Genomic DNA, 114,341 nt, shown 5'->3' on the forward strand with positions numbered 1-114,341 from the left:
TGTAAGGGGCGGAAAGAACAGACATGGCGTGATCCTCAACTTCTTGACTCCAAAATAGGAATCTCAGTTGGGTTTGTCAAATATACAATCGCCAAAAAGAAAAGTCCTAACCCGAGGGCGCGAAGGGCGGCATGATCCGGCCCTGGCCCTGGCCGCGCGTGCTGCGCGCACTAAGTGAATGCGTCAGGGTATCAGGGAGATAGCGCATGTTTCGCAAGTTGTTTCCGATCATTGTGTCACTGGCGGCGGGATTTGCCGGGCCGGTGACGGCGCAGGAGTTGCAGAGCGCGGCCGGGCCGCTGCGGTTGGAACGCGTGGTCAGCGGGCTTGACGCGCCGTGGGGGCTGGGCCTGCTCCCGGGCGGAGGGGTCCTGGTCAGCGAGCGCGGCGGCCGGTTGCTGCTGGTCGCGGACGGGCAGGCCCGCCCGGTGGCCGGCGTGCCGAAAGTCCGTGCGCAGGGGCAAGGCGGGTTGCTGGACGTGACCGTGGCCCGGGATTTCGCGCAGAGCCGCGAGGTGTTCCTGACCTTCGCCAAGGCGCAGCCCGGCGGCGCCGGTGGCACGGCGCTGGCCGTGGGGCGACTGAGCGCGTCGGGCGACCGGCTGGAGTCGGTCCGGATCCTTTTCGAGGCGGCGGATGGCGGTAGCGGCGGGCGGCATTTCGGCAGCCGCGTGGTCGAGGCGCCGGATGGCAAGCTTTTCGTGACCATCGGCGATCGCGGCAAGCGCGACCTGGCCCAGGACCTGTCGACCCACAACGGCACCGTGATCCGCATCAACCGGGACGGAAGTGTGCCCGCCGACAACCCCTTTGTGGGTCAGTCCGGCGCCCGGCCCGAGATCTGGTCCTATGGCCATCGCAATCCGCAGGGCGCCGGGCTGGACGGCCAGGGGCGGCTGTGGATCTCGGAACATGGCGCGCGGGGCGGTGACGAGGTGAACCGGATCCGCAAGGGCGCGAATTACGGCTGGCCGGTGATCTCCTACGGGCGGCACTATTCCGGCGCGAAGATCGGCGAAGGCACCGCCAAGCCGGGCATGGAACAGCCCGCGCACTACTGGGACCCCTCCATCGCGCCCTCGGGCCTTATGGTCTATTCCGGCAAGCTCTGGCCCGAATGGCGCGGCGACATCTTTGTCGGAGCGCTGAAATTCGACCATATCGCCCGGCTCGAAGGCACGCCGCTGCGCGAGGTCGAGCAGATCTCGGGGCCTGAGACCGAACGGCTGCGCGACATCGTCGAGGCGCCGGACGGGTCGATCTGGTTCATCTCGGTCGGGCAGGGGGCCGTTTACCGGATGACGCCGGGCGGCTAGCCTGAATGCACCGGAATGGGTTTGAGAGGACGGACGGATGCAAGGGATCAAACGGGCCGCGATCGCGGTGGCGCTGGTCACGTCGTTCTGGATCGGCGGCGCGGCCGCACAGGTCCGCGACAGCGTGTTCACGGATTACGACAGCTACTCAAGCTATGTGGATCGTTCGATCATGTCCCGCCAGTTCGGCCCCTTCATCCAGGCCATGGGCGGGCGCGACGAATACACATCCGAGCAATTGGCCGGCGTCGAGCGGCAGTTCACCCAGATCTATCCGGTCGATTTCGAAGAAGGCGGCACCTTCAACCGGCGTGAGCTGGGCAGCGGCATCATGCAGGAGGGGCGCTATTTCCGAACCGGCGACCGGTACGTGTATTACTACGCGCTGTTGCACCAGCGCGACGACAGCCTGATCGTCCTGGAATTCGCGCTGAACTCGGATGCCGAAGTCATCATGAACAAGTTCTGACGTTCCTGGGCGGCACTTACACCGACAGGCGCGCGCCCTGTGCCCCGCGTTCACGGTAAGGCGTCGTGTTGTAATGCGCCCGGTAGCATTTCGAGAAATGGCTGGGCGAGGCGAAGCCGCAGGCCAGCGCCACGTTGATCACGCTCATGTCGGTCTGCATCAGCAGGTTGCGCGCCTTCTGCAGGCGCAGCTCCATGTAATACCGCTTGGGGCTGCGGTTCAGGTAGCGCCGGAACAGCCGTTCCAGCTGGCGCGTGGACATGCCGACATCCTTGGCCAGGATCGACGGGCTGATCGGCTCCTCGATGTTCTTCTCCATCATCTGGATCACCTGGCTCAGCTTGGGATGGCGTACGCCGATGCGGGTGGGCGTCGACAGACGCTGGGTGTCCTGGTCGGTGCGGATCGAGGAATAGATCAGCTGATCGGCCACCGCATTGGCCAGGTCCTCGCCGTGATCGTTGGCGACGATCTTCAGCATCAGGTCGATCGACGAGGTGCCGCCGGCCGTCGTCATCCGGTTGCCGTCGATGCGGAACACCGACTTGGTCAGCTGGACCTCTTCGAACTCTTCGGCAAAGCTGTCGGTGTTCTCCCAGTGGATCGTGGCCTGCTTGCCGTCGAGCAGCCCCGCCCGCGCAAGCGTATAGGCGGCGGTGCACAGCCCGCCGATGGTCAACCCCTTGCGCGCCTCGCGCCGAAGCCAGCCCAGAAGCCGTTTGGTGGTGGCCCCCTGCACGTCGATGCCGCTGCACAGCATGACCACGTCATCGCGCTGCAGCTCGTCCAGATCGCCGTCCAGCTGAAACGTGGTGCCGGCGGAACAGGACAGCGTGCCGCCGCCTTCACCGATCAGCCGCCAGACATAGAGCTCGCGATTGGCCATCCGGTTGGCAATGCGCAGGCATTCCAGAGCCGAAGCGAAAGAGAGCAGGCTGAAATGCTCCAGCAGGACAAACACGAACCGGCGCGGCTTGACCGCATCGCTGATCGGCGGGGGGGTATGGCGTTGCTCTGGCATGCTCTCGTCGTTCCGGGCTCGGGCCATGTCCCCGGGGGCATGGCGTGACCGATCCGATGACCTTGCTCAGAGGATGAATCCGGCGTCAAGTGCCGCATTTCGCATATGGTCCTTGTTCCACGCATTTTGTATAGAGGCCTCTGACGGGATACGCAGCGGAGACAAGAGCGATGACCGAGTGGCAGAAATCGAACTGGCGCAACAAGCCGCGGGTTCAGATGCCCGACTATACCGACGCGGCCGAACTGGCCGCCGTCGAGGCGCAATTGTCGAACTATCCGCCGCTGGTCTTTGCCGGCGAGGCGCGCCGGCTCAAGCGGCATCTGGGTGCCGCCGGCCGGGGCGAGGCGTTCCTGCTGCAGGGCGGCGACTGCGCCGAAAGCTTCGAGCAGTTCAGCGCCGACGCCATCCGTGACACGTTCAAGGTCATGCTGCAGATGGCGATGGTGCTGACCTATGGCGCCAAGGTTCCGGTGGTCAAGGTGGGCCGCATGGCCGGCCAGTTCGCCAAGCCGCGCAGCGCGCCGACCGAGACTGTGGATGGCGTGGAGCTGCCCAGTTATCGTGGCGACATCATCAACGAGCTGGACTTCACGCCCCAGGCGCGCATCCCAGATCCGCGCAAGATGCTGCAGGCCTATACCCAGGCGGCGGCGACGCTGAACCTGCTGCGGGCGTTTTCCACGGGTGGTTTCGCGGATATGAGCCGGGTGCATTCCTGGACCCTGGGTTTCACCGACGGGCAGGAGATCGAGAAATACACCGAGGTCGCCACCCGCATCCAGGACACGATCGACTTCATGCACGCCGCCGGCATCACCGCCGACACCACGCATGAATTCTCGTCGGTGGAGTTCTACACCAGCCACGAGGGCCTGCTGCTGGAATACGAGGAGGCGCTGACGCGGCTCGATTCCACCTCCGGCAACTGGCTGGCGGGGTCCGGGCACATGATCTGGATCGGCGACCGCACCCGCCAGCCCGATGGCGCGCATGTGGAGTTCTGCCGCGGGGTGCTGAATCCGATCGGGCTGAAATGCGGGCCGACCACATCGCCCGAGGATCTCAAGGTTCTGATGGAGCGTCTGAACCCCGAGAACGAGGAAGGCCGCCTGACGCTGATCGCGCGCTTCGGCGCGGGCAAGGTGGGCGAGCATCTGCCGCGCCTGATCCAGACAGTGAAGGATGCGGGCGCCAAGGTCACATGGGTCTGCGACCCGATGCACGGCAACACGATCAAGTCGTCGAGCGGCTACAAGACCCGCCCCTTCGATTCGGTGCTGCGCGAGGTGCGCGAGTTCTTCGCGGTGCACCAGGCCGAGGGCACGATCCCCGGCGGCGTGCATTTCGAGATGACCGGCCAGGACGTCACCGAATGCACCGGCGGCGTGCGCGCAGTGACCGACGAGGATCTGAGCGACCGCTATCACACGGCCTGCGATCCCCGGCTGAACGCCAGCCAGTCGCTGGAACTGGCCTTCCTGGTCGCCGAGGAACTGACCAAGCGCCGGGCGGCCGGCGCGGATCGCGCCGTCGGCTGAGGCTCTGGACGCGCTGACCTGTGACAAAAACGGCGGGCTTTGGCCCGCCGTTTTCCGTTTGTCCGGCCGGTTTCGCGCGCCGGCTCAATCGGGTCGCGCGGCCACCAGCCGCAGGCTGCGCCTGCGCGAAGGATCAACCTCGGGGCGCGCGGCAAGATCGGTGATCTGCGTGCCCGTGATGGTGAGCCGGCAGGGCGGCAGGGCGTCGCGGTCCCCGTCGACCACGAGCACCCCCAGGGCGCGGCTGACGGCGCCCGCGTTGTCGCGCAGCGGCAGAAGGGCCATACCCGCCGACTGCCTGTCACCGCAGCGTGCCGCGCCCACCGCCAAGGACAGATGCGCCGATCCCGGCCCATCGAACACCGAGCGCAGCACGTCGCTGAACCCGGCGCGCGAACGCGCATCGAAAAGCGCCGTCATCGGCATCCCGCGCAGGTCCATCCCCGCCAGGCCGTGCAGGACCCGGCCGGCCAGCCGCACCCGCGCCAGACCGGGCGCGATGCGCTCCAGGAGGAGTGTCTGATCGAGGATGTTCCCAAGCCCACGCGGATCCAGGTCCGAGCGGCGCGGGATCGCTCCCGGTCCGCCCATCGCGGTCCAATAGGCCTCGGCCTGCCGGATCGGCGACAGGCTCTGCCCGGTTCCCAGCCGACGCAGCGGAACGACATTGCCGTGCCGGTCTGCGTCTGTCCGGCTCCTTGTTCGGGCTTGTGGCGTCGATCCCATCTCATCTCCTCCCGCCTGTCGCCCGACCGGCCACGGGCCACGGGCGAAATCTCCCGAAAGCAAGCCTGACACGGTTTGAGGCAAATTTTGAGGATTTCCTTAACCCTTGGTTAATCCCGTAAAACTTGAACCAAATCGGCGGGTCTTGCCCTGAGGCGCCGATTGGCATTAGGTGCGGCAACCGCTCCGGCACCCGGCCGCAATCGCGAAAGGACCCCGATGATCCGATCCATGACCGCATTCGCCTCGGCCAAGGGCGCCTTGCCGCCCCATGCCTGGAGTTGGGAGCTGCGCAGCGTCAACGCCAAGGGGCTCGACCTGCGGATCCGCGTGCCGGACTGGATCGAAGGGCTGGAGGCCGCGTTGCGCGCCGACCTGGGCAAGCGCATGGCCCGCGGCAGCGTCACCCTCTCCCTGCGGATGAGCCGTCAGGACGAGGCGGCGGCGCTGGCGCTGAACCCGGCGGCGGTGGAGGCCGCGCTGGACGCGGTGACCGAGGTCGAGGCCCGCGCGGCCCGGCGCGGCCTGCCGCTGGCGCCGTCGCGCGCGGCGGATCTGCTGGGGCTGCGCGGCATGTTCGACACCGCCGGGGCCGAGGAGGATACCGCACCGCTGCTGGCGCGGCTGCGCAGCGAACTCGCCCCCCTGATCGACGCCTTTCTCGACATGCGCCAGTCCGAGGGCGCGGCCCTTGCGGTTGTCCTGAACGAACAGCTGGATCGCGTCGCGGCGCTGGCCGGGCAGGCGGCGACACTGGCGGAGGCCCGCAAGGCGGCGATGGCCGAGACCCTGCGCGCCAACCTCGCGCGCGTCCTGGACAATACCGAAGGCGCCGATCCCGACCGCGTGGCGCAGGAACTGGCACTGATCGCGGTCAAGGCCGATGTCACCGAAGAGCTGGACCGCCTGTCCGCCCATGTCGACGCCGCCCGCACCCTGCTGGCCGAAGGCGGCGCGGTGGGCCGGCGGCTGGATTTCCTGATGCAGGAGTTCAACCGCGAGGCCAACACCCTGTGCTCGAAATCCCAGAATGCCGAGCTGACGGCGGTGGGGCTCGAGCTCAAGGCGGTGATCGACCAGATGCGCGAACAGGCTCAGAACGTGGAATGACGGACGGGGACGCAAACGGCATGGCAAATCGCAGGGGACTGCTCATCATCCTGTCATCGCCTTCGGGCGCCGGGAAATCCACGCTGGCCCGGCGTCTGCGCGACTGGGATGACAGCATCGTCTTTTCAGTCAGCGCCACCACCCGCGCGCCGCGTTCGGGCGAGGTCGAGGGCAAGGATTACCACTTCATCTCCGAGGCCGCGTTCAAGACCGCCGTGGCCGAGGGGCAGATGCTGGAACATGCCCATGTATTCGGCAATTTCTACGGCTCGCCGCGCGGCCCGGTGCAGGATGCCATCGACCACGGCCGCGACGTGCTGTTCGACATCGACTGGCAGGGCGCGCAGCAGATCCGCAACTCGGCCCTGGGGCAGCACACGCTGTCGATCTTCCTGCTGCCGCCTTCGATCACCGAGCTGCGCCGCAGGCTGGAGAGCCGGGGCCAGGACGACGCCGAGACCATCGCGCGCCGGATGCAGAAAAGCTGGGACGAGATCAGCCATTGGGACGGCTATGACCACGTGCTGATCAACGACGATCTGGATGCGACCGAGGATCGGCTCAAGACCATCATCACCGCAACCCGCCTGCGCCGCATCCAGCAGCCCAGCCTGACCGAGCATGTGCGCACCCTGCAGACCGAGTTCGAGGATCTGACATGACACTTTATACATTGGATGGCCAAGCGCCCGACATCGCCGAGGACAGCTGGGTCGCGCCCGATGCCAACCTGATCGGAAACGTCGTGCTCGAGGAGGGCGCAAGCGTCTGGTTCGGCAGCACGCTGCGCGGAGACAACGAGGAGATCCGCATCGGCGCCGGCAGCAACGTGCAGGAGAACAGCGTCATGCACACCGACCCGGGCTATCCGCTGACGGTGGGGCAGAACTGCACCATCGGGCACAAGGCGATGCTGCACGGCTGCACGATCGGGGACAATTCGCTGATCGGGATGGGTGCCACGGTGCTGAACGGCGCCCGGATCGGGCGTAACTGCCTGATCGGGGCCGGCGCGCTGGTGACCGAGGGCAAGGAGATCCCGGACAATTCGCTCGTGATGGGCGCCCCCGGCAAGGTGGTGCGTCAGATCGACGAGGCCGGCGCGCGCGGCCTGACGCTCAGCGCCCAGCACTACCAGGACAACATGCGCCGGTTCCGCGCCGGGCTGAAGGAGGTCGAATGACCCGCAATTCGCGCGGCTCGCTGGTCCGCCCGCATCCGCTGCCCGACAGCGCCTCGCACCCGGTGGTGACACCGCTCAGCCCCTCGGTGGTCTATGCCTCGGACACGCCCGACGCGCTGGACGCCCAGTACGAGGGGCGCGTGCACGGCTATACCTATTCGCGCGAGGGCCATCCCAACGCCGATGTCGTGGCCCGGCGCCTCGACGCGATGGAGGGGGCCGAAGGCGGCGTCGTCACCGGCTCGGGCATGGCAGCGGTCTCGACCGTGCTTCTTGGGCTGCTCAAGGCGGGCGATCACGTGGTCGGCGGCAACCAGCTTTACGGCCGGTCGCTGCGGATGATGGCCGAGGACCTGCCGCGGCTGGGCATCGCCACCACACTGGCCGATCCCGGTGACGTGGCCGGGGTCGCCGCCGCGCTGCGCCCCGAAACCCGGCTGGTGCTGGTCGAGGCGGTGTCGAACCCGACCCTGCGCCTCGCCGATATCGACGGGCTGGCCACGCTCTGCCGTGAACGGGGGATCCTGCTGGCGGTGGACAACACTTTCACCACGCCGCGCGCCTTCCGGCCCTTCGATCACGGGGCGGATATCGTCATCCACTCGATCACCAAGCTGCTGGCGGGCCATTCCGACGTGATGCTGGGCTATGCCGCCGCCCGCGATTCAGACCTGACCGAGCGGATGCGGGTATTCGCCGTCACCGCCGGGCTGACGCCCAGCCCGTTCGATTGCTGGCTGGCCGAGCGCGGGATGCTCAGTTTCGACCTGCGCTTCGACCGGGCGCAGGCCACCGCCGCCGCGCTGGCCGATCACCTGGCCGGGCTGAGAGGCGTGCGGCAGGTTCTCTATCCCACGCGGGCCGATCACCCCGACGCCACGCGCGCCAATGCGCTGCTGGGCGGGCAGGGCTGCAACATGGTCAGCTTCGAGCTCGACGGCGGCCGGGCCGCCGCCAACGCCTTCACCCGCGCCGCCGAGGGGCTGAGCTTTGCCCCGACGCTGGGCGATGTGGGAACCACGCTGTCGCATCCCGCGTCCTCCTCGCACCGGGCGCTGAGCGCGGAAACCCGAGCCGAGCTGGGGCTGTCCGAGGGTTTTTTCCGCGTCTCGGTCGGGCTGGAGGATCCCGAGCGTCTGGCCGCGATCTTTACCGAGGCGGTGGCCCAGGCCACGAGCGGCTGAGCCGGACCGATGGCGGATGCGCTCATTGACGCGATTCTGGCCGCCACGCCCTTGCCCGCCATTCTGGTCGGGTCCGACGAGCGGATCGCCGGGGCCAATGCCGAGGCGCAAGCGCTTCTGGGGGCGGCGCTGACGGGTCGCCATTTCGCCGCCATCCTGCGCCAGCCGCCGCTGGTCGAGGCGATCGAGCGCTGCATTGCGGAACGAAGCCCGCAAACCGCGCGGCACCTGTCGCGGGACGGCGCGCATGACACCACCTACGAGGTGCATTGTCGGCCGCTTCCGGGATTGGGTGCGGGGCAGGGCGATGCGGTGTTCGTGAGTTTCGTGGACCTCACGCAGATGGAACAGGCCGGCCAGATGCGCCGCGATTTCGTCGCCAATGTCAGCCACGAGCTGCGCACGCCGCTGACCGCACTGATGGGCTTCATCGAGACCCTGCGCGGCGCGGCGCGCGACGACGCCAAGGCGCGCGACCGGTTCCTGGGCATCATGGAGGCCGAGGCCAACCGGATGAACCGGCTGGTCGGGGATCTCCTGTCGCTCAACCGCGTCGAGAGCGAGGAACGGGTGCGCCCCGCCAAGCGGCTCGATCTCGGTACGCTGCTGAGCTCGGCGCTGGCGACCCTGCGCCCGCTGGCGGACGAGGCCGGCGTCGAGCTGAACCTGACCGTCGGACAGGATCCCGTCGAGGTACCGGGCGAGCCCGACCAGCTGCGCCAGGTGGTCGTGAACCTGGTGGAAAATGCCATCAAATATGGCGGTGCAGGCGGCTCGGTGGATGTCGCTCTTACGGTGCTGGACCATGACGCGGCGATGCGCGGGCCTGCCGCGCGGATCGAGGTCACGGATCACGGCCCCGGCATCGACCCGGTGCACCTGCCGCGTCTGACCGAGCGGTTCTATCGGGTCGACAGCCACCGCTCGCGCGAGATGGGAGGAACCGGGCTGGGCCTGGCAATCGTCAAGCATATCCTCAACCGGCACCGCGGCCGCCTTCGTGTGGACAGCGCGCCGAGCAAGGGCGCGACCTTCACGGTGATCCTGCCACGCTGAGGCGCTCAGCGCGGCAGCCCGTCCTCGGGCTCGGCCTTGCCGGCGAGCCAGTGGCGAAAGGTGGTCAGCGCGGGGTCGCGCGCCTTTTCATGGGGCCAGACCAGGTAATAGGCGCCGCGCGCCTCGATCGGGCCGCCATGCGCGCGCCGCAGCCGCCCCGTCGCCAGGTCCTGCTCGGCCAGGTATTCCGGCAGCAGCGCCAGACCAAGACCGTGCAGCGCCGCCTGTATGATGGTCGAGAACTGATCGTGGATCGTGCCGGGCAGGGGGCCTTGCAGCGTAACGCCATGCGCGGTGAACCAGTCCTGCCAGGCATCGGGCCGGGTCTGGATGTGCAAAAGCGGCCGACGCAGCAGGTCGCGGGCCTGCGGCAGGCCACCCTGGGGCAGCATCCCGGGCGCGCCCACCGCTTCGACCCGCTCGCCGCGCAGCAGCAGCGCGTCGGTCCCGGGCCAGTCCGTTTTTCCGAAATGCAAAGCCGCATCAAAGGGTTCTCGGGCAAAGCTGAACGGGCGCAGCTGCGTCGTCATGTTGATCGTGACATCCGGGTGCAGCCGCGCGAAATCGGGTAGGCGGGGCATCAGCCACCGCATGCCGAAGGCGGGCAGGATCGCCAGGTTCAGCGTGCCGCCTGCCGGTTTCACCTGCAGCGACAGCGAGGCCTGCGCGATGCGGTTCAGCGCCGGGCGCACCTCGGCCAGGTAATCCCGCGCCGAAGGCGTCAGCGCCAGCCGCTTGCGGTCGCGCTGGATCAACCCGACCCCCATCTGCGCCTCGAGCGCCTGCAACTGCCGGCTCACCGCGCTTTGCGTCAGCGACAGTTCTTCGGCCACGGCCGAGGCCGAACCGAGCCGGTCCAGCGCTTCGAGCGCGCGCAGGGCCGCAAGCGAGGGCAGGAGGCGTCTGTTCGGGTTCATCCATGCCAAATACTCATGGAAACCCGCGAAAGTCTCGCTGTTTTTTGCGCTTTGCTCAGATTATGCTGCGCAGGATTTCCAGATTGAGGAGCCATGCCATGAACGCCCCCGAGACCAAGCCTGCATTGCGCGCCAAGGATGCACCGGATCTGGGCCGCTTCGACTGGGAGGATCCGTTCCGCCTGTCGGACCAACTGTCCGAAGAGGAACGCATGATAGCGCAAAGCGCGCGGTCCTATGCCAGGGAAAAGCTGATGCCGCGCATCACCGACGCCTTCCGGAACGAGGAAACCGACCCCGAGATTTTTCGCGAGATGGGCGATATGGGGCTGCTGGGCACCACCATCCCCGAGGAATATGGCGGGCTGGGGTCCGGCTACGTGTCCTACGGGCTGGTCGCGCGCGAGGTCGAGCGCGTGGATTCGGGCTACCGCTCGATGATGTCGGTGCAAAGTTCGCTGGTGATGTACCCGATCTATGCCTACGGCTCGGAGGAGCAGCGCCGGAAATACCTGCCGAAACTGGCCAGCGGCGAATGGATCGGCTGTTTCGGCCTGACCGAGCCGGATGCCGGCAGCGACCCGGCCGGCATGAAGACCCGCGCCGAAAGGACCGAAGGCGGATATCGCCTGACCGGCAGCAAGATGTGGATCTCGAACGCACCGATTGCCGATGTCTTCGTCGTCTGGGCCAAGTCCGACGCCCATGACGGGCGCATCCGCGGCTTTGTGCTGGACAAGGGCGCCAAGGGGCTGAGCGCGCCGAAGATCGAGAACAAGCTGTCGCTGCGCGCCTCGATCACCGGCGAAATCGTGCTCGATGGCGTCGAGGTGGGCGATGAGGCGCTGCTGCCGCATGTTTCGGGCCTCAAGGGGCCGTTCGGATGCCTCAACCGCGCGCGCTATGGCATCAGCTGGGGCGCGATGGGCGCGGCCGAGGCCTGCTGGCACGGCGCCCGCCAATACGGGCTGGACCGGCAACAGTTCAACCGGCCGCTGGCGCAGACCCAGCTGTTCCAGCGCAAGCTGGCCGACATGCAGACCGAGATCGCGCTGGGGCTGCAGGCGTCACTGCGCGTCGGGCGGCTGATGGACGAGGCCAATGCCGCGCCCGAGATGATCTCGATCGTCAAGCGCAACAACTGCGGCAAGGCGCTGGACATCGCGCGCATGGCCCGCGACATGCATGGCGGCAACGGCATCAGCCTGGAGTTCCACGTCATCCGGCACATGGTGAACCTGGAGACGGTGAACACCTACGAGGGCACCCACGACGTGCATGCCCTGATCCTGGGCCGGGCCCAGACCGGCTTGCAGGCGTTCTTCTAAGCTCGCAAGCGGGCGCGGGCCGGAGACGGCCCGTGCCCGGCCCATTGTCCGATATTCTCATAATCTGTATTATGGTAACATCTTTGCTGTAGGCGAACGGCCCCCGGGTACGCACGCGCACTCCCTGGTGAGACTAGCGCTCCAGGGCCCTCAACCCCATCTGGGCGAAGGTCGGCACGTAACCCCCCAGCTTGAAACCATGTTCCGGGTTCGACGCGTTGCCGTCCAGGGCGCGCTTGTAGACACCTTGCAGGATCCCGGCCATGCGGAAGAACGCGAAGGACAGGTAGAAGCCGAACCGCTCGATCCCGGCGATGTCGCGGCGGCGGCAATAGGCCTCGATGAATGCGGCGTCCTCGGGCAGCCCGAACTCCGCCCTCCGGATGCCGGCCAGGCCGCGACCCTCGCGCCCGGGCGGCAGCTGCCATTGCATGATCACCGCCGCCAGATCGGCATAAGGATGGCCGATCGTCGACAGCTCCCAGTCCAGCACGCCCAGACATCCCGTGCCGTCGCGCCGGAACATCAGGTTGTCGATGCGATAGTCGCCGTGGACAAGCGTGCGTTGGCCGTCATCACCCGGCAAGGCCGCGGGCAACGCGGCGATCAGTTCCTCCATCTCGGGCAAGCTCTGCGTCTCGGCCGCGCGGTATTGCTTGGTCCAGCGCGCGATCTGGCGTTCGAAGTAATTCCCGCCGGGTCCGAAATCGTCCAGCCCGGCAGCCTCGATATCGACCTCGTGCAATGCGGCAAGAACGCGGTTCATCTCGTCGATGACCGCACCACGCGCCTCGGCGTCGAGATCCGGCATCAGAGGTTCGGCGAAGTTGCGACCGTCCAGGTGCTCCATCACGTAGAAGGCCGAACCGATCACCTCCGGATCCTCGCACAGCAGATGCATACGCGGGACCGGCACCTGGGTTCCGCCCAGCGCCTGCTGCACGCGAAACTCTCGTTCGACTGCATGCGCGGATTTCAGGATGGCACCCATCGGCTTGCGCCGCAGGACATAGCGCTGACCGGGCGTTTCCAGCAGGTAGGTCGGATTGGATTGACCGGTTTCGAACTTGCGCGCGGCAACCGGGCCACGAAACCCCTCGAGCCGGTTTTCCAGGTAGGCCGCCACTGCATCGGTATCGAGGTCCTGACCGCCCTGCCCCAAAACGTCCGATTCTTGCGCCATTCGCACTCTCCCGCCGCATAGTCGCCCAAGAGGCCGGATCAGGATCGCACCGGCCGTTCGGATTGGCAACGGGGCCGTCGGCAGCCTCTTTCCGGCGGATTCCCGCGTGCTATGCACAAATGGTTGACGCAGCGGCATCACGCTTCCGCGAACCGTGGAAGCCCATCTGGACAAAGCGCGGCGAGGGCCTGTATCAGAATCGCGTCTATGGGGATGCAAGTGAATGGCACGAGTTCTGGTTCTGAACGGGCCCAACCTCAACTTGTTGGGCATCCGGCAGCCCGAGGTATACGGAGCGACCACACTTGAAATGATCGACGCCGCCTGCCATGCGCATGGCGAGGCTAGCGGGCTGGCGATCACTTGCCGGCAAAGCAACCACGAAGGCGTGCTTGTCGACGCCATTCACGAAGCCCGCGGGACGCAGGACGGTATCGTCCTGAACGCGGGCGCCTATACCCACAGCTCGATCGCCCTGCGCGATGCCATTTCGTCGGTTGCGCTTCCGGTGGTCGAGGTGCACCTGTCCAACATCCACGCGCGCGAGGCGTTCCGCCACCAATCGCATATCGCGCCTGTGGCCCTAGGGCAGATCTGCGGCTTCGGGGCGCAGGGCTATATCCTGGCGCTAGACGCGCTGGCCGCGCATCTTGATGGCGGGACGAGCGCCCCATGAAACTGACCGACTACCTGACCTTCCTCAGCTACTCCAAGACACTCGAGGAGCTGTGGGCCGCCCATACCGAGCAGATGGCCGAGTACGGCTTCGTCCGCCTTCTCTACGGGTTCACGCAGTTTCGCACCGCCACATCTCTGGGCGACCCCGAGGATTTCGTCATCCTCACCAACCATTGCCAGGATTACATCGACGGGTTTATCAACTCGGGGCTGTATTTCCATGCGCCGATGCTGCGATGGGCGCTCGAGAACGAGGGCGCCGGCAGCTGGCGCATGATCTCGGAACTGATGGTGACCGAAGCCGCCGATTGCCCGAAAATGCGCGAGGTTCACGCGTTCAACGCCCGGTTCGGGGTCAAGGCCGGCTACACGGTCAGCTTCAACTCGGTCTCGCCGCGGGCCAAGGGGGCGATCTCGCTCTGCGCGGCCAAACATCTGGACCAGGCCGCGGTCGATGCGATCTGGGCCGAGCACGGCCAGGATTTGCTACTGATGAACAACATGGCGCATCTCAAGATCCTGACCCTGCCCTATACCGCGCCGAACCGCGCGCTGACCCGGCGGCAGCGCGAGGCGCTGCAATGGGTGGGCGACGGCAAGACCATCCAGGACATCGCCATGTTGATGGGCCTGACTTCCGCGACGGTTGAAAAGCACCTGCGCCTTGCCCGCGAATCGCTGGCGGTCGAGACCACGGCCCAGGCGGTTCTCAAGGCGACTTTGCAGAACCAAATGTTCTTGGTCGAAGCCTGACGGCGTCTATATCTTGTCCAATCCCAAAGAAAGTGACCTAAGGTAAGGAAAACATGACTTTCGGATGTGCCCCCATTTGCGCAATATGGTGATGTTCCGTGAGTGGTGGCTTTGGCCTGGGAACCTAGGGAAAGAACCCCTGCGATATCAGGGCTCTTCTGACCGTCCGTAGCAGATGTGTATTTTCCGCGTCTGACGAAGGAGCTTATGGGGGACCCCAACCATCCCCATCGATGGGGTTGTCCTGTTAACGACGGCGGTGCTGGTTCAGTCCGGCACCGCCGTTTTCATTTGCGCCCCCGGTCAAAGGAAAACCGGCCACCCGAGGGGGCGGCCGGCGTTACCATACCGAAATATAAAGGCGTTTCCGCCTTACCCCTGGGCCGCCTTGGCGACCTCTTCGGCAAAGTTCTCTTCCTTCTTCTCGATGCCTTCGCCCACTTCCAGCCGGATGAAACCGGTGATGGTGGCGCCCGCTTCCTTGGCGGCGGCTTCGACGGTCAGGTCCGGGTTCACCACGAACTGCTGGTTGAGCAGCGTCGATTCGGCGACGAACTTCTTCATGCGCCCCTCGATCATCTTCTCGATCACCTGCTCGGGCTTGCCCGACTCGCGCGCGATGTCCATCTGGACCTGCTTTTCCTTCTCGACGACCGAGGCGTCCATGTCGGCCTCGCTCAGCGCGGCGGGGTTGACCGCGGCGATGTGCATGGCGATCTGTTTGCCGATCGCGTCGTCGCCGCCCGACAGGGCGACCAGCACGCCGATCTTGCCCATCCCGGGCGCAGCGGCGTTGTGAACATAGGACACGACCGTGTCGCCCTGGATCTTGGCCATCCGGCGCAGGGTCATGTTCTCGCCAACGGTGGCGATCTTGTCGGTCATGGTGTCGGCCACGCTCTTGCCGCCCAGATCCGCCTGCGCCAGCGCGTCGACGTCATCGACCTTGAGCGCGGCGGTGGCGATGCCCGAGACCATGTCCTGGAACTCGGCATTCTTGGCGACGAAATCGGTCTCGGCGTTGACCTCGACGGCCACGCCGGTTCCGCCGTCGACCACGACCGCGACCAGGCCCTCGGCCGCCGTGCGGCCGGATTTCTTGGCCGCCTTTGCCAGGCCCTTGGTGCGCAGCCAGTCGACCGCGGCCTGCATGTCGCCGGCGGTTTCGGTCAGCGCCTTCTTGGCGTCCATCATGCCGGCGCCGGTTGCGTCGCGCAGTTCCTTCACGAGTGCAGCTGTGATTGCCATCTCTCGGCTCTCCTCAAATCAAACGGGTCTGGGGCAGGATATCCCCTGCCCCGGTAATGCAGTTCCGTGACCGGGCGGTTACGCCTCGGCCGGGCTGTCCTCGGTGGCGGCGGGGGCGTCTGCCTCGGCCACGGCCTCCTCGGCGGGGGCCTCTTCCAGCGCGCCCAGGTCGACGCCGGCGGCGCCCAGCTGTGCCGACATGCCCTCGAGCGCCGCGCGCGAGGCCAGGTCGCAATAGAGCGAAATGGCGCGGGCCGCGTCGTCGTTGCCCGGAATGATGTATTCCACCCCGTCGGGCGAACAGTTGGTGTCGACAACGGCAACCACAGGAATGCCCAGCTTCTTGGCCTCGGCAATGGCCAGCGCCTCTTTCTTGACGTCGATCACAAAGAGGAGATCCGGCGTGCCGCCCATCTCGCGGATGCCGCCCAGCGACGCTTCCAGCTTCTGCTGGTCGCGCTCCATGCCCAGGCGTTCCTTCTTGGTCAGGCCCTCGGCGCCACCGGCCATCGCCTCGTCGATCTGCTTGAGGCGGTTGATCGACTGCGAAACGGTTTTCCAGTTGGTCAGCGTGCCGCCCAGCCAACGGTGGTTCATGTAATACTGCGCCGACTTCTCGGCGGCTTCGGCGATCGGCTGGCTGGCCTGGCGCTTGGTGCCCACGAACAGCACGCGGCCGCCCTTGGCCACGGTGTCGCGAATGACCTGCAGCGCCTGGTCCAGCATCGGGACGGTCTGGGTCAGGTCCATGATGTGGATGCCGTTGCGCTCGCCATAGATGAAGGGCGACATGCGCGGGTTCCAGCGCTGGGTCTGGTGGCCGAAGTGAACGCCGGCTTCGAGCAGCTGGCGCATGGTGAACTCGGGAAGAGCCATGCAGTTTTTCCTTTCCGGTTTACGCCTCGGCGGGGGTGTAAGCGCGAAGTTGCCTCCGAGCCAACCGGCGGTCTGTCGGGGATGTCTCCCCCGAACAGGCCAAACCCCGCCTGCGGGATGAATGGCGCGCGTATAGGCCAGCGGCGCAGGCAGCGCAACCCCTATTCCGGCCGCGCGGTCGCCGCCCGGTGGCCGCGGCGGACCTGGCTCTCCAGATGCGCGGCCACCGCCTTGCGGTCGGCGAAATCCGCGACCTTCACCGGCGGGTGATAGATCAGCAGGACCGATCCCTGGCGCCGCGCCGCCAGCGTCTTGAGCAGGTGCGGCGCGAACGCCATGTCGCCCCACCAGCCATAGAACCGCGCCGACTGGCCCTTCGGCGCGCGATAGACCACCGACACCGCCTGCACCTGCATGAAATCGCGCAATTCCTCCGAAAAGAAGGCGGCAAACAGCGTCGTCTTGAACGGCAGCACCCTGAGCCCGTCGGTCGATGTGCCCTCGGGAAAGAACAGCAGTTTGTGCCCGGCCTTCAGCCGATCCTCGAACAAGCGGGTCTGCGCGCGCGCCTGCCGGCGGTCACGTTCGATGAAGACCGTGCCGGTGGCGCGGGCCAGCAGGCCGATGCCGGGCCAGCGGGCGACCTCGGCCTTGGAGACGAAATAGACCCGTTTGCGCGCGTTCAGCGCGAAGATGTCCAGCCATGACGAATGATTGGCCACCACCGCACCGCGCGCTTTCATCAGCGTCCCGCGGGTGCGGTAGCCCATGCCCAGGATGCGAAACGCGTTGCGGCACACGAACTGGGTGATGAAAGGCGTCACCGGCCGGCGCAGGCCGAAAAGCGGCGCCTCGACCAGGCGCACTGCCATCAGCACGACCAGACACACCAGGATCAGCACGATCAGCGCCGCACCGCGCAGAACCACGCGGACCCAGCCACCCGGCCCGATCCTGAACGCGTCGGGCGCCTCGTCGCTGTCCCAGGTCGGCGTCATCGCGAATACAGCCGTTTCTGCCGGGCGTTCATCCGGGCGGTGTCCAGAACCAGGCAGACATCGGTGGTGTTGAACGCATGATCGACAAAGGCCCCCTCGCCCACATGGCCGCCCAGCCGCAGATAGGCCTTGATCAGCGCCGGCACCCGCAGCATCGCCGCGCGCCGGTCCAGCGCCTCGGGCGGCACAAGGTCCATGTCCTGAAAATGCCGCGCATGGGCCCGCACGCGCAGTTCCGGCGGGGCCAGATGCGCATGGTGCAGCAACGACAGCGGTTGCGCCAGCGCCTGCGGGTCGGTGCCGTGGAAACTGGCCACGCCGAACAGAATCTCGATGCCGTGCCGTTCCACATAATCGGCGAGGCCCGACCACAGGTGGAACATCGCCGTGCCGCCGCGATAGTCGGGATGCAGGCAGGACCGGCCCAGTTCCAGCAGCCGCCGGCCGCTTTTCCTGAGCACGCCCAGGTCGTACTCGTCCTCGGAATAGAACTGACCCAGCTCGGCGGCGCGCTCGCCCCGCAGCAGGCGATAGACGCCCACCACCTCGCCGCTCGCTGCATCGCACGCGATCATGTGGTCGAAGAACGGGTCGAACCGATCCCGTTCCAGACCGCGCGCGTGATCCACCATCGCGCCACCGCTGCCCAGTTCGCGCACGAACACGTCATAGCGCAACCGCTGGGCGGCGCGCAGCTCGTCCTCGGTCTCGGCGATCTTGACGATAAAGCTCTGGCCGTTGTCGGGCATGGGTTCCGGGCCGGTGGTGAAAGGGTCAGGGCGCTGATACCGCAGCCGTTGCGGACATGGCAACATGGCGCCGCGCCCAATCGCCGGCGTTAACCTTTCGTTTACTCATTTCCCGGATCAAGGACCGGCATCAGGGCAATTCGTGCGCCGTCGATCACCACTTTCCCCTGCTCGCGGAAATTCACGGTGATCTTGCCGCCGATATTGGACTGGACCTGGCCGGTACCCCACTCGGGACGGTCGGGATGGCGCACGAACATGCCCGGTGCAAGGATGGCATTCAGATCCGTCATGTGTGGCCCTCGCCCTGCGGGGCCGGTGGCGGCCCGCAAAGAGAGGTATCGCATGAGCGAACACAGCGTCAACCTGGCCGCCCTGATCGGCTCGCGCATCTGCCACGACCTGATCAGCCCGATCGGGGCCATCACCAACGGGTTGGAATTGCTGGACATGTCCGGCGCCCCGCGCAATCCCGAGATGGACCTGATCGCGGACAGCGTCGACAATGCCGGGCTGCGCATCCGGTTCTTCCGCATCGCCTATGGCATGGCGGGCGATCAGATGCTGGGCCGCGAAGAGGTGGCGGGTTTGCTCGCCGATCTCGGCCGCGAGGCGCGGGTCAAGGCGGACTGGCGCTCCGAGGGCGCGGTGCCGCGGAGCGAGGTGCGGCTGGCCCTCCTGGCGCTGCAATGCTGCGAGACGGCGCTGCCCCTGGGCGGGCGGGTTGAGATCGACCGCCGCGACGGGCGCTGGTTCGTTGCGGCCACCGGACCGAAACTGGCGCTGCACCCCGAGCTTTGGGACGGGCTGAGCGACCCCGCCCGACAAGCAGACGTGACCCCCGCGCAGGTCCAGTTCGCACTGCTGCCGGCGCTGGCCGCCGAGCAGGACCGGCGCGTACATGTCACCGCCGACGAGGCGGGCGTCGGCGTCGCGTTCTGACCCCCAGGCGCCGGGGCGGTCACCCCCGCACCGTCCCGTCGCCGGTCACGATATACTTGAAACTGGTCAGCTGCGCCGCGCCCACCGGTCCGCGCGCATGCAGCTTGCCCGTGGCGATGCCGATCTCGGCCCCCATCCCGAACTCGCCGCCATCGGCGAACTGGGTCGAGGCGTTGCGCATCAGGATGGCGCTGTCCAGCCGTTCGAAGAACCGGGCGGCGGCCGCGTCATCCTCGGTCAGGATACAGTCGGTATGGCCCGAGCCATGCGCGCGGATATGCGCGATCGCCGTGTCGATATCGTCCACGGGTCTGGCCGCGATGATGCTGTCCAGGTATTCGCGGCCCCAGTCGTCGCCACCGGCGGCCACCGTGCCGTCCAGCGCCAGCGCGCCCTCGGCCCGCACCTCGACCCCGGCCTCCAGAAGCGCTTGCACCAGATCCGCGCCCAGCGTCTCGGCCACGTCGCGATGCACCAGCAGGCATTCGGCCGCGCCGCAGATCCCGGTGCGCCGCGTCTTGGCGTTCAGAACCACGGCCAGCGCCTTGGCCGGATCGGCCGCCTTGTCGACATAGACATGCACGATGCCTTCGAGATGGGCAAAGACCGGCACCCGCGCCTCGCGCTGCACCAGGCCCACCAGCCCCTTGCCGCCGCGCGGCACGATCACGTCGATGCTGTCGGTCAGCGTCAGCATCTCCTGCACCGCCGCGCGGTCGCGCGTCGGCACAAGCTGGATCGCCGCCTCGGGCAGGTTCGCGGCCCGCAGACCCTCGACGAGGCAGGCATGGATCGCCTGTGAGGAATGGAAGCTCTCGGAGCCACCGCGCAGGATCACCGCGTTGCCAGATTTCAGGCACAGCGCGCCCGCATCCGCGGTCACGTTGGGGCGGCTTTCGTAGATCACGCCGATCACGCCCAGCGGCGTGCGCACCCGCTCGATATGCAGGCCCGAGGGCATATCCCAGGACGCCAGAACCTCGCCCACCGGATCGGCCTGTTCGGCCACGGCGCGCAGCCCGTCGACCATGCCGCGCACCCGGTCCTCGTCCAGCAGCAGGCGGTCCATCATCGCCGGGCTCAGCCCCTTGTCGCGGCCATACTCCAGATCCCTGGCATTGGCCGCGATGATCTCGGCCCGCCGGGCCCAGAGCGCATCGGCGGCGGCGATCAGAGCGGCATGCTTGCGCTCGGCGCTGGCAAAGGCCAGGTCCTGCGCCGCGGTCCTTGCCTGCCTGCCCAACTCGGCCATGACGGCGGGAATGTTGTCGAGATCCTTCATGGTCTGTGCCTTCTACGAATGGGGAGCGTCGCGGTCAAACTAGCAGCAAGACCCGTCACAACGCCATATCGTCGCGATGGATCAGCGCCGCACGGCCCGGATAACCCAGCGTCGGCTCGATCTCGGCCGAACGCCGGCCCTTGATCGCATCCGCCTCGTCGGATGTATAGCGGGTGAGGCCCTGCCCCAGCGGACGCGACTGCGCGTCGAGGATCGCCACCGGGTCGCCGCGCCCGAAGGCGCCGGAAACCCCGGTGACGCCGGCTGGCAGCAGGCTCTTGCCGTTGCACAGGGCCCGCGCCGCGCCCTCATCCACCGTCAGGCTGCCGCGCGGCTTCATCGCCGCGATCCAGCGCTTGCGCGCCGAGGCCGGATCCAGCGTCGCCGGAAACCAGGTTCCGTTGGCGCCATTTTCCAATGCCTGCAAGGGGTTGAGCGTCGATCCTTCGGTAATCGCCATGCTGCAGCCGCCGGCCGTGGCCAGTTGCGCCGCCATCAGCTTGGTCTTCATCCCGCCCTTGGACAGGCCCGATCCCGCATCCCCCGCCATCGCCACGATCTCGGGCGTGATCTCGTCGATCACCTCGAAGCGCGTGGCGTCGGGGTCGCTGGTGGGGTTGCCGGAATAGAACCCGTCGACATCCGACAGCAGGATCAACTGGTCGGCCCCCACGGTCACCGCGACCTGCGCCGCCAGCCGGTCATTATCGCCATAGCGGATCTCGTCGGTCGCGATGGTGTCGTTTTCGTTCACGATGGGCACGACGCCGAGGCTCAGCAGCGTTTCCATCGTGGCGCGGGAATTGAGGTAGCGCCGGCGGTCAGCGCTGTCCTCGAGCGTGACCAGAACCTGCGCGGTTGTGATGCCATGCGGCGCCAGCGCCTCTTCATAGGCGCGCGCCAGCCGGATTTGGCCCACTGCGGCGGCGGCCTGCGACTTCTCCAGCGGCAATGTCGTGGCGGGAAGGCCCAGGACCCCGCGCCCCAGCGCAATCGACCCCGACGAGACCAGGATCACGTCGCTGCCCCGCGCCTTGAGCCGGGCCACGTCCTCGGCCAGCGCGTGCAGCCAGTCGGCCCGGAGGCGGCCGCTGTTGCGATCCACCAGAAGCGCCGAGCCGATCTTGACGACCAGCCGCCGCGCCGCGCTCAGGGCTGCCACGGCTCTGCCTCGCGCGCGGGCCTGTGGCGCAACCGGTCGGCGTCGATCTGCGTGCGCAGGGCGCGCAGAACCTCGGTCACGCCCTGACCGGCCACGCCGGACATGGTCATGACCGGCGCGCCGCAAGCCGCCTCAAGTGCCGCTTGCGCCTCGGCCAGCCGGTCGGGATCCAGCGCGTCGATCTTGTTGAGGACGGTGACACGCGGCTTGTCGGCCAGGTGGCCGCCATAGGCCTCCAGCTCTCCGATAATGGTGCGATAATCCTCGCCCACGGTGTCCGAGGTGCCGTCCACCAGGTGCAACAGCACCGCGCAGCGTTCGACATGGCCCAGAAACCGGTCACCGATCCCCCTGCCCTCATGCGCGCCGGCGATCAGGCCGGGGATGTCGGCCACCACAAATTCCACGTTGTCCACGCCGACCACGCCCAGGTTGGGATGCAGCGTGGTGAAGGGATAATCGGCAATCTTGGGCCGCGCATTCGAGGTCGCCGCCAAGAAAGTGGACTTGCCCGCGTTGGGCAGGCCCAGCAGACCGACATCGGCGATCAGCTTCAGCCGCAGCCATATCGTGCGCTCGACCCCCTCCTGCCCAGGATTGGCGCGGCGCGGGGCCTGGTTGGTCGAGGACTTGAAATGCAGGTTGCCCCAGCCGCCATTGCCGCCGCGGGCCAGCTGCACGCGTTGGCCGACCTCGGTCATGTCGGCGATCACCGTCTCCTGGTCCTCGTCCAGGATCTCGGTGCCCACCGGCACCCGCAGCACGATGTCGTCCCCATCCTTGCCGGTGCGCTGCTGGCCGCGGCCCTGCTGGCCGCTTTTGGCAAAGAAATGCTGCTGATAGCGGAAGTCGATCAGCGTGTTCAGGCCCTCGACCGCCTCGGCCCAGACCGAACCGCCGGTGCCGCCGTCGCCGCCATCGGGTCCGCCGAACTCGATATACTTCTCGCGGCGGAAACTGATGCAGCCGTTCCCGCCGCCGCCCGAGCGGATATAGACCTTTGCGAGATCGAGAAATTTCATGACTGTTCCCTAGTGCAAAGGCCGCGGCGCGCCAAGTCAGAGTTTTCGGCTGTAGGTCCAGGTCGGCACGGTGGCGTTGCGCGCCAGAGAGAAGCTCTCGGCATCGCCCAGATATTCGAACCCGCAATGGGTCAGCACCCGCGCCGAGGCCGGGTTGTCCTGGAACACGCTGGCGAACATCGTCTGGTTGCCCAGCGGATTGGCCTCGACCAGCGCCGCGACGGCCATCGAGGCGATGCCCGAGTTCCAGAAGATCGGCGCCACCCAGTATCCGACCTCGGACTGGTTGCGGTCCATCCGCATCAGCGAGATCAGACCCATCAGCTCCGGCCCGCCATCCTTGAGCCCGTCGATGGCCCAGACATCCTCGTCCCGGTCCGGCGACATGGCGCGGGTCACGAAGGCTTCGGTCATGCCGGGCGGCACCGGATGCGGGATCGAAGTGGTCATGCGCGCGACACGCTCGTCGCCGGCGTAATGCTCGATCAGTCCCATGTCGGACTTGCGCAGCGGGCGCAGGTCGAACCGGTCCGCCGCAACGACGGGCTGGTTGATGATGGTGTCCAATTTCATCTGCGTGCTCCTCCTCCGAACACGGCGATCCCGGATGGGCGACGGCGCGTCGCCCGGTCCCGCTCCGCAAAGATATTTACCGCCTCGGCCCGGTGCAATGTCGCGCCCCGGTCAAACCCGCCGAAGGGATGAAAAACCGCCTCCTAAACCCCCGATTTCCCGACAATACCAGCCCGTGGGTCAGGATTGTTCCCGCCGCGGTCAACTTGCCGTGAAACGAGAAAGGGGACCGGCACTTCGCCGGTCCCCCTGAATGTCCATTCGTCCGGGTCGCGGCTTACTCTGCGGCCTCTGCCGCCGGCAGTACCGAAATGAAGGTTCGGCCCTTGAGACCCTTGTGGAAGGTCACGGCGCCGTCGGCGGTCGCAAAGATCGTGTGATCCTTGCCCATGCCCACGCCTTGACCCGGCCAGAACTTGGTGCCGCGCTGGCGCACGATGATGTTGCCCGCGATGGCGGCCTGGCCGCCATAGAGTTTCACGCCAAGGCGACGACCCGCGGAGTCGCGGCCGTTGCGGGAGGAACCGCCAGCTTTCTTATGTGCCATTCTCTCTCTCCTTAGCCTTTGGCCAGTTCTTTGGCCTGGTCGATCCAGCCTTCACGCTCGATCCGGCCCTTGAACGACAGTTTCTCGTCCATATCAGCCACATCCGCATCCGTCCATGCCGCGATCTGGGCAAAGGTGGTGATACCGGCGTCATGCAGCTTCTTCTCGAGCGCCGGGCCGACGCCCGACAGCTTCTTGAGGTCGTCGCCACCGGCGGCCGGGGCCGCGGCGGGCTTGGCCTTGGTCGCGGCCTTCTTGGCCGGTGCCTTATTGGGCGCAGCCGCTTCGACGGTGGAGCCCGAAACCGAGCCAGCACCGATCGCGGCCTTCACGCCCGACTTGTCCGCGCCCGAGGGCAGGATGTCGGTGATCTTGACCAGCGTCAGCTTCTGCCGGTGTCCGACGGTGCGCTTGGAGCTGTGCTTGCGGCGGCGCTTGACGAACTTGATGACCTTGTCACCCTTGATCTGGTCCAGGATCTCGGCCTGGACGCCCGCGCCCTTCACGAAGGGGGCGCCGACCGACGGCTTGTCGCCACCCAGCATCAGGATGTCGTTGAATTGAACCGTTTCGCCGGCGTCAGCTGCCAGTTTCTCGACGCGCAGAATATCGCCCGCCTGAACCTTGTACTGCTTGCCGCCGGTCTTGAGGACCGCAAACATGCGTCATTCCTTTTCTCTGCCGCGTTCTGTGGTCCCCGCCATGCGGGCGTTTCGGCCTTGGCCACCGTCGAACAGCGCGCCCCGTCCGGGGCGAATTGATAACGAAACCCAGCAGGGAAACCCGGCCGGAATGCGGGCTTATCAGAGGATTTCGTGCCGATGTCAACCGCCGTTTCCGGACATTTCCTTGCAATCGTCACCGGCGGACCGGCGGGCGCCTAGAGTTCGCTTGCCCCCATCGCACGGGCGACCGCCTGACCCAGGTCATAGGAGATGCGGTCATAGAGCCGATCGAACCCCTCGAACAGCGCCGCGTTCAGCGCCTGACCGGCGGGGCTGGCCGAGAACGCGATGTTCTCGCGCATCTCCGCCTCGCTCAGCGGCTGATAGGCCAGCGACAGGAAGCCATAGAGCCAATCCTCGGTCTCGGCCCGGGTCTCGTCGCGGCGCGAGAACAGATCGGACAGCATCATCCGGTCGTCGCGCCGGCCCTGACGCCCGTCCGCCAACCCCCGGTAGAAGCTGTAATCTGAACTGATCGCCCCCTCGACATTGCGTTCGATCAACTGGTTGGTGCGGATGTATTCCCCGATCAGCGCAATCCGGGGATCATCGCGCCCCGCCGCCTCGACCCTGTCGCGCATCGTCTCCTCGACCTCGGGATCGGAAAAAGCGCGCCGGGCCGAGTTTTCGAGCGACAGGATGGTCTGGCCAAGCTCGCCGGCGAAGAATTGCGCGGTCTGGTCGATCTGCGCCTCGGTCATCGTGTCGGCCAGCGCGCCGCGCATGGTCTCGACCATCGGCCCGGTGGCATAGATCTGCTCGACCCGCTGGCGGAAGAACGCCCCGCCCTCGCCGCCCAGCATGTCGGCATCCAGCGACTCGCCATAGGCCAGCCCTTCGTCATGCAGGATCTCGGCCACCTCCTGCAGGCGCAGCACCTCGGCCAGCTCGGCCGCCGCCTCGCGTGCCGGAACCGGACCGGCCGACAGGAGCGCGACCCCCGCCGCCGCGATCAACGACCGCAGCATCACAGCTCCTGCGCGGGATGAAGATCGGCCATCCGCGCCGCCAGGACCTCGAACCGGTTGGCCATGATCTCGTATTGCACCGCGTTCAGAAGCTCGTAAACCTCCTGCATCGGTGGCTGCTCCAGCGCCTCGGTATAGGCCGCGACCTCGGCATCCGTGAAATCCTGATAGGTATAGGCAGCCCCCGCCAGCGCCGACATCTGCAGCGCGCTGCGCATGGCACCCTCGTTGGCCTGCATCATCGCGCGCATCTCTTCGGGGCCAACCTTGAGCTCGATCACCCCAGCAGCGCTGGCGGCCATCAGGAAGCGCAGCTGGATCTCCTGCAGGGCGCGCAGCGAGGTGCCCGAGGCGTCGATCGCCGCGTTCATCCGCTTGAGCGTCTCCACACGGTCCGACCCGTCACGCACCAGCTCGGCGACGATCGCCTTGCCCTCTTCCTGCTTGGCGGCGTCGTCTTCGATCATGTGCGAGGCGTTCTCGGCCTCGACCAGCCGCTGGCCCAGGTCGCTGGCATAGAATTCCACCGCATGGTTCAGCGCCTCGTCGCTCAGCGTCTGTTCCAGGATATCCAGCGCGATGCCGCGCATCACCTCGGTGTCGAACACGTCGTCCACCGTCCGGGTCCAGGATTGCCCGAAGGCTCCGGGGTCGATGCCCAGCATCTCGGGCGCCGAGGAGGAGGCGAAGGCGATGCTGTCGAGCGCCACATCGAAACCGGTGGTGGCAAGGAATGCCTCGATCCTCTCGCGCTCGGCCGCCTGGGCGCGCGGGGCCAGCGGCAGGCCGATGGCCAGGGCCATCATGAGAACGGCGAAAATCGGGGCGGCGGCGATCTGTCGAAACTGCGTCATGATACGAATCCTAAGTGTTTTGACCGCATGGGCAATGGAAAATCCTGCAGGCGGGAAAATCGGGAATTTTATGCTTGCACCACGTTTCGTTCCTGACTACATCCCGCCCCCACAGACCCCCGCGGAGAGGTGCCGGAGTGGTCGAACGGGGCGGTCTCGAAAACCGTTGACCCTTCACGGGGTCCCAGGGTTCGAATCCCTGTCTCTCCGCCATGACTGTTCAGCAACAATCTGTTTTTATTGAATAATCGAGTATACGGGGAAGCTGCGTCCCCCATTTTGTCCCCCAGATTGACAGCGCTTGCCCTTGAGCGTTTCGATACCTCTCAGTTCTTTGTGCCCGGCCTAGCCCTGCGTTGTCGCCCAGCAGTATTTCAGCGGTAAACGCGAAAGTGTTACTTGTAGAAGCATATGGATCTGGAATTGATCTGCCACGGCAGCGAAAAAACCAATCTCCGCACCAAAAGCGCCGCTTCCCTGACACCTCGGGCCTTCACCCGCTCAAGCAAGAACCGATTGGGGCGAAAAACTCGGCATTGACACGGCGCTGTCGGGGAACCTGTTTGGCAACATTGCTAACAGTAGCCATGGGAAAATTGCGGATAGCTTCAGCATGAGCAAACGTTGACTGGCACCCCCGAGTTAGGCGGCAGCCGCACCGAACTCCTTCAGTGCGCACGCGGCAGTCATTATAGACCTCACCACGCGGCTCTGAACATAGGTTCGTCGAGGCAAGATCCTTTTCGTCTCATCCGCCCCGTTTGATCCAAGCTCGCTCAATACCACACCATTGCCGCCCATCCGGCCCATGCCTTTCCCAGGCACTCAATTCGCGCCAATTTTCCAGCGACACGACTCGGCCTGTCCAAGTGAGCGGGCGACCTGCGTGAGACACACAATACTGTGCATCACCATCTTTGGGATTTCGCTCCAGAGGCGGGACAGCACATATGTGTTCGGAAGTATGAAGGGCCTTGGATCGGCAAAGTGCCGCGATACTCGTGGCTTGGACAATGACAGCGGCTGTCGCACGCCTGCCACCGGAACCCGCCGTCGTGCTCGTCTCTCCTTCGGACAAAACTGACGTAACTGACGAAACACTCTTCGAATGAAGATTTGTCGGTTGTGTCAGTTGTGTCCCGGCCTGTTGCGCCTGCCTTGCCGCTGACAGCCAGCGTGTCATGGCTGGTTCTCATGCACCGCCGGGTTCACGGTATAGTGGCGCTGGGGCCTGCCGCCCTGCGGGGACGGAGGGGCGATCACTTGGCGGATGCACTCGCCATCCTCGAGCGCAGCAAGAGCCGGGTCCAGCACTTCCTTGTTTCCTAACTCCGGACGATTTAGCCGCATTACCTGCCGCGTGCTGAACGTGTGCCAGCCTTGTTCTCGAAGAATGCTCACCAATCGCCGTGCGGCCCTGTCGATCTTCGGTGTTGCGGCTTCAGAATAGGCGCGTTGGGCCATCGGCAGGATGTATGCTTCGACCAGATGTGCGCCGCGACCAAACTCCGAGGCAGTGATCCGTGCAGGTTCATCCGCCTCGCCTGCCGCGAAGTCGAGGTAGCCCAGCACCAAAGAAAGCCGCACTGCCAACCCCGGCAGCTTCCCGATGAAAGACAGCATTAATCCCTCCGAATCCGCTTCCCATCCTCGCACTGCCTGGCGAAACTCTTCCAACAGGTCACAAGCGTCGTCTGCGAAAGGCAGAACCAAAGGACGGGATTCGTCATGCTCATCTGTCACAAGATCGAGCGACAAGAGGCGCTCAACCGCCTGATCGATCAGTGCCTCATCCGCCCAGGCTCTCGGGCGTCGCAACGGAGCTGGTTCAGGCCAGATCGGTATGAATCGCGCCAGCAGTCCATCATCGTCTGATTTGAACAACAGGCTCTTCAATCGATCCGGCTGGATCCCGCCAACAGCACCGATTGTCAGGCGGTCAATGGTCAGGGGTGGTCGTCCCATGCGCTCAACTGAAAAACCACGTCCGCCATAGGCCTCAAGCCAGAAAGGACGGTCACTGCCGCTAGAATACCGCGCCATATTCTCGAGCCATCCAGCCAGTTCATCGCGCACTTGCAAAATCCCGCGCGGCTGGCGCGCCAGTATTTCCGTAAGCCTTTCGATCGTGGCGTCGCTCACCGCTAGCCGGGGAATATGCGGGGCGGGGCCGATGTCGCAGCCCTTTGGTCTCTCTGGCGGCGTTTCACCCGCCTTGATTGCCGCTTTCGCAGCTTCCTTCCAAGTAGATTCCATCAGCTTGGCCACTTCGGCTTTTTCGGTCCACTCCGCCATCGAGGTTTCGGCTTCTCCGCGGCGCGCGCGTTCAGCCTTGCGCAAAGGAGACAATACAGCGTCCAAGGCAGGGCTCTTGCCAGAGCTCGGCAAGCCAATAAGAGCGACCCACATGATGGGTGGTTCCTGCCAGCCGCTCCACGGAGAAACCCATCGGGAGTTGCCAATGATCGATCCAGCGACCGCCAGCAACGCCGAAAATATGTAATCGGCAGGCGCCCCCTTGGCTTCTGCGGCTTGCTCCACCCAATGTGCTAATCGAGGATTCAGGACGTCGCGCAATGGCAACTCGGGGGCTGGCGGCAGTTCGAGGCGCAAAAAGCGCGGATTCGGTTCCGGCCAGTCCGGTGCGAAGTGAGTTGGCTGGGGCGCGGTCATGTCAGTTCCCCTTTCATGTTCAGGATGTCGTTCCAATCGCGCCCTTCCGGCGCGGGTAGCAGCGACACGGCCCAACCAGCGCCGTGCGCCCGTTCGGCCAGCGCGTGCGCAGCTTCCAGGCCTGCAGTGTCGCCGTCCGGCGCGATGATCAGGCGGCCCGTCTCAAGCGGCAGGCGCAATCCGCGCAATCCGGATGTGGACAGCGCCGCCCAAATGGCTGCAGGAACTCGCAGCAAACCGCAGGCGAGAGACAGGGCGGTTTCTATCCCCTCTGCTACAGCCAGCACGCTGGGGCCTTCTGTGAGCCTGACAGCGCCTCCAGCGCAGCGCCCAAGCATCGCCTTGGCCGGTTCGAGATCCGCCTTGCCGGAGCCATCGGCGCGAAGGTAGGTGCGATGCACCGCGAATCCGTCGCCGTCTTCCACCTTGGCGACAAGCGCGGGATGCCGTGACGCAGTCGGCCCGTGCCAACATGCAGGATGAAAGCGCAGTGTTTCCGGCAACGGGCAGATGATTCCGCGCCTGTGCAGATAGGCTTCTGCCACCGTACCCACAATGAGCCCAGATTCCTGCCAACAGCGTCTGGCCTGCTTTGCTCGCCTGGCGGCTCCCGCACGCCTTTCCGCCTTGCGCCGCCTGCATTCCTCGGTGTCGGGTGGACAATAATCACCGGGCGCGATGTGCGCCGCGGCCAGAATGTCCAGGAAACTGCATCCAGCCCGTTTGCAATGGGCCAGAAGCCGACCGTCGTCGCCATCGGAGATCGTCAGGGCATTCTGATCATTGCGCCGCTCGGGTTGGCAGCTTGGGCAGGGCGCGGTGCCATAGCTGCCAAACCAGCGCCCGCCGAGCGAATGGGAAAATTCACAAGCTGTCATTGATCAAGTCTCCCGCTGAATTTTTCGAGATCGGCATGTGCTGGAGGACAAAGCCATGCACGAGGGTTTGGCGGTTCATCGCGATCGCCAATGAACAACGCCGCGCCGAGCCGGCTTGTCTAATGCTCGGCACAGTATTTGTGTGGTTCACGGCTCGATGTCGTCTTGAGAGCGCGAGTCCAGCCATTCGCTGACGTCGCTTTCCCTCCACCCGACGGCGCGAGCGCCAATCTTGATGGGCTGCGGGAAGTCGCCGTCCGCGATCATTTTGTAGATCGTGCTACGCGACAACCCGATGATGAGTTCAATGTCGCGGCGGCGAAGAATTTTCAAATTGCTGAGTTCTGTCATTGCCTTCGGCCCCTTGTGCTGACAGGTCAGGGGCGAATGCAAACAAGCGCAAAGCTGTCGGCTCCATCGCCCCATTCCTGGGGTGGTGAAAAAGCCTCGAGCATCTTGCGCGAGCGGTGCCGGATCTATCCGGCCTAATTGGACTCTTACCGGAAGATATGAGGACCTACAAGAAAAATATCAACATTTAGTCATCGAAGCCGGAAACCGACCCAAATGTAGATCAGGTCTTGGGCCTCCTCGTGCTATGGAGAGCGGTACAGAATGTGGCTTGGAGGCGGCGGGCCTATTGTCTCATTGCCTGAGAACCAGCACGTTGTTCCAGGTTTGAGCTTTCAGATATAGGAGGCAAAACTCGCAAAGAAGCGAGGACAGAGACGATCGGTGGCAATCTGAAGTCCGAAGTAGACGCGATACGAATGCCATGGCCTACAACCTGGCCACCTTCCTGCGCTGCATCGAACTGCCCGAGGCCATGGCCGACTTGTCGCTGACCAGCCTGCAACTCAAGCTGATCAAGTTCGGCGCCCGTGTCGTGCGTCACGCCCGCACCATCACCTTCCAGTTGGCCGAGGTGGCCGTCACCGGCCCGATGGTACGCGCCATCCTCGCTGCCATCCGCCGATCGCGAGCGCCACCGTCATGCGCATGACTGCAATCTGGACCGAAACCGAACGAAACCGGCTCGACAGGTCTGCCCGCTGCGCTGAAAAACATCACCGTCGAGCCAGAACACGGCGGCTTCGCGGTCTGATCCGCTCTGTTCCAGCAGCCGGCCCGGCCGCAGGCGCCGCTCAGAACGGAAAAGGCTTGTCCAGCAGGCAAAATTCGGCGACTTTTACGTCAGCCAGCATGCCACTTGGGGAATGTAGGTTATGATCCCCCTAGGCTCCCAGCAATTTTTCTGCTGCCTCAAGCAGAAAGGCAGTTCTTTCTGATCTGCGACTGATGAATGACCTGTTGATGCCCCTTCAAGTTGGCAATCTGATCTGCAACATTTCCTCCAGAGAGTGTGGAAACCGGCAAACCTAGGAAGATGACCCCGGCAGTATCATTTGCGCGAGCTTTGTTCTGTTGCTCTGCGGCTCTGGTGTAGGCCGCGTCCAAGCGGCGACCTTCCGCGTTGAGCTGACTGCAGGACCATCCATGATAAGTTGAGGGTGACACATAAGCAGCGGAGACAGCTTCTGGCTTTTGAGCGCACGCCGCAATAGGAACAAGTAGCCCCAAAACAACAACAAGCTTCTTCATATTGACCTCTTTGACCGTCGGCGGATAATTGCCGATGCCGAATTGAAATTTACTTCGCTAGGGTGTTCAACGGGTCAATTAGTCTTCCGGAACGGGTGTTGCTGTTTTGCACGGGATGCGACATTGAACCGCCCTGCATCAAACCGACAATTAACCTTCGGAAGAAGATACAAAATTCTTCAAACTGTCGATAATTGTGCACGGCCCCATTGGCCGGGACGCCGACTAGGAACCATTCTCTGGTAAATCCAATCTGAAGGCTCGCGACTAGAGACCCTTCTATTGCAATACGCTAAAAGACCGGAAACTGTGCGCGGACGAGGAGTAGTCGAATCGCCGCCCGGAATGACCAGTCAGAATTTTGATCACCTCAAAGAGATCGATCCACCTTTGGCTGTTCTGGCATCCCACGCCGAGAGTTACTTCGTCGACGATGCCAACACCGCGTTGATCAAGACCCGGCAATTCGCGGAGCGCTTGACGCGGGTCATCGCGGAGAACACGGGTGCCGACGTCTCCGCTGAAGACACTCTCTCCGACATGCTTCGCAGCATCCGGCGAGATGACCTTGTGCCGCGCGAGATCCTGGACATCCTCCACCGGTTGCGCATCGACGGCAATGACGCAGTCCATGGACACGATGGCGAGCGCCGCATCGCCTTCGAAGCGTTGAAGCTCTGCCACCGTCTTGGCGTATGGCTCCGCGCATCCACGACACGTCAACCTCGACTGACCATACCGTTCGTGCCGCCTAGGCTAGCAGAGAACGACGCGAGCGATCTCAAAGCGCAGGTGTCGGCACTCAGGTCAGAATTGAAGGAACGGTCAGCAGAAGTAGCTCGCCTCGCAGATGAGGCAGAAAATGCGAGAAGCGCCGCACTGAATGCGGAGGACAGGGCCCGACTCGCCGAGGAAGAGCGCGCGATCTACGAGGAATTGGCCGAGAACGCTGAAAGGCGGGCTGTAAGCCCAGTCGAGCGCGCGGCGGCAAAGACATTTATCAAAGCCGCCTTCGCCTCGGCAAAGGACATGGACTTCGACGAAGCGGACACCCGACTCCTAGTGGACGAACAGCTCCGCCAATCGGGGTGGGATGTCGACAGTGCAACGCTGCGCCACTCCAAGGGAACCAGGCCGGAAAGGAACCGGAACATGGCCATTGCCGAATGGCCGACATCCTCGGGACCTGCAGACTACGCGCTTTTCACCGGTCGGACACTGGTCGGCGTCGTGGAGGCGAAGCGCAAACGCAAGAACGTGATGTCGGCGCTTGACGCTCAGGCGACGCGATACTCTCGCGATATTGAACCGGACGATAGCTTTGACATTGCAGGAGGCCCGTGGGGCCAGCACAAGGCGCCCTTCATCTTCGCTACGAACGGCCGAAGCTACTATCCGGCCATGGCAACGCAGAGCGGGATCTGGTTCCGCGACACGCGCGACGAAACGAATGCCTCTCGCGCCCTGGAAGGGTGGTTCACTCCCAAGGGTCTCATCGAAAGGCTCGAGGTCGATCGTCGAGCCGCGGAAAAGGAATTGGACGACAAACCGTTCAATTTCGGCTTCGACCTGCGCCCCTATCAGAAGAACGCGATCAAAGCTGTCGAGAAAGGTGTTTCCGAAGGTCAGCGGGAAATGCTCATCGCGATGGCCACCGGCACCGGTAAGACGAAGCTGGCGATAGCCATGATCTACCGTCTCCTGGAAGCCAAGCGCTTCCTGCGGGTCTGCTTCGTGGTGGACCGTAGCGCCCTCGGTGAGCAAGCCGAAAGCGCCTTTGAGACCACCCGAATGGTGGGCGCAAAAACCTTCGCTGAGATCTTCGGGCTCCGGGGGCTCGACGCCCAGGAAATCGACCGAGACGCCAAGATACACATCTGCACCGTGCAGAGCCTTGTGAAGCGCGTGCTCGAGCGCGAACCTGGAGAGAGGCCCCCGGTTGACCAATATGACCTGATCCTGATTGACGAATGCCACAGGGGCTATTTACTCGACCGTGAGATGAGCGAGGCCGAGACGACGTTTCGCGATCAGAACGACTACGTGTCGAAGTATCGCCGCGTGGTCGAGTATTTCGACTCAGTGAAGGTGGGTCTTACGGCAACCCCGGCGCTGCACACTGCACAGATCTTTGGTGATCCGATCTACCGGTACAGCTACAGGGAGGCAGTGATCGACGGCTGGTTGATCGATCATGATCCACCGCACCTGATCAAGACAGCGCTCAGCGAGGCAGGCATCACGATCGAGGCGGGCGAAACCATCGACGTGCTCGACCCCCGCACCGGCGAGATCGACACCGCCACGCTCCCGGATCAACTGGACTTCACGGTCGAGCACTTCAATCGACGCGTCCGGGCACCGAAGTTCAACCAGGTCGTAGCCGCAGAGATTGCGCGCCGGATCGACATCATGTCGCCCGATGCCGGCAAGACGCTGGTCTTCGCCACGTCCGACGATCACGCCGATGAGGTCGTTCAGTATCTGCGCCAGGCCTACCGGGACGAGGGTCTGGAGATCCGAGAAGACATGATCCAGAAGATCACCGGCTCGGTCGACAAGCCGGGCCAGCTGATCCTAAAATACAAGAACGAGGCCGACCCCAGGATCGCTGTGACGGTCGATCTGCTGACCACGGGCATCGACGTCCCCGCGATCACCAATCTGGTGTTTCTCCGCCGGGTAAATTCCCGGATCCTTTATGACCAGATGATCGGCCGGGCGACCCGCAAATGCGACGAGATCGGCAAGGAGGCCTTCCAGATCTACGATGCGGTGGATCTCTACCCGAACCTCCAGGCCATGACCGAGATGCGCCCGGTCGTGGTCGATCCGAAGGTGTCCTTCGAAACCCTTTTCGACGGTTTCGAGAACGCTGGCGACGCCTCCCACCAGGAGGAAATCCTCGACCAGATCATCGTGAAGCTGTCTCGCAAGGTCAGAAAGATGAATGCCGAGATCCGGGAGCAATACACAGCCCAGGCCGGTGAGACGCCCGAACAGACGCTGGAGCGCTTCCGCGGCGGCCCCGCGCCCGAAGTCCGTCAATGGACCCAGTCTCGCCCGGGGCTGGGCAAGTTCTTCGACTTCAAGGGTGACCGAGGTGCCCCGCCGATCATCCCGATCTACACCGGCGATGACACCGTCACCGGCGTCACGCGCGGTTACGGCGAGGGCGTCCGCCCCGCCGACTTCATCGATGCCTTCGAGACATTCGTCCGCAACAATGCCAACAAGATCGACGCCCTGAACCTCGTCGTCACGCGCCCCCGCGACCTGACCCGCGAGAGCCTGCGTGATCTCCGCCTGGCCCTCGATGCACGCCACTTCACCGAAAGCGCCCTGCGCACCGCTTGGCGGGATCGCACGAACGAGGACATCGCCGCCTCCATCATCGGTTTCATCCGCCAGGCCGCCCTGGGCGACCCACTGGTCCCCTATGCCGATCGCGTCGATGCGGCCATCAGGAAGGTTGCATCGGCTCACGATCTCGACGACGTTCAGCGACGCTGGCTCGATCGGATCGGAGACGAGATGAAGAGTCAGGTTGTCATCGATCGACAGGCCTTCGATGACCCGCCCTTCGCGCAGCAGGGTGGCTACAGACGCCTCAACAAGATCTTCGGGGGTGAGCTCGACGCCATCCTCGAAGAGATAAGAACCGAGACATGGGAGCCCGCCGCATGAGCGCCACGCAGGACATCGTCGCCAAGCTCTGGAAACTCTGTGACGTCCTCCGCGACGACGGGGTGACTTACTCCGAATATGTCACCGAGCTGACCTTTCTTCTCTTCCTCAAGATGATGGCCGAGACCGGGCAGGAGCGCCGCATCCCCGCGGAATACCGATGGGACACACTCGCAAGGCGGGAGGGGCTCGACCAGCTCTCCCACTACAAGCACCTTCTAACCTCCCTGGGTGACCCAGAGGAAAAAGACTCCGACGGCAAGCCCAAGGCCGCCAAGGATCCGCTCGTCCTTGCGATCTTCGAGAATGCCCAGACCCGCCTCCGCAAGCCCGCCAACCTGAAAAGCCTCACCACCGCCATCGACGACCTCGACTGGTTCGATGCGCGCGAGGAGGGCCTTGGCGACCTCTACGAGGGCCTCCTCCAGAAGAACGCCGAGGACAAGAAATCCGGCGCCGGCCAGTATTTCACGCCGCGCCCGCTGATCGACAGCATCATCCGCCTGACCAAGCCCCAGCTGGGCGAGCGCATCCAGGACCCGGCGGCCGGCACCGGCGGCTTCATCGTCGCCGCGCATCGGCGCATCTACGAGGAGAACAACGAGCTCTACGGCCTGCCCGACGGCGCGGCCGAGAAGCAGATTCGCGACTGCTACACCCTCTCGGAGCTGGTCCCGGATACGCACCGCCTCTGCCTCATGAACATCATGCTCCACGGCATCGAGGGCGACGCGCAGTCCATGGACACGTTGACCGACGAGGGCGCCCACCTGCCCAAGGCCGACCTCATCCTCTCCAACCCGCCCTTCGGCACCAAGAAGGGCGGCGGGCGGCCGCAACGGGGCGACTTCTCGACCACCGCCGGCACCTCGAACAAGCAGCTGGCTTTCGTCGAGCACATCATCCGCGGCCTCGCCCCGGGGGGGCGTGCCGCAGTGGTCGTGCCCGATAACGTGCTTTTCGAGGACGGCACAGGCCGCGCCTTGCGTCAGATGCTGATGAACTGGTGCGACCTGCACACCATCCTGCGCCTGCCCACAGGCATTTTCTATGCCCAGGGGGTCAAGACCAACGTCATCTTCTTCACCCGCAATGCAGACCGCAGTGAGAGCGGCGGGACAGAGGTCGTCTGGGTCTACGACATGCGCTCAGGCGCGCCCTCCTACGGCAAGACGCGGCCCCTGCGGGCCGAGGACTTCGCGGAGTTCGAGGCAGCCTTCGGGGACGATCCCCATGGCCGCGCCGAGCGGCAGGACCAGTGCGAGGAATGCCGGTTCCGCCGCTTCACTCGCGAGGACATCGCCGCGCGCGGGGACAACCTCGACATCTCCTGGCTGCGCGATGGCGAGGAAGAGGCCGAGGACGGCCTGACCGACCCAGACGACATCACGGCAGCCATCCTCGGCCACCTGCGCGAAGCCACGCGCGAGATCGAGGCGCTGGTGCTGGAACTGGACGGCGAAGAAGAGGACCCGACCCCGGCGGCAGTGGCAGCGGAATGAGCTTTTTGGAAAATGTAGCCGATCTCGTTCAACGCTCGGAGTCGGACCTTGTGAAAAAGGCCGAGATATGGCCGCGCGTTCCAATAGGTGATTTCGTCGAGGTATTGAACGGATTTCCCTTCAAGTCTGGGCAGTTCAGCGATGCCGATGGAGCACCCATCATCCGTATCCGTGATGTGACTGCCGGACATACCAAGACCTACTATCGAGGTGAGATTCCAGAGGGATATTGGGTCCGCGAAGGTGATCTGGTCGTTGGCATGGACGGTGATTTCAATTCGCGGGTATGGCAGTCATCAGCAGGGCTGCTGAACCAGCGTGTCTGCAAACTTTCTCCCAACCCCGCGGTGATGGAGGTGCAGTTCCTCGCCCAAATTTTGCCGGGTTACCTCCGCTTGATCAACGAAGCTACCCCGTCCGTCACCGTGAAACACCTCTCGTCGAAGACGCTCAAGGAAACCCCGGTCCCTGTCCCCCCACTCCCCGAGCAGCGGCGGATCGTGGCGAAGCTGGACCGGCTCTCGGAGCGCTCGGCCGCCGCGCGCGACCACCTCGCCCGCACCATCAAACTCGCCACCCGCGCCAAGCAGGCAGCCCTCCAGGCTGCGTTCCAGGGGCGTCTGACCGAGAAATGGCGGGCCAGGCACCTGGACAGGGAAGCCGCGACAGACCTCGTCACGCGCACGCCGGAGCCAGAGCAAAGCCGGGGCGGCCGCGGGGCCACCACCGATGTCGTCGAGGGCGTTGGCGGCATCGCCGTGAACGATCCCGGCACGTCGCTGCCAGATGGCTGGGCATGGGTCAGCCTTCGGCGCCTCGCCCGCCAGGAAACCGGACATACTCCGAGCCGAAGGCACCCTGAGTGGTGGGGCGGTGATGTTCCATGGATCGGCATCAAGGACGCCAACATTCACCACGGGCGGATCATTCACGAGACCCTTCAGACGACCAACGAAGACGGGCTTGCGAACTCCTCAGCGCGGCTCCTGCCAGAAGGCACCGTGTGCCTCTCGAGAACGGCCTCGGTCGGTTACGTCACCATGATGGGGCGCCCCATGGCCACCAGCCAGGACTTCGCAACCTGGACCTGTTCCGAGGCGCTTGATCCAGCGTATCTCATGTATGCCCTCATGTCGGAGGGCGAAGACATCCGGCGCTTCGGCGAAGGCTCGACGCATACCACGATCTATTTCCCCGAGATCCGCGCCTTCCACATCAAGCTGGCGCCACTGGAGGAGCAGAAGGAGATCGTCAGAAAGGTCCGCACGGCCTTCGCCCGCATCGACCGGATGACCGTGGACGCCAGCCGCGCCGCCCATCTCCTCGACCGGCTCGACGAGCGCCTGCTGGCCAAGGCCATCCGCGGAGAGCTCGTCCCCCAAAACCCCGACGACGAACCCGCCGAAGCCCTCCTCACCCGCATCCGCGAAGCCCGCGCCGCCGCCCCGAAGGCGAAGCGGGGAAGAAGAAAGGCCAGATGACATGAACAAGAGATTCAGCGAAGCTCTCGCCCCTCTAGCCGCTCGCATGCCGAGGGCCGTGAAGGACATAGAAATCCTGCGGGTAGCAGCCCAGCTCGATGGCGAGAACTATGAGGCGGCGATGGACAGCGCTCGGCGCGAGGTGCTCGGTTGGGCCAAGAACCGCGCAGGCGGTCCACTTCCCCCCGAGGCCTGGCAACTTCAGGAGTTCGATCTCCCGCGCGGCGGCAGGAACAGCTCTGCTGTGCGCATTTCGAATGACGAGATGGACCTCTGGGCGCTCCGTGCAGAGGATCCGGATCGAAACGTGGCTGACCGAGCAGGCAAGTTGCGCTGCCCTTCTCCTCGACCGCCTCGAGAAGTGGCGTCGGACTTGGGCCTTCCGCAGTGATCTCGTTACCCAGGGCCTCAAGGACGAAACCGCCGAAACCGGGCTGAAAGAAGCCATGATGGAAGTGGCCTCACCTGACAACAATTTACAACAATACAATCGCTCCAACATGAGCCGAAGAACGCAGATTTGCTCCTCGGAGGTCAGATTGGGATCGGATTCAGAACGCCGCTACTTTGACAACGTTGTCCGGCCTCGCGGCCTCGCCCCGCAGGAAGGATGCCCAAGCCGTCATCATGTCGCGCCGCCGGTCAAGCATGTCGCTGCGCTGATAGGCGCGCTCCACCTCTGAGCCAATGAAGTGGGCAAGCGCGATTTCGGCCATGTCGCGGGGATAGCCCCGTTCCGCCGCCCATTGCCGGAAAGATGAGCGCAACCCGTGTGGCACGGCGGGGCGTTTGCTTGCCGGGTCGAGATACCCCTCATTGCCCTGCTTCTCCTGGGCGGCCTGCATTCGGCGCATGACGGCGGAAATACTCATATCCGACAGCACCCCGCCACGCGGGGCAAAGAAGACATTAGGTGAGCCGTTTAGGCGCGGCAGCGACGCCAGTAGGGCAACCGCCTCTGGCGTTAGCGGCACTCTATGTGGCCTCCCGTTCTTCATGCGCGATGCCGAGATGGTCCAGACTGCGCGTGTAGCGGATGTAGCAGGAGTAGCAGAGGTCCCGGTGTCAATTTCGTCCCAGGTCATGCCGCGAACCTCACCAGACCGTGCGGCGGTCAGTGCCAGAAACTCGAGCGCACGCGCGGCCATGCCGTCACGCTGGCCAAGATCGACCCACCAGCGCGACACGTCGGCAAGCGCGAGTGCCGGTTGATTGTTGCCCTTTGCAACCTTCGCTGGCTTGGGCAGGATCTCTGACAGGTTGCCCTTCCAGCGGGCCGGATTGTCGCCAGAGCGATGCCCCGCAACGGTCGCCCATGAAAGAACGCTTTCAATTCGGCCGCGAAGGCGTGACGCGGTTTCAGTCTTTTCCATCCAAATGGGGTCCAGGACACGCAGCACGTCTTGAACCATGATTTCCGAAACGAGCTTTTGCCCCAGTACCGGAGCGGCGTAGGTGTCGAGTGTCGAGCGCCATTGCTTCCGGTGTTTTTCGTTTCTGAACTCTGACAGCTTCGCGGAAAGGCACTTGTCCACGGCGTCCGAGAACGTCATGCCCTCACGGGCCTTGCGCTTGTCAGCGAGTGGGTCACCCCCAAGCATGGCCTTGCCCCGGTTTTCCAACGCCTGCTTGCGCGCTGCAGCCAGCGACACTGCGGGCGGGCTTCCCAGACCGATTTCACACCTTTTGCCGCGGATAGTGATGCGCTGCACCCATTGCTTCGCGCCGTTCTTCGCGACGCGCAGCATCAACCCCTGCCCATCAAAGTATTTCCCGGGTTTCGTTACTATATCCACGAATCGTGCTGATAGCGGCCGTGTCGGTCTTCTACAACTCTCTTGCACCATCTCATCCCCCATATTATCCCCCACCTTGACGTGGAATACGTAAGACTATGCCGGAACTCCCTGCACTATAGAAGGTATTGAATGCCTATACTACAAAGACATATAGGGTATCTCCAGGAATCAATCGGACATGTCAATGGCGGCCTGTCTCTCCGCCACCCAGGGTTCAATGCTGCCCATCCCGAAATATTTTCCTCCCCCACTGAAGTGTTCCACCTCAATGCTTGCGGCAGTGGTGGGCCACGATGACCCGGAGGGACTCGGAACGAAGCTTCGGCAGTTTGATCTGCATGTGACAATGGCGCTCTACGACCGCGTTCTGGGCAGCGACGTGACATGCCGCGCACCGTTTTCGAGGACTGCATGACCTTCGGGTCGGTCGCGCCACGCCGGTTCCAGTCGGCTCGTTTGGCGACGTTCCTGCTTTGCACTGCCAGTGACGTTTCTACCCGGTTTCAACAGATGGAATGATGCGATTTCCTGATATTGTGCGACCCGCGGAGATTGCGGCCGCACCTCGGATCAGGCCGCAGGTCGTCAGCGTATGAAAGGGAACAGCTCACGGATCGCGGCGTCTTGCGCCGGTGACAGATAGTCGGGGTGGTGCGAGGTCAGGATCTCGCGGGCGCGGTCGCGCGCCACCGACCAGGCGTCGGGCGATCCCTTGTCGGTCCAGGTGACCGGCGCTTCGCGATCGGCGAGGCTGGGGTAGAAATAGTCGCGCTCCATCGCCGCATAGGTATGCTGCGCGCCCAGGAAGTGCCCGTCGCCCAGCACGGATTGGCAAATGGCCTCGAAGCCGAGGTTCTCCTCGGTGACCTCGATCCCGCGCAGGGCGCGGTAGGTCGCCGAGTGCATCTCGTCATCCAGCACGAAGGCCTCGAAGCTGGCGCCCAGAAGCGAGGCCGTCATGCCCGACGATTCGTAGATCAGATTGCCGCCCGCCAGCGCGGCCGCCAGCGAGGTGATGCCCTTTTCCGCCCCGTATTGCGCGTCGATCGCCTTGGCATCGGTCATCGAGGCGGCCACGCCGGATGGCAGGCCAAGCCAGTTCGAAAGCTGCGCCGAGGCCGCGTTCATCACCGCGATCTCGCCGCCCCCGCCGGCAAAGGATCCGGTGCGCAGGTCGACCACCAGCGGCCAGTTGGAGAACACCATGGGAAAACCGGGCGAAATGACGTTGACCATCACCAGGCTGGCAAGGGTTTCGGCCAGCGACTGCGCCAGGAACCCCGCCAGCGTCGCCGGGGCCGTCGCCCCTGATTGCGCGGCTGTGATGCAGGACATGGGCATGTTGTGCGCGATGCAGGCATAGACCACCTCCACCGCGTCCTCACCGAAGCGCATGGGAGAGATCACCGGGCTGATATGGGCCTTGACGAAGGGGCGGCGGGCGAAGCCCCCCTCGCCGCCTGCAACGATGTCGAACATCCGCACGATCGGCGCAACGTGATCGGCCAGGGTAAAGGCGGTGGCCACCGGCTTGGTGGTGTTGCGCATCAGCGCGTAGGCGGTGTTCACGTCCAACTCGAAACTGTCGGCCACGTCCGTGGCGATGCAGCACCGGGTGAACCAGCTGACATTGACCAACGCGTCCTGAAGCCGGGTGAAATCATGCAGGTCCCGCAAGGTCGAAGGCCGGTAGGCGCCGCTGTCGATATCCAGGGTCTGCACCGCCGCGCCGCCGGTCCCGAAATACACCCGTTCGCCGCCGACCTCGATCGAGCGCGCGGGGTCGCGGCCATGCAGGACAAAGCTCTTGGCGGCCCGGGCGATCATCTCTTCGGTCATCGCGCGCGGAAACAACAGGCGCCCGGCGCCGGTGTCCACCGCACCGGCCGCAAGCAGATCGCGGGCCAAGCGGTCGGGCACCTCGCCCATGCCGAGTTCGGACAGGAGCCGCAGAGCGGTGTTGTAGATCGCGGCAAGGTCATGGTCGCTCAGGGGGCGGTAGCTGCCGCCGCGCTGTCCCGGGGCGGCCGGATTGAAGACCGGCTTTGCCGCGCGTTGCGCCAGCCGGTCCCGGCGTCCCTTACGCTTGTTGGTCGCCGGTGCAGCTTTCATCGTCGTCAGTCTCCTGCGGACCGGGCCTCGGGCGAAGGCCATGCGCGGCACTTCCCCGGGGCCGGAACAAGGGGTCCTTGTGATGAATACGCCAAAACGCCGAATTTGTGTTTGGGAATCTGACACTCTGCCGGCAAGTATCCGGAGGACGGCGAAACACCGGAGAGGATTGCCATGAAAACCCACACCAAGGTCGCCGTCATCGGCGGGGGTATCGCCGGATGTTCCACCCTCTACCACCTCACCCGGGAAGGCTGGAGCGATGTCGTCCTGATCGAGCGGGACGAGCTGACCTCGGGCACGACCTGGCATTCCGCCGCGCAGGTCACGAATTTCGGCATGAACCAGACGATGGTCGGGCTCAAGTCGCACTCCATCGCACTCTACAAGACGCTGCGCGATGACCCGGACTATCCGGTCGGCTACCACCACGGGGACGGCGGCATCCGGCTGGCCAATACCGAGGCGCAGATGCAGGGCTATCGCCATTTCGCCTCGATGGCCCGCGGCATGGGGGTGACCTTCGAGGTGATCGACGCCGCGGAATGCGCCCGGCGGCATCCGCTTATATCGACCGAAAACCTGCTGGGCGGGCTCTGGGATGGCGAGGACGGGGATATCGACCCCGCGCAGCTCTGCCAGGCGCTGGCGTTTCACGCGCGCCGGGCGGGCGCCGAGATATACCGCCACACGCCGGTGACGGCCCTCACCCAGCGCGCCGACGACACCTGGACGGTCCACACCGACAAGGGCGAGATCGACGCCGATATCGTGGTGAACGCCTGCGGTTACCGGGTGAACGAGCTGGGCGCGATGATGGGTGTTCATCACCCCGTCGCGTCGATGGAGCACCAGTATTTCGTGACCGAGGACATCCCGGCCATCGCGGCGGCCGGCCACCGCATGCCGCTGTTGCGCTGCCCGATCTCGGACTACTATGCGCGCCAGGAAAAGGGCGGCCTGCTGGTCGGCTTCTACGAACAGGCCTGCAGGACCTGGGGCCTGGACGGGATCAGCCCGGATTTCAGCAACGACCTGTGCCCCGATGACCTGGACCGCGTGATGGACGTGCTGGAGGGCGCGTTCGAGCGGATGCCGGTGCTGGCCGAGGTCGGCATCAAGCGGGTGGTGAACGGCCCGATCACCTATACCATCGACGGCGCGCCGCTGGTCGGGCCGATCCCGGGCAGGCGCAACGCGTTCTGCATCATCGGCCTGCGCGCCGGCCTTGGCGAGGGCGGCGGGCATGGCTGGCTCCTGGCGCAGCAGATCGTGCACGGAGAGGCCTGCCATGACACCTGGGCCATCGATCCGCGCCGGTTCACGGGCCATGCGAATGTGGAACTGACCGCGCTCAAGGCCATCGAGGATTACCGGAACGAGTTCCGGTTCCACTTCCCGCACGAACACCGCCCCGCCGGCCGACCCGCCAAGACCACACCGCTCACGCCGCTTCTGGCCGCCGAGGGGGCGGAGTTCACCGTGGTGAACGGCTGGGAGCGGGTGGACTACATCAAGCCCGACCCGGATTTTCACCCGACCTTGGGCTTCGATTTCGACGAGACTTTCGGCGTCGTGGCGGCCGAGGTGCGCAACCTGTCCAAAGGCGTGGGCCTGTGCGAGGTCAACGGCTTCAACCGCATCGAGATCACCGGCACGGACCGCCATGCCTTCCTGAACCGGATGATCTGCGGCGCGGTGACGAGACGCGATGGGCGCGTCGGGTTGGGCTATCTGCTGAACCCTCACGGCATGGTCAAATCCGAGGCAACCGTCGCCAACCTGCCCGCCTCGGACCGTGGGCCGGCACGGGTCTGGTACGGATCCGCCGCGGCCAGCGAATATCACGACATGGACTGGCTGCGCCAACACCTGCGCGCCGACGAGGATGTGCGGATCCGCAGCCTGACCAACGACCAGACCAGTCTTGTTCTGGCTGGCCCGAGGGCGCGCGACGTGCTGTCGGCCTGCGCGCGCGGCGACTGGAGCCGGGAGGCGTTTCCCTGGCTGTCGGTGCGCGAGGCCTATGTCGGCTTTGCGCCGGCCACGATTCTGGGCGTCAGCTTCTCCGGCGAGTTGGCCTATGAGATCCACATCCCCAACGCGTCGCTTCATGCGGCTTACCTGGCGTTGCGCGAGGCCGGTGCGGCACATGGGCTGAAGCTCTTCGGGGCACGCGCGGTCGAGTCGATGCGCCTGGAGATGGGGTTTCTGCACTGGAAGGCCGACCTGCTGACCGAGTTCGACCCGTTCGAGACCGGGCTGGACCGGTTCGTGAAGCTGGACAAGGGGGATTTCCTCGGCCAATCCGCGCTGGTCCGGCGCCACGCAGAGGGGCCGCGCAAGAAGCTGGTGACGCTCCGGATCGACAGCAAGACCGCACCGGCCCATGGCGGAGCGTCCCTGATGCGGAACGGCAAGGTCGTGGGCACCGTCACTTCGGGTGCCTGGGGCCACCGCGTCGCCATGAACCTGGCCTACGCTTTCGTGGAACCTGGCCTGTCGGCGCAGGGCAGCACCATGATGCTGGATCTGTGCGGCAACATGGTCGGCGCCGAGGTGATCGCGCCCGCCCCCTACGATCCCGAATTCGCGCGCATGCGGAGTTGAGGCGGCGAGGTGTGCGGAGCAGCGCGGTGGGTCGAAGTCGGGCTTGACCGACAGAGCTCGAACGCACGGAAATAGTCGCGTTTTGACAATGTGGCGATCGCACCGCCCGGATTTTTTCGGCAGCGATTGGAAGCTGGAAATCAAAGCCTCCGAATGCGGGCGAGCGTCGTGGAGCTGCAAGCACTACCGGATAGAGCGCCACCTCGAGACCGAACAGCAGCCGCATGCCGCCTGGTCGCGGGATATGGAGGCCCCGCGATTGAGCATACCATCGCGTCGCTTCCGGTCAGGTCGAAGACGGCGTAGCCGTCCGGGCTTCAGCGTTCCGATCGTGTTGTTACAGATGGAAGTCGACAGAGTGCTCGGCATCCGACCCCATCACGTCGATCTTGCCAAGCGGCGAGGCGTCCAGGATGCCCGCGGCCGCCGTTGATGATGATGTGGTATCGCTTGCCAGGTGTCGGCGTGCGCCACGCCGGCGTCCAGCCGGATTGCCCGCACAGCCCCTGGCAAAACAGCCTGAGCGCGGAATAGCGGCTCATGATCGCGCGTCCATAGCCAACGCGTAGGCCGCGAATTCGGCGATGATGTCCGGTTGCGCGTCCTGGCCGGTGAACCCCCTGAGAAACCCCTCCAGGCGCCCCATCCGAAGCTCCATCGGTTCGCGCACTTCGAGCGCGTGATAGCCCAGCTGCATGAAATAGAGGATGCGGGCGCGGGTATCCGCATCCGACTTTTCATATCCGTAGCGAACGAACATCGCCTGCGCCGCCTCCAGCCGCGCCGCATCCGCCCTGTCGATCCGCAGACGCAGGGACCCATCGCGCCGCGCCCATTCGCGCACCGCGAAATCGAGCCCCTGGTCGAACAGCGCGGGGTCGATGAAGCAGCGAAAGAAATTGCAGACCGCCGCGTTGATGCAGTCGGCGGGCCGGGCACAGTATTCGACGATGGTGCGCGTGTTGCGCGCCTCCCATTCGTCGAGCAGGGCATCGAGAAGATCCGCCCGATCCTTGAAATACCAGTAGAAGCTCGACCGGGACACGGCCAACCGGTTGCTCAGGCCGAGTATCTTGAGCTCTCCCACCCCCTCATGCACCAAAACGTCGCGCGCAAGGTTCAACCAGTCTTCGCGGGTGACTTTGACATTGCCGGTCAAGGGCTCCTTGTCCGGATCCTCGCGGTTCAGAAGCGGAGTGCCGCGTGTGCTCATCGCTCAGCTTTCCGGCGGCGCGCCGCCTTCGGCGGTGCGTTTCTCGACAAAGGCGCGCAGGGCCGCCAATTCGCCCGGAGACGCCAGGACGCCGGGCGGTTCCGCAAGGATCCTCTCCCAAACCCCGGTCGCCCGGGAATTGGCATCAAGAGCCCCGCGCTCGGTCCAGGTGCCGAAATTGGCATAGTCATGCACGACGGGTTCGTAGAATTCGGTATCGTAGCGCTCCATCGTCTGCGGCGCGGCAAAGAAGTGACCCGAGGGCGCCACATGGGCCAGCGCGTTGGCGAAACCGATCTCGTCGGCGCCCGCCCTGTTGCCGGCGCAAAGTTCGGCCACCATGTTCAGCACGTCGACATCCGTGACCAGTTTCTCGTAGGATACGGTCAATCCGCCTTCGAGCCAGCCCGCCGAATGGATGATGACCGTGGCCCCCGACAGAAGACAGCCCCAGAGGCCAAGCTGGTTTTCATTCGCCGCCTGCACGTCGTTGATGTTGGAGGCCGATCCAGCCGCCGACCGCCACGGCAGGCCCAACAGGCGCGCCATCTGCCCCGCGGCCAGCGACGCCTGGAAATGCGTGGGTGTGCCGAAGGCCGGCGCTCCGGATTTCATGTCCACGTTCGAGGTGAACGTGCCGTAGCAGACCGGCGCCCCTTCTCTGACTAGCTGGGTCAACGTTATCGCGGCCAGGCATTCGGCATGGCTGAGCGTGATGGCACCCGCCACCGTGATCGGCGCCATGGCCCCCATCAGCGTGAAGGGCGTCACGATGGACAGCTGGCCGTTACGGGCAAAGTCGATCAAGCCCTGCGCCATGGGAATATCGAGCGTGCGCGGAGAGTTGGTGTTGATGATCGTATAGGCGTGCACGCCGTTCAGGAACGCCTCTTCATCCAGACCGCGGGCGATGCGCAGCATCTCGAAATTGTCCATCGTCTGCGGCGTGCCGCGCGAGAACAGGAACGGCAGCTTGTCGGTCAGCGTCAGCTGCGCCTCGGTAGTGAAAAAGTGGCGCAGATTGATCGCGATGTCCTGAGGCTCGACCGAGGGCGACATCATCTGGAACACGTCGAAATGATGCGCGAGACGCGTGTATTCGCGATAGTCCCGCGCCGATCCGGGGCGGCGGCCGCGTTTGAGATCCGTGGCATGCGGCGCACCCGCGCCGGGCTGAAACGCCAGGGTGCCCAGTTCCAGCGTCACGTCGCGCTTGGGCCCTCCGGCGTGGCAATGGATGGATTTCGGCGCAGTGGCAACCGCAGCCTCGACGATCTCGCGCCCGATATAGACCATGTCGCCGTCGACCCGCGCGCCGGCCGCGGCATAGATCTTGACCGCCTCGGGCAGCAGAACGCGCATGCCCAGCTCTTCGAGTGTCGTCAGCGCGGTCTCGTGCATGTTCGCGGCTTCGTCATCCGAAAAGACGGACATCACCGGGAACGGGTTGCGAAGTTGGCGGTAGTTCGGGGTCCGTTTGGATACCGTCTCGGCCGCCCCGCGCCTGCGCCCCTTGCGGCGCGGTTGCGCGCTGTCTTTGTCGCGCGTTGTCATGCGCGCATCGCTTGCCCTTGCGGGTCATAGGGTGAAGGCGCGATGACCTCGGCCGCCCGTTCGGCGCCGACAATATGCACGCTCAACACCGTGCCCTCCACCGCCAGGTCCCGGTCGATCATGGCCATGGCAAGCGAGCTGCCGACGGTGTGACCAAAGCCGCCCGAAGTGACGAAACCAACGCGTCTGCCATCCTGCCAGACCGGCTCGTACCCGCTGGCATCGGCGTCTTCCGCGTCGATCTTCAGCGTGGCGATGACCTGATCCGGGCCATTGCCGTCGCGCTCGGCCAGGGCCGCGTCGCGGCCAAGGAAATCGCCCTTGTCCCAGGCGATCCAGCGGTCCATGCCAGTCTGCCCCGGGGTATAGCCTTGGGTGAATTCCGCGCTCCAGATGCCAAAGCTCTTCTCCAGCCGCAGGCTGAGCAGCGCGTTGAACCCGATCTCGCGCATGCCGAGACCCTCGCCCGCCTTCAGCAGCAGCTTGCGCAGGCCGATATGCTCGGCCGCGCCGCAGTGGATTTCATAGCCCAGCTCTCCGGTCACGGACAGCCGCCCGACCTTGGCCCGGATCAGGCCCAGGTCGAAACTGCCGCAGCCCATGAAAGGCAAGTCGGCTATCGGGCCGTCGGTCAGTCTTTCCATCACAGCGCGGCTGTTCGGCCCCGAGAGGCTGAACCCGACGGTCGCGTCCGAGATATCCCGAATTCCGACGCCCGCATCCATGTGATCGTGGAACCACCGCATATGCCATTCGCGCAGGTAGTAGCTGCCCATGATCCACCAGGTGCCGTCGCCCCAGTTGAACACGGTCAGGTCGCCCTTGAGCTTGCCTTCGGCGCTGAGCATCGGTGCCAGCCTTGCCCGGCCCGGCCCCGGCAGTGTGGACGCCATGATGCGGTCGAGCCATGCCCCGGCCCCATCCCCGGACAGTTCGAAGCGGGAAAAGCCGGAAATGTCCAACAGCCCGACGCCCTCGCGCACCGCGCGGCATTCCTCGGCCACCAGATCGAAGGCGTTCGATCGCTTGAGGGTCGGCGTCTCCTCGAACCCCTCGGGCGCGAAATAGAGCGGCACCTCGAGCCCCCAGCTGGCGCCCCACCGGCACCCGGCGGACGTCATGTCGGAATAGGCCCCCGCCATCCTGAGCGGCCGCCCCGCGGGCAGCTGCTCGTTCGGATAGGTCATAACGAAGCGACGCGTATAGAATTGCCCGGTCGTTTCCTTGATGAAACGCTTGTTCCCTGCGTAGTCGCCGTAGCGCGCCACATCCATGCCGAAGACGTCGGCTTCCGGTTCGCCGTGGATCATCCATTCGGCCAGGGACTTGCCGACGCCGCCGCCCTGCAGGAAACCCGCCATCACCGCACAGGCGCACCAATAGCCGGGCTTGCCGCGCACCGGCCCGACCAGCGGGTTGCCATCGGGCGAGAAGGTGAAGGCGCCATTGACCCAGGTCTTGACGCCGACATTCTGCAGAACGGGGTAGCGTTCAAAGCCCAGCGTGAGTTCGCGTTCGATCCGGTCGGGATCTTCCTGCTGCAGCTCGAACCCGTATTCCCAGGGCGCGCCGTCCATCATCCAGTGCTGGTGATCGACCTCGTAAATCCCAAGCAGCATCCCCTTCTGGTCCTGGCGGACATAGGTGAACCCCTCCAGATCGACGGTCAGCGGAATCTCGTAGTCCAGCGCCTCGATCTCCGGAATCGTGTCCGAGATCAGGTAATGATGGTTCAGTGGCGACACCGGCAGCTCGATCCCGGCCATGCGCCCCACCTGCTTGGCCCAGAGACCGGCGGCATTGATCACATGCTCGGTCTGGATCGTGCCCTTTTCGGTCACGACCTCCCACCCGTCGGCAGTCTGGTTCAGTTCCAGCACGCGGTTGCGCTCGATCACCTCGGCCCCGTATTTCTTGGCCGCCCCGGCATAGGCATGGACCGTACCGGTGGTGTCCACATACCCCTCGCGGTCGGCCCACATGCCGCCCAGAATGCCATGCGTCGACATGATCGGGCAGCGCTCGCCGGCCTCTTCGGGGGTAATCAGGTGCACGTCCTCGATGCCGATGGATTGGAACGTCCGGTATGCCGATTGCAGCCATTCCCAGCGATCGGGCGTGCCCGCAAGCGTCATCCCGCCGGTCATGTGCATCCCGACCGAGTGGCCCGATTCCCGTTCGATCTCGCTGAGCAGGTCGATGGTATAGGCCTGCAGGCTGGCAATGTTGGGATCGGCGTTCAAGGCATGAAAGCCGCCGGCCGCGTGCCAGCTGGATCCGGCAGTGAGCACGTTCCGCTCGATCAGGCAAACGTCTTTCCAGCCGAACTTGCTGAGGTGGTACAGCACGGACGCGCCGACGACCCCGCCCCCGATCACAACGGCCCTGTAATGTGTTTTCATACTTCCCTGCTCCTGCTTCCGACGCGAGACCAAGACGGGCCGCAGCGGCATTGGACACATGTGTCCATTCAGGACAACAGTAATGGACACACTTGTCCAGTAAAATCCGGATGCCACCCCGCCGCGAAGGACGTGCCGGCACACGCGCCCGGTCTTACCGGCCGGGACGACACATTTCGCGTCCCGGACGCGGTTCTTCGTCCCGATCTGGTCGGTCCGGACCGGACACCGAGTTTTCGTGTCGGTGTGAGATGCCGACCGGAGTCGAAACCCTCTCGGATCAAACCGAAGCCAATGGCCCGGCCGGGTCCAGGGGCGAGATGCGGCAGGGAAAAAGCCCCGGGCTGGCGACCGGGATTACCGTTGCCGCGATCGGTTCGAACGCCGCGCGAAAATGGGCCGTGCTCTTGACGCAGACGATCCGGGCCGCGGCGGGATCGAGGCCAAAATGCGCGAAATGGCCCAGGTCGAGGCACTGGTTTCGGATGCTGGTGACGACAATGCGGATGCCGGTCCCGATGGGGGACAGCACGGCGCTCGGCCCCAGCGTCGCCGTGCCGCCGCCATACATCTCGCCGGTGTAGCGGCATTGACCGTGGCTCAGGGCCTCGACATGGAAATTTCCCGCAAAAGGACTGTCGCCCCGAACACCGGAACGGCCGCCCAACGCGCCCTCGATCTCGGCGCCTGTTCCCGCCTCATGTGCCCGTGCCGCCAAGGTCGGATCATGGAAGAGCCCCATAAGAACATCGCCGGCCCCCGCCGCGACAAGTGCACGCAACAGGCCGGTCGTGTCGGAACTGGCCCCGGCGCCCGGATTGTCCTGGACATCCACCAGGACCACCGGGCCCCGGCCGGAATGCGCCATCGCGGCCCGAACCGCCTCGCCTGCATCAAGGAGCGTGGTGTCGAAAAAGCCGCGCGCCTCATTGAGCGCAGCAAAGGTGGTTTCGACCAACGCGTCCGCTTGACCCTGGGTTTGGGCGTAAGCGAGGACCGAAGGCACCCGGTCCGGAGTGTCGCCAGCGGAAAATCCAAGCGCCAATTCCACATGCGCTGCAGCGTCGTCGTACAGCCTTGCATAGAGGCTGCGCGCCGGCTCGGCGCCTGTGTGCTGGGCGTGCAGCGGGACGATGAAATCGGCTTTCCGAAAGGCTTTTTGGGGCCTGCCCGACCGAAAGCACGCCATCAGGCGGGCGAAGGCGCGTGCGCCGGTCTCGGCCATGTCCAGATGCGGATAGGTTCGGAAGATGCAGATCGTATCGGCCAGGTCCACCATGCGGGCCGACACGTTGGCGTGCAGATCGAGGCTGACCCCGATCGGCAGTTTCGACCCGAACTCGGCCCGCAGCCGGACCAGAAGCGCGCCCTCCCCGTCGGCATCTGATTGCGTGATCATCGCACCGTGAAGGTCGAGGTAGAGCATGTCGATATCGCCGGCCGCATGGACCCCGGCCACGATCCGGCCGGCAATCTCGTCAAACGCGGTGTCGCTTACGTGCCCGGCCGGCTCTGCGGCGCACCAGAGGATCGGGATGAGGTCTGCGCCGGCCGCACGCGCCGCCTCGGCAAATCCCGCAATGGGCAGGTTCATCCCCCGCGTTTGCGTAATCACGTCCTCGCCCGTCAGGAGCCCGGGCCAGGAATCCGCCATTTCGAAGGCGGCGAGATCCGTCATCACCGGAGACAGGCTGTTGGTTTCATGCTGGAATCCGGCAATCGCGATACGCGGCATTCAGGACCGATCCACCGTGGCATCGAGGATCTCGCGCAGCTTGCCGGCCACGATCTCGGGCCGGTGGCGCACCATCGAGACATGGCCCAGCCCCTCGATCTCGTGGAAGGTGCCGTCGGGGACGAGGTCCGCAACCAGCCGGCACATCGAGGGCGGCGTCTGCACGTCTTGCGAAAACGCGATGACATGAAACGGGACCGGGCAGGATTTCAGCGCTTCTCGACAGTCGAAATCGAGACAGGCCTGCCACTGGTCGATGGTGTCCTGCGGGTCGCGGTCGCGGAATCGGACAGTGTAGCTTTCCTTCACCTGCGCCCAGAGCGCCGGATCGGCCAGTGCCTTCGCCGGAAAGGCATAGACGGCGTAATGCGGCGCCAGGAAATAGTCCGGCAGACGAAGGCCGTCGCGCCGCAGATTGATCTCGGCCTGCATCCAGTCCCGGGTGAAGCCGTCGATATGGGCCGCCGTCCCCATCGGGATCGCAAGCCGCACCTTGGAGGCAAAGTCGATCGCCGTGGCCTGCGTCACCAGCCCACCGAGCGACAGGCCGGTCACCGCAGCCCGCCCATCCGCGAACGCGTCGATCACCGCGGCGCAATCGCGCGCGTAGTCGGCCATCGTCCAGGGCGGTGACGGGGCCGTGGTCTGCCCCGCACCGCGGGGATCGTAGGAGATGCAGCGATAGCCGTCCGATAGCCGCGCGAACTGCTCGGAATAGGCCTCGGCCGTCTGGTCGCCGCCGGGCACGAACACCAGCGCGGGACCGGAGCCGGCGGTCACGACCCGCATCGTGACGCCATCGTCGGTGGTCAGCTCATGGGACCGCGCCTCGGCGCCGAATTCCGGAAAGACACCCACCCGCTCAGACCCCGTCGCGCGGGATTGTCTCGTCCCAGTCCCGGACCAAAACCATCCCGTCGGCATCGCGCGCCTCCAGGCGTGCGGTCACATGCCAGGCGTCGCGCAGCGCTCGCATCGTGACCGTCGTCTCAAGCTCGGCCATCCAATCGCCGCGCGCGTAACGTTTGCGCCATTGGCTCGTCATCGTGGCCGTGGTCGGATCGTCGGGATGGATGCGGTACGTATCGGTGTTGCCGTAACCCACCGTCAGACCGGTATGCAGGTGGCGATGCGTACCGGTGTCCATCGCTCGCGTCGTGGTCTCGACGCCGGTGGCAAGGTCTATCTCGCGGATCCGCCGCGATGTACCGGGGCTGATCTCCTCCGACCGAAGCGGGGCGGCCCCTTCCGCCGGGCCGAAAGGCGCGAGGTCCGGACCGTCGCGGGCCGGGTCGTGAAGCGGCAGGGTGAGCGTCGCCCCGGTGAGCGAAAGCACCGCCCTTTCCGGCGATGGCCAGATCATCGGCCAATAGGCAGAGGACACAGCCAGCCGCAGGCGGTATCCGGCCGGCACTTTCTGACCGATGACGTTCAGTTGCACCGTCACCGGCACGGCCCGGTCTTCGGGCATCGGTTCGGGCGTGGCGTGGCCGCCCCGATGGGCCAGGTTCAGGATGCCGAAGCTGACCAGCCGGGCGCGGCCATCCGGGGCCACCATCGACAGCACGGCGGCAAGATTGGCCTGTGGCGTGCTGCTGCGGACCTGTGCGTGCAGGATCGGAAAGCCGAAGATCTCCAGTTCCTCCGCCAGCGGCTCCGTCTCGAACGAGCACATCAGCCCCGTCTCGCCGTTCTGGTCCAGCGGACCGTCGGGATCGAGCCCGTAGATGCACCAGGTCTGGGCTGTCCACCCGGCCGTTTCCGGCGACGCAACCGGGATCGGCTCTTCGGCGTCGACCGGCGACGGGCCGAGCCCTTGGCGCGAGAGATGAAGCACCTGAACATCGGCGCCCGCGACCGGCCAGCCGCCCGCGCCGATCCAGCGCCCGGGTCGAGGGATCGCGTGCGGCGACGGCGGGGCGGGATCCTGCATCCAGGCGCGGATCATCGGCTCGTCCATGATGCCCGTGTCGATGCCCTTGAGGTGCTGGTCCCACCAGCGCAGGCATTCCTGAAGGAAGCCGATCCGGGGTTCCGGCGTGGCGAAATGCGGATATTTGTGGGCCCAGGGACCGACCAGCGCCTTTTTCGACCCCGGCAGGTGCTCCATCATGCGAAAGATCGGATTGGTATAACCGTCCGCATAGCCGCCCACCGCATAGACCGGCACACGCACCGCGCTCCAGTCCTCGCAGATCGAGCCATGCCGGTAGAAGTCGTCGCGGCGCTGATGGCGCACCCAGTCGAGAAACCACAACCCGTTGTTTTCCATCCTCTCGACCCACATTTCGCGCCAGCGGTCGCCCACGATGGCCGGATCGGGCGGGGTGTTCGAAATGGCGAAGGCCGTGCCGCCCCAGGCAAGCTTGTCGGTCAGCATGGCCCCGCCCATGAAATGGATGTCGTCGGCATAGCGATCGTCGGTCGAGCACAGCGTGATCACCGCGCCCAGGGCCTCGGGTCCCCGCGCGGCGATCTGAAGCCCGTTGAACCCGCCCCAGCTGATCCCGATCATGCCTACCTTGCCGGAGCACCACGGCTGCGCGGCCAGCCACTCGATGACCGCCACCCCGTCGTCCTGTTCCTGCGCAAGGTATTCGCCCAGGCACACGCCTTCGCTGTCGCCGGTGCCGCGCATGTCCACCCGCACACCTGCATAGCCATATCCGGCGAAGTAGGGATGGGTCGTGTGATCGCGCTCCACCGTTCCGTCGCGCTTGCGATAGGGAAGGTATTCCAGGATCGCCGGCACCGGGTCGTCCTCGGCATCGACCGGCAGCCAGATGCGGGCGGCCAGACGGGTGCCGTCGGGCATCGGGATCCAGGTGTTCTCGATCTCGCGCACCCGGCGCGGAAAGTCCGTTCTTGTCGCGATATCCGCCATCACATGCCGTTCCTTGGTATCGTGAAGGTCTCTTCGTTTTCGAAAAAGACGTCGTCGCCGTCCCAGCAGGTGATGCGGGCGGTCAGGTGAAACTCCGTCGTGGTCGCGGTCTGTTCCGAGATGGTATGGATCTTCGCGGTCCAGTCGTCGCGCGTGAAGCTGGCGGTCTGCTCCATCGTGGCCCGGGCGCTCAGCGGGTCGTCGGCGTGGATCGTGTAGCGACGGTCGGAGATGTCGCTGAGCACCGTGCCGATATCGTCAAGGCGCATGTCGCCCACGGGGCCGAAGACGCCGCCGTCGCTGAAAAAGCGGTGCAATGTCGCACCATCGGTCAGATCGGTGTGGAACGACCGCTCCATCGAGCCGTCGCGCACATGCGTCAGCGGACGCCTGCCGCCGCGCCTGGGCGGCTCGGGCAAAGAGCGCGGCTCCGGGGCATCGGGTGTCTCGACCCGCAGAGGAAGGTGCAGGGCCGAGCTTCCCGGCCGGATCGTCAGCGTCACCGGTTCCGGCGCCGGCCAGAGGATCGGCCAGTAGGCCGAGGCGATCTGCACGACCAGCCGGTGCCCGGCAAGAACCCGGTAGCCGGTGCCATAGAGCGGAACGCTCAGGCGCATCTCCTCGCCCGGCACCACGGGCGAGGGCTCGGTGTCGCTGTCTCGATGGGTGAGATTGCAGAACCCCCGCGCCACAAGGGTCTGTGCCCCATCGGGCGCTTCGTCCACGAGAAGAGCGGCGACAAAGCCTTGCTTGCGGTCGGCCGCCGCCGTCAACTCGATCCGGGGCTGGCCGAGGATTTCCAGCGGAGCGTCCAGCACCCCACCCCGGAACTGCAGCGCGCCACCGGCGTCGATCCGGCAATCCGCCGGCATGTCGCCGGGGATCGCAAAGCTGCACATGTCGCCCCCGGCCGCCCCGAAGGTCTGCGGGGAGCAGATCGACAGGGCCGGCCCCTGCCCCGCTGCCCCTTCCAGGGTTTCGTTGTTCAGCCAGAGCACCGTCTCGGCGACGTTGGGCGAAGGCCAGGAGACCTCCTCGACCCATCGGCCCGGCCGGTGCATTATGGTTCCCGAGGGCGGCGCGCTGTCCTGCAGGTAGAAGCGCAGCGGGGGTTCGTCCATCAACCCGGTGTCGATGCCCTTCAGCCAATGGTCCCAGAACCGGATCACCTCGGCCACGAAATCCGCCCGCGGCCCCGGCGCGCCCTCATGCGGAAACAGATGCGCCCAGGGGCCCATCATCACCTTGACCGGCCCCGTCAGGTGTTCGGCAATGCGGAACGGCGTGTCGCGGAAAAGATCGGCCCAGCCGCCGAAGAAATAGACCGGCACCTCGACATCGCCGTACTCCTCGCAGATCGAGCCGCGCCGCCACATCTCGTCATGGGTCTGATGCTCGAGCCACATCGCGGGCCAGAACCGCGCCCCTTCAAGCCGCTCCCGCCACATCTCGCGCCAGGTGTCGCCGACGATCGCGGGATCGGGCGGCATGGCGTTGTAGAGCTGCATGATCGAGCCCCACCAGAAATTGTCGTTGGCCAGGCAACCGCCATAGAAATGGATATCCTCGCGCCAGCGGTCATCGGTGCCCATCACGGGGGCGATGGCCTTCAGCGCCGGAGGCCGCGTCGCGGCAACCTGGAAGGCGTTGTAGGCGCCCCAACTCTTACCGAACATGCCGACATTGCCGTCGCACCAATCCTGACCGGCGATCCACTGGACGATATCGTGACCGTCCCGGATCTCCTGGTGGGAATACTCGTCCTCGGCCAGCCCGTCGCTGTCGCCATATCCGCGAATGTCCACCCGTATTGCGGCATAGCCCGCCTCGGCGAAATGCGGGTGCATGCTTTCGTCGCGCATCCGCGTCCGGTCGCGGCGGCGATAGGGGATGTATTCCAGGATACAGGGAACCGGGGTCTCGCGGGCGCCATCGGGCAGCCAAAGCCGCGCCGCAAGACGGGCTCCGTCCGGCATCGGGATCCAGACGGTTTCGATCACTTCGGTCATCGGGCGGACTCCAATTCGGGTGGCCTGGCGCCGGGCGCCAGCGGGAAATGGCAGGTCACGTCGCCCGGTGGCGGCGGAACCGTCTTGCATGTCTCCTGCGCCCAGGGGCAGCGGGTGTGGAATTCGCAGCCCGATGGCCGCGACAGGAGCGAGGGAACCTCGGCGGGCAGCGTGATCCGGTCGTGTACCTTGTCGGGATCGGGCTCGGGGTTCGCCGACAGAAGCGCCGCAGTATAAGGATGGCAGGGGGCGGAGAACATCGCCTCGGTCTCGCCCTTCTCGACGAAGCGGCCCAGATACATCACCGCCGTCCGGTCGGCCACGTGATGCACCACATGCAGGTTGTGGGTGATGATCACCATCGCAAGGCCCAAGCGTTCGCGCAGATCGTTGAGCAGGTTCAGAACCTCGCCCTGCACGGACACGTCCAGCCCCGCAGTCGGCTCGTCCGCGATGACCAGCGCGGGGTCGAGCGCGATGGCCCGCGCCACGCCGACACGCCGCGCCTGCCCGCCCGAGAGCTGATGCGGATAGCGCGATGCGAAATTCGCCGGCAGACCGACAAGCGACAGAAGCCGCTCGGTCTCGGCCCGAAGATCACGCCCGTCGGAACCGTGGATCCGGTAGGGCTCGGTCACCAGATCCCCCACGGTCATCCGCGGAGAAAGCGAGCCCACCGGGTCCTGGAACATCATCGACATGCGCTTGCGGATCGGCTTCATCTCGCGCTTGCCGAGCCTGTCGATGCGCCCGCCCTCGAAGGTGATCGAACCCGCGCTGATTTCCTGCAACCCGTTGATGGCGCGGGCCAGCGTGGTCTTGCCGGATCCGCTTTCGCCCACCAGCGCGAAGGTCTCGCCGGGGCGGACCTGAAAGCTGACGCCCGCGACCCCGAGAATGGCGCTTCTGCTCGCCAGGCCGCCGACCGGAAAGGAAACCTGAACGTCATCGACGGAAAGGATCGGATCGTCGCTCATGCGCTTTCTCCCTCTGCCGCCGATTGATCGACCAGATTGCACCGCGCGGCGTGGCCAGGCGCAACCATCCGCTCGCTCTGGGCCATGTCGCATCCCGGATGCCGTTCCAGGCAACGGGGCGCAAAGACACAGCCCTCGGGCCGATGGCGCAGATCGGGGATTTCGCCGGGGATCGTCGGCAGCACCCGCGTGCGTTCGGTCTGCCGCGCGGGATCGCATTCCAGAAGCCTGCGGGTATAGGGGTGGCGGGGGTCGTGGAAGACATCGCGCACGGTGCCACGTTCGACGACTTCGCCGGCATACATGACAACCACGTCCTGGCACAGTTCCGCAATCACCCCCAGATGGTGCGAGATGAACATCACCGAACAGCCGATCTGCTCCTGAAGATCCTGCAAGAGCTCGATCGTTGCGACCTCGAGCGTCGCGTCGAGCGCCGTGGTCGGTTCATCGGCGATCAGAAGCGCGGGCTCCATCATCAGCGACATGGCAATCGCGATCCGCTGCTTCATGCCGCCCGAGAACTGGTGCGGATACCGGTTCAACGCGCTGTCGGCATCGGGGATGCGCACCAGCTTGAGCATCTCGATGGCACGGGCGGCTTTTTCGGCCTTCGACTGGCCCGAGCGGTACTGAATGTTGATCATCTGCTCGCCCACGGACAGGACCGGGTTCAGCGCCCCCATCGGGTCCTGAAACACGGTGGATATGCGCGGGCCGCGCAAGTCCTGCATCTCGCGCCGGGTGAGTTTCGTCAGGTCGCTCTGCCCCTCGAACAGGATCTCGCCGTTGCGGATTTCTCCGTTGTCGGCCAAAAGCCCGAGGATCGCGTTGATCAGCGTACTCTTGCCGCAGCCCGATTCCCCCACGATTCCGACGATGCGGCGTTCGGGAATATCGAACGTCACGTCCTTGAGCGCGTGCAGCGGTCCGTCCTCTGTCGAGAACCAGACATTCAGGCCGGATACGGAGAGGGTTGTCATCAGCGCCCTTTCAGCCGCGGGTCGAACACGTCCCGCAGCGTTTCGCCAAGGAAAGTGAAGCCCAGCGTCGTGATGATGATCGGCAGGCCGCCCGCGATGGCGATCCAGGCGGTGTCCCTGATCTGGCTGAAGCCGTCATTCAGGATCGAACCCCAACTGGGGGTCGGCGGGCGCACGCCAAGACCCAGAAAGCTCATCCCTGCCTCGATGGCGATGACCACCGGGATGTCCATCGAGGCAAGGATCACCAGCGGCCCGATCACGTTGGGCATGATGTGGACACCGAGGATGCGGGCATTGGACGCGCCCATGCTCTGGGCCGCGGTCACGAATTCCGACGATTTGATCGCAATCGTCTGGGTTCGGATGATGCGGGCATATCCCGGCACGTTGACGATGATGACGACAACGACCACGGCCGTCAGCGACGGGCCGACGATGGTGACAAGCGCCAGCGCCAGCATCACGGTGGGAAAGCTCTTGGTGGCGTCGAAGAGCAGGATCATCAGGTTGTCCAGCCAGCGCGGCCCGTAGCCCGCGATCAGCCCCAACACGATCCCGATCGCCAGCGAGATCGCGGTCGAGACCAGCGCCACGTAGAGCGCGATCCGCCCGCCGTGTAGAACACGGGCAAACAGGTCACGGCCAAGCTGATCCGTTCCCAGAAGGTGTTCGCCGGAGGGGCCGAGGAACCGGTCGCGCGGATTGATCCGGGTCGGATCCCATTGGGTCAGGACATCGGCAAAAACCGCCGCCAGGATGACGAGGACGACCAGCGACAGGCCGAAAACGCCGAGCGGCTCGCGCAGGAGCCTGCGAAAGGATTTCCACAGCTCGGACCGTGCGGCGGCGGGCGGGTTAGAAGCTGCTTCTGACACGGGGGTCCAATGCTCCTACGATAAGGTCCGCGACGAGGTTCAGAAGAACGAAGATCACGGTGGTGACGAGGACGGCGCCGGTGACCACGGGGAAGTTCCGGGTCAGGATGGCGTCATAGACCAGCTTGCCGACGCCCGGCCGGGCAAAAACGATTTCGGCGAACACGGCCGAGGACAGCATCTGCCCGATGCCGACGCCCAGCAGCGTGATGGTGGGCAGGATCGCGATGGTCAGCGCATAGCGATAGGTGATCATGTTCTCCGGCAGGCCGAAGGCCCGCGCGGTGCGAATATGGCTTGCCTCCAGCACTTCCAGCATGGATGCGCGCACCATGCGCGCGATATAGCCGACCCAGCCCAGCCCCACGGCAAGCGACGGCAGGATCAGGTGGACAATCTGGTCCCCGAGGTGACCGGGCTCACCGGCCCCGATGGCCGGCAGCCAGCGCAGCGAGACGGAAAATATGAGAAGCGCGTAGATCGCGATCACGAAGGACGGTACCGCGATCACCGCAACCGACAGGATGCCCACCAGCCGGTCGGCGAAACTGCCCCGGTTGATCGCGGCCCAGCAGCCCAGCGGGATGCCGATGGCCACCGACCAGGTGATCCCGCCGGCGATCAGGGCCAGCGTGAAGGGCAGCTGTTCAAGGACGACATCGAGAACCGGGCGGCCCGACAGCACCTCCTGGCCCAGATCACCCGTCCAGGCCCCCGAGAAGAAATTCCAGAACTGTACCCAGATCGGCTGGTCGAGGCCCATCTTGACGCGAAGCGCCTCCTTCATCGCATCGGTGGCCCTTGGCCCGAGGGCGACCGAGGCGGGATCGCCCGGCACGAGATAGATCATGCAAAAGAGCAGGAACATCGCGACCGACACGATGGCCACGGCCAGGCCCAACCGCTTGACGGCGTAGTTCAGCATGCTGGACCCTCCGCGGGGAAAGGGGACGGGCCGCTCGGCCCGCCCGATGGCGCTATGCCGGCTTGAAATCCGCCAGCAGGGATTCCCCGTTCGGCTTGAGGCCCGGTTCGATCGTGTCCTTGTGGATAGCGCCGACAACCTCGTGGGTCAGAAAGACATAACAGCCGCTTTCATCCATCAGCGCCTGCATCTTCTTGTAGATCTCGTCGCGCTTGGCCGGGTCGCTTTCGACAAGTCCCGCCTCGTGCAACTCCTTGTATTCGGCACTGTCGAAGCGTTCCCAGTTCCACACGCCGATCTGTTCCGGCGTGAACCACACGGTGGCCCAGCTCGGGTCCGGTTGCATCGAATATCGGCCGAGAACCAGTTGCAGCTCCAGGAAGTAGTCACCCTCTTTTGAGCCCAGGGACCAGAATGTGCCGCTGTCGTTCTGCTTGATCTCGCAGTTGATGCCCACATCGGCGAGGTTCGCCTGGATCACCTGCGCGGCCGTCAGGCGCTCGGTCTGGTTCAGGATGTCCAGCGTCACGCTAAGCCCTTCGGCGCCCGCTTCGGCCAGAAGCTCGCGCGCGCGGTCGGGATCGTAGTCGTAGGTCACGCTGTCGCGGTTGCCGGGCAGACCCGGCGCGATGATCCCGTTGCCGACGGAGGCGGCCCCGAAATAGGCGGCATCGACGACGACTTCGCGGTCGATGGCGTGCTGGATCGCGCGACGGATGCGCACATCCTTGAGCGCTTCGTTGTCCTTGTTCATGCCCAGCCAGACATAAGCGAGCGACGGCTTTTCAAGAACGACGCTGCCGGCCGGCGGGCTTTCCTTCAGACGTGGCAGAGAGGACACCGATGTCCAGGTATAGTCCAGATCGCCCGCCTCGAACCCGCGCTCGGCCGTCGCCGGGTCCTCGATCGGAATGATGTGGATTTCCTCGAACCCGCCCGGTTCATGCGCCCAGTCGGGGTTGCGCTTCAGGATGGTCCTTTGCTTGGGCACCCATTCGGTCAACAGGTATTGGCCCGACTGCGCCACGGGTGTCGTCTCGATCTTGCCGCCGATCTCCTCGACCGCCTTCCGGGACACGATGCACGAGGCCGGCGTCGGCAGGGTCGTCGTCCAGAGGGGGACGAACTTGTTCTTGAGGTGAATGAGTCCCGAGAGCCTGTCCTTGACCTCAACCTCCTTCAAAGCCGACCAGTCGCCGGCATAGGGGCTTTCATTGGCCGGGTCGGCAATGCGTTCGATCGAGAATTTCACATCGTCCGCGGTCACCTCGCCATAGCCGTCGGTGAAGCCCATGTTGTCCTTCAGCGTGAACGCGACGGTCAGACCGTCAAGCTGTTCGATCGAGGCCGCGGCTACCATCTTCCATTGCCATACATCACCCGCGACCGGTTCGATCAGCGGCGGGTATATCGCCCGGATGATATCCTCTTCGGGCAGCGACAGGCGGAAAGCCGGATCAAGGAGCTGCAGATCCGAATAGGATCGCACGGTCAGGATCTTGCCGTCCTGGCTGATCGCCATCCGGGGATAGGCAAGACTCGCGGCGCCGAAGGCACCCGCGCTCGCCAGGAGAGAACGGCGCGACAGGCCGTTGGTCTTTTGGGGGTTCATGGTCGTCTCCCTGTTCTTGTTTCTTGTTTCGGTCCGCCCGGCAGCAGGCGGTTCCATTCGGTTGTTGTTCAGGTACCGGATTTCTTGGTTCTCGCGGCCTGCTCCGGTGTGCTCTCTGTCTTATCGAGAACCGCGTATTTCGGTATGATCACGGGCGAATTCGCCCAGATCAGGCGGGCGGGATGCGCGCTTTTGTTGCGCGTGCTGTGCAGAACCTCGCCGGGAAAGCTGAAGCTGTCGCCCGCGCGAACGGTGATCTCCTCATCTTCCAGGCGCAGGACCAATTCCCCCTCCAGGACGAAACCGTGCTGTTCGCCTTCGCGGGAATAGAGCTCGTCCATGACCGCTTCGCTGTAGGGCGGGTAGTCGGATAACCCCATGTGAAACCCGCCGCCGATGGACGAGGACAGCAGCGCATCGGAATAGCCGGCTTCCTCGACTGTCTCGCCGTAAAGAAGGTTCAGATTGCGCCGATGTCCGCTGCGCACGACATACCGCCGTTCCAGCGCCCCCGAGCCCGGTCGGAACGAGAAAAACCACTCCTCGGGCACACCGAGCGCCTCCGCGATCCTTGTGATCTTGCCGAGGGTCGGATTCACGGTACCGCGCTCTATGGCGCTCAGATGGCTGATCGAGACCCCGCTGGCCTCGGCCAGGTTGGCCAGCGTCATCTGGCGGGCCTTGCGCAATTCGCGCACTTCGGCCCCGAAGGTGGCGACACCCTCGTCCCGGGTCAGACGTTTGTTTCCGGCAGTCGGTGGCACCTTTGCGAATCCCCCAAGAGTGCTTTCCGTTACGGAAGTCTACCGCAGAATTTATTCAACACGGGAAAATTCTGCAAAAATTCCCGCCGAATCCCCGAACAAGCGAACGCCGGCCGTTTCACCACCGAAGCCCGATCCGCAACGCGTCATAGATTGCCGCATGGATGTTGCGGGAGGCCACCGCATCGCCGATGCGATACAGATCGAACGCGCCACCGGGATTTCGTACCGTGAAGACCGGACCGGCGGACGAGACCAGCGCCACCTGGTCCACCTCGCCGCGATTGCGCGACCGCGGCTTGAGCTCGAAATAGAGGTCGTCGAGCGGCAGGGTGCCCTGGTTCACGACCACCTGATCGAAGCTCCGGGTCTCGACAAAACCGGAATAGTCTGTCCCGATCACAGCGGACAGCCTGTTGCCGTCGCGCCGGATGGACTTGAGCGTGCGGGCGACCGTGAACACGGCGTCCTTGTCCTGCAGCGCGCGCATGTAGGGGACCAGGTTCATCGCCATGATCTCGGGCGCGAAACTGCGGTCGCGGGTCATCACTTCGACATGGCCGCCCGCCTCGGCCACGACCTCGGCCGCCATCAAGGCCGGGTGGTCGCCGGCATCGTCATAGATCAGCACCCGCTCGCCCGGCTTGACGTCTCCTGAAATCAGGTCCCAGGCCGAAATTCCCAGCTCCCCGCCGTCCTCCAGAATCGTCGTTTCCGGCAGACCGCCGGTGGCGATCACGACGACATCGGGTCTCAGCGCGGTCACATCCTCGGCAGTTGCGAAGCTGTTGAAGTGAAAGGCCACGTCGCGGGCCGCACATTGCGCCATGCGCCAGTCGATGATGCCGATCATCTCGGCCCGCCGCCGGGACCGCGCGGTCAGCCGGACCTGCCCGCCGGGATCGCTCGCGGCCTCGAACACCGTGACCGAGTGCCCGCGTTCCGCCGCCACCCGTGCGGCCTCCAGCCCCGCGGGGCCGGCCCCGACCACGACAACCCGTTTCGAATGATCGGCAGGCGGCACCTCGTGCGGCAGCGTCAACTCGCGCCCCGTGGCCGGGTTGTGGATGCACAGCGCGTCGCCGGCCTGGTAAATCCGGTCAAGGCAATAGGTGGCCCCGACGCATGGCCTGATGTCGTCCTCGCGCCCGTTCACGATCTTCTGCACGATCAGCGGATCGGCCATGTGCGCACGGGTCATCCCGACCATGTCGAGAAGACCGTTCGAGATCGCGTGCCGCGCGGTCGCCACATCGGGAATGCGCGCGGCGTGGAAGGTGGGCATGCCCGTTTCGGCCCGGACGCGGCCTGCGAAATCGAGATGCGGCGCGCTTTTCATTCCCTGCACGGGAATCACGTCGGTCATCGCCGGGTCGGTATGGATACGGCCCCGGATCACGTTCAGGAAATCGACCTGGCCCGTGTCGCGCAGGCGGCGGGCGATCTCCAGCCCTTCGGCCTCGGTGATCCCGCCCGCCTCGGTCTCGTCCGCCGTAAAGCGCACGCCCAGGATGAAATCGGGGCCGACCCGGTCGCGGATCGCGCCGATCACCTCCAACCCGAAGCGCAGGCGGTCATCGAACGTGCCGCCATATGGCGCGTCCATCCTGTTGGTCAGCCCAGACCAGAACTGGTCGATCAGGTGGCCATAGGCCTGCAGCTCGATCCCGTCGAGACCGGCGGCCTGCATCCGCTCGGCCGCATCGGCATAGTCCGTCAGGATCCGCGCGATGTCGAAATCCTCGATCCGTTTCGGAAAGGCCCGGTGCGCGGGCTCGCGAAAGTGCGACGCCGACACCGAGGGCAGCCAGTCGCCCTTGTTCCAGCCGGTCCGGCGACCGAGGTGGGTCAGCTGGATCATCACCGCGCAGCCATGCTGGTGGCAGGCATCGGCCAGGTCCGCCAGCCACGGGACGACCTCGTCCTTGTAGGCAAGGATGTTGTTGAAGACCGGCGGGCTGTCGCGGCTGACCGTGGCGGAACCGGCCGTCATCGTCAGCGCCACGCCGGCCCTGGCGCGGGTCTCGTGATAGGCGCGGTAGCGCTCCTTGGGCATTCCGTCTTCCGGATAAGCCGGTTCATGCGCGGTCGTCATGACCCTGTTCTTCAGGGTCAGATGCTTCAGCCGGTACGGCTGCAGCAGCGGGTCGCGGGTCATTTCCGGGTTCCTTCGGCAAGGGGCGCCTCCGCCTCGACGCTTTTCGGGATCACGACCGGCGACACGGCCCACACGAGGCGACAGACCTGATCCGTCCGGTTGCGGGCATGATGCGAGATCCGGGCGTCGAAGCTGTAGCTGTCTCCGGCGCGCAGCGTGACCGTCTCATCCCCGATCCGCATCTCAAGCTCGCCCTCCAGGACAATCCCGTGCTCTTCGCCCTCGTGTTCGTGAAGCGCGGCCGCAGGCCGCTCGGCATAGGGCGCATAGACCGCAAGCCCCATGTAGAACTGCCCGCCAATGGAACTGGACAGCAGGCTGTCGTCATAGCCCAGCTCGGCCAGTCCCTGCCCGTACAGCGTGTTCAGGTTGCGTCGGTTCTGACTCCGCACCACATGCGCCCGCTCCATCGGGCCGGCGCCCGGTCGGCGGGCGAAGAACCAGTCTGGCGTCACATCAAGGCCGCCGGCAATGCACCCCAGCACATCGACCGAAGGCTTGGACGCACCACGCTCGATCGCGGACAGGTGGCTGAGCGAGATACCGGCCTGACGGCTCAACGCCTTCAGCGTCAGCCCGCGTGCCTTGCGCAACTGGCGCACTTCGCCGCCCAGCGACTGAAGGCTGTCGGCCATCGCCACGACATTCTCGGATTGGGACATGGGCCATCTCCCGAAATCGGTCATAGTGGTTTCCTTGATTGAAAGTGTGGTCAGAAAAGAATTATTCTGTCAAATTCAATTTCAGTCGCAGAATTTCGCCTGACATCCATTGTTCGCTGCAATGTTTCAAGGAAAGTCGGATGGCAGATTTCGTAGAGCCGCGCTCCTTCACAGAGATCGAGCATCTGTGGATCCCGATGCCCGACGGCATCCGGCTTGCCGCGCGGCTTTGGCTGCCCGACGGCGCGGACCGCGATCCGGTGCCCGCTCTCCTGGAGTATATCCCCTATCGCAAGGCCGACATGGTTCGGGCCCGCGATGCGCGCAATCACCCGTATTTCGCGGCCAACGGCTATGCATGCCTCAGGGTCGACATGCGCGGATCTGGTGACAGCGAAGGCGTGATGGAGGACATGTATTCAGATCACGAACTGGCGGATGCACGCCACGTGATCGACTGGATCGCAGCGCAGCCCTGGTGTTCGGGCGCGGTCGGGATGTTCGGCACCTCTTGGGGCGGGACGGCCGCGCTCCAGGCCAATGTCGATGCGCCCGACGCGCTCAAGGCGGTCATCGCGGTCTGCGCGACCCATGACCGCTACGAGGACGACATCCACCACATGGGCGGCTGCCTGCTGACCGATACGCTGGAATGGGGCGCAACCTTGCCCGCGATCCTTGCCGCACCTCCGACGCCGAGCGTCGGGATGGACTGGATGGCCAGATGGCGGTACCGGCTGGACAATCTTGCCTTTCCTCTCGAGCCCTGGATCCGCGAGGAAGCAAGGGGGGTCTATTGGCGGCACGGTTCGGTGACCCACCAGGCAGACCGGCTGTCGCGTCCGATCCTTGCCATCGGTGGATGGGCGGACCGTTATTCCAATTCGGTCATGGCGCTTGTCTCGGCCCGGCCGGATCTGACCTGGGGCGTGGTCGGCCCCTGGGGCCATCACTATCCCGACCACGGCCATCCCGGCCCCGCGATTGGGTTTCAGGCACTTGCGCTGGCGTGGTGGGACCACTGGCTGAAGGCTGACGCCGCCCCGCCTGACTGGCCGCGGTTGCGGGTATGGCTGCGCGAATATGACCGGCCGGCCGACGCGCTCGATACGCGACGCGGAGGCTGGTTGGCGACGGATGCGCCCCAAAGCTGCACCGAGCCGAGGATCTGGACGCTGGGCGCAGGCGGTCTTGGATCCAGGCCGCAGGCGGACGGAGACTGGGTGGTCCCGGACGACCTACGCATCGGCCGTGCGGCCGGAGATACCGGGTATTTCGGCCGGTATGGCGGGCTGCCGCTCGATCAGGCCCGGGATGACGCCCTGTCCCTGGAATTTACGTCACCGCCTCTGGCCGAGGACCGCATCCTCTTCGGTGCAGCCACGCTGGGGCTGACGATATCGACCGAGGATGGACGCGGACAGATCACAGCGCGGCTGGTCGATGTCGCACCTGACGGCACCACCGCCCTGATTTCGCGCACCACTCGCAACCTGGCACTTGACGCGGCCTTCGAGACGCCGGCAGCGGGCCCCGCGACCGGCCGCCGCGAACTGAGGCTCGTGTTCCCGACAACGGCCTATCGGCTGGCGCAGGGCCACCGGCTTCGGGTGTCGCTGTCATCGTCCTACTGGCCGATGATCTGGCCATCGCAAGCAGCGGCGCCACCGCGGATCATCAACGGCGATCTGGACGTTCCGGAATTCGCCAATGCGCCAACCGATTGCGCGGCATCCTTGCCGGCCGTGACCGACCTGCCCCGCCACAAGCCGTTTGAACTGCTGTCCGCCCCGCCACTCGCACGGATGTCGGAGCTCACTTCCGACGGAACGCGCCGCGATGGCTGGCACCAGCCTGAGACGGCCCTCCACCTGACCGATGTTGCCACGACATTCGCCTTCACCACCCGCGCGGACCATAGCGTCTTGTTGGGAAGCCCCTTGTCCGCCCGGTCCACAGTCCGGCACCGCGCCGAATACCGCCGACCGGACGGAACCGCGAAGGTCGAGAGCACGCTGACGATGCGGGCCGATACCGCGCATTTCAGTGTCGACGCACGGCTGATCGTCCTTTGGAACGATCAGGAAGTCTCTGCCCGTCACACCGAGATCCAGGTGCCGCGATGGCACGGATAATTGCCCGATCGGCTGCGCGGTCGCAACGCAGCCTTGGCGTATCTGTCCCGCAAGGGGTCCTTCCGTTCCAACGAATGGATCGCACCATCAAACCCTGGGAACAGACACCTAGGCGCCGATTTCTTCATGCTCGGTCAGGCATTCGGAATGGTCTCGCAGCACCTCGAGCACGCGGCAATCGGAAGTCTGCCCGCCGCTGCACTCAAGCACCATCCGCTTCAGCTCCGTGCGCAGCGCCTCGAGCCGCGCCAGTCGTTGCTCGACCTGTTTGAGTTGCCGACGGGCGATTGCATCCGCCTCGGAACAGGACTTTCCCGGATGATCGCTGAGATCGAGGAGTTCACGGATTGCGCCCAGCGAAAACCCCAGCTGCCGTGCGTGCCTGACGAACGACAGACGGTCGAGCTCGGCCTCGCCATAGCGGCGTTGGCCGCCCTCGGTCCTGCCGGGCTCCGGCATGAGCCCGATCTGCTCGTAATACCGGATGGTTTGCACTTTCGTTCCGGTCTTCTTCGCAAGCGACCCAATCGTCAACATTTCGGGCCCTCCAAATTACCTACAGTGGGTGTAGCTTTATGCGGCGCGCATCACAAGCTTCACCTGGGTTTCACAGGTCGGCGATTGTCGCCCGACCGATGGCAATCACGCTTGAATCTGCAGTCACAAGAGGACTTAGGCACACAAATTACAGAAGCAACTTCGGACCGGGACCAGGCACGCTTGCCTTCCCGGGCGGGGCGGTCGTCCCCGTGACAAACCGCCAATAGTTCTTCTTTCCGGGCGATGTCGTCGACGACCAGTTTCGGCCCGACCGGATCTTCAACGCCACCAACGTGGCCGGGTTCGGGCCAGATCTCGGAATTGCCTCGATATCCTTCAGTATGCGGCGGTGACCTGCATCGCCTTCGGACTTGTTGCCCGGTCCGCAACCATCCTTCTGTCGCAGAGTCCCGGCTGGTCAAAATTGCGCTTGTCCGAACGTTTCAGACGCGTGAAGGCCCGGCACGGAAACGACGGAACGGGTGCCGCGGCATGCTCATTTCTGATTGAGCCGTCTCTCGAACGCCTCCAATGTCGTCCCGCTGACGTGATGCTCGATCCCCTCCGCATCCCGTTCCGCGGTCTCTTCGTCGATCCCGAGGCTCAGGAGAAACGCGACGACGATCCTGTGACGCCTGCTACAGGTCTCGGCCAATTTCTGCCCCGCGTCGGTCAGGAATATCGCGCGGTAAGGTTCCCGCCGCACCAGACCGGCAGCCTTGAGCCGCGAGATGTTCTTGGTCACGGTCGGCGGCTTCACGCCAAGCCGTTCGGCGATCTCGACCGGTCTGGCCTCTCCGCGTGTCTCGATCAGTTCCGCGATCAGTTCGACGTAATCCTCCGCCATCTCGCTTTCATGTGCCTGACGCACGGTCGCAAAGCCTTCGGCCTGCGCCTCGGGAGCCCTGTCGACAGCCTCGAATGGCTCACGCCCATGTGATTGCAGCTTTGTCATACTTGGGACTTTGCAGCGAAACAGCGGGATTGACAACTTGTTTGCTTCGGGTAGATAAGTTAGCCATGTCTAACTTTTTACCTTGGAGGCCGTGGTGATGCGAAATACTATGAGAGTGCTGCTCGCCACACTCGCAAGTGCGCTCGTCCTGACCGGACCCGTCGCCGCGACGCCGGCCAAGGAGGCTCCCTGGCTTCCCGAGGCGGCGGCCTACCGACTGACGCTCTTTCTTGGAGGTCTCGAGCCCCTGCCCTGGGACGACATCGAGACCGCCTGGTCCGAACCCTATCGGGGTTCGGAATACTCGACCGGTGCGGTGGAATGGCTGGACCGCGAAAGCGATATCGAGCCTGACGGTCTTCTGAACGCGACGATGCGCGAGGACCGGCAAGCGGTCTTCGCCGAGGCGACACGGCTCATCGCGCTCAGGATCGAAGAGGAACTGGACCGGGTTCTCGCGGCTGACGACCCGGCGGCAGCGCAACTGGCGGTGCAGACGGCGCGCGAACTCTACCGTGCGTTCCAGGACGGCATCGCGGCCGCCGATCCCGAGGCTGCAAGGCGCATCGGCCTCGCCTGGCTGGAACTCAACAGCAGCACGGGTTCCGCCGGTGTCCTCGGCGCTGGCGCCACATCCGCGGACCGCGAGACCATGCAAGCCGCCCGTGCATTCATCTCCGGCTATCTTGCGGAGAACTACCTCCTGGACAGTTTCGCTCCGCGCCGGACGCTGAGCGCCCTGCCGGAAACAGCTGTGCTCAGCGGAAAGGCCATCGAGGTGCCGCCAAGCCTGCCGCCTGGGTCCGACATCTTCGATCAGGACCCGCTGCCGCTGCTCGTGCTCAATTTCGAGGAACAGGGCATCGACGAGACCGATCTGCCGCTCGTCGCTTACGGCGACATGCTGTTCGACAGCGCGCAGATCTTCGGAAGCCCGGCGCGGGATCTGAGAATTACCTGCTCGACCTGTCACAACCGCTCGGACATCAACCAGAGGCTGTTCATTCCGGGTGCCAGCCACCAGCCGGGCGCGATCGATGTGGACGGGGCCTTCTTCAACCCGATCTTCAACGACCGGCGTGACGATCCGATCGACATTCCCAGCCTGCGCGGCTTGCGTTTTACCGGGCCATACGGCCGGGACGGCCGCTTCGCCTCCCTGCGCGACTTCACCCGAAACGTGATCGTGGGCGAATTCGGCGGGGAGGAACCGACCCCCTTCATGCTGGACGCTCTCGTTGCCTACATGCTCGAGTTCGACTTCCTGCCGAATTCCATGCTGACGACTGATGGCCGCCTGACCGACGCGGCCCCGGAGGCCGCCCGGCGCGGCGAGGAGATCTTCAACCGGCCCTTCGCCGGGCTCGGCGACCGCTCCTGCGCCGGTTGCCATGTGCCGGACGCGAACTTCCTAGACCGGCAGGCGCACGACATCGGCTCCGTCGCGCCGGGCTACGAGGGGGCCCGCGCCGGTGCGCTGGACACACCGACACTGCTCGGGACCGCCTATACCGCGCCCTATTTCCACGACGGCTCGCTGCCGACGCTGGCCGCTGTCGTGGACTGGTTCGACGAGACGAAGTCGCTCGGGCTGACCGGGGCGGAACGGGCGGACCTGACTGCCTATCTGGAGACAGTGGGCGCAGCGGACGAGCCCTTTGAGGCATTCGATGCCGAGAACACCGCTTTCCGGCTGGCATTTGCCGAACTGACAACCTTCGCATCGACGCTCGACACGCTGCTGCCGCGGCGGGACGCGGAGCATATCCTACTGCTGACCGACACCGTGGCCGCGGACCTTTCGGCCGACGCCAGCACCATGTCGAACCTTGCTGCGCGGCCCGAGGTCTATGCGCTGGCCGAACGTCTGGCCGAGGTCGGCGCCGCCGTCCGTGCCGATGACTGGGCGGCCGCCCAAGCAGGCTGGACCGCGTTCAAGTCCGAAGCCGCCGCAATCGAAGAGAGGGCATTCTGATGCCAGTCCATCTGACCCGCAGAACGATGCTGGTGCTGGCCGGCGCAGGCGCGGTGTCGCTGGCGGCACCTCTGGCCGCGCAGGGCGATGCACTGCGACTTGCCTTCATCCCGCAGGAGAACCCCGAGAAGCTCTTGGGCGATATCGAGGCCATCACCGGCTGGCTGGCCAGTGAGATCGGCGTCCCAGTCGAGGGCTTCGTCACCATCGACCACGCGGCGGCGGTCGAGGCGCTGCGCAACGGTGACGCGGATATTTCCTTCATGGGGGCCCTGCCCTTCGTTCTGGCCGAGGCCGAGATCGGTGCCGTGCCGCTCCTGTCCGAGGTCTATCGCGATGCGCCGAGTTACACGGGCCGCATCTTCGTGCGGCGCGACAGTGGCATCGATGCGCTCGCCGACCTGCAAGGGCGCGACATCGCATTCGCCGATCCGATCTCGGAATCGGGCTACCTCTATCCGCTCGCCGAATTCGTCGAGGCCGGGCTGATCGAGGGTCCCGGTGCGGCGGAGGCCTTCTTCGGCCGCGTCTTCTTCGCGGGCGGCTACCAGCAGGCCATGCAGGCGATGGCCGAAGGCCTGGTCGATGCCGCAGGCGCCAGCCAGTATGCCGATCTTCTTCTCACGCCGCAGCAGCAGGCGGAGGTGACGTGGATCGCGGAAAGCGCGCCGATACCGAGCCATCTTGTGATCGCACGACCGGGGCTCGACGCCGACCTGCAGGACCGGTTTGTCGACGCGATGCTGCGGCTCAACGAGCCGGAGCACCGCAACAAGCTGCGCTATCTTTACGGTCCGGACGGCTATGTCAGGGCCGACTCCGCCGCCTATGACGGTGTGCGCGACATGGCGCGGCGATACAGGCTGTTGGAATGAGCACTGCCGCCCGAATCGACGATCTGAGCTTTGCTCACCAGGGCGCGGACCTCCGAGCGCTGGAGCGGGTTTCGCTTGTGATTCCGACGGGTGAAAACATCGCCTTGCTGGGCCCGTCCGGGGCGGGCAAAACGACCCTGCTGGCGCTGCTCGACGGCAGGCTCCAGGGCTGGCGTGGGCGGGTATCGGTTCTGGGGGCGCCGCTCGATCCCGATCATCCGCCGCCGCGCGCGATCCGACCGGAAACCGGTTTCGTGTTTCAGGAGTTCGCGTTGGTCGAACGCTCCACGGTTCTGCGCAACGTCCTCAACGGTCGCCTGGGACGCATGTCGCCACTGCGGGCACTGCTGGGATCACCGACCAAGCATGATCTGGAGATTGCGCGAACGGCACTTGCCGATTGCGGCATTGCCGATCTCGCGGACCGCAGGGTCGACAGTCTCAGCGGCGGGCAGCGGCAGCGCGTCGCCATCGCGCGGTGTCTGGCGCAGGAACCGCGTCTGATCCTCGCCGACGAGCCGGTCAGCAATCTCGACCCCACCCGCGCCGGCGAGATCCTGTCGCTGCTGACCGGAGCGGCACGTGCGCGCGGGGCGACGGCGCTGTTTTCGTCGCACCAACCCGACCTGGCGCGGCGTTTCGCGCAGCGCATCATCGGAATTCGTGGCGGGCGGATCGTCTTCGATGTGCCGACCTCCGAGTTGAGCGAGGACGCGACAGCGGAGCTCTATCGCGATGCGGAGCCAATGCCCGGTCTCGGCCTCAGGGCGGTGTCCTGATGCGGTTGCGCGGGTTCGGCGGCTTCGCGACCAGCGCCCTGATCGCCGGTGCGATCCTGTGGTCCTTCGCAACGACCGAGGTCGAGTTGTCGCGTCTCATGTCGGCCGGCCCGCGGATCGCCGATTTCCTCGGCCGTATGTTCCCGCCGGACCCGTCGGTGATGGCCGAGATCAGGAAGGGCAGCGCGGAAACGCTGAGGATCGCGATTCTCGGCTCTCTCGGCGCGGTGATCCTGTCCGTTCCCCTCGGCATTCTCGCCTCCGAGACGATGGTATCGCCTGCGGTGTTCCGGCCGATCCGAACGCTGCTGGCCTTCATCAGAGCAATTCCGCTGATCCTCGTGGCCATGCTCATGGTGGGCGCTGTCGGCCTCGGTCCGTTGCCCGGCATCATCGCGATCGCCTTTCATGCGACGGGGATGCTTGCCAAGTTCTATGCCGAGGCGATCGACGGCGTGTCCCGCGCGCCCATCGCCGCACTGGAAAGCGCGGGCGCCGGACCGCTGGTGCGGCTCAGGCACGCGATCTGGCCGCAGATGGCGCCGGTCGTCGCCCGGGACACGATCTTCCGGTTCGAGTTGAACCTGCGCGAGTCGCTGATCCTCGGGATTGTCGGCGCGGGCGGGATCGGGTTTTACATCCAGACCTACGTGCGATCCTTCCAGTATGACAAGGCCGCCAGCGTCACGATTGCCGTTGTCGTCATGGTCATCGCAATCGAAGCCATCAACGTCGCGCTGCGCCGTCGATTTGCCTGATCCTCAGGCGTATATGTCGATGGGTGTCCCGTCCCTGACCATGGCGTAGATATCCTCGATCTGTCGGTCCGGGACAGAGATGCAGCCTGCGGTCCAGTCGCGCTTGTTCATCGGGTCGATCCCCTTGCGCGGTCCGCCATGGATGAAGATGTCGCCACCCGGCGATTTTCCTTGCGCCGCCGCGAAGGCGATGTCTGCCTCATTCGGATAGGAAATGCCGATGGAAAGGTGAAAGAGGCTGTTGGGGTTGCGCCGGTCAATTGTGTAGGAGCCTTCGGGTGTGCGGCCGTCCCCCTCGAATTGCTTGTGGCCTTCGGGCGCGAAGCCCAATCCGATGGGATAGGTCCGCAGAATATCTTCCGCCCCGTCCAGGACCAGCAGGCGCTGTGCCTTGTAGACGCGCAGCCGGGTCACTTCGGGTCCGTTATACGACCGGAACTTGCTGGCACAGGCGGAAAGGAAGGCGGCCAATCCGCCCAACAGAAAGACCCGTCGTGGAAATCTGGTATTCATCGCTGCTCGAAGCCCCTTTTGCGAGGTCTGGTTAAGACGTTACTCGACCGTGCGCGCCGAATCAATGACCATGCGCCAGTGCTCCCTTCGCCATCTGCTCGCCCACCGGTTCACCACCCGAAGGCCCGGCCTTGACACGGTGGCCGTTCAGCAGCCGAAGCGCATTGGCGACCACCAGAAGGGACACGCCCACATCCGCGGCGATGGCACCCCACATCGAGGCCATGCCGAACGCGGTCAGCCCGACGAACAGCGCCTTGGTCGCCAGCGATATGCCGATATTCTGGTGGATGATCGTCATGGCCCGGCGCGAATGGCCGATGAGCCAGGGCACCTTGCCGATATCGTCCGTCATCAGCGCGATATCGGCCGTCTCGATGGCCGCGTCCGATCCGACAGCCCCCATTGCGATGGCATAATGCGCCCGCGCCATGGCCGGCGCATCGTTCACGCCGTCGCCGATCATCGCCACCATGTCGTGGCTTTCGACCAGTTCCTCGATGGCCGTCACCTTGTCCTCGGGCAGAAGTCCCGCCCGCACCTCGTCGATACCGACCTCGGCCGCCACTGCGCGCGCGGTGCGCTCGTTGTCGCCCGTCAGCATGACGATGGTCTTCACACCCTGCGCGTGCAGCCGCGCAACGACCCCCTTGGCATCGGGTCGGATGCGGTCGCGAAGCTCCAGTACGCCGGTCACGCCGGTCTCGTCCCCCACGGCCACGAGAGTGCTCCCCGCCCCTTCGATCCGGTCCCGCAGATCCGCCGGGATGGCATTGCCGAACCCCTTCTCTTCGGCGAACCGGTCCGAACCGAGCCAGATTGAGCGCCCGTCGGCGCGTCCTTCCAGACCGCGCCCGGGCACGGTGCGGGTGCCTTCGGCGGCGGATACGGCGATGCCGTCCGTTTCGGCACGCGCCAGGATGGCCCGCGCCAGCGGGTGCGAGGACCGCGCTTCCAGACTTGCCGCCAGTGTCATGAGATTGCGTTCGGAGGCACGGCCAAGCGGGTGAACTGCCGCCACCTCCGGCTCGCCCATGGTGATCGTTCCGGTCTTGTCCATCGCCAGCGCCGTGGTCCGCCCCGGCGCCTCGACATAGGCGCCGCCCTTGATGAGCACCCCCGCCCGTGCCGACGCGGTCAGCGCCGCCACGATGGAAACCGGCGTAGAAATGACCAGCGCGCAAGGACATGCGATGACCAGAAGGACCAGAGCATTGTAGACCCAGTAGTCCCAGGCGCCGCCCAGCAGCAGCGGCGGCACCAGCGCGATGGCAATCGCCAGCGCCATCACGATGGGCGTGTAGATGCGCGCGAACTTGGCGACCCATTGCTCGACCGGCGCGCGGCGGGCATGGGCATCGCCGACCATACGGATGATCTTGGCCAGCACTGTGTCCGAGGCGGGTTTGGTCGCGCGGATCGTCAATGTGCCTTCGCCATTGATCGTACCGGCATAGACTTCATCGCCCGGCTCCTTGGGCACCAGAGCGCTTTCGCCGGTGATCGGGGCCTGATCGACCGCCCCAGCGCCCTCCACGACCTCGCCGTCGAGGGGAATACGGTCGCCGCCGCGCACGATGAAGCGGTCGTCCACGGCAACCTCTGCCGCCGGAACGTCCGCCTCTGTGCCATCCGGCCGGATCAGTCGCGCCGTGGCCGGTGCAAGATCGAGAAGCGCCGAAACGGCATTGCGCGCGCGCCCGACGCTCCAGCTTTCGAGGTAAAGGGAGAGAGAGAAGAAAAACGCGACCGTGGCGGCCTCGAAGAACTCGCCGAGTCCGATGGCGCCGGCCACGGCGACCACCATCAAAAAGTTCATGTCAGGAGAAAACCGCCGAGCAGAAGACCAGGCCTTGGGCGCGACAAGCCAGACGCCGAAGAGGATCGCGACGGCGAAGAGCCCCGCTTCCGCCATGGGCATCGGCACTTCGCCATGCCCCACGAAAAGCCCGAGCGCGCCGCCCATGCCGGTCTCGACGATGTGATAGAGAAACCCTGCCGCCCAGAATCCACCGCTCAACGCTGTAAAGCCCCTTTGACGTGCCAGATGTGCCGCCTGGTCCTCTGCTGCGTTGTCGGCATCCCATGGCTTCGCGCTCATGCCGGTGGTTGCGACCAACTGCGTGACGTCTTCGTCCGGTATCTTCTTGGCGCTGTCGAGGATGGTCATTCGTCCGTTGATGACGTCGAACGCCAGGTGTTCGGTTCCGCCCACTTTCGGCCCGACGACCCGGTTCAGGATCGCCACCTCCTCGGCACAGTCGAGTCCGGAGACCTGAAAGCTCCTTCCGCCGGACGGCGCCGTGGACGCGACGTGTTTGCTGGCATCGCAACAGGATTTGCCTGTTGCGTGAGATTGCTCTTGATGACTCGGATGGCCGTGATCGTGGGGGTGGTCGTCGGAAGACATCGATTGACCTCGGGATTCATTGATTCCACATTGACATAGCCTCTACAGTAACTAGAGCTTCAAGGGCCCAAATGGATTTTCGTCCAGCAAGTAAAGTGCCATGCGGTGACTTGAATTTCGCCGCCCCCTTTAAACGACGCGGCTGAAGGAACCCATGCCGGGACGGCGCGATCAGAATGAGTGAGGTAGACATGCAGAAACGAAACGTGCCGATCATCGCGGCAGTACTGGTGCTTGCTGGCTGCGCGGGGTCAACGCTGGACGGCGGCGGCGCTCGGACCAAGGTGGGAAATGTTCCCGAGGCCGTCACCGCCCTTGCCGCACCTGGCCAGGATCTCACCACGGCCCGGCTTGTTGAGGAGGACGGCTGCTATTGGTATCAGCACAGCGGCCCGGTGGAAAACACCTTGGTTCCGCTGCGCTCGGCAGGCGGCAACCCCATCTGCATCGCGCGCCAGTCCTGATCCGCCCATGGATGCGTCGGGCCGGCGCGAGGCACGTGACGCGCCGGTCAGCTTCTCGGGGTCACGCTGTCCTCGGCGGAGTACAGGAAAGCCGTCGACCCGATCTGGACGTTGGGATAAAGATCGTTGATGTGCGCCATGACCATTCGGACGCAGCCGGAACTCGCTCGGCCGCCGATGCTTCTCGGTTGAGGCGTGCCGTGAATGCGTAGATAAGTGTCGCGGTTCCCGACAAAGAGATAGAGGGCGCGCGATCCGAGCGCGTTCGCAGGTCCGGGTTCCACACCGTCGGCGGAATCGGCGTAGAGTTCGGGATCGCGTTTGATCATGTTCTGCGTCGGTTTCCAATGCGGCCATTCGACTTTGCGCTTGATCGTATACGTGCCCGGTTCGTACAGTTTGCCGCGGGCGATCGCCACGCCATAGCGCATTGCCGTGCCGCCCTCTTCGATGTGGTAGAGATAGCGCGCAATGGCATCGACATGGATGTCACCGGGGACAAGCCCGTCCTTCGCGGCGACCCGCTGTGGCAGGAAGCGAGAGTGCAGGCCCCAAGGGTTGGTCGTGGCCGGGTCGTAGCCAGGCGGTGTGACCTGTGCGTCCCAAGCGGCCTTTTGCGCGTCGGTGGGCCATGTGTCCGCAAGGAGCGGGCTGGATATCGACGCCGAAAACAGCGCGGTGGTCGTTTGGATGAAATGGCGTCTTGTCAGCATCTTTTCTGATCCCTTCACAAATTTCACAGCGGCCCGAACCCTGCCCTGAACGCATTGACGTTCGTCCAGGAAAGCTTGCGGACAGAACTTGTACGTGCCCAGGTGCCGCTCCTTGTCGGTCGTCATAACCCCTACAGCTGCTGGAGGCTCAAGAAAAATCTTTGTTACCAGGATCTGTCACTGGCGTTTGGAGGCATTCACGACACGTTCAATGCTCATGAGCGGCCTGCGGCGCGAGCCATCGGGACAAGTACAACCGCTCGAGGATAAAGACCGCCACAATTCCGGAAACTGCGTAGAGCACGATGGCCGGGTCGCTCTGGAGCTTCATCGCCGTGAAAGCCACCAGCACCACCGCGTCGAGCGTCAGGGCGGTCAGCAGCACGAGGCCGGACGCTCCGATTTCTTCACGCCGGTAGCGGAAGACGCCCCAGTGCACCACCATATCCATGACGAGATAGAAGAAGGCGCCGAGCGAGGCGATCCGGCCCAGATCGAAGAACACCGCGAGCGTCGAAGCGATGACAACGGTATAGACCAGGGTGTGCCGCTGGATCGGTCCGGACATTCCGAAATGGCTGTGCGGGATCATCTTCATGTCGGTCAGCATCGCCAGCATCCGCGACACCGCGAACACGCTGGCCAGCACACCGGACGCGGTGGCGACCGCTGCAAGTATGACGGTCAGAAGGAAGCCTGTCTGACCCAGTGCGGGCTCTGCCGCCTCGGCCAGCGAATAGTCGCGCGCCGCGACGATCTCGTCGATCGTCAGACTCGATCCGACGCCGAAGGCCACCAGCAGATAGACGGCCACGCAAATCCCGATCGAAAGCATTATCGCCCGACCCACGTTGCGGTTCGGCTCGGTAATCTCGGACCCGCTGTTGGTGATCGTGGTGAAGCCCTTGAAGGCCAGGATCGCGAAGGCCATCGAGGCGATGAACCCGGTCACACCATAGGCTTGCGCCGGGTCGGATGCGGCCGCGAACCGAAAGCCGCTGGACCAGATCGCGGCAATGCCGAACAGCCCGATGCCGCCGATCTTGATCGCCGCCATGACCAGCGAAAACAGCCCGACCGACCGATTGCCCGCGATGTTCACGACGTAGGCGAATACGATGACACCCACGGCGAGGATTGGCACCAGTGGCCCACCATCGATATCGAAGGGGCGCAGGACGTAGGTCGCGAAAGTCCGGGCGACGAGACTCTCAGCGATCACCATGCTGAGTGCCATCAACAGCGCGGCCCCGGCCGCAACAGCCCCGGGACCATAGCATTTCTGCAGGATCATCGCGATTCCGCCGGAGGAGGGCCACTTGTTCGACATCCGGATGTAGCTGTAGGCGCTGAAACCGGTGACGATTGCGCCCGCGATGAAGGCCAGCGGGAAAAGTGGTCCGGCCAGCTGTGCGATCTGCCCGGTCAGCGCGAATATGCCGGCCCCGATCATCACGCCGGTTCCCATTGCGACAGCCCCTCCAAGGGTAATCGAGCCTTCGCGGTAGGTGTCGCTTCTATTTTCGTTGTCCATTAGACCTGCTTTGCCAATCGGCTTGTTTGTTGTGGGGCCGCTGATGCTGGCAGGCGCGCCGGATGTCCGCGCCGCGGCCCTGCCCCGAAATCATGTTTCGGCTGCCCGCCGGTTTCGTCGATCTCACGTCGCGGCCCGCCTGTGCCGCTGGGCGCGCCATGTCTTTATCGTTGCCGCCAGCTGCAACGCCAGTATGGCGCCGACAAGGGCCATGAAGGGCCATTGCGCCCAATTCGGCTCGGGGGTCCGGCGATGAAAGTCGAGAAAGTGAATGAAAAGGAAGTAGGCCGTGTGCAACACAGTCAGCCACCACAAGACGTAGGTGCCCTGCTGGATGTATTTCCAGACCGATGCACCAAGGCGATTCTGGCTGAAATCGTTCGATGTGGCCGCAAGCACGATGCCGTAAAGAAGCGCCGCGATTCCGAGGATGTTGCCAAGTGCAAACCCGTGCTGCACCATCACGTAGCGTTGCAGTGTCGGGTGATACTCAAAGCCGAACAAACGGGCGAAATCCAGTTCGACCCAGCCGAACAGGATGATGATCGTGTGCACGATCGCCGCAAGAACGGCATAGATGCCAAGTTCCCGACGGTAGGGCAGAAGTTTCCGGATGAGTCGAGCCGTGGAAAGTCGCGCAAGCGGACCCAGCGACATGGCCATGGCGATCAGCAGTAGCGAAAGATCTCCCAGGGCACGGTTGTAGCGATGCATTTCCGACCACTCGGCCCGAGAGTCCAGCAAAAGATATCCGGCCAAACCGGATAACCCGAGGACGAGTCCATGTCTGAAGAGCGTGGGTTTCCTGTTCATGGTGTCGGACATCTCCAGATTGAAGGAAAACCGGTGTTTCGGTGTTTCGAGTTGGGTGTGAAAAGCCACATTGTCGAATGGTTTCCTTGGTCGCCTGATGAAGTTGGCATGCTCCTGCGAAATCAATGCTCCAAGGCCGGGACTACGAAGGTGCCGGGGCATGTCGCTCTGCCCGCGCCGTTCCGGCATGCCAGCGAAAATCACAAAGATCATGGCCGCCGGCAATGGTCTTGGGCCGCACGAGCCTTCCGCCCCACTTTTCGGCGACCGGGAAATCGAGCGCGCACCACGTCGCGGTGCAAAGCTCCGCGTTGTCGTGATGGGCGAAGAACTCGGCCACCGGGCACTTCGTGCAGTCGAACGCGACGACATCCTCACCCGCTTCGACATCCCGCCATCCGTAGCCCGGCGGTCCGAACGGGAAGCGACGGAACATCTCGGTCGCGATCCGCAGCCGTTTTGCCGGATCTGCGGTGATCGTGCGAGCCAGGTCCCAGGGGGGATCGGCCATTCGGCGGTAGATGTCCCAGCCGATCGCATGGATCAGCGCGTGGCTCTGCGCGGGCGACCGGCCGTGCGAGACAAGGGTCCGGTGCAGCGCCAGGGTCAGAGCCGCAAGATGCGTGGTCAGGATCGCGCCGATGTTCGGCTGAAGCGGAAGATCGGCCTCCAGAACATCGTATGTGGCCCAGGTCTCCGCAAGCAATCGCTCCGTCTCCTGTCCCAGATGGCGCTGCGAGAATTGGTGAAACAGCACTGCAAGCCCGACTCGCCCGAGGCCCCTGTCCGGCGGCCCGAATGCACTCAAGACGCTCTCCCACATGCCGCGGGTCGATGAGCTGTCACAGCTTTCGTCAATCGCTTCGGCGGGCGGCATGGCACCCGTCAGCAGAAGTTCGGGAAGAACCTGGGAGATGCGCCCCAGCGGATCGCTTGCGGCAAGCCTTGCAGCCACCTCTCGCGCGATGAAGGGCCGCGAGATTTCGTCGAAGCGGGCGTCGGGTGCCAGTTTGAACAGAAGCGCCTCGGCCGTCGTCAGCGCCTTGGCGTGAAGCATGAGCGAGGCGGGAAAGACGAACCCGGCGCGATAGCCCGCGCGCATCATCGCGAGGTATGTCCGCGCAAGGCTGGCTTGGCGCGAGGGTGCTGCATAGAACCGGGCGGCCAGGTCGTCGAAACTTTGCCGGAAGCGGGCGTGATCCGCGTCCGGCAGCGGCTTGGTCTGCTGGCTGAAATGATGGTATGCGCGCCGGGTCTGCCGCTGCGCCACGGCCATCCAGTAGAGCACGAAACGATCCCGCTCGGCCGCGTTCAGTTCGCCATACATGCCAAAGTCGAGCAACGTGAACGTGCCATCGGAGTGAAAGACGATGTTGCCGGGATGCAGGTCGGCGTGAAACAGGCCGTCCGAGACGAACATCCCCAGCAGCATGGACACCAGCCGGTCGACCAATGCGGATCGGGTTGATCCCGAAAGAGTGGCCGCCGCCTCGGACAGGCGCATGCCCGCGACCCAGCCCATCGTCAGCACGCGGGCCGTCGTATGGTCGGGGAAGGCCCTGGGGACTCGCACACCTTCCTGTCCGGCGAGATTCGACCGAAACCGCTCCATGACGCGGGCTTCGGCCTGAAAATCCAGTTCCCCCATCGAATAGCGCCGGAATTCCGAGAGAAACGCCGGCAGGTTCGTGCGGCGAAGCCGCCGCGGCGCCAGCACACGCAGGAGGCGAAGCCCGAACTCCAGTGCATCGAGGTCGCGGCGGAACAGCGCGTCCAGCCCCGGGCGCTGCACCTTGACGGCAACGGTTGTTCCGTCCGCCAGCCGCGCCTTGTGCACTTGTGCAAGCGACGCGGCGGCGACGGGCACGGGTTCGAAACTGTCGAAGGCCGTCTCCAGCGGCGCCCCGAGTTCGGCCTCGACAACGCCCCGGATCGTCGCGAAATCCATCTCGGGCACACGCTCCTGCAACTCCGCCAGCCTTGCGATGTAGCTTTCGGGCAGGATGTCCGGGCGGGTGCTCAGGATCTGCCCGAGCTTCACGAAGACCGGCCCTAGCGCAATCAGGTTCCGCGCAAAGCGGTCCGGGGCGCGCCTGTCGCGGCCATCGGGGTCGTTGCGCCGAAGCGCCCGGATGTCCGGCGACAGGGTGGTGATAATCCGGACAAGCCGGAGCAGGTTGCCGACTGGCCTCATGCCCGATCTCCCGCCGTGCCGCTGGACCACGCCTCGATCGGCATGTCGGGAAGGAGCTGGTGCAAGGCGTCGAATGCCTCGGTCAGCGTCAAGTGGTCGACGATGGTCGTGGAGCCGCGCTGTGGTTGCTCTTCTGCGTTGAGCGCACGGATTGCCGCAAGGATCATCGCGGCCGTGACCTCTGCCTGATCGCCGGCCGCGAGATGCCGGGCTGCCAGAATGCCGCCGTCCGGCCCCTGCGCCTCGACCGCGATCCGGGTGCCGACGCGTCCCAGGGGTGGCAGCCGCATCAAGATGCGCGTCAGTCCGCGCTTGTGCCGCGCCAGGATGGGCCCGAGGCCCAGGCGCAGGAGCAGGCCGGTCAGATGCGTCGCATAAGGCGGATGGAGCGCCAGAAAGGTGCGGACCTGGACAGGCGGGCGCCTCTCCGATCGTTCCACGATACCCTGCTGCGCGAAGCCGACACCGAGCGCCCTTCGCGACCTCCCGCCCCGATCGAAGGCAAAGCGGCGGCGCAGGTCCCCGGGCCGCACCGTTGTGCTCGGGACACCGGGAACCTGGTACTGGTCGCCCAGGGCGCCGATCGACCATTCCGTCGCGGCGCTGCCGTAGTGGCGCCCCATGCCGAGTTCCAGACCGATGTCGATGCTCGCGCATCCTTCGGTTTGCCCGGCATCCGCAGCCATCAACGTGCTGAGGCCCGGCGCGGCGCCGACGCAGACGACGCCGGTGCCCGCGCCGCCGGTCGCCGACACCTCCTGTCGGATCAACTCGACATAGTCCGGCGAGGCCGAGGTTTCGAGGAAATTTCCGCCTGCGCGAACGACATCGGCCGCGACCAATGGTGGAGTGGCCTCTGTCAGGTTGACCACTGTCGCGCCAAGCGGAATTCCTGCGGCAGCATCGGGGGCCGCGATGTTCAGGCGAAGTGCCTTCACCCGATCATCCGACGCCCCGCCACGGCGCGAGACAACCAGAACGCTGGCCGCCGTGTGATCCAGCAGCAGGGATACCAATCGACTGCCGACATCGCCCGTGCCGCCGATCAGCACGATCGTCCCCGAGGTCTCCATTGCCGGATCGACGCGCCGCGCCATCACTCGATTCCGTTGGCGCGTTGCAACTCGCGGATGTAGGTGACGATCAGGGCGACGGTTTCATCCGTCATCCCCTCGACGGGCGGCATATCACCGAAACCCCAGTGATGCGCCTGCACCCCGGTCATGGCGGCCCTGAGGAAGGCCGTATCGCCGTGATGACCGGGTTCGTAGATTGGATGGACCAACGGCGGGCCATTGCCGGTTCCGCCGGCTGCGTTGATGCCGTGGCAGGACGCACAGGAGCGTTCGAATGCAACCTGGCCGAAATAGCCGGGCGCACTCAGGGTTTCCGGCACCTTGACGGTCTCGGGGTCAGGTGCCGGGCGTCCTGCGTCGGCCCCGTGCATCTGCGTGCTGACCCGTGGCCGCTCGCCTGCGTCATCGGACTGGGCAAGAGCGTACGGCGCAACAACGCCAGAAATGAACACTGAAATCACGATTGTCTTTACAGCCCGTCTTTGCATCTGTTCCGTTCCATCCCAATTGTCACCGAGCAATACGCCAAACCCTGTTCGCCCAACCGGAGACGTCCGTTTGGGCCATCGTCATGTGCCATCCGGGCCGTCGCAACCAGGATCAGGCCGACGGCAATGTGGCCGTACGCCTGCCTAGTCGTGGGCTTCCTCTTCCTGGTGTTCCATCAGTTCCTCCAGTTCTTCCGGAATGTCCGATTCGGAAAACTTTTCCTGTTCGTCGGGATCGTGAACAAAGGCAATGATGTCGGCAAGTTCCTGGCCGGTAAGGTCGATCTGATATCCCAATTCGTCCTCCTGCGCCTCGATCATGAACGGGGCGCCGCGCCACATGCGGGCCGCGAAATCGAACGGATTCATCGGCAGGTCCATGAATTCGGCATCCAGCATCGATGCGTCCACTCCGCCGACGCCGTTGATCGAATGGCAGACGACGCAGCCCTTGGAGGCAAATAACAGCCGACCCCTGGACGAATCCATGGACGGGATCACGATCCCGGGGCTCATCATGGTCATGTCGTCGCCGTGAGATGCACCGAAAGCGGCTGGTGCCACAGAAATCGTGACAATGGCTGCAAGCGAAACTGCAAATTGCTTCATCGCATATTCCTTTCAGGTTGCTTGGGGTTCAGCGAGCATCGGTCCCGCGCACCGAGCTTGCGAATTTGGGGATGAACGCGGGCACCCTGTTGACGTAGCTTGAATAGGTCTCGCCAAAACGGGCGTAACTGTCCTCCTCTTCGCTGCGGGCAAGGCGGGCGTACATCCAGACCAGAACCGGAAACATCGCGAGCGTCAGGATGGTTGGCCATTGCACCAGAAAGCCCAACATGATGAGAACGAATCCCACGTATTGGGGGTGGCGAATACGGGCATAGGGACCTGTCGTGGCCAGCCGCCCCTGCCTTTGCGCCGACCAGAGATGGTGCCAGGCGACGGATATCAGCCAGAAGCCGCTTCCGATCAGCGCGAAACTCAGGATATGGAAGGGGCCGAAATGCGGGTTCGACTGCCATCCGAACATCATTTCAGGCAGATGTCCGCTATCGTGGGCCAGCCAATCGACATCCGGCCAGGTCGATTGCAGCCAGCCGGACAGGACGAAGATCGTCAACGGGAACCCGTACATCTCGGTGAAGAGCGCCACGACGAAGGCGCTGAACGCCCCGAAACTCCGCCAGTCGCGTTTGGTCTGCGGCTTGAAGAAGCTGAACGCGAAGATGATGAAGACCGCCGAATTGACGAACACCAGCAGCCAAAGGCCGTATGAGGCACCGGCATCGTCCATTATTCATCGTTCCCCTTGCCGTGACTGCCATGCCCTCCGTGGCCCCCGTGCATGAAGAAGTGCATCCCAACGCAGAGCAGCAAGGGCAGCCAGATCAGCAATCCGCTGCCCAGGATGTGCACGCGATGCTCGTAACCCAGAAGGAGGCCACCTGCCGCCAGGGCAACGATCAGATAGATGCCGGCGCGTGACCGCCAGAACGACGGGGGCGCGATCGGCTCGGAGTCTCCGTCCGAGCCGTCCAGTTTTTCCGGGTCTTCGGGGGCAACGTCAGAAACGAGCCTTGGATCTTCTTTCATCGAGTATTCTCCTGCCAGTCAATGCCACTCGCGGTATCGGCGAGAGCGGTCTCCAGCGCCACGCGCGGCGAGATCCCGTCAAGCGGACGGATCGCGGCATCCAGCCGCCGGGCGGCGTTATAGCCCCGCGCCGCCGCCTCGGTCGGCGCCGAGCCGTAGCCACTGCGGTAGCGCGCGGCAAAGCTGTCCGTGTCGTCCTCGGTCGCCCAGCCGTTCGGAAGCGCGCCGGGACGCAGCACGACGCCGGCGAAATCAAGCGATGCGACCGCGGCGGATGCCTCCGGCTCCGGCCCCATCACGACCAGGACATCGGGCCGTGTACGAGGCGTCCCGATCAATCCGGCGACCCGCCCGGCTGCGTCAGCAGGCAGCGGCAGAACCTGCACATCCACCCCCCCGAGATGGCCATCGGATGTTTCGGCGGGATGCCCGTCGCGCTCGTCTGCTGCCAGAAGGAAGCCGTTGACCGCCTGGGCGAGTCGCGCCTCCTGTTTCTCACCGGTCACGAGAAGCGCTGCGGTGAACTCGTGCGCAATCGCCGCATTCGCGGTGATGGTGAACCCCAAAGCAACCAGTGCGCCTCGAACGATGTCAGGTCTCATACCCTTGCACCTCTCAGCCGCAGGGAATTGAGCACCACCGAGATCGATGAGGCGCTCATGGCGAAGGCGGCAAACATCGGGCTGATGAGGATGCCGAAGACGGGAAACAGAACGCCCGCCGCGACCGGCACGCCGGAGGCGTTGTAGATCAGCGCAAAGAACAGGTTCTGGCGGATGTTGCGCATCGTGGCCCGGGCCAGCCGCCGCGCGCGCACGATGCCGTCGAGGTTGCCCTTGACCAGCGTGATGCCCGCGCTTTCGATGGCCACATCCGCGCCGGTGCCCATGGCGATGCCGACATCGGCCTGCGCGAGCGCGGGGGCGTCGTTGACGCCATCCCCGGCCATGGCGACCTTGCGGCCCTCGGCCTGCAATTCCTTGATGATCCGCGCCTTGTCCTCGGGCAGCACGTCGGCCCGGATCTCGTCGATGCCGAGCCGTGCGCCTATGGCCTTGGCCGTGCGCTCGTTGTCGCCGGTCGCCATGATGACGCGGAACCCCAGTTCATGCAGATTCTCGATGGCGGCGGGTGTGGTCTCCTTCACCGGGTCGGCGACAGCGACAAGACCGGCGATCTCGCCATCCAGCACCACGAACATCACCGTCTCGCCCTCGTCGCGGCGGGCATTGGCCTTGGCGGTCAGGTCGCCCGCCTCGAGCCCCAGTTCGCGGATCATCGCCAGATTGCCGAGCGCGACCGCCTTGCCGTCGACGACCCCCTTGACGCCCTTGCCGGTGACCGCCTCGAAGTCGTCGGCATTCGCCATCTTCACACTTCGCTCCTCGGCACCCCTGACGATCGCTTCGGCCAGAGGGTGTTCCGATCCGCGCTCGAGCGATGCGGCGAGACGCAGGACCTCCGCCTCGTCGTGACCGCGCTCGGGCAGGACGGCGACAAGCTGTGGTTTGCCCATCGTCAGCGTCCCCGTCTTGTCGACGATCAGGGTATCGACCTTCTCGAACCGCTCCAGAGCCTCGGCGTTCTTGATAAGTACCCCGGCCTGGGCCCCCCGCCCCGTCGCCGTCATGATCGACATCGGGGTTGCAAGCCCAAGGGCACAGGGACAGGCGATGATCAGAACCGCAACGGCGGAGACGAGCGCATAGGACAGTGCGGGCGCCGGCCCCCAGATCGCCCAGGCGATGAAGGACAGAATTGCGATACCGATCACGGCCGGAACGAAAAGGCCCGCCACCCTGTCGGCATATTTCTGGATCGGTGCACGCGAGCGTTGCGCGTTCGAGACCATCTCGACGATCTGCGCCAGCATCGTGTCGGATCCGACCCGCGTCGCCTCCATCACCAGGCTGCCGGTGCCGTTGATCGTGGCACCGGTCAGCGGGTCGCCCTCGGTCTTCTCGACCGGCACGGGTTCACCGGAGATCATGCTTTCGTCGACCGAGGACCGGCCGTCCAGTACCACGCCATCGACCGGCACCTTGTCGCCGGGGCGCACGCGCAGACGGTCTCCGACCTGCACATCCTCCAGCGGGATCTCCTCCTCGGCGCCATCGTCCCGGATCACCCGCGCGGTCTTGGCCGCCATGTCCAGCAGCGCGCGGATCGCCTTGCCGGTCCCTTCACGGGCGCGCAGTTCCATCACCTGGCCGAGCAGCACCAGCGTCACGATCACCGCCGCCGCCTCGAAATAGACGCCGACATGACCTTCCTCGTCGCGAAACCCGTCGGGGAAAATGCCGGGTGAGAGAACGGCGACGACGCTGAAGATCCACGCCGCCATCACGCCCATGCTTATGAGCGAGAACATGTTGAGGTTCATCGTCTTGAACGAATTCCAGCCGCGCACCATGAAGGGCCAGCCGCACCAGAGAACCACCGGGGTTCCGAGCACAAGCTCGATCCACAGGGTTGTGCGCTCCCCGAACACCTCGCGCACCCCGGGAAACCCGACATAGGGCGCCATGGTGAGGATCAGAAGCGGAATGGTCAGGACCGTGCCGACCCAGAAACGACGGGTAAAATCGACAAGCTCCGGGTTCGGACCGTCCGCCGCCATCGCCGCCGATTCAAGCTCCAGCCCCATGCCGCAGATCGGGCAGGATCCCGGCTCGGTCTGGCGGACGGTCGGGTGCATCGGACAGGTGTAGACGGCCCCGTCATGGCCGTCGGGGACGGTATCGTATCTGCCGTCCGCCGGAGCGGCGCTCGCGTGGTGGTCGTGGGCGTGGTGCTCATGCCCGGCATGGGCGGCAACGTCAGCTTCGGGCACGAGATGCATACCGCATTTCGGGCAATCGCCCGGACCGTTCTGCCGCACCTCCGGGTGCATCGGGCAGACGTAAATGACTGTTTCTGTGCCGGATGTCGCACGGGTTGCTTGGTCGTTCATTCGGATGTCCTCTCAGCGGGATTCGGTGCCAACCTAGGTGTTCCAGCGGCTGGAAGGTCAAGGCCTGCCGCAAGCGACCGGAGCGCGTCGGTCAGCACACCGGCAATTCCGATCGCATTCGTTGAATGGGGTATGGTGTCGGTCGAAACGACCCGTGCCGCTCCGGCCGACAGGATGGCGTCATGGGCGCCATCCGCAAAGACTGCATGGATGACCAGGCAGACAGGTGCCGGCGTCCCGGCGTCAAGCAACCGTTCGACGGCGCGCGCCATCGTGGTCCCGGAGGATGCGATATCGTCGAGGATCACCGGTGTGCCTGACTGCAATGCCGCACTTTCGGGCACGCTGACGTCGACGCTGCGGTCGCCGGACCTCACCTTGCGCAGGACTTCATGGGGCCGTCCGGCGAGCCGGGCCACCTCGGCCACCCATTGCTGGCTTTCGCTGTCGGGGCCCAGAAGTACGGCGTCTGGCAGGTTCGTCTCGATCCAGCTTGCCAACAGCGGGGCGGACACGGCGCGCATCGCCGGAATCGGGAAGACATCGTCCAGCCGCGCGATGCGGTGCAGATGCGGATCGACCGTCACCAGCCAGTCGAAGCTTTGCCCCAGGAACTGCGCGAACAGCGGCGCGCTGACCGCCTGCCCGGCTTCGAAACGGCGGTCCTGCCGCATGTAGCCGAGATAGGGGGCGATCAATCCGACGCGGCGCGCGCCCATCTCGCGGGCCGTCGCCGCGGCGAAGCGCAATGGCAGGGCAAGGCGGTCGGGATCGCGCAGTGTCGCCAGCAGCGCCACGTCGGCCCCGTCCAGCTTGCCGGGCAGCGAGATCAGGCTTTCGCCATCGGGGAAACGGTGCCAGTCGAGTTCGCGCAGGTCCGCCCCGATCGCGGGGGCCAGATCTTCGGCCAGCGGTCTCATCTCGGGAAACGTAACAAGGATCATGACACCTCCTCGGACAGCGTGAGCACGCCGGTTTGGGACTCGGCATAGGCGAGGGCATAGGCCAGTTCGCCCGGTGTCTCGGCATGGAGTACATAGAGCGGCTGGCCCTTGTCCACACGATCACCGATACGCGCCAGCAGGCGAATGCCGGCGCTCTTCTGACGCGGGGCACCGGCCAGCTTGGCGATGCGCGCGATGCGTCGGTTGTCGATAGCGGTCAGCTGGCCCGCATGAGGGGCGCGTATGTCGATGCGCTGTTCCGCGCTTCCGGGTTCGCGGAAACCGCCCTGTGCCGCGCAGATTGCCATGAACTTGGCCTCCGCCGCGCCACTGTCGAGAAGGGCCTGAGCGCGATCCCGTCCCTGCCCCGCCGCGGCGTCCGGCGCGAGGTCCAGAAGATGCCCGGCCAGGTCCAGCGACCGTTCGCGCAGATCCACAGGCGCGTCCGGCGTGCGCCGCAGAACCGCCAGAACGTCCAGGGCCTCCAGCGCCGGGCCGATGCCCCGTCCCACGGGGGCCACACCGTCGCTGATGTGCAGCGCCAGGTTCAGACCCAACGCCTTGGCCACCGATGACAGCCGGGCACCGAGGGCTTCGGCGGCCCCGGCCGACCGCACCTTGGCCGTAGGTCCGACCGGCAGGTCGATCAGAACGTGCGTGGCACCGGCCGCGCTCTTTTTCGACAGTACACTCGCCACGAGCTGACCGGTGGAGTCGAAATCGAGCGGGCGTTCGACACGGATGAAATGATCGTCGGCGGGGCTGAGCGCGAGCCCGCCACCCCAGACGATGCAGCCGCCCTCGGCTTCGACCACCCGGCGCAGCGCGGCGGTGTCAAGCGCCACTGGCGCCATGACCTCCATCGTGTCGGCCGTCCCCGCCGGCGAGGTGATCGCCCTGCTGGATGTCTTGGGGATCAGATACCCCGCTGCTGCGACGATGGCGACGACGATCGGTGTCGTCCGGTTGCCCGGCAATCCGCCGACGCAATGCTTGTCGAGTACGGCCCGGTCCCCCCAGTCGAGCGTCTGGCCGGCATCCCTCATGGCACGGGTCAGGGCCACGGTCTCGGCCTCGTCCAGCCGGTCGCCCGCGCAGGCGGTGACGAATGCGGCAAGGTCGAGATCCGAAAGCCGGCTGTTGAGCGTGTCGCTGACGATGCCCGCGAAACCCGCCTGATCCAGCCGCTCGCCATAGGCCTTCGCCCGGATCATCGACGCCGAGGCGGGCGGTTCGGGATGCGAAAACGTCGCGCGGTCCCCTGCCCGCGCGCCAAGCGCTGCCCAGGCGGAGGCGGACAATGCCGCCTGGTCAACGGCAAGCCATTCCCCTCGGCCGACGACATTCAGCGTGGCGATGATCCAGCGGTCCCTCAGGTCGATCCGTATGCGGGTTTGCGCGGCAAAGCCTTCGGCGCGGCAGACATGGCAGTCTTCGTGCATATAAACGACCGGCTGACGGTAAGTGTCGATGCCGGAGGGAACAAGAGCAAGGGTTTCGGTCATTGAGGCCGGTCCAGATAGACGGATTCGAGGTGCTCCGGGACGCGCGCGGGTCGCCCAAGCTCATGCTCGACGCGAAATCGCAATGTGTCCGCGGCGGCAGGCTCTCCATGGGTCAGATAGGTCATCGCCGGGGCGGGACCGGCGGACATCCAGCGCATGATCTCACCGGCATCGGCGTGCCCGGAAAAGGACTGGAGCTGAACCACCTCGGCCTCGATCGGGAACTCACGACCGAACATGCGCAAACTCCGCGTCCCCCCGGCCAGCGCCGCGCCACGCGTTCCGCCGGCCTGAAAGCCCGACAGCAGGATCGTGTTGCGCCGATCCCCGCCGAAGCTGGCCAGATGGTGCAGGATGCGCCCGCCGGTCAACATTCCGCTGGCGGAGACGATGATCATCGGACCCTGGCGGGTGTTCAGATCCTTCGATTGCTCGACCGTGTTCACGCGCTTGGCGATCTCGAACATCGCCACGCAGTCTTCGCGGCTGACGTGATGTTCGTCGTGGTGGCGGTGATAGATCTCGGTCGCGTCCACCGCCATCGGACTGTTGAGGAACACCGGAACATAGGGGATGTCGCCCCGTCCCATCAATCGCGCGATATGCAGCATCAGCCCTTGCGCCCGTCCGACAGCGAAGGACGGGATCAGCACCGTGCCACCGCGGGCGAAGGTGCGTTTCAGGACCGGGGCCAGTTCGGCCTCGGGGTCCGTATCGGGATGGGCCCGGTTGCCGTAGGTGGATTCGCAGACCAGCACATCGGCCCCGCCGAACGGTCTTGGCGGTCGCATCAGCGGATCGGTCTCGTGGCCCAGATCGCCGCTGAAATGGACGACGCGGCTGCCGATCTCCAGCCGGATCTGCGCCGCCCCAAGCAGGTGCCCAGCCGGAAGGAAGCTGGCCGCGATGCCGTCGCCCAGATCGATCTTCTGGTCGAAAGGCTGCGGCTCAAAGCGATCCAGCGCAGCCTTTGCGTCCTTGAGCGTGTAGAGCGGTCTTGGGTTCTTGTGACTGGAATATCCCTTTCTGGCGGCATAGCGCGCCTCTTCCTCCTGGATATGCCCGCTGTCGGGCAGAATAAGTCCGCAAAGATCCACCGTTGCCTCGGTGCAACGCACCCGCCCGCGAAACCCCGCCCGGATCAGTGCCGGCAGATATCCCGAATGATCCAGATGGGCATGTGTCAACAACACGGTATCGATCGTGTTGACCCTGACGGGGAACGGCTTGCGATTGCGCGCACGGAGCTGCTTGAAGCCCTGAAACAGGCCGCAATCGACGAGGATGCGCCGTCCCATGGCCTCGATCAGGTAGCGCGATCCTGTCACCGTTCCGGCGGCACCGAGAAAGCGCAGTTTGGGACGTGCGGTCGGGATCATGCCCCTGCTCCCCTGCCCGCGATGGCGTTGTAGAGCCCACCGAAGATCAGCGCGGCGTACCAGCCGTAAAGAAAGCTCTCGACCAGGCCGATGATGAAGCCCACCGGGGTCAGCCAAACGAATCCGGGCAGCAGGCCGGACCAGACCTCGTACATCGCGTAGCCGGGAAAGATCAGATCGAAGGCGATGCACACGAGGTAGGTCAGCACCAGAAACAGGCTCAGCGCCCAACCCAGCGGCACGATGGGCAGATACGCGCGCCCTGTCCCGTCATTCGCGCCCATGACGCAGGCCCCGCACGTCATGCGCAGGGCCAGGAAAAGGATCGCCGCGACGGCGGTGAAATAGAGGATGGGCATCATGGCTTGCTCCATTCTTGTAAATCATCAACCCGGAGTGCGAGTGCGCCCGCCGGACGTCCCCGCTTCAGGATGGGCGCGACTGGTGCAAGACGCCCATCCTGCGAAACATCGCTTCAGTTCCGGCCGCAGCAGCAGCCGGATTTGGCCGGTCTTGCCTCGGCGGTTTGCGAGATCTGCGGTTCGACATTCGGTTTCGGTTGCGCCTGGGCCTTGCCACCGCAACATCCGGTCGGCTTTGAGGCGGATGTATCTTGTGTCTTGGGATCGGTACGGCTGTTCATCTGGGCTCCCTTTCGTTTGGGTTCATCCTGTAGACGCCACTGGCCGGCGAGCATTACACGCATCGGAACCTGCCAGGCCGTCCAGTGACGGATGAGGCGGTGTCATCGACGGAAAGAAGACGACCGCATTCGAGGGAAACGACGCTGACCCGAGGAATCGTGCGTCTTGACGCGAAAACTGCCCTGCAACCCGGAGCTTCGCTCAGCCAGGGTCCATCGACCGCACGTGCGAACGTCAGATACCGTAGGCCCAAGCTGGCAGCCGGCCCATATGGACCTCCACCCTGCGGACGCCGGGCACGTTCTCCACGGCAACGCGAACGGCATTTTCCTGGAAATCGCTATCGGCGACACCCCAGACGGAGACATTGCCGTTTTCCACCGTGTAGTTGATCAGGTTGACCGCTGCACCGGGCACTTCCTTCAGTGCCTCTTTGATCTTCGCACGAAGCACGCGGTCGTCCTCCGACGGCTCCGGCAGCACCCCTTCCTTGAGTGCCGACAAGGCATGGAGCAGGTTCGCCCGGCTGACAATGCCGACCACTTGACCGGATCGCAGCACCGGCACCCGCTTGATCCTGTGCTTTTCCAGAAGGCGCGCGATCTCGGCGACAGTCGTGTCTTCCTCGACGGAAACGACATCGCGTGTCATCACATCCTCAACGTGGTGGCTTTTGAGTTTCACGAAATCCCGGGTGGAATCGCTCGATCCGCCCAGGACTTCGAGCCACCAGGACCGGCGTGGGCCGTCGGTTTCGCGGACACGCCGCATGAGATCGCCTTCGCTGACAAGTCCCTTGAGGCCGCCCTCTGCGTCGACGACGGGCAGCGCGCTGATGTGGTGGTCCAGCATCAGGCGCACCGCGTCCTCGACTTGTCCCTCCAGCGGGACCGAGATCACGGATGTTGTCATGATATCCTTGGCTTGCATGTCGTGGTCTCCTTCTTGGACTATTGGACGATTCTTCGGTCAGGTGCCGATGACGAGTTGCAGGTCTTCGCCCAGCGTGTAGGGCGGGATGTCGAGGTTGCGCGGTGCCGGCCCTTTCCGTATCCGACCCGAAGTATCGTAATGCGACCCGTGGCACGGGCAGAACCACCCGCCGAACTCGCCCACCGCCGCCCCATCCTGGCCCAGGGGAATACAGCCCAGATGCGTGCAGACCCCGATGACGATCAGCCATTCACCATCCTCCCCCGCCGCGCGGTTTTCATCCAGTGCCGGCTCTTCGCCACTTAGATTGGGATTCTCGCCCGTTTCATCAACAGGATCGGGAAGCTCGTCGAGATCGACGGCACGTGCAGCCTCGATTGCCGCTGGAGACCTGCGCCAGGCGAAGACCGGGCGCCCCTGCCACTTCACGGTAATACGCTGGCCCGGTTCGACGCCGGAAAGATCGACCCTGACCGTCCCGGCGGCGGCTACGTCGGCTGAGGGGTTCATCGAATTGATCAAGGGCCAGACGGCAGCGCCGGTGGCAACCGCTCCGGTAGAAACCGTTGCATAGTAGAGGAAATCGCGTCGCTCCGACGCGGGTTCCTGATCGGGGTGGTCATTCGTCTGGCTCATCATGACTCCTCCGGTTTGTCGTTTGTCTCGGCTGCAAGGACCGGGCTTTCGATATGAACACCCGCATCCACATGCAGCACCTCGCCCGTGATGCCGCTGGTATAGTCACTGGCGAACAGCAGGGCGGCTCGGCCCACCTCGTCGGCCTCGATGTTTCTCCGCAGGGGCGCGGCACGCGCCGTCGCGCCCAGAAGTCCGGTAAAACCGGTCAATCCCGACGCCGCACGGGTCCGCACCGGCCCGGCCGAAATGGCGTTGACGCGGATACTGGCGGGGCCCAGTTCATGCGCAAGATAGCGTACCGTGGCTTCGAGCGCGGCCTTGACCGGCCCCATCACGTTGTAGTTCTCCACGACACGTTCCCCGCCGAGATAACTCAGCGTGATCAGGCTGCCGCCGCTGGTCATCAGGGGTTCGGCCAGACGGGCCATCCGGACAAGGGAATGGACCGACACATCCATCGCTTCGGTGAATCCTTCGGCCGAGCAATCGGTCAGGCGGCCATGAAGGTCGGCGGGCGGCACGCTGCCCACGGCATGAAGGATGAAATCCAGCTTTCCCCAGCGTTCGGTGATGGCCTCAAAAACGGCCGCGAGTTCGTGCGGCGCCGCGACATTGCAGGGCAGCAGGATCGGAGCGTCCAGCCGCGCGGCCAGTGGTGCGACATGGGGTTTGGTGCGCTCGCCGACATAGGTGATGGCCAGCTCCGCACCCGCCTGACGAAAATGCAGGGCGGCGGGCCACGCCAGGCTGCGATCATTGGCGATGCCGACGACCAGACCCTTGCGACCGGACAGATCCAGCAATTCCGCAGGGTCGCAGCATTCGCGAAAGTCGGGCATGGGCCATCTCCCTTGACATGAGGCCGACGAGGTGTCTGGCGTCTGCCGCCGGCGAACTAGCTCTCGCTGCACGGCTCACGCTGCCAGGCCCGTTTCAGAGGATGCGCCCGGGATCTCACCCTCGCGATGGCGACGGGTTTCAGCCGGGTCATCTGCTTTCTGGCGCGGCCATGCTCGAACAGATGCATCGCCGCCAGCCCGCTGAACACGAGAACCGGAACCCAGTTTTCAAAAAGCCATTCCATATTCGTTCACTCCTTGTTTATTTGGCCTCCGGACGGTCCGCCTGTGCGGGTGCCGTGGTGACGGGGAAAGTGCCGAACATCGCGCCGAAGACATGGGTGATCCATGCGTCGCGCCCCTTGCGCCAGGCCGCCAGGCTCTCGCCGGTGCGCGCCAACAGCGCGCGTTCGGCCAGGATCGCGGGATGCTCGTCCGGCAACGGGTCGCGCGTCTCGCGCAGCGTTTCGGCGGTGGACTTGACCAGCGCCATCCACGGATTCGCCCGCTCGGAAAACATCGTCCGCGTCCAGCGCATGGGATGCAGGGCGCGCAGGGCCTCGGCGCTGGCCGGGGTGGTTGCGGCCCGCAGCCACGGGCTGACGAACGCCGAATAGGCCGCCTCGTTGATCCGCGAAATCTGCGCCACCTGCTTCAAGGCCGCATCGTCCGAGGCAATGCCCAGATCATCGACCTCGCGCGGCTCGAACCGCACCGTGAAATCGCCGGTCTCGCAATCCGGGTCGCCCGCGGGGGTGTCGATCACCATCTCGTAGAGCCCCGGCGCCAGTGCCTCGACCTCGTCCAGGCTTTCCAGGATCGCCCGGTGCTGAAGCCGCGCGACCGAGCCCGAGACGAAGATGCCCAGATGCCCGACATGCTCGTGCGTCATGTAGACGATGCGTTGCCCGGCCGCCTTGAGCGCATCGGTGTCGGGATAGAGTTTCGCGATCCAGCCCAAAGCCTGTTCGGGCGGCGTGATGTTGTCGCCCTCCGAGGCGAAGATGATGAGCGGGTTGCCGATCCGCCTGAGGTCGATGGTGCAATGCGCGTCCAGTTGCATCTCTCCCAGTTCCAGCCGGTTGCCGATGAACAGGTTCTGCGTGATGCCGAGGATTTCCTCGCGGCTGAGCGTGTAGTAGCCGTTCCACCAGCGCTCGAATTCCAGGAACCGCTCACGCTCGGTATCGGCATGGGCAAAGAGGGTTGCGTATTTGTCCCAGATCGCCTTTTCCGGTTGCAGGCTTTCAAAGTTTTGCGCCAGCCAGGCCCCGTCAAAGCGCCCGTCGCCCAGATCCGAGACCATTTGCGCAGCCCATGAGCCGCCGGTCAGCGCACCCATCATCCGCATGGGGCTGCTTGCCGCCTCGCCCGACCAGTAGCTCAGCGGCGAGCCGTTCAGCACGATCGGCCCGGTGAGACCCTCGCAATCCGCCGCCAGCAGCGTCGCCGCCCAGCCGGCCTGGCAATTGCCATACAGCACGGGGGCCATGTCCGGGTGGCGGCGCGCGACCTCGGAGACGAAATCGCGCAAGGCATAATGCACATCCGCCAGGGTCTGGCCGGGCACGGGCTCGGGAAAGAAGATCACGAAATAGACCGGGTGGCCCTCGTGCATCGCCATGCCGACCTCGCTGTCGCGCTTGAAGCCGCCGATGCCCGGTCCGTGCCCGGCGCGCGGGTCGATGATGATCACAGGCGGCTTGGCCTCATCGACGCAATCGTCCCAGCAATCCTCTCCCACCCGCGTGATCCTCAGCAGCGCATAGTTGGCCGGCCGGTTGAAAGTGCGTGCGTCGCGCAGAAGCTCGTAGTCGAAATCAAGCAGCGGCGGCATGCCCTGCCGCTCATGCGCGATCATGTTGTCGGCGCGTTCGCGCAGCGTATCGAGAAACAGCACCCAGCGTTCGAAGGCGTCTTGCGCATAGGGCACGTGCGCGCCTGTCTTTGCGTCCCTTGATGCAGGTGCGGCGGCGTGCTCGGGCACAACCTTCGCAAGGCGCAGGCTCTTATTCATCGCTGATTCCCCTCTCATGGGTGGTCTCTTTGGGCGGGCGGTTCGTCCCCAGCAGAAGCACGAATTCCCTCACGACATCCTCGCGCAAACCGGCAAGGAGGTAGGCGGCATCGCCAGGCTTGATGCCCAGTGCGCGTGCCGCCAGTTCCGGGTGTTGCTTCATCTCTTCCACACGGCGGAACAAGGCCCGGGCCATCGGGGCGTCTGCGTGCTCGGCGGTCTCTGCACATGCACAGGTCATCCGGGCAACAAGGACGCGAAGGTCGACATCCCCTGATGGCTGGGCCGTTGTTCCCCGGCAACAGTTCGTAGTAGTCCGTGGCATTGTCGAAATAGCCCTCCTGTAGCGCCCTCGGGCACGATCACAGAAGAAGACGCCGGTCGGCGGAAATCGTTACAGAACCGGCCGCATCGCGATCAGGATATCTGCTCTTCCAGTTCGCAATTCGTCTCGTGTCGATTGTTCCCGCAGCCTTCGGGCGGGCAGGAACAATCGTCGCGGTCCTCCCGGCAGCATTCGCCGCAGTGGTTCATCAGCGCCTCGCGCAAAGCGGTACGTGCCCGGTGCAGCCGGACGCCCAGAGCGTTGCGGCTCAGACCCAGATCAGCCGCCACCATTCCCCGATCCTCTTCACCAAAGTCGATCCGCCGGATCAGCTCCGCATCGACCGGGCGCAGTTCGGAAATCAGCCTGCCATGGCAGGTGCAAAGCCGCGCCATCTGTGTCGGCGCATCGGCGACCCATTCCTCGGGTTCGCGTGCCGCCGCTGCCGCCAGTCGGCTACGCCGGGTCCCTTTGCGGTAGTGGTCGTTCAATGTGGACCGCAGGATCGTGTAGAGCCAGGCATCCATCCGTTCGACGTCTCGAAGTTGATCCTTGCGCGTCAGCACCCGAATGCAGAACTCTTGCAACACATCCTCGGCATCGGCCCAGTTGCCAAGCCGTTTTGCGAGGAAGCCAAGAAAGGCTCGCCGGCCCTCGATCAGTGCGGTCTCGGTGGATGTTTCGCAGTTCCGGTTTTCGATGTTGTTGCTCATTCCAATTCCTCCTTGTCGAGATCCATCCGGATTACGCGACGGTATTTGGCCTCCGGTTGGCTGGGCTTGCGGAACGCCTGAGCGAGTACAGAACAAGGGCCAACCCGGTCAGAATCATCGGCGCGGACAGAAGCTGACCCATCGTCAGCCCCCAATCGCCGAAATGAAGTGCATGTCCGATCGGGTTTTCGGCCGTCGCGAATTGCATGTCCGGCTGCCGGAACAGCTCCACGAAGCTTCGGGCAAGCCCGTAGCCGGTCAGGAACACGCCCGTCAGAGCCCCGGGCATCCTCAGCCAGCCGCGGCGCCAGGCGAGGTAGAGCAGAAGGGTTCCAAGCAGCAGCCCCTCAAGAAGCGCTTCGTAAAGCTGCGAGGGATGGCGGGCGCAAAGACCGACAACGCCTGCACAGGCCTGTGCGGCCTCGCCCGGAAAGATCACCGCCCAGGGTACTTCCGTCGGTCGGCCCCAAAGCTCGTTGTTGGTGAAATTCGCCAGCCGCCCCAGAAACAGCCCGGGCGGAGTTGCGATTGCAAGCAAGTCCGCGGTGCTGAGCATGGGCGCATTCTGACGCAGGCAGAAAATCAGCGATGCGACGACGACACCCGCAAAACCACCGTGGAACGACATGCCGCCCTGCCATACCTTGAGGATTTCCAGGGGGTTCGCCATGTAGTAGTCGGGCTGATAAAACAGCACGAAGCCCAGGCGTCCGCCGATGATCACGCCCAGGATGATCCATGTCAGAAGGTTCTCGATCTGCAGGCGATCAAGTGGCGGCCCGGCCGATGGCCAGAGTGCCGGGCGACGAACAGCCGCGAGGCAGATGCGCCATCCGATGAGGATGCCGACGATATAGGCAAGCGCGTACCATCGCAGCGCAAAGGTGAAACCGCCGATCTCGATCGAGAACAGGTCGGTTCCAATATCGGGAAACTGTATCGCTGCGGTCAGCATGGATGGAACCCTTGTCTATTGATACGGGATTGAGGATTGAATTGCGCGGGACGCGGCGTCCACGGCGCAGGTACGGGAGGATGGGAGGCGGTGCGATCAGTCATGGCTCAATCCACGTCTTTGCCAGTCCCTGACACCGATGACGACGAGTGGGGTCAGGGTCAGGGCACCCAGTCCGATCGTGGCCCAGGCCGCGCGTGAGGTGTCTCCGCTGACGGCTTCGTTGCCGAAATGCGCGAGCACGAAACTGGCGGGAATGATCCCGGCCAGGGTGGCCAGTCCGAAACGCCAGAAATGCAACCGGCTTAGCCCGGCGGCATAGCTGACGATATCGAATGAAACGAATGGCAACAGGCGACTGATGAATACCGTGGACGTCAGTGCGTTTTGAGAGCCGAGCCAGCCGGCATCCACCTTGTCGCCGAACCACCGTCGCAGCACGTCTCGACCCAAGAACCGCGCGAGCCCGAAGGCCGCAAGTGCGCCGATTTCGGCACCGAGAACGATGTAGACCGTTCCGAGCGTGTGCCCGTAAGCCGCGCCCGCGGCCAAGGCGATGGGCGCACTTGGGATCGGCGTGGCCACGATCGCCGTTGTCATCAACCCCACGATCACGATTGGTCCCCAGATGCCTGCGGCCGCGACCCATGCGGATATCCTGTCCCTGTCCAGACCGGCCAGGGTGTCGGACAGGGGTCCGAAGGCAAGCGCCAGCAGGACGGCCACAAGGACCAGCGCGGCGGCGGCCTTGAGAACAGGTGGAACGGTTTGGCCGCGGTTCATCTGCGCCTCATGTCAGGTCAGCGGCAAACAGAAAGTTCGCCCTTGGGCTTTGCCTCGATCCCGCTTGATCCGATTCTGTGCCAATATGGCAATTCCAGCCACTGGAAGGTCAATAGCGCCGCGAGCAAAAATCAGACTGCGTGCAAGGCCGACCGGAGCAAGTCGCGGACCTGGCCGGCCAACGCGTCCAGGTCGGCGTTCTCGACCGCTTGCATCGACGCCACGGGGTCAACGGCGCTGATTTCGGTGTCTGCGCCTATTTGGCGCAGAATAACGTTGCAGGGCAGCATCGCGCCGATGCGCGGCTCGATCTCGATGGCCTTGTGGGCCATGCCCGGATTGCAGGCGCCGAGGATGCGATAGGGCGCCATCTCCACGTCCAGCTTGCTTTTCATCGTCGCCTTCACGTCGATCTCGGTCAGCACGCCGAAGCCCTCTTCTGCCAATGCGTCTCGAACACGCAACTCGGCGTCGTCCATGGCGACATCTTTCAAGACGCGATCATAGGTATAAGCCAATTCGGTTTTCTCCGTTTCGGATTTGAGGTGGTTGCCGGTCTTTGGCTGGACGTCGCAATTCCGAACACGGTCCGGAATTCGCGTCCGGATGCCTCGCAGGTCGGACGTTTTGGGAGTCGGCGCCGGCCAGAGCCGGCGCCGAACCGCTCAATTGTCGTTCATCATGGTTCCGTCGCCCATGCCCTGGCCATTGTCGGGCTGAACCGGCGGTTGTGCCATGTTCGACCGCATCATCTGCCTCCGTTCCATCATTTCGGCGGGTGCCGTCATCTCTTCCGCCGTCACCGCGCCGTCACCGTCAGCATCGAGATGCTGGAAGCGATCGACCATCTTCTCGCGGATCATCGCGCTGTGAAGGGTTTCGAACTCGGCAATCGAAAGGGTCCCGTCGCCGTCGCTGTCGAATTCGGCGAGCTTGGCCTGCAGTTGTGAGCGCAACTCGTCGGGCGTGACTTTGCCATCGCCGTCGGCGTCGAACATCTGCATCATGCCGCCGCCCATCGGGCCCATACCGCCCATCATGCCGCCGGCCATCGGGCCCTTGCCGCCCATCATGCCGCCGCCCATCATGTTGCCATGCATGCGCTGCATCATGCCCATCATTCCGTCCATGCCCCCCATCATGCCGGGGCCACCGCTCTGCATCATGCCAGGCCTCGACTTGGCACCGGGTTGCCCGCCGTGTCCGTGATGGGGATCCGCGAAAGCGGCACCGCCAAGGACGGTCGCTGTCAGGGTCATTGCAGCGAAGAAAGTATTGCGGTTCATTCAGGTCACCTCGTGTCAGTGTTGCGATGATCAATATATGGCAGGTGATTGTCGCCACGGAATGCCGGGCAGTCCGGTGTTTTGTATCGCCGGGTCACAAACGCGGTGCCTGTTACACTTCGTGACAAATCTCTTCGGGACGGCACCCCGCATTCGTCTAAAGGAAGGGTCATGAGCGAACCGCCGCACATTCTTGTTGTCGATGACCACCGCGAAATCCGCGATGCCGTGACGCGCTATCTCGAGAAGAACGGGATGCGTGCGACCTCGGCGTGCGATGCGGTCGAAATGGATGCGAAGCTCGCGAACGGCCAATTCGACCTGATCGTTCTCGACGTCATGATGCCGGGAGAAGACGGTCTGTCCGTGTGCCGGCGGCTGTCCGCCACCGGAGCGGTTCCGATTCTGATGCTGACCGCGCTCGGGGAGGAAACCGATCGGATCATCGGCCTCGAAATCGGCGCTGATGACTATCTGGCGAAACCCTTCAACCCGCGCGAGCTGGTCGCCCGGATCAAGGCCATCCTGCGCCGTTCGACAAAAACCGAGCCCTATGCAGGCACACTTTCGGGCCGACGCATCGCGTTCGCCCATTGGATCCTGGACACGGACAGTCGGGTGCTGTCGAACGAGGACGGTGAGCAAATCGACCTGACCAGCGCGGAATTCAAGCTTTTGACCGTCCTGCTGGAACGTCCTCGCTTTGTCCTCAGCCGCGATCAGTTGCTCGATCTGACGGCAGGCCGTGCTGCGTCGGTATTCGACCGGACCATAGACAACCAGATCAGCCGACTGCGCCGGAAGATCGAGCTTGACGCGTCGCGTCCGCGCATCGTCACAACCGTGCGCGGCGGCGGCTATTGCCTGGCTGCCGATGTCCACGAGTTGAGCTGATGCCGCGGCCCTTCGATAGTCTTCGTGGTCAGCTGGTGCTGCTGATCGTCGCGGCACTTGCCGTTGCACAGACGATCAGCCTGTGGCTGTTCGTGGACGAGCGTGGCCTCGCCGTGCGCGCCGCCCTGGGTTTCGAGGCGGCAGCCCGGGCCGCGAATGTCGCGCTGTTGCTCGACGAGGCGCCGGAATCCTTGCAGCCGGCCATCCTTAGAGCGGCGAATTCCCCTTTGGTGCGCTTCGACCTGTCGGACATTCCCGCCGTTGAGCAAGGGACCCATGCCGACGGCGGAGCTGTGGAAGCACGCGTTCGCGGACTACTGGGCGGCGCGCAAGATCGGGAAATCCGCGTGGAATTGCACGAGGTCGATCACGGCGTTCTGCCGATGCCGCACCTCGCGCCGGAGATGGCCGAAATGCATCTCGCGATGATGCGGGGCGAGTTATCCGCGATCGAAATGCAGCTGTCGATCGCCCTGTCGGACGGACAATGGCTGAATGTCGGGACGCGGTTCGAACGGCCCCCGTTGCAATGGCCCTGGACGTCATTCGTCAGTTTCGGGATCACGGCGGCCATCATTCTGGTCGCGGCCTGCTGGTTTCTTCTGACCCGGCTGACCGGACCGCTTCTGCGCGTTTCGCGCGCAGCCGACCGGCTTGGAAGGGGCGAAGCCGTCGATCCGTTGCCGCTGATCGGCCCCAGCGAGGTCCGCGGCCTTACACGGGCCTTCAACCGGATGCAGGCGAGGCTGACGCGTTTCGTTGCGGATAGGACAAGGCTTCTTGCGGCATTGGGCCATGATCTGCGCTCTCCGCTGACCGCCATGCGGGTGCGGGCAGAGATGGTCGAGGAGGAAGAAACACGCGAGAGTCTCGTCGCCTCAATCGAGGAAATGCAGGAGATGGTCGAAGCAACGCTCGCCTTTGCACGTGGCATGGCCAGCGCCGAAGCCTATGAGACGGTGGATCTCGGTGCCTACCTGAGGCAGCTGCAAGCCGACATGATCGACGGCTTCACCCTGAATGCGGTCGACAGCTTGCGGGTACGGCTGCGTCCGCAATCGGTCCGACGCGCCCTGCGGAATATCATCGAGAACGCTCAGCGCTACGGCGGAGGGGCCGAGGTCACCTTCCGGCATGACGCCGAGCACGTCCAGATACACGTGGCCGACAACGGTCCCGGAATCCCCGAACCCGAACTCGAACAGGTGTTCGAGCCGTTCTTTCGGCTTGAGAAATCCCGCTCGCGCGAAACGGGCGGTACCGGTCTTGGCCTGTCGATCGCGCGAACGATCGTGCGGGCTCACGGCGGCGACGTAGCTTTGTCGAACCGCGCCGAAGGCGGTCTTCTCGTGACCGTCACTTTACCACTCGAAACAGAACCTGATCAGCAAGAAAGGAGCATCTCATGACAAAATGGATGTCCGTCGCAACCCCGTCAGCTCTTGTAGTGCCGGCCGGAGCCGCGCTCGCCGATTCGTCGGACACTTGGGGCGATGGTTTCGGTCACATAATGTGGGGAGGCGGGTTCGGCATGGCCGGCGGTTTGATGATGCTGTTGTTCTGGGGGGCGATCATCGCATTGATCGTATTCGCCGTCCGCGGCTTTTCCGCCGGATCCGGTTCGGGCGGCAATTCGGACGCGGCCGAGATACTGCGCGAACGCTATGCCAAGGGTGAAATCGACGACGAGGAGTACGAGCACCGCAAGGCACAGCTGGAGAAATGACCGGTGCGCTCGGTTGACCGACAGTTCGGAGCCGCAACGGCACCGCGCCGCCGCTGTGTCCGCAAGCGACTGGTTGCGCACGTGCCTGGAGGGTTTGTCCTTGGGTACAAACCGGTCGCGGGCCGCGACGGGCGCCCGATTTGTCGCAGACTGTAACCTGGGCCCGTCCTGACACAGTGGGATACACGAATGGACGCCTCCCGGTCTTGCAGGTGCCGCCTGCGCCCTTAATCTCGTCACATGCGAAAAACAAAATATGAAAGGACAATCGATGAGACGTTTTCTTCTTTCAACTGCTGCCGTCCTGATCACGAGTGCCGCGGCGCAGGCGGACGTCTATATCCCTGAAGGAATGGACGGAACGGTTCTGCATCTGGACAAGAATTTCAATGTCGTGGAGCGGATCGGCGGACTCGACAACGTGCATGGGCTGGCAGGCGCCCCCAAGCGTGGTCTGCTGGTTGCCGGCAGCTTGTCCGAAGCAGATCCGGGCATGGTCGAAAAACCGGAGGCCGTATCCGAAGAGGACCATGAAGCGCACCACGGTGGCGGCGCCGCCCCGGCACCCGGCTCGGTCAGCCTGGTCACCCTGGTGGATGCAGAAAGCCATGAGATCCTGCGCCGGATCGAAGTGCCCGGCATCGTGCATCACGTCGAGGTTTCAGCAGACGAGCGTTTTGCCGTGGTCACCCATCCGGCACTCGGCTCGGTCTCGATCATCGACCTCGATGCCGGCGAAGTAACAGCGACCGTCGCCACCGGGCCGATACCTGAATACGCCACAGCCGACCCGACGACAGGTCGGTTCTTCGTCTCGAACGCCGGCAACGATACGGTCAGCGATGTCGACCCCGAAACCGGAATCGTGACACGAAACTTCAGGTTGCAAGGCGCACCCAAGCACATGCTGATCGATGCGGATGCGCGACAGCTGATCGTCAGTGAGGCCGAGGCCGGTACAGTCGCAATCATCGACGCCGATTCCGGCGAAACGCTCGATCGGTTCGACATCGGTGGCGGCTTGCACGGCGTCGCAGCCGACAGCGGCACGGTCTGGTCGAGCGCCCGCGAGCGTGATCGCGTGGTGCGTATCGATCGTGCCAATGGCCAGCGCCTCGAGGCCGAGATCGGTGACGAACCGTACCATATGGCCCGGGTCGGTGACGCACTCATCGTGAGCAGCGCCGCCGAGGATGTGGTCTGGATTCTCGATCCGAGCACGCTGGAACTTCGTGAAACCATCGAGACCGCAAGCACAGGGCATCAGTTCGTGGAAATGAACTGAGGCCGTTTTCAGCCGGCGGCGGGAAATCCCCCGCCGCCGGTATTGCCGCAGCCGATCCAACACGGTCAGGAGTCGCCATGCCGGGACACTCAGCCCGATCCGAGCCCGAAACGCCGGTGGTTGCCATCACCGAAGGCAAGCTGCACGTGACCGTTCCAACCCGGAACGGCCCCGCAACAATCAGTCGCATTCAGGACACCGAGAACGAGATTTCCGGCTATTGGGCGCGCACTTCCCGCCCCTGCCCGAAGTCATGCATCCAGCCGATGCGACCGGTAGACGGAATTGTCCCGATCGGCGAACTCGAACTTCTCGACATGTTGTGCGATGCGGGGACCCTCGTGCTTGACAGTCGCACCGCCGACTGGTTCGAGGCCGGTTCGATCCCCGGCGCAATCAACCTGCCATTCACCGAGGCCGCTGACCGATTGGACGAGTTGGGATGCCGGCGCGATGGAGACGGCTGGGACTGCGCGAGCGCTGCCACGGTCGCATTGTTCTGCAATGGCCCCTGGTGCGGTCAGTCGCCGACGGCGATCCGCGACATGGTTGCCGCCGGATTTCCTGCGGGCCGAATCCATTACTACCGCGACGGGATGCAGGGGTGGCATATGTTTGGTCTTACGACCACTCGGTCGGCATGATACGGCGTCTGCGAAACGGTGTGGGTGCGGCGGCCCGCCTTGATACGGTGAAAATACCATACGTGCGGCCTTTCTACCGGTTGACCTTCCCGCGTTGGAAGCCCGGAAGAACCATGATGAAATCGGAACGCACCAGGAGGTGATCGTGTTTCCTGAAATCGGACAATTTGCCCTCGCCCTCGCGCTCGGGACCGCACTGGTCCAAAGCGTGCTTCCCATGCTCGGTGCGTCCCGCGGCAATGTGCTGTGGATGCGCTGCGCGCGGAGTTCATCAATCGCGCAACTGGTCTTCATCGGCATCGCCTTCGCGGCGCTGATGCAGGCCTTCGTGGTCAGCGATTTCACCGTGGCGAACGTTGTCGAGAACTCGCATTCGCTCAAACCGATGCTCTACAAGATCGCGGGCACCTGGGGCAGCCATGAGGGCTCCCTTCTGCTCTGGGTGCTGATCCTGGCGGCCTTCGGCGCGGGTGTGGCGCTTTTCGGGTCCAACATACCGGATGCTTTGAAAGCCCGGACGCTGTCGGTGCAGGCGTGGATCAGCACCGGTTTCCTGTCGTTCCTGCTGCTGACATCGAACCCGTTCGAGCGCGTGTTTCCGCCTCCTCTGGACGGCAATGACCTCAACCCGTTGTTGCAGGATGTCGGGCTCGCGATGCACCCGCCTCTGCTGTATTTCGGCTATGTCGGCTTTTCCATCGTGTTTTCCTTTGCAGTCGCCGCGCTGATCGAGGGGCGGATCGACGCGGCATGGGCACGCTGGGTCCGGCCATGGACACTGGCGGCGTGGATGAGCCTGACGGCCGGGATCGCGCTCGGATCGTGGTGGGCCTACTATGAACTGGGCTGGGGCGGCTGGTGGTTCTGGGATCCCGTCGAGAATGTGAGCTTCATGCCCTGGCTGCTCGGTACGGCGCTTCTGCATTCGGCGATCGTCACCGAGAAGCGCGATGCCTTCAAGAGCTGGACGATACTTCTGGCGATCCTCACCTTTTCGCTCTCCCTGCTGGGTACGTTCATCGTGCGGTCAGGTCTTCTGACATCGGTTCATGCCTTCGCGGTCGATCCGGAACGCGGCCTCTACATCCTCGGGCTGCTCGGGATCTCGATCGGAGGCTCGCTCACGCTCTATGCCTGGCGCGCTCCGGCGATGGAGGGCGGCGGCCTGTTTGCGCCCGTCAGCCGCGAGGCCGGATTGCTCATCAACAACCTGCTTCTGGCGACGGCGACTGGAACCGTGTTGTTCGGAACCCTCTATCCGCTCTTCATGGAGGCGCTCACGGGCGACAAGGTCTCGGTCGGACCACCATTCTTCAACGCAACTTTCATTCCGATGATGCTGCCACTGGTCGTGGTGATGGGCATCGGACCTTTCCTGTCGTGGAAGCGCGCCGATCTGAAGGGTGTCTTTCAACGCCTTCGATTCATCGCGCTGCTCGCGGGACTGGCCGCTCTTGCAACGTGGTATGTCGCGCGGGGCGGGCCCGCTCTCGCCTACCTGTCGGTCGCGATCACCGTATGGCTGCTCTTTGCCACGCTGCGCGAATGGGCGGTTCGGATCAGGCTCTTCGACGTGCCCCTGGCCGAAACGATACGGCGTGCCCGTAATCTGCCCCGCGCCGCCCATGGCATGACGCTCGCTCATGCAGGACTGGCGGTTGCGATGTTCGGCTTTATCGGCTCGAGCGCGTGGAAATCGGAGGAGATCGTATTCGTGCAACCGGGTTCCGTCATCGAAATCGCGGGCTTCGATGTCCGCTTTGATGGTGTCGAGCGCGTACGCGGACCCAACTACATTGCCGATCGGGGCACGCTTGCGGTCAGCCGGGAAGGTGAATTCGTGACGACGCTTTACCCAGAACGGCGCTCGTACCCCGTTGCGCAGAGCACGACGACCGAGTCGGCGATACGATCCACGCTTGCGGGCGATCTCTATGCGTCCTTGGCCGAACCCGCTTCCGAGACGGCCGCCGACACGGGCGCGTGGACGCTTCGCATCCTCTACGAGCCTCTCGTGAATCTCATCTGGATTGGCTCGACGATGCTGATTCTCGGGGGCGGTATGTCCCTATCCGACAGGCGTCTGCGTGTCGGTGTCCCACGTCGGGCTTCGCGGAGCGGACCCGTCGCAACACCGGCGGAGTAGGACGACATGAAACGTGCCATCGCGGCCCTTCCCGTCCTGATCGTCCTGGTATTCGGGGCGTTCTTCCTCTGGGGGCTGAACCCCGATCGCGATCCGAACGCGATACCGTCGGTCCTGATCTCGCAACCGGCACCGGAGTTCGACTTGCCTGCTGTTGAAGGTGTCGGTGTTCCGGGCCTGTCGCGCGACAATCTGTTCGGGAACTCTGACCCCGTGGTGGTCAACGTCTTCGCCTCGTGGTGTGTGCCGTGCCGGGCCGAGCACGCCGTTCTGACCCGGATGGTCGAACGGGACGGTGTCCGGCTCTTCGGCATCAACTACAAGGACAAGCCGGAAGACGCGCGGGGCTGGCTGGAAAAACTCGGAAACCCGTACGAGCGGATCGGTTCGGACCTGAACGGCCGGGCCGGCATCGAATGGGGGATATCGGGCGTGCCGGAGACCTTCATCGTCGCGGGTGATGGAACGGTGCTTTATCGCTATGTCGGCCCGGTCGTAGGCGCCGAGGCCGAAGAGAAATTTGCGACGGCCCTGGCGCAGGCCAGGACTCGGAACGGAGCCAACTCATGAAATGGAAAACTCTGGCGGTGGCGGTGATGCTGGCCGCCCTCCCCTTCGCAGCAGGAGCAGTCGAGCCCGACGAGATCCTGGACGATCCGGCGCTGGAGGCGCGGGCGCGAGAGATCTCGAAGGATCTGCGCTGTGTCGTCTGCCAGAACCAGGACATCGACAGTTCGAACGCTGGCGTTGCCCGCGACCTGCGGTTGCTGGTGCGCGAGAGGCTTGTGGCCGGTGATACCGATGCGGAGGTCATAGAGTACGTTCGGGCACGTTATGGCGACTACGTGCTCCTGAAGCCTCCGTTCAAACCCGAAACCTACGCGCTTTGGCTGGCTCCGGCGCTTCTTGTCCTGTTCGGTGTGGGCACTGTCATCGTCGTTCTGCGAAGCAGCCGGAAGCGGCAAGTCGCCGAGAGGCTGAGCGAGGAGGATGAACGGTTGGTCGCCGAAATACTGGCTGCCGAGAAGGAGGGCAGATCGTGATGCTTTGGGTCTTTTTTGCGGTCCTCGCAATGTCTGCTGTCGCCATGCTGCTCTATCCTTTGCTGAGGTCCGGGGCCGTCGAAACCGACCGGCAGGCCGGGGCGGTGGCCGTCCTTGCCGACCAGTTGCATGAGGTCGACAGGGATGCCGAACGCGGATTGATTTCGAGCGATGAGGCCGAGGCGGCCAAAAGCGAGATCAAACGGCGGCTGCTGAAGCTGAACCGCGGTGGTTCTGCCAAAGGCCGCTCGGTCACCGGAGCACGCTCTGCGTTGTGGATATCGGCACTGCTGGTTCCGCTGTTCGCGGGGCTTCTCTATACACAGCTCGGTTCGCCGGGAGTTCCTGCCGTGCCCTTCGCCGACCGGCAGGATGAACAGGCCGAACAGGTACGGATTACCGAATTGACCGGGCGGTTGCTGGACCGGCTTGAGAATGATCCCGAAGGTGGTCCGACAGAGGGCTGGATGCTGCTCGGACAGACCTACATGCGCATGGGCCGGTATGCTGACGCCGCCTCGGCCATGGAAAACGTCATCGAACGTGACGACGCGGTTTCGGCAATGGTCTCGCAATATGCCGAAGCGCTTATCTCGGCCGAGGACGGCATCGTAACGCCGCAGGCACGGAAAGCGATCCGGCGGGCACTGGACATGGATTCGTCAAACCCCGCCGCCTCATACTACGAGGCCATCGCGCTCGATCAGGCCGGTGATAGCGAGGACGCCCACGATCTGCTGATTTCCCGCCTGGAGCAGGCTGCGGGTCCGGCCCCCTGGATGGAGATATTCATCGCCCAGGCCAACCGGATCGGTGAAGCGATCGGCCGCGAACCGGTGAGCCTCGCCGCTTTCGCACCCATGGCCGGGGGCGCGCCAGGACCGACCCGGGATGATGTCGCAGCGGCGTCCGAGATGAGCGAGGACGACAGGGCCGCCTTTATCCGTTCGATGGTGGATCGTCTGGCCGATCGTCTGGCCGAAGACCCCGACGATCTGGACGGATGGTTGCGCCTTGGAAACGCGTATGGTGTCCTGGGTGAGGCAGACAAGGCCCGTGAAGCCTACGAGGCCGCGGACGAGCTGGCCGCTGACTTGCCATCCGATGACCCGAGAAAGCAGTCGATCCGCGAGGCGCTATCCGAACTTGGAGGATAGCGGAGACAGGGCCATCACACCGGATCGGCCCTGGTCGCGGCGAGGTCGATTTCCTCGGCTCCGGCTTCATCGAGACAGCTGGTCTCGATCTGCAAAGTCACGAAATAGAATCCGTAGCGCGACTTCAGCAAGTCGTGGGCATCTTTCAGAATGGCCCCGCTGTCGATATCTTCGCGAACACGCAAATGTGCGGAGAAGACGTTCCGACCGCTGGTCAGCGCCCAGGCATGGGCGTGGTGTAGATCCTTGACCCCGTCGAGGCCGGAAAGCGCATCCACTGCTTCCTCCAGATCGATTTCTTTCGGCGTACCGTCCATCAGCAGCCGCGCCGCATCACGAAGGATGCCCCAGCTCGCCCAGATCAGGACGAATCCGAAGGCCATTCCGAGGATCGGGTCAATGAGCAGGAAGCCCGTGAATTCAATCACCAGCGCCGTCACGATGATCAGCAGGCTGCCGACGAAGGTCTGCAAGATGTGCCAAAGCGCGCCGCGGGTGTTGAGGTCGCTACGGCTCTGTTTCCAGATGAGGCCGAGAGATATGAACTCCGTCAGCAGGCCACCCGCGGCGGCCAACAGCATCGGGCCGGTCGGCAGATCGACCGGCGCCCCGAGCCGCATCGAGGCCATGTAGATCACGACGAGCGCCATGCCGAGAAGAAATCCGCCGTTTACAAGCGCGCCGAGTATCTCCGACCGGAACCAGCCGAAGCTGAAATCCGGGCTGGCTGGCCGTCGCGCCATTCGAGCCGCGCCAATGGCGACCAGCACACCACCCACCGCAGAGAAGGTATGAAAGGCGTCCGATATCACGGCGATCGACCCTGTCCACAGGCCGATCGCAAGCTCGATCACGAAGTAGATGCCGGTCAGCCAGGCCGAAATCGCCAGGCCGCGCCCGCTTGTCGGCATGTGCCCGGCATGAACATTGGCAGTTGTTTCTTCTTGTGCGCTCATCGAACGACCCTTTCCCGGCCGAGGCAAAGCACAGATGACTTCTGTCGCTGAGCGCCGACCCGCTATTGCTTCGAGGCGACCCGACCCGATCCGGCGTCCGACAGAGCTTCGAGCACGGCCTCTGTCGACAGCAGTTCCGGCAGGACGATTCCGTCCGGGGCACCGGGACCATATACGGCGTTGAACGGTATGCCGAAGCGCCCGAAGCTCTCCAGGTAGCGCGAGATGGATTCGTCGGGCCGCGTCCAGTCCGCCTGCATGGCGACGATATTCGGCTCCCGGAGCCGTGAAACGACAGGCTCTCGGTCAAGAACCAGCGTCTTGTTCGCCTTGCAGGTCAAGCACCAGTCGGCAGTCACGTCCACGAAAACGACCTGGCCGGTCGAGACAAGCCGCGCAATCTCGGATCTTTCGAACTCGACCCAGTCGGCTCCCGCGGTCGGGGCGGATTGGTCCGCCTCCGACAGGTACCCTGACAGCGCGATCGCGAAGGCAGCCAGTGCCGTGGCCCCTGTGATTCTCGGACCAACGGGAACCCGTTGAACCGACAGAAGCGCCACCGCGCCGATACTGGCCAGTCCGGCCCAGAGGGCCGCTGTCTGGCCCGCCACCCCGCTCAGAACCCAGAACAACCAGAGCGCGGTGGCCGTCAGTGCAATGCCGAGAACAACCTTCAGCACGACCATCCACGGGCCCGGTCGTGGCAGGCGCCGCACGAGTTGCGGAAAGACCGCGACCACGAGATAGGGAAGCGACAGTCCCACCCCGAGCGCTGTGAAGATCACCGCGATGTCGATGGCACGGCCGGCGAGCGCGAAGGCAATCGCCGTGCCGAGGAAAGGGGCCGAACACGGCGTTGCCAGAATGGCGGCGAAGGCGCCGGTCGCGAAATCGCCGCCATAGCCCGCGCCCCCGCCGGCGCGCGCCAGGCGGGTCTGCCACGAGGATGGCAGCGAGATCTCGAACAGGCCGAACAGGTTGGCCGAAAAGATCACCATGACGACCAGCATCACTGCCAGGAAGATCGGGTTCTGGAACTGCAGGCCCCATCCGACCGTCAGCCCGAAACCCCGCGCGGCAATCGTCGCTCCGGCGAGCACCCACATGAACGCCAGGACGCCGAGTGCGGAGACGGCAAATCCGGTGCGGATGCGGGCCGGGGACAGTCCGCCGGACTTGATTGCGGAAGAAAGCTTGATGGACAGCACCGGCAGAACGCAAGGCATCACGTTCAGGATCAGCCCACCGAGAAAGGCCACGGCGGCGATCCATACCAGTTCGCCCAGATCCGGCACGACCGCGGCGATGTTGAAGGGCGGCACGGGTGCATCTTCGGCAAACGCGGGCTTCAGCGTGGCCGCGCGGGTGCCGTCTGTGACCGTCACCTGAAACTCGCCCGGATCGGATGCGGCGGCCAATACCGGCAGCCGGGCCCAGACCAACCGCCCCCCTTCCCCCATCCGTATATCCGGCTTGCCGAACGCGGTCCCCTCGCCCAGTTCGGGGAAGACATCGGGCGCTTCGAATGGCTCATCGCTTCTTGCGGTCAGCGTCAGGGCCGTCCTTGCGTCATCCAGATGGGCGGAGGTGATCGAGATTCCGGTGTCCGAGCCATCATCGGGTACACGGGCCGCATAGGCCGAAATCAGCCCTGCTGCCTCGGTATCGATCCCGCTGACCCTGGGCAGATCCAGCGCGAGATCGAACTCCTGCGGAACGCAGACCGTCGAGCAGGTCAGCAGGCTCACTCGCGCGCGCAGCGCGACGGGCATACCGGGCTCCGAAAGCACGATCCGGATCGGAAAGACGACCTCGTCGTGATAGCCGAAGTTCTCGATCCCGAATGCCGTGAACCGCTCGGGCGCGGGCCAAAGAAACTCGGCCTCCTCGATATTTTCGGAGCCTGCCCAGTCGATCGATGGCGGCTGGCCGACTTCGCCCGGTGAGCGCCAGTAGGTCTTCCAGTCTTCGCCGAGTTGCAGATGGAGGCCCGCCGAGATCGACGTTGCGTCCGGATTGATGCCGTTCTCCACAGTGATCAGGCGGGCATCGACGGCCGGATTCCTGAAACTGTCCGATCCTGCGGCCACAACCGACGTTGCTGTCACGAGGCTCGCGGCCAAAACAAGAACCAGGCGGCGGGAAACCCGACAAAGACGGGTCGAAATCCTCTCTCTCAAGTTTGCCGACATATCGAAGCCCAGCCTTCCTCTCGTTCTCGCTCGACCAGATCCTGAATGGATCACTCGCTGTTTTCCCCTTGGATCAAGGTCCGGCCGATCGCCATTGCCGGGGTGCCGATGAAATCAGGGATACGCGCTGGCGCGGTACTGTCTTGCAGGTTCCGCCGCCAGCCGACGGAACCCAACCGGATCGTCAACCGCTTCAAAGACGAGATCATCACGCGCTAACCCAGGGTCACTTCGATTGCCAGCATACAAAAGCACCGGTCCGGAAACGATCAGAATTGTCCCTGGTCTCCGAGATGTCATTTCGCCGCGTCCGCCGATATTCCGGAGCGGCTCGCTTCCTGGTCTGACTCTGCACCGACCATGAAGCCCACGCGGCCGCCCCCACAGTCGAGAACCGCCAGTCCGTTCGCGCCGGTTTCGGTTACCACGCAACCTTGCGGGACCAGCGATTGGCTTCCGCTGGTTGACAGGCGCGTCGTGTCATTCGCGAAGCACTCCCTCGGTGTCGTAGAACACCCGCCCACCACAGCAAGGAGGAGGACGGGAGTGCCTCGGAACAGCAACGCGCGGCGTCTATTCGGCCGCAATTCTCGCGCCTGCTCGGTCTTCGGGCGCCTCGTTCTTGTCGTCATCGACACGCGCCTTTCCATGACAGGATTTTCCCATGTAGCGATGCATGACCAAATGGACCCCGACACAGAGAAGGAGCGGCGCGAATGTGATGAGGCTGCTGGACACGCCGGCCCCCCGCCCCGCCGCGAGAAAGGCAATGATCGGCAGGACCATTACCGCGCAGCATGCCCACATCCCGTATTTCATAAGCCTCTCCGATCCGGGTTGGACAGCCTTCTTGTCTTCCATGATTTCTCCGCTCGCTTCTCTGGGAATATGTGCGGTTTGGCTACCGGCTTCCAGCACGGGAAGGTCAACATTACAAACCGTTACAAAAATCACCGTTATGTCAGAGAGACCCTGCTTGACCCTCCAGCGCTGGAAGGTGGTCTACGCTCGCCAACAGGCAAGAAACCAGGAGCACTCAGGCAATGTCCGAGCA

The 114,341-nt window shown here is 64.6% G+C and carries 105 protein-coding genes, 1 tRNA gene and 1 pseudogene (1 of these 107 running past the window's edge); 36 read left to right on the top strand and 71 right to left on the bottom strand.

Going from position 1 to position 114,341, the window contains the following annotated elements; genetic code table 11:
- The first annotated feature begins 206 nt into the window (after positions 1-206).
- Complete coding sequence (locus BMX57_RS00005) at positions 207-1,316, top strand: PQQ-dependent sugar dehydrogenase (RefSeq protein WP_092361276.1); 1,110 nt, start codon at positions 207-209, stop codon at positions 1,314-1,316.
- 37 nt (positions 1,317-1,353) lie between these two features.
- A complete protein-coding gene (locus tag BMX57_RS00010) occupies positions 1,354-1,785 on the top strand; it encodes a hypothetical protein (protein WP_092361278.1) in 432 nt (143 codons plus the stop codon).
- Positions 1,786-1,801: 16 nt separating this feature from the next.
- Here BMX57_RS00010 and BMX57_RS00015 read toward each other — a convergent pair whose 3' ends face one another.
- A complete protein-coding gene (locus BMX57_RS00015; RefSeq protein WP_092361280.1) occupies positions 1,802-2,806 on the bottom strand; it encodes a GlxA family transcriptional regulator in 1,005 nt (334 codons plus the stop codon).
- A gap of 170 nt (positions 2,807-2,976) precedes the next feature.
- On the opposite strand from BMX57_RS00015, the gene BMX57_RS00020 reads away from it, so the two are divergent.
- Positions 2,977-4,347, top strand: coding sequence for a class II 3-deoxy-7-phosphoheptulonate synthase (locus BMX57_RS00020; RefSeq protein WP_092361282.1), 1,371 nt, complete (start codon positions 2,977-2,979; stop codon positions 4,345-4,347).
- A gap of 84 nt (positions 4,348-4,431) precedes the next feature.
- Here the strand turns inward: BMX57_RS00020 and BMX57_RS00025 are convergent, their stop codons facing one another.
- Complete coding sequence (locus tag BMX57_RS00025; protein WP_092361284.1) at positions 4,432-5,073, bottom strand: PAS domain-containing protein; 642 nt, start codon at positions 5,071-5,073, stop codon at positions 4,432-4,434.
- A gap of 219 nt (positions 5,074-5,292) precedes the next feature.
- Between BMX57_RS00025 and BMX57_RS00030 the strand changes: the two genes are divergently transcribed.
- From BMX57_RS00030 to BMX57_RS00050, 5 genes are read left to right on the top strand one after another with little or no spacing between them, the layout of a single operon-like run.
- The gene (locus tag BMX57_RS00030) at positions 5,293-6,183 is read left to right on the top strand and encodes a YicC/YloC family endoribonuclease (RefSeq protein WP_092361286.1); all 891 of its coding nucleotides are present in this window, start codon (positions 5,293-5,295) and stop codon (positions 6,181-6,183) included.
- 20 nt (positions 6,184-6,203) lie between these two features.
- Entirely contained in the window at positions 6,204-6,845 is a 642-nt protein-coding gene (gene gmk, locus BMX57_RS00035) for a guanylate kinase (RefSeq protein WP_092362169.1), read from the top strand.
- A complete protein-coding gene (locus tag BMX57_RS00040) occupies positions 6,842-7,366 on the top strand; it encodes a gamma carbonic anhydrase family protein (RefSeq protein ID WP_092361288.1) in 525 nt (174 codons plus the stop codon). The genes gmk and BMX57_RS00040 overlap by 4 nt, the downstream gene beginning before the upstream one ends.
- Complete coding sequence (locus BMX57_RS00045; RefSeq protein ID WP_092361290.1) at positions 7,363-8,550, top strand: trans-sulfuration enzyme family protein; 1,188 nt, start codon at positions 7,363-7,365, stop codon at positions 8,548-8,550. The genes BMX57_RS00040 and BMX57_RS00045 overlap by 4 nt, the downstream gene beginning before the upstream one ends.
- Before the next feature lie 9 nt (positions 8,551-8,559).
- Complete coding sequence (locus tag BMX57_RS00050) at positions 8,560-9,606, top strand: ATP-binding protein (RefSeq protein ID WP_092361292.1); 1,047 nt, start codon at positions 8,560-8,562, stop codon at positions 9,604-9,606.
- 5 nt (positions 9,607-9,611) lie between these two features.
- On the opposite strand, the gene BMX57_RS00055 is transcribed toward BMX57_RS00050, so the two are convergent.
- Positions 9,612-10,523, bottom strand: a complete 912-nt coding sequence (locus BMX57_RS00055) for a LysR family transcriptional regulator (RefSeq protein ID WP_092361294.1) — start codon at positions 10,521-10,523, stop codon at positions 9,612-9,614.
- 98 nt (positions 10,524-10,621) lie between these two features.
- Between BMX57_RS00055 and BMX57_RS00060 the strand changes: the two genes are divergently transcribed.
- Positions 10,622-11,851: an acyl-CoA dehydrogenase gene (locus BMX57_RS00060; RefSeq protein WP_092361296.1), complete on the top strand. Its 1,230-nt coding sequence runs from the start codon at positions 10,622-10,624 to the stop codon at positions 11,849-11,851.
- 133 nt (positions 11,852-11,984) lie between these two features.
- Here the strand turns inward: BMX57_RS00060 and BMX57_RS00065 are convergent, their stop codons facing one another.
- Positions 11,985-13,034: a phosphotransferase family protein gene (locus tag BMX57_RS00065; protein WP_092361298.1), complete on the bottom strand. Its 1,050-nt coding sequence runs from the start codon at positions 13,032-13,034 to the stop codon at positions 11,985-11,987.
- A 223-nt stretch (positions 13,035-13,257) separates the two neighbouring features.
- On the opposite strand from BMX57_RS00065, the gene aroQ reads away from it, so the two are divergent.
- A complete protein-coding gene (gene aroQ / locus BMX57_RS00070; RefSeq protein ID WP_092361300.1) occupies positions 13,258-13,710 on the top strand; it encodes a type II 3-dehydroquinate dehydratase in 453 nt (150 codons plus the stop codon).
- Complete coding sequence (locus tag BMX57_RS00075) at positions 13,707-14,465, top strand: autoinducer binding domain-containing protein (protein ID WP_092361302.1); 759 nt, start codon at positions 13,707-13,709, stop codon at positions 14,463-14,465. Before aroQ ends, BMX57_RS00075 begins: the two co-directional genes overlap by 4 nt.
- 372 nt (positions 14,466-14,837) lie before the next feature.
- Here the strand turns inward: BMX57_RS00075 and tsf are convergent, their stop codons facing one another.
- The 5 genes from tsf to BMX57_RS00100 form a co-directional block, all read right to left on the bottom strand.
- Positions 14,838-15,713, bottom strand: a complete 876-nt coding sequence (tsf, locus tag BMX57_RS00080; RefSeq protein ID WP_092361304.1) for a translation elongation factor Ts — start codon at positions 15,711-15,713, stop codon at positions 14,838-14,840.
- A 78-nt stretch (positions 15,714-15,791) separates the two neighbouring features.
- Positions 15,792-16,589, bottom strand: coding sequence for a 30S ribosomal protein S2 (gene rpsB / locus BMX57_RS00085; protein WP_092361306.1), 798 nt, complete (start codon positions 16,587-16,589; stop codon positions 15,792-15,794).
- 161 nt (positions 16,590-16,750) lie between these two features.
- Positions 16,751-17,587 (bottom strand): lyso-ornithine lipid O-acyltransferase, encoded by an 837-nt coding sequence (olsA, locus tag BMX57_RS00090; protein ID WP_092361308.1) that lies wholly within the window; start codon positions 17,585-17,587, stop codon positions 16,751-16,753.
- Complete coding sequence (gene olsB / locus BMX57_RS00095; RefSeq protein WP_092361310.1) at positions 17,584-18,336, bottom strand: L-ornithine N(alpha)-acyltransferase; 753 nt, start codon at positions 18,334-18,336, stop codon at positions 17,584-17,586. The genes olsA and olsB overlap by 4 nt, the downstream gene beginning before the upstream one ends.
- A 101-nt stretch (positions 18,337-18,437) precedes the next feature.
- Positions 18,438-18,629, bottom strand: a complete 192-nt coding sequence (locus BMX57_RS00100; RefSeq protein WP_092361312.1) for a DUF3553 domain-containing protein — start codon at positions 18,627-18,629, stop codon at positions 18,438-18,440.
- A gap of 52 nt (positions 18,630-18,681) precedes the next feature.
- Between BMX57_RS00100 and BMX57_RS00105 the strand changes: the two genes are divergently transcribed.
- Positions 18,682-19,278: a histidine phosphotransferase family protein gene (locus BMX57_RS00105; protein WP_092361314.1), complete on the top strand. Its 597-nt coding sequence runs from the start codon at positions 18,682-18,684 to the stop codon at positions 19,276-19,278.
- A 19-nt stretch (positions 19,279-19,297) separates the two neighbouring features.
- Here BMX57_RS00105 and BMX57_RS00110 read toward each other — a convergent pair whose 3' ends face one another.
- The 8 genes from BMX57_RS00110 to BMX57_RS00145 all read right to left on the bottom strand — a co-directional run bounded on the left by BMX57_RS00110 (position 19,298) and on the right by BMX57_RS00145 (position 26,411).
- Complete coding sequence (locus BMX57_RS00110) at positions 19,298-20,560, bottom strand: glutamate-5-semialdehyde dehydrogenase (protein WP_092361316.1); 1,263 nt, start codon at positions 20,558-20,560, stop codon at positions 19,298-19,300.
- Between the two features lie 55 nt (positions 20,561-20,615).
- Complete coding sequence (proB, locus tag BMX57_RS00115) at positions 20,616-21,722, bottom strand: glutamate 5-kinase (protein ID WP_092361318.1); 1,107 nt, start codon at positions 21,720-21,722, stop codon at positions 20,616-20,618.
- Positions 21,710-22,744 (bottom strand): GTPase ObgE, encoded by a 1,035-nt coding sequence (obgE, locus tag BMX57_RS00120; protein ID WP_092361320.1) that lies wholly within the window; start codon positions 22,742-22,744, stop codon positions 21,710-21,712. Before obgE ends, proB begins: the two co-directional genes overlap by 13 nt.
- A 36-nt stretch (positions 22,745-22,780) precedes the next feature.
- Positions 22,781-23,317: a GNAT family N-acetyltransferase gene (locus BMX57_RS00125; protein ID WP_092361323.1), complete on the bottom strand. Its 537-nt coding sequence runs from the start codon at positions 23,315-23,317 to the stop codon at positions 22,781-22,783.
- A 277-nt stretch (positions 23,318-23,594) separates the two neighbouring features.
- A complete protein-coding gene (gene rpmA / locus BMX57_RS00130; protein WP_092361325.1) occupies positions 23,595-23,864 on the bottom strand; it encodes a 50S ribosomal protein L27 in 270 nt (89 codons plus the stop codon).
- 11 nt (positions 23,865-23,875) lie between these two features.
- Positions 23,876-24,526 (bottom strand): 50S ribosomal protein L21, encoded by a 651-nt coding sequence (locus tag BMX57_RS00135; RefSeq protein ID WP_092361327.1) that lies wholly within the window; start codon positions 24,524-24,526, stop codon positions 23,876-23,878.
- Positions 24,527-24,744: 218 nt separating this feature from the next.
- Positions 24,745-25,557, bottom strand: a complete 813-nt coding sequence (locus tag BMX57_RS00140) for a DUF2059 domain-containing protein (protein WP_092361329.1) — start codon at positions 25,555-25,557, stop codon at positions 24,745-24,747.
- A complete protein-coding gene (locus BMX57_RS00145) occupies positions 25,557-26,411 on the bottom strand; it encodes a DUF2059 domain-containing protein (RefSeq protein WP_092361331.1) in 855 nt (284 codons plus the stop codon). The genes BMX57_RS00140 and BMX57_RS00145 overlap by 1 nt, the downstream gene beginning before the upstream one ends.
- Before the next feature lie 123 nt (positions 26,412-26,534).
- On the opposite strand from BMX57_RS00145, the gene BMX57_RS00150 reads away from it, so the two are divergent.
- A tRNA-Ser gene (locus BMX57_RS00150) sits at positions 26,535-26,624 on the top strand.
- 966 nt (positions 26,625-27,590) lie between these two features.
- Here the strand turns inward: BMX57_RS00150 and BMX57_RS00155 are convergent.
- The 3 genes from BMX57_RS00155 to BMX57_RS00165 all read right to left on the bottom strand — a co-directional run bounded on the left by BMX57_RS00155 (position 27,591) and on the right by BMX57_RS00165 (position 30,313).
- Positions 27,591-29,084, bottom strand: a complete 1,494-nt coding sequence (locus BMX57_RS00155; RefSeq protein WP_092361333.1) for a DUF3987 domain-containing protein — start codon at positions 29,082-29,084, stop codon at positions 27,591-27,593.
- Positions 29,081-29,962 carry a DUF7146 domain-containing protein gene (locus BMX57_RS00160; protein ID WP_092361335.1) on the bottom strand — a complete coding sequence of 294 codons (882 nt, stop codon included), beginning with the start codon at positions 29,960-29,962 and terminating at the stop codon, positions 29,081-29,083. The genes BMX57_RS00155 and BMX57_RS00160 overlap by 4 nt, the downstream gene beginning before the upstream one ends.
- A 147-nt stretch (positions 29,963-30,109) precedes the next feature.
- The gene (locus tag BMX57_RS00165; RefSeq protein WP_092361337.1) at positions 30,110-30,313 is read right to left on the bottom strand and encodes a helix-turn-helix transcriptional regulator; all 204 of its coding nucleotides are present in this window, start codon (positions 30,311-30,313) and stop codon (positions 30,110-30,112) included.
- Positions 30,314-30,734: 421 nt separating this feature from the next.
- Here BMX57_RS00165 and BMX57_RS00170 point away from each other — a divergent pair.
- Positions 30,735-30,965: pseudogene (locus BMX57_RS00170) on the top strand (transposase); the annotation flags it as partial.
- A 260-nt stretch (positions 30,966-31,225) separates the two neighbouring features.
- Here the strand turns inward: BMX57_RS00170 and BMX57_RS00175 are convergent.
- Entirely contained in the window at positions 31,226-31,564 is a 339-nt protein-coding gene (locus BMX57_RS00175) for a hypothetical protein (protein ID WP_092361339.1), read from the bottom strand.
- A gap of 345 nt (positions 31,565-31,909) precedes the next feature.
- Between BMX57_RS00175 and hsdR the strand changes: the two genes are divergently transcribed.
- From hsdR to BMX57_RS00195, 4 genes are read left to right on the top strand one after another with little or no spacing between them, the layout of a single operon-like run.
- On the top strand, positions 31,910-35,251 hold the full coding sequence (gene hsdR, locus BMX57_RS00180; RefSeq protein WP_092361341.1) for a type I restriction-modification system endonuclease: 3,342 nt from the start codon (positions 31,910-31,912) through the stop codon (positions 35,249-35,251).
- A complete protein-coding gene (locus BMX57_RS00185) occupies positions 35,248-36,753 on the top strand; it encodes a class I SAM-dependent DNA methyltransferase (protein ID WP_092362171.1) in 1,506 nt (501 codons plus the stop codon). The genes hsdR and BMX57_RS00185 overlap by 4 nt, the downstream gene beginning before the upstream one ends.
- A complete protein-coding gene (locus BMX57_RS00190) occupies positions 36,750-38,234 on the top strand; it encodes a restriction endonuclease subunit S (protein WP_092361342.1) in 1,485 nt (494 codons plus the stop codon). The genes BMX57_RS00185 and BMX57_RS00190 overlap by 4 nt, the downstream gene beginning before the upstream one ends.
- Position 38,235: 1 nt before the next feature.
- The gene (locus BMX57_RS00195; protein WP_092361344.1) at positions 38,236-38,625 is read left to right on the top strand and encodes a hypothetical protein; all 390 of its coding nucleotides are present in this window, start codon (positions 38,236-38,238) and stop codon (positions 38,623-38,625) included.
- Between the two features lie 160 nt (positions 38,626-38,785).
- Here BMX57_RS00195 and BMX57_RS00200 read toward each other — a convergent pair whose 3' ends face one another.
- Together BMX57_RS00200 and BMX57_RS00210 are read right to left on the bottom strand one after the other, a co-directional pair.
- Positions 38,786-40,030, bottom strand: coding sequence for a tyrosine-type recombinase/integrase (locus BMX57_RS00200; protein ID WP_373283061.1), 1,245 nt, complete (start codon positions 40,028-40,030; stop codon positions 38,786-38,788).
- A 588-nt stretch (positions 40,031-40,618) separates the two neighbouring features.
- Positions 40,619-42,145, bottom strand: coding sequence for a trimethylamine methyltransferase family protein (locus BMX57_RS00210; protein ID WP_092361350.1), 1,527 nt, complete (start codon positions 42,143-42,145; stop codon positions 40,619-40,621).
- A gap of 174 nt (positions 42,146-42,319) precedes the next feature.
- On the opposite strand from BMX57_RS00210, the gene BMX57_RS00215 reads away from it, so the two are divergent.
- A complete protein-coding gene (locus BMX57_RS00215; RefSeq protein WP_092361352.1) occupies positions 42,320-44,755 on the top strand; it encodes a GcvT family protein in 2,436 nt (811 codons plus the stop codon).
- Between the two features lie 538 nt (positions 44,756-45,293).
- On the opposite strand, the gene BMX57_RS00220 is transcribed toward BMX57_RS00215, so the two are convergent.
- From BMX57_RS00220 to BMX57_RS00290, 15 genes are all read right to left on the bottom strand, one after another.
- Entirely contained in the window at positions 45,294-45,968 is a 675-nt protein-coding gene (locus tag BMX57_RS00220) for a TetR/AcrR family transcriptional regulator (RefSeq protein ID WP_092361354.1), read from the bottom strand.
- Positions 45,969-45,971: 3 nt separating this feature from the next.
- A complete protein-coding gene (locus BMX57_RS00225) occupies positions 45,972-47,522 on the bottom strand; it encodes a trimethylamine methyltransferase family protein (protein WP_092361356.1) in 1,551 nt (516 codons plus the stop codon).
- Complete coding sequence (locus BMX57_RS00230; RefSeq protein WP_092361358.1) at positions 47,519-49,924, bottom strand: GcvT family protein; 2,406 nt, start codon at positions 49,922-49,924, stop codon at positions 47,519-47,521. The genes BMX57_RS00225 and BMX57_RS00230 overlap by 4 nt, the downstream gene beginning before the upstream one ends.
- Before the next feature lie 280 nt (positions 49,925-50,204).
- Positions 50,205-51,659, bottom strand: a complete 1,455-nt coding sequence (locus BMX57_RS00235; RefSeq protein WP_092361360.1) for a M81 family metallopeptidase — start codon at positions 51,657-51,659, stop codon at positions 50,205-50,207.
- Positions 51,660-52,517, bottom strand: coding sequence for an alpha/beta fold hydrolase (locus tag BMX57_RS00240; protein ID WP_177175348.1), 858 nt, complete (start codon positions 52,515-52,517; stop codon positions 51,660-51,662).
- Positions 52,518-52,521: 4 nt separating this feature from the next.
- A complete protein-coding gene (locus tag BMX57_RS00245; protein WP_092361364.1) occupies positions 52,522-54,543 on the bottom strand; it encodes a CocE/NonD family hydrolase in 2,022 nt (673 codons plus the stop codon).
- Positions 54,543-56,552 (bottom strand): CocE/NonD family hydrolase, encoded by a 2,010-nt coding sequence (locus tag BMX57_RS00250; RefSeq protein WP_177175349.1) that lies wholly within the window; start codon positions 56,550-56,552, stop codon positions 54,543-54,545. Before BMX57_RS00250 ends, BMX57_RS00245 begins: the two co-directional genes overlap by 1 nt.
- The gene (locus tag BMX57_RS00255) at positions 56,549-57,529 is read right to left on the bottom strand and encodes an ABC transporter ATP-binding protein (protein WP_092361368.1); all 981 of its coding nucleotides are present in this window, start codon (positions 57,527-57,529) and stop codon (positions 56,549-56,551) included. The genes BMX57_RS00250 and BMX57_RS00255 overlap by 4 nt, the downstream gene beginning before the upstream one ends.
- Positions 57,526-58,512: an ABC transporter ATP-binding protein gene (locus BMX57_RS00260; RefSeq protein WP_092361370.1), complete on the bottom strand. Its 987-nt coding sequence runs from the start codon at positions 58,510-58,512 to the stop codon at positions 57,526-57,528. Before BMX57_RS00260 ends, BMX57_RS00255 begins: the two co-directional genes overlap by 4 nt.
- A complete protein-coding gene (locus tag BMX57_RS00265) occupies positions 58,512-59,390 on the bottom strand; it encodes an ABC transporter permease (RefSeq protein ID WP_218142408.1) in 879 nt (292 codons plus the stop codon). The genes BMX57_RS00260 and BMX57_RS00265 overlap by 1 nt, the downstream gene beginning before the upstream one ends.
- The gene (locus tag BMX57_RS00270; RefSeq protein ID WP_092361372.1) at positions 59,371-60,315 is read right to left on the bottom strand and encodes an ABC transporter permease; all 945 of its coding nucleotides are present in this window, start codon (positions 60,313-60,315) and stop codon (positions 59,371-59,373) included. The genes BMX57_RS00265 and BMX57_RS00270 overlap by 20 nt, the downstream gene beginning before the upstream one ends.
- A gap of 52 nt (positions 60,316-60,367) precedes the next feature.
- Positions 60,368-61,927 carry an ABC transporter substrate-binding protein gene (locus tag BMX57_RS00275; RefSeq protein WP_092361374.1) on the bottom strand — a complete coding sequence of 520 codons (1,560 nt, stop codon included), beginning with the start codon at positions 61,925-61,927 and terminating at the stop codon, positions 60,368-60,370.
- Positions 61,928-61,995: 68 nt separating this feature from the next.
- Positions 61,996-62,691 carry a helix-turn-helix domain-containing protein gene (locus BMX57_RS00280; RefSeq protein ID WP_092361376.1) on the bottom strand — a complete coding sequence of 232 codons (696 nt, stop codon included), beginning with the start codon at positions 62,689-62,691 and terminating at the stop codon, positions 61,996-61,998.
- A gap of 118 nt (positions 62,692-62,809) precedes the next feature.
- On the bottom strand, positions 62,810-64,849 hold the full coding sequence (locus tag BMX57_RS00285; protein ID WP_092361378.1) for an NADH:flavin oxidoreductase: 2,040 nt from the start codon (positions 64,847-64,849) through the stop codon (positions 62,810-62,812).
- Positions 64,846-65,511: a helix-turn-helix domain-containing protein gene (locus BMX57_RS00290; protein ID WP_177175350.1), complete on the bottom strand. Its 666-nt coding sequence runs from the start codon at positions 65,509-65,511 to the stop codon at positions 64,846-64,848. Before BMX57_RS00290 ends, BMX57_RS00285 begins: the two co-directional genes overlap by 4 nt.
- 140 nt (positions 65,512-65,651) lie before the next feature.
- Here BMX57_RS00290 and BMX57_RS00295 point away from each other — a divergent pair, with 140 nt between their 5' ends.
- Positions 65,652-67,646 carry a CocE/NonD family hydrolase gene (locus BMX57_RS00295; protein WP_092361382.1) on the top strand — a complete coding sequence of 665 codons (1,995 nt, stop codon included), beginning with the start codon at positions 65,652-65,654 and terminating at the stop codon, positions 67,644-67,646.
- Between the two features lie 108 nt (positions 67,647-67,754).
- On the opposite strand, the gene BMX57_RS00300 is transcribed toward BMX57_RS00295, so the two are convergent.
- Together BMX57_RS00300 and mntR are read right to left on the bottom strand one after the other, a co-directional pair.
- A complete protein-coding gene (locus tag BMX57_RS00300) occupies positions 67,755-68,183 on the bottom strand; it encodes a MerR family transcriptional regulator (protein ID WP_092361384.1) in 429 nt (142 codons plus the stop codon).
- Between the two features lie 499 nt (positions 68,184-68,682).
- The gene (gene mntR, locus BMX57_RS00305; protein ID WP_092361386.1) at positions 68,683-69,141 is read right to left on the bottom strand and encodes a manganese-binding transcriptional regulator MntR; all 459 of its coding nucleotides are present in this window, start codon (positions 69,139-69,141) and stop codon (positions 68,683-68,685) included.
- Positions 69,142-69,250: 109 nt separating this feature from the next.
- Here mntR and BMX57_RS00310 point away from each other — a divergent pair, with 109 nt between their 5' ends.
- Genes BMX57_RS00310 through phnE form a run of 4 tightly spaced genes read left to right on the top strand, consistent with a single transcriptional unit; the run spans position 69,251 to position 73,528 of the window.
- Positions 69,251-71,116, top strand: a complete 1,866-nt coding sequence (locus BMX57_RS00310; RefSeq protein ID WP_229724112.1) for a cytochrome c peroxidase — start codon at positions 69,251-69,253, stop codon at positions 71,114-71,116.
- On the top strand, positions 71,116-71,991 hold the full coding sequence (locus BMX57_RS00315; protein ID WP_092361390.1) for a phosphate/phosphite/phosphonate ABC transporter substrate-binding protein: 876 nt from the start codon (positions 71,116-71,118) through the stop codon (positions 71,989-71,991). The genes BMX57_RS00310 and BMX57_RS00315 overlap by 1 nt, the downstream gene beginning before the upstream one ends.
- Positions 71,988-72,770 (top strand): phosphonate ABC transporter ATP-binding protein, encoded by a 783-nt coding sequence (locus tag BMX57_RS00320; RefSeq protein WP_092361392.1) that lies wholly within the window; start codon positions 71,988-71,990, stop codon positions 72,768-72,770. Before BMX57_RS00315 ends, BMX57_RS00320 begins: the two co-directional genes overlap by 4 nt.
- The gene (phnE, locus tag BMX57_RS00325) at positions 72,770-73,528 is read left to right on the top strand and encodes a phosphonate ABC transporter, permease protein PhnE (protein ID WP_092361394.1); all 759 of its coding nucleotides are present in this window, start codon (positions 72,770-72,772) and stop codon (positions 73,526-73,528) included. Before BMX57_RS00320 ends, phnE begins: the two co-directional genes overlap by 1 nt.
- Before the next feature lie 3 nt (positions 73,529-73,531).
- Here the strand turns inward: phnE and BMX57_RS00330 are convergent, their stop codons facing one another.
- Complete coding sequence (locus BMX57_RS00330; RefSeq protein ID WP_092361396.1) at positions 73,532-74,041, bottom strand: L,D-transpeptidase family protein; 510 nt, start codon at positions 74,039-74,041, stop codon at positions 73,532-73,534.
- A gap of 61 nt (positions 74,042-74,102) precedes the next feature.
- Positions 74,103-76,451 (bottom strand): heavy metal translocating P-type ATPase, encoded by a 2,349-nt coding sequence (locus tag BMX57_RS00335; protein ID WP_444542336.1) that lies wholly within the window; start codon positions 76,449-76,451, stop codon positions 74,103-74,105.
- A gap of 191 nt (positions 76,452-76,642) precedes the next feature.
- Between BMX57_RS00335 and BMX57_RS00340 the strand changes: the two genes are divergently transcribed.
- Positions 76,643-76,915 (top strand): hypothetical protein, encoded by a 273-nt coding sequence (locus BMX57_RS00340; protein WP_092361400.1) that lies wholly within the window; start codon positions 76,643-76,645, stop codon positions 76,913-76,915.
- 47 nt (positions 76,916-76,962) lie between these two features.
- Here the strand turns inward: BMX57_RS00340 and BMX57_RS00345 are convergent, their stop codons facing one another.
- The 26 genes from BMX57_RS00345 to BMX57_RS00465 form a co-directional block, all read right to left on the bottom strand.
- The gene (locus BMX57_RS00345) at positions 76,963-77,628 is read right to left on the bottom strand and encodes a L,D-transpeptidase (RefSeq protein ID WP_092362175.1); all 666 of its coding nucleotides are present in this window, start codon (positions 77,626-77,628) and stop codon (positions 76,963-76,965) included.
- A gap of 208 nt (positions 77,629-77,836) precedes the next feature.
- Positions 77,837-79,162: an APC family permease gene (locus BMX57_RS00350; RefSeq protein ID WP_092361402.1), complete on the bottom strand. Its 1,326-nt coding sequence runs from the start codon at positions 79,160-79,162 to the stop codon at positions 77,837-77,839.
- A gap of 123 nt (positions 79,163-79,285) precedes the next feature.
- Positions 79,286-80,137: a ferric reductase-like transmembrane domain-containing protein gene (locus BMX57_RS00355; protein ID WP_229724114.1), complete on the bottom strand. Its 852-nt coding sequence runs from the start codon at positions 80,135-80,137 to the stop codon at positions 79,286-79,288.
- Positions 80,118-82,169, bottom strand: coding sequence for an AarF/UbiB family protein (locus tag BMX57_RS00360; protein ID WP_143057855.1), 2,052 nt, complete (start codon positions 82,167-82,169; stop codon positions 80,118-80,120). Before BMX57_RS00360 ends, BMX57_RS00355 begins: the two co-directional genes overlap by 20 nt.
- Complete coding sequence (locus BMX57_RS20265; protein ID WP_143057856.1) at positions 82,166-83,266, bottom strand: hypothetical protein; 1,101 nt, start codon at positions 83,264-83,266, stop codon at positions 82,166-82,168. The genes BMX57_RS00360 and BMX57_RS20265 overlap by 4 nt, the downstream gene beginning before the upstream one ends.
- On the bottom strand, positions 83,266-83,766 hold the full coding sequence (locus BMX57_RS00365; RefSeq protein WP_308419719.1) for a c-type cytochrome: 501 nt from the start codon (positions 83,764-83,766) through the stop codon (positions 83,266-83,268). Before BMX57_RS00365 ends, BMX57_RS20265 begins: the two co-directional genes overlap by 1 nt.
- Positions 83,767-83,877: 111 nt before the next feature.
- Entirely contained in the window at positions 83,878-84,342 is a 465-nt protein-coding gene (locus tag BMX57_RS00370; protein WP_218142409.1) for a cytochrome c, read from the bottom strand.
- Positions 84,343-84,370: 28 nt separating this feature from the next.
- Positions 84,371-85,030, bottom strand: coding sequence for a methyltransferase family protein (locus tag BMX57_RS00375; protein WP_092361408.1), 660 nt, complete (start codon positions 85,028-85,030; stop codon positions 84,371-84,373).
- Positions 85,030-85,329: a DUF2933 domain-containing protein gene (locus BMX57_RS00380; RefSeq protein WP_229724117.1), complete on the bottom strand. Its 300-nt coding sequence runs from the start codon at positions 85,327-85,329 to the stop codon at positions 85,030-85,032. The genes BMX57_RS00375 and BMX57_RS00380 overlap by 1 nt, the downstream gene beginning before the upstream one ends.
- Positions 85,326-85,931 (bottom strand): type 1 periplasmic-binding domain-containing protein, encoded by a 606-nt coding sequence (locus BMX57_RS00385; RefSeq protein ID WP_143057857.1) that lies wholly within the window; start codon positions 85,929-85,931, stop codon positions 85,326-85,328. Before BMX57_RS00385 ends, BMX57_RS00380 begins: the two co-directional genes overlap by 4 nt.
- Complete coding sequence (locus tag BMX57_RS00390; protein WP_373283071.1) at positions 85,928-88,222, bottom strand: copper-transporting P-type ATPase; 2,295 nt, start codon at positions 88,220-88,222, stop codon at positions 85,928-85,930. The genes BMX57_RS00385 and BMX57_RS00390 overlap by 4 nt, the downstream gene beginning before the upstream one ends.
- A gap of 56 nt (positions 88,223-88,278) precedes the next feature.
- On the bottom strand, positions 88,279-89,226 hold the full coding sequence (locus BMX57_RS00395) for a ribose-phosphate diphosphokinase (protein WP_092361415.1): 948 nt from the start codon (positions 89,224-89,226) through the stop codon (positions 88,279-88,281).
- Positions 89,223-90,731: a thymidine phosphorylase family protein gene (locus BMX57_RS00400; protein WP_092361417.1), complete on the bottom strand. Its 1,509-nt coding sequence runs from the start codon at positions 90,729-90,731 to the stop codon at positions 89,223-89,225. Before BMX57_RS00400 ends, BMX57_RS00395 begins: the two co-directional genes overlap by 4 nt.
- On the bottom strand, positions 90,728-92,110 hold the full coding sequence (locus BMX57_RS00405) for an MBL fold metallo-hydrolase (RefSeq protein WP_092361419.1): 1,383 nt from the start codon (positions 92,108-92,110) through the stop codon (positions 90,728-90,730). The genes BMX57_RS00400 and BMX57_RS00405 overlap by 4 nt, the downstream gene beginning before the upstream one ends.
- On the bottom strand, positions 92,107-92,472 hold the full coding sequence (locus BMX57_RS00410) for a DUF5676 family membrane protein (RefSeq protein ID WP_092361421.1): 366 nt from the start codon (positions 92,470-92,472) through the stop codon (positions 92,107-92,109). The genes BMX57_RS00405 and BMX57_RS00410 overlap by 4 nt, the downstream gene beginning before the upstream one ends.
- 516 nt (positions 92,473-92,988) lie before the next feature.
- Complete coding sequence (locus tag BMX57_RS00415) at positions 92,989-93,684, bottom strand: CBS domain-containing protein (protein WP_092361424.1); 696 nt, start codon at positions 93,682-93,684, stop codon at positions 92,989-92,991.
- Positions 93,685-93,723: 39 nt separating this feature from the next.
- A complete protein-coding gene (gene petA, locus BMX57_RS00420; RefSeq protein ID WP_373283062.1) occupies positions 93,724-94,323 on the bottom strand; it encodes a ubiquinol-cytochrome c reductase iron-sulfur subunit in 600 nt (199 codons plus the stop codon).
- Positions 94,323-95,165 carry an enoyl-ACP reductase FabI gene (gene fabI / locus BMX57_RS00425; RefSeq protein WP_092361428.1) on the bottom strand — a complete coding sequence of 281 codons (843 nt, stop codon included), beginning with the start codon at positions 95,163-95,165 and terminating at the stop codon, positions 94,323-94,325. Before fabI ends, petA begins: the two co-directional genes overlap by 1 nt.
- Positions 95,166-95,221: 56 nt before the next feature.
- Positions 95,222-95,410, bottom strand: a complete 189-nt coding sequence (locus BMX57_RS00430; protein WP_092361430.1) for a hypothetical protein — start codon at positions 95,408-95,410, stop codon at positions 95,222-95,224.
- A gap of 17 nt (positions 95,411-95,427) precedes the next feature.
- On the bottom strand, positions 95,428-97,098 hold the full coding sequence (locus BMX57_RS00435) for a DUF3141 domain-containing protein (RefSeq protein WP_229724121.1): 1,671 nt from the start codon (positions 97,096-97,098) through the stop codon (positions 95,428-95,430).
- A gap of 76 nt (positions 97,099-97,174) precedes the next feature.
- On the bottom strand, positions 97,175-97,378 hold the full coding sequence (locus tag BMX57_RS20825; protein WP_229724123.1) for a hypothetical protein: 204 nt from the start codon (positions 97,376-97,378) through the stop codon (positions 97,175-97,177).
- A 221-nt stretch (positions 97,379-97,599) separates the two neighbouring features.
- Positions 97,600-98,220 (bottom strand): RNA polymerase sigma factor, encoded by a 621-nt coding sequence (locus BMX57_RS00445; RefSeq protein WP_092361436.1) that lies wholly within the window; start codon positions 98,218-98,220, stop codon positions 97,600-97,602.
- 31 nt (positions 98,221-98,251) lie between these two features.
- On the bottom strand, positions 98,252-99,175 hold the full coding sequence (gene lgt, locus BMX57_RS00450) for a prolipoprotein diacylglyceryl transferase (RefSeq protein ID WP_092361438.1): 924 nt from the start codon (positions 99,173-99,175) through the stop codon (positions 98,252-98,254).
- A 96-nt stretch (positions 99,176-99,271) separates the two neighbouring features.
- Positions 99,272-99,958 carry a TVP38/TMEM64 family protein gene (locus tag BMX57_RS00455; protein WP_092361440.1) on the bottom strand — a complete coding sequence of 229 codons (687 nt, stop codon included), beginning with the start codon at positions 99,956-99,958 and terminating at the stop codon, positions 99,272-99,274.
- A 131-nt stretch (positions 99,959-100,089) separates the two neighbouring features.
- Positions 100,090-100,476 (bottom strand): DUF302 domain-containing protein, encoded by a 387-nt coding sequence (locus tag BMX57_RS00460; RefSeq protein ID WP_092361442.1) that lies wholly within the window; start codon positions 100,474-100,476, stop codon positions 100,090-100,092.
- A gap of 147 nt (positions 100,477-100,623) precedes the next feature.
- Complete coding sequence (locus tag BMX57_RS00465; protein ID WP_177175352.1) at positions 100,624-101,244, bottom strand: EF-hand domain-containing protein; 621 nt, start codon at positions 101,242-101,244, stop codon at positions 100,624-100,626.
- Between the two features lie 171 nt (positions 101,245-101,415).
- Between BMX57_RS00465 and BMX57_RS00470 the strand changes: the two genes are divergently transcribed.
- From BMX57_RS00470 to ccmI, 9 genes are all read left to right on the top strand, one after another.
- Positions 101,416-102,138 carry a response regulator gene (locus BMX57_RS00470; RefSeq protein WP_092361446.1) on the top strand — a complete coding sequence of 241 codons (723 nt, stop codon included), beginning with the start codon at positions 101,416-101,418 and terminating at the stop codon, positions 102,136-102,138.
- Positions 102,138-103,547 carry an ATP-binding protein gene (locus BMX57_RS00475; protein WP_092361448.1) on the top strand — a complete coding sequence of 470 codons (1,410 nt, stop codon included), beginning with the start codon at positions 102,138-102,140 and terminating at the stop codon, positions 103,545-103,547. Before BMX57_RS00470 ends, BMX57_RS00475 begins: the two co-directional genes overlap by 1 nt.
- Positions 103,544-103,864, top strand: coding sequence for an SHOCT domain-containing protein (locus tag BMX57_RS00480; protein WP_229724125.1), 321 nt, complete (start codon positions 103,544-103,546; stop codon positions 103,862-103,864). The genes BMX57_RS00475 and BMX57_RS00480 overlap by 4 nt, the downstream gene beginning before the upstream one ends.
- A 271-nt stretch (positions 103,865-104,135) precedes the next feature.
- The gene (locus BMX57_RS00485) at positions 104,136-105,149 is read left to right on the top strand and encodes a YncE family protein (protein ID WP_143057858.1); all 1,014 of its coding nucleotides are present in this window, start codon (positions 104,136-104,138) and stop codon (positions 105,147-105,149) included.
- 77 nt (positions 105,150-105,226) lie between these two features.
- Positions 105,227-105,793: a rhodanese-like domain-containing protein gene (locus BMX57_RS00490; RefSeq protein ID WP_092361454.1), complete on the top strand. Its 567-nt coding sequence runs from the start codon at positions 105,227-105,229 to the stop codon at positions 105,791-105,793.
- 145 nt (positions 105,794-105,938) lie between these two features.
- Entirely contained in the window at positions 105,939-107,939 is a 2,001-nt protein-coding gene (locus BMX57_RS00495) for a heme lyase CcmF/NrfE family subunit (RefSeq protein ID WP_092362183.1), read from the top strand.
- Between the two features lie 6 nt (positions 107,940-107,945).
- Entirely contained in the window at positions 107,946-108,509 is a 564-nt protein-coding gene (locus BMX57_RS00500) for a DsbE family thiol:disulfide interchange protein (protein ID WP_092361456.1), read from the top strand.
- Positions 108,506-108,982, top strand: coding sequence for a cytochrome c-type biogenesis protein (locus BMX57_RS00505; protein WP_092361458.1), 477 nt, complete (start codon positions 108,506-108,508; stop codon positions 108,980-108,982). The genes BMX57_RS00500 and BMX57_RS00505 overlap by 4 nt, the downstream gene beginning before the upstream one ends.
- On the top strand, positions 108,982-110,139 hold the full coding sequence (ccmI, locus tag BMX57_RS00510; protein WP_092361460.1) for a c-type cytochrome biogenesis protein CcmI: 1,158 nt from the start codon (positions 108,982-108,984) through the stop codon (positions 110,137-110,139). The genes BMX57_RS00505 and ccmI overlap by 1 nt, the downstream gene beginning before the upstream one ends.
- Positions 110,140-110,153: 14 nt before the next feature.
- Here ccmI and BMX57_RS00515 read toward each other — a convergent pair whose 3' ends face one another.
- Positions 110,154-111,095: a cation diffusion facilitator family transporter gene (locus BMX57_RS00515; protein WP_092361462.1), complete on the bottom strand. Its 942-nt coding sequence runs from the start codon at positions 111,093-111,095 to the stop codon at positions 110,154-110,156.
- 62 nt (positions 111,096-111,157) lie between these two features.
- Positions 111,158-113,218: a protein-disulfide reductase DsbD family protein gene (locus BMX57_RS00520; protein ID WP_268235972.1), complete on the bottom strand. Its 2,061-nt coding sequence runs from the start codon at positions 113,216-113,218 to the stop codon at positions 111,158-111,160.
- Between the two features lie 114 nt (positions 113,219-113,332).
- Between BMX57_RS00520 and BMX57_RS20540 the strand changes: the two genes are divergently transcribed.
- The gene (locus tag BMX57_RS20540; protein ID WP_177175353.1) at positions 113,333-113,506 is read left to right on the top strand and encodes a hypothetical protein; all 174 of its coding nucleotides are present in this window, start codon (positions 113,333-113,335) and stop codon (positions 113,504-113,506) included.
- Between the two features lie 354 nt (positions 113,507-113,860).
- Here BMX57_RS20540 and BMX57_RS00525 read toward each other — a convergent pair whose 3' ends face one another.
- A complete protein-coding gene (locus tag BMX57_RS00525; protein ID WP_092361466.1) occupies positions 113,861-114,148 on the bottom strand; it encodes a DUF2933 domain-containing protein in 288 nt (95 codons plus the stop codon).
- 182 nt (positions 114,149-114,330) lie between these two features.
- Between BMX57_RS00525 and BMX57_RS00530 the strand changes: the two genes are divergently transcribed.
- Positions 114,331-114,341, top strand: the beginning of a protein-coding gene (locus BMX57_RS00530; RefSeq protein WP_092361468.1) for a L,D-transpeptidase. 568 nt of this gene lie beyond the right edge of the window; only the first 11 of its 579 coding nucleotides appear in the window; the start codon lies at positions 114,331-114,333; its stop codon lies off the right edge, out of view.

Source organism: Cribrihabitans marinus, assembly GCF_900109035.1.
Lineage (GTDB): Bacteria > Pseudomonadota > Alphaproteobacteria > Rhodobacterales > Rhodobacteraceae > Cribrihabitans > Cribrihabitans marinus.

Coding starts and splice junctions, on each gene's coding strand:
- petA (WP_373283062.1), bottom strand. CDS start 94,323: ATGAGCCAGACGAATGACCACCCCGATCAGGAACCCGCGTCGGAGCGA.
- BMX57_RS00045 (WP_092361290.1), top strand. CDS start 7,363: ATGACCCGCAATTCGCGCGGCTCGCTGGTCCGCCCGCATCCGCTGCCC.
- BMX57_RS20265 (WP_143057856.1), bottom strand. CDS start 83,266: ATGGCGCGGCGCGTCGATCCGGCAATGGAGACCTCGGGGACGATCGTG.
- BMX57_RS00430 (WP_092361430.1), bottom strand. CDS start 95,410: ATGGAATGGCTTTTTGAAAACTGGGTTCCGGTTCTCGTGTTCAGCGGG.
- BMX57_RS00010 (WP_092361278.1), top strand. CDS start 1,354: ATGCAAGGGATCAAACGGGCCGCGATCGCGGTGGCGCTGGTCACGTCG.
- BMX57_RS00300 (WP_092361384.1), bottom strand. CDS start 68,183: ATGTTGACGATTGGGTCGCTTGCGAAGAAGACCGGAACGAAAGTGCAA.
- BMX57_RS00355 (WP_229724114.1), bottom strand. CDS start 80,137: ATGCCCCGGCACCTTCGTAGTCCCGGCCTTGGAGCATTGATTTCGCAG.
- phnE (WP_092361394.1), top strand. CDS start 72,770: ATGCGGTTGCGCGGGTTCGGCGGCTTCGCGACCAGCGCCCTGATCGCC.
- BMX57_RS00515 (WP_092361462.1), bottom strand. CDS start 111,095: ATGAGCGCACAAGAAGAAACAACTGCCAATGTTCATGCCGGGCACATG.
- BMX57_RS00140 (WP_092361329.1), bottom strand. CDS start 25,557: ATGCTGCGGTCGTTGATCGCGGCGGCGGGGGTCGCGCTCCTGTCGGCC.
- ccmI (WP_092361460.1), top strand. CDS start 108,982: ATGCTTTGGGTCTTTTTTGCGGTCCTCGCAATGTCTGCTGTCGCCATG.
- BMX57_RS00395 (WP_092361415.1), bottom strand. CDS start 89,226: ATGATCCTTGTTACGTTTCCCGAGATGAGACCGCTGGCCGAAGATCTG.
- aroQ (WP_092361300.1), top strand. CDS start 13,258: ATGGCACGAGTTCTGGTTCTGAACGGGCCCAACCTCAACTTGTTGGGC.
- obgE (WP_092361320.1), bottom strand. CDS start 22,744: ATGAAATTTCTCGATCTCGCAAAGGTCTATATCCGCTCGGGCGGCGGC.
- rpsB (WP_092361306.1), bottom strand. CDS start 16,589: ATGGCTCTTCCCGAGTTCACCATGCGCCAGCTGCTCGAAGCCGGCGTT.
- BMX57_RS00255 (WP_092361368.1), bottom strand. CDS start 57,529: ATGAGCGACGATCCGATCCTTTCCGTCGATGACGTTCAGGTTTCCTTT.
- BMX57_RS00415 (WP_092361424.1), bottom strand. CDS start 93,684: ATGCAAGCCAAGGATATCATGACAACATCCGTGATCTCGGTCCCGCTG.
- BMX57_RS00105 (WP_092361314.1), top strand. CDS start 18,682: ATGAGCGAACACAGCGTCAACCTGGCCGCCCTGATCGGCTCGCGCATC.
- olsB (WP_092361310.1), bottom strand. CDS start 18,336: ATGCCCGACAACGGCCAGAGCTTTATCGTCAAGATCGCCGAGACCGAG.
- BMX57_RS00175 (WP_092361339.1), bottom strand. CDS start 31,564: ATGAAGAAGCTTGTTGTTGTTTTGGGGCTACTTGTTCCTATTGCGGCG.
- BMX57_RS00075 (WP_092361302.1), top strand. CDS start 13,707: ATGAAACTGACCGACTACCTGACCTTCCTCAGCTACTCCAAGACACTC.
- BMX57_RS00260 (WP_092361370.1), bottom strand. CDS start 58,512: ATGACAACCCTCTCCGTATCCGGCCTGAATGTCTGGTTCTCGACAGAG.
- BMX57_RS00290 (WP_177175350.1), bottom strand. CDS start 65,511: ATGTCCCAATCCGAGAATGTCGTGGCGATGGCCGACAGCCTTCAGTCG.
- rpmA (WP_092361325.1), bottom strand. CDS start 23,864: ATGGCACATAAGAAAGCTGGCGGTTCCTCCCGCAACGGCCGCGACTCC.
- BMX57_RS00400 (WP_092361417.1), bottom strand. CDS start 90,731: ATGACCGAAACCCTTGCTCTTGTTCCCTCCGGCATCGACACTTACCGT.
- BMX57_RS00220 (WP_092361354.1), bottom strand. CDS start 45,968: ATGAGCACACGCGGCACTCCGCTTCTGAACCGCGAGGATCCGGACAAG.
- BMX57_RS00050 (WP_092361292.1), top strand. CDS start 8,560: ATGGCGGATGCGCTCATTGACGCGATTCTGGCCGCCACGCCCTTGCCC.
- BMX57_RS00410 (WP_092361421.1), bottom strand. CDS start 92,472: ATGATGCCCATCCTCTATTTCACCGCCGTCGCGGCGATCCTTTTCCTG.
- BMX57_RS00230 (WP_092361358.1), bottom strand. CDS start 49,924: ATGAAAACACATTACAGGGCCGTTGTGATCGGGGGCGGGGTCGTCGGC.
- BMX57_RS00500 (WP_092361456.1), top strand. CDS start 107,946: ATGAAACGTGCCATCGCGGCCCTTCCCGTCCTGATCGTCCTGGTATTC.
- BMX57_RS00270 (WP_092361372.1), bottom strand. CDS start 60,315: ATGCTGAACTACGCCGTCAAGCGGTTGGGCCTGGCCGTGGCCATCGTG.
- BMX57_RS00475 (WP_092361448.1), top strand. CDS start 102,138: ATGCCGCGGCCCTTCGATAGTCTTCGTGGTCAGCTGGTGCTGCTGATC.
- BMX57_RS00285 (WP_092361378.1), bottom strand. CDS start 64,849: ATGACCCGCGACCCGCTGCTGCAGCCGTACCGGCTGAAGCATCTGACC.
- BMX57_RS00250 (WP_177175349.1), bottom strand. CDS start 56,552: ATGACCGAAGTGATCGAAACCGTCTGGATCCCGATGCCGGACGGAGCC.
- BMX57_RS00225 (WP_092361356.1), bottom strand. CDS start 47,522: ATGACAACGCGCGACAAAGACAGCGCGCAACCGCGCCGCAAGGGGCGC.
- BMX57_RS20540 (WP_177175353.1), top strand. CDS start 113,333: ATGGATCACTCGCTGTTTTCCCCTTGGATCAAGGTCCGGCCGATCGCC.
- BMX57_RS00375 (WP_092361408.1), bottom strand. CDS start 85,030: ATGGACGATGCCGGTGCCTCATACGGCCTTTGGCTGCTGGTGTTCGTC.
- BMX57_RS00345 (WP_092362175.1), bottom strand. CDS start 77,628: ATGCTGACAAGACGCCATTTCATCCAAACGACCACCGCGCTGTTTTCG.
- BMX57_RS00020 (WP_092361282.1), top strand. CDS start 2,977: ATGACCGAGTGGCAGAAATCGAACTGGCGCAACAAGCCGCGGGTTCAG.
- BMX57_RS00215 (WP_092361352.1), top strand. CDS start 42,320: ATGAAAACCCACACCAAGGTCGCCGTCATCGGCGGGGGTATCGCCGGA.
- BMX57_RS00525 (WP_092361466.1), bottom strand. CDS start 114,148: ATGGAAGACAAGAAGGCTGTCCAACCCGGATCGGAGAGGCTTATGAAA.
- BMX57_RS00360 (WP_143057855.1), bottom strand. CDS start 82,169: ATGAGGCCAGTCGGCAACCTGCTCCGGCTTGTCCGGATTATCACCACC.
- BMX57_RS00315 (WP_092361390.1), top strand. CDS start 71,116: ATGCCAGTCCATCTGACCCGCAGAACGATGCTGGTGCTGGCCGGCGCA.
- BMX57_RS00025 (WP_092361284.1), bottom strand. CDS start 5,073: ATGGGATCGACGCCACAAGCCCGAACAAGGAGCCGGACAGACGCAGAC.
- BMX57_RS00330 (WP_092361396.1), bottom strand. CDS start 74,041: ATGAATACCAGATTTCCACGACGGGTCTTTCTGTTGGGCGGATTGGCC.
- BMX57_RS00155 (WP_092361333.1), bottom strand. CDS start 29,084: ATGACCGCGCCCCAGCCAACTCACTTCGCACCGGACTGGCCGGAACCG.
- gmk (WP_092362169.1), top strand. CDS start 6,204: ATGGCAAATCGCAGGGGACTGCTCATCATCCTGTCATCGCCTTCGGGC.
- BMX57_RS00065 (WP_092361298.1), bottom strand. CDS start 13,034: ATGGCGCAAGAATCGGACGTTTTGGGGCAGGGCGGTCAGGACCTCGAT.
- BMX57_RS00235 (WP_092361360.1), bottom strand. CDS start 51,659: ATGCCGCGTATCGCGATTGCCGGATTCCAGCATGAAACCAACAGCCTG.
- BMX57_RS00195 (WP_092361344.1), top strand. CDS start 38,236: ATGAACAAGAGATTCAGCGAAGCTCTCGCCCCTCTAGCCGCTCGCATG.
- BMX57_RS00340 (WP_092361400.1), top strand. CDS start 76,643: ATGCAGAAACGAAACGTGCCGATCATCGCGGCAGTACTGGTGCTTGCT.
- olsA (WP_092361308.1), bottom strand. CDS start 17,587: ATGACGCCGACCTGGGACAGCGACGAGGCGCCCGACGCGTTCAGGATC.
- BMX57_RS00335 (WP_444542336.1), bottom strand. CDS start 76,451: ATGTCTTCCGACGACCACCCCCACGATCACGGCCATCCGAGTCATCAA.
- BMX57_RS00465 (WP_177175352.1), bottom strand. CDS start 101,244: ATGAACCGCAATACTTTCTTCGCTGCAATGACCCTGACAGCGACCGTC.
- BMX57_RS00190 (WP_092361342.1), top strand. CDS start 36,750: ATGAGCTTTTTGGAAAATGTAGCCGATCTCGTTCAACGCTCGGAGTCG.
- BMX57_RS00275 (WP_092361374.1), bottom strand. CDS start 61,927: ATGAACCCCCAAAAGACCAACGGCCTGTCGCGCCGTTCTCTCCTGGCG.
- BMX57_RS00145 (WP_092361331.1), bottom strand. CDS start 26,411: ATGACGCAGTTTCGACAGATCGCCGCCGCCCCGATTTTCGCCGTTCTC.
- BMX57_RS00055 (WP_092361294.1), bottom strand. CDS start 10,523: ATGAACCCGAACAGACGCCTCCTGCCCTCGCTTGCGGCCCTGCGCGCG.
- BMX57_RS00160 (WP_092361335.1), bottom strand. CDS start 29,962: ATGACAGCTTGTGAATTTTCCCATTCGCTCGGCGGGCGCTGGTTTGGC.
- BMX57_RS00405 (WP_092361419.1), bottom strand. CDS start 92,110: ATGATCCCGACCGCACGTCCCAAACTGCGCTTTCTCGGTGCCGCCGGA.
- BMX57_RS00125 (WP_092361323.1), bottom strand. CDS start 23,317: ATGAAATTGGACACCATCATCAACCAGCCCGTCGTTGCGGCGGACCGG.
- lgt (WP_092361438.1), bottom strand. CDS start 99,175: ATGCTGACCGCAGCGATACAGTTTCCCGATATTGGAACCGACCTGTTC.
- BMX57_RS00480 (WP_229724125.1), top strand. CDS start 103,544: ATGACAAAATGGATGTCCGTCGCAACCCCGTCAGCTCTTGTAGTGCCG.
- mntR (WP_092361386.1), bottom strand. CDS start 69,141: ATGACAAAGCTGCAATCACATGGGCGTGAGCCATTCGAGGCTGTCGAC.
- BMX57_RS00110 (WP_092361316.1), bottom strand. CDS start 20,560: ATGAAGGATCTCGACAACATTCCCGCCGTCATGGCCGAGTTGGGCAGG.
- fabI (WP_092361428.1), bottom strand. CDS start 95,165: ATGCCCGACTTTCGCGAATGCTGCGACCCTGCGGAATTGCTGGATCTG.
- BMX57_RS00005 (WP_092361276.1), top strand. CDS start 207: ATGTTTCGCAAGTTGTTTCCGATCATTGTGTCACTGGCGGCGGGATTT.
- BMX57_RS00015 (WP_092361280.1), bottom strand. CDS start 2,806: ATGCCAGAGCAACGCCATACCCCCCCGCCGATCAGCGATGCGGTCAAG.
- BMX57_RS00165 (WP_092361337.1), bottom strand. CDS start 30,313: ATGACAGAACTCAGCAATTTGAAAATTCTTCGCCGCCGCGACATTGAA.
- BMX57_RS00320 (WP_092361392.1), top strand. CDS start 71,988: ATGAGCACTGCCGCCCGAATCGACGATCTGAGCTTTGCTCACCAGGGC.
- hsdR (WP_092361341.1), top strand. CDS start 31,910: ATGACCAGTCAGAATTTTGATCACCTCAAAGAGATCGATCCACCTTTG.
- BMX57_RS00100 (WP_092361312.1), bottom strand. CDS start 18,629: ATGACGGATCTGAATGCCATCCTTGCACCGGGCATGTTCGTGCGCCAT.
- BMX57_RS00370 (WP_218142409.1), bottom strand. CDS start 84,342: ATGAAGCAATTTGCAGTTTCGCTTGCAGCCATTGTCACGATTTCTGTG.
- BMX57_RS00210 (WP_092361350.1), bottom strand. CDS start 42,145: ATGAAAGCTGCACCGGCGACCAACAAGCGTAAGGGACGCCGGGACCGG.
- BMX57_RS00470 (WP_092361446.1), top strand. CDS start 101,416: ATGAGCGAACCGCCGCACATTCTTGTTGTCGATGACCACCGCGAAATC.
- BMX57_RS00295 (WP_092361382.1), top strand. CDS start 65,652: ATGGCAGATTTCGTAGAGCCGCGCTCCTTCACAGAGATCGAGCATCTG.
- BMX57_RS00030 (WP_092361286.1), top strand. CDS start 5,293: ATGATCCGATCCATGACCGCATTCGCCTCGGCCAAGGGCGCCTTGCCG.
- BMX57_RS00390 (WP_373283071.1), bottom strand. CDS start 88,222: ATGCACCCGGAGGTGCGGCAGAACGGTCCGGGCGATTGCCCGAAATGC.
- BMX57_RS20825 (WP_229724123.1), bottom strand. CDS start 97,378: ATGGCCCGGGCCTTGTTCCGCCGTGTGGAAGAGATGAAGCAACACCCG.
- BMX57_RS00060 (WP_092361296.1), top strand. CDS start 10,622: ATGAACGCCCCCGAGACCAAGCCTGCATTGCGCGCCAAGGATGCACCG.
- BMX57_RS00490 (WP_092361454.1), top strand. CDS start 105,227: ATGCCGGGACACTCAGCCCGATCCGAGCCCGAAACGCCGGTGGTTGCC.
- BMX57_RS00310 (WP_229724112.1), top strand. CDS start 69,251: ATGAGAGTGCTGCTCGCCACACTCGCAAGTGCGCTCGTCCTGACCGGA.
- BMX57_RS00485 (WP_143057858.1), top strand. CDS start 104,136: ATGAGACGTTTTCTTCTTTCAACTGCTGCCGTCCTGATCACGAGTGCC.
- tsf (WP_092361304.1), bottom strand. CDS start 15,713: ATGGCAATCACAGCTGCACTCGTGAAGGAACTGCGCGACGCAACCGGC.
- BMX57_RS00385 (WP_143057857.1), bottom strand. CDS start 85,931: ATGAGACCTGACATCGTTCGAGGCGCACTGGTTGCTTTGGGGTTCACC.
- BMX57_RS00135 (WP_092361327.1), bottom strand. CDS start 24,526: ATGTTTGCGGTCCTCAAGACCGGCGGCAAGCAGTACAAGGTTCAGGCG.
- BMX57_RS00185 (WP_092362171.1), top strand. CDS start 35,248: ATGAGCGCCACGCAGGACATCGTCGCCAAGCTCTGGAAACTCTGTGAC.
- BMX57_RS00040 (WP_092361288.1), top strand. CDS start 6,842: ATGACACTTTATACATTGGATGGCCAAGCGCCCGACATCGCCGAGGAC.
- BMX57_RS00380 (WP_229724117.1), bottom strand. CDS start 85,329: ATGAAAGAAGATCCAAGGCTCGTTTCTGACGTTGCCCCCGAAGACCCG.
- BMX57_RS00505 (WP_092361458.1), top strand. CDS start 108,506: ATGAAATGGAAAACTCTGGCGGTGGCGGTGATGCTGGCCGCCCTCCCC.
- BMX57_RS00455 (WP_092361440.1), bottom strand. CDS start 99,958: ATGAACCGCGGCCAAACCGTTCCACCTGTTCTCAAGGCCGCCGCCGCG.
- BMX57_RS00350 (WP_092361402.1), bottom strand. CDS start 79,162: ATGGACAACGAAAATAGAAGCGACACCTACCGCGAAGGCTCGATTACC.
- BMX57_RS00245 (WP_092361364.1), bottom strand. CDS start 54,543: ATGGCGGATATCGCGACAAGAACGGACTTTCCGCGCCGGGTGCGCGAG.
- BMX57_RS00445 (WP_092361436.1), bottom strand. CDS start 98,220: ATGAGCAACAACATCGAAAACCGGAACTGCGAAACATCCACCGAGACC.